Annotated in this window: 101 protein-coding genes and 1 tRNA gene (1 of these 102 running past the window's edge); 56 read left to right on the top strand and 46 right to left on the bottom strand. The window is 59.3% G+C overall.

What is annotated here, in order from left to right; all coding sequences use genetic code 11:
* Window positions 1–563: 563 nt before the first annotated feature.
* On the bottom strand, window positions 564–1,763 hold the full coding sequence (tyrS, locus tag F8N43_RS15920) for a tyrosine--tRNA ligase (RefSeq protein ID WP_150634768.1): 1,200 nt from the start codon (window positions 1,761–1,763) through the stop codon (window positions 564–566).
* 211 nt (window positions 1,764–1,974) lie between these two features.
* Between tyrS and F8N43_RS15915 the strand changes: the two genes are divergently transcribed.
* Together F8N43_RS15915 and F8N43_RS15910 are read left to right on the top strand one after the other, a co-directional pair.
* Window positions 1,975–3,393: a peptidoglycan DD-metalloendopeptidase family protein gene (locus F8N43_RS15915; protein WP_150634769.1), complete on the top strand. Its 1,419-nt coding sequence runs from the start codon at window positions 1,975–1,977 to the stop codon at window positions 3,391–3,393.
* A gap of 3 nt (window positions 3,394–3,396) precedes the next feature.
* Window positions 3,397–4,488, top strand: coding sequence for an anhydro-N-acetylmuramic acid kinase (locus F8N43_RS15910; protein ID WP_150639152.1), 1,092 nt, complete (start codon window positions 3,397–3,399; stop codon window positions 4,486–4,488).
* A gap of 73 nt (window positions 4,489–4,561) precedes the next feature.
* Here the strand turns inward: F8N43_RS15910 and erpA are convergent, their stop codons facing one another.
* Together erpA and argC are read right to left on the bottom strand one after the other, a co-directional pair.
* Window positions 4,562–4,912: an iron-sulfur cluster insertion protein ErpA gene (erpA, locus tag F8N43_RS15905; RefSeq protein WP_007947969.1), complete on the bottom strand. Its 351-nt coding sequence runs from the start codon at window positions 4,910–4,912 to the stop codon at window positions 4,562–4,564.
* Between the two features lie 168 nt (window positions 4,913–5,080).
* Window positions 5,081–6,115, bottom strand: coding sequence for an N-acetyl-gamma-glutamyl-phosphate reductase (argC, locus tag F8N43_RS15900; protein WP_150639151.1), 1,035 nt, complete (start codon window positions 6,113–6,115; stop codon window positions 5,081–5,083).
* A 135-nt stretch (window positions 6,116–6,250) separates the two neighbouring features.
* Between argC and hemJ the strand changes: the two genes are divergently transcribed.
* The 6 genes from hemJ to coq7 all read left to right on the top strand — a co-directional run bounded on the left by hemJ (window position 6,251) and on the right by coq7 (window position 10,840).
* Window positions 6,251–6,679, top strand: coding sequence for a protoporphyrinogen oxidase HemJ (hemJ, locus tag F8N43_RS15895; protein ID WP_150634772.1), 429 nt, complete (start codon window positions 6,251–6,253; stop codon window positions 6,677–6,679).
* A 33-nt stretch (window positions 6,680–6,712) separates the two neighbouring features.
* Window positions 6,713–7,681, top strand: a complete 969-nt coding sequence (locus tag F8N43_RS15890) for an NAD(P)H-dependent flavin oxidoreductase (protein ID WP_150639150.1) — start codon at window positions 6,713–6,715, stop codon at window positions 7,679–7,681.
* A gap of 92 nt (window positions 7,682–7,773) precedes the next feature.
* Entirely contained in the window at window positions 7,774–8,751 is a 978-nt protein-coding gene (locus F8N43_RS15885) for a DUF805 domain-containing protein (RefSeq protein WP_150639149.1), read from the top strand.
* 62 nt (window positions 8,752–8,813) lie between these two features.
* Window positions 8,814–9,602, top strand: a complete 789-nt coding sequence (locus F8N43_RS15880; protein ID WP_150634775.1) for an SDR family NAD(P)-dependent oxidoreductase — start codon at window positions 8,814–8,816, stop codon at window positions 9,600–9,602.
* Between the two features lie 81 nt (window positions 9,603–9,683).
* Window positions 9,684–10,022: a histidine triad nucleotide-binding protein gene (locus tag F8N43_RS15875; RefSeq protein WP_008027110.1), complete on the top strand. Its 339-nt coding sequence runs from the start codon at window positions 9,684–9,686 to the stop codon at window positions 10,020–10,022.
* 170 nt (window positions 10,023–10,192) lie between these two features.
* Window positions 10,193–10,840: a 2-polyprenyl-3-methyl-6-methoxy-1,4-benzoquinone monooxygenase gene (gene coq7 / locus F8N43_RS15870; protein ID WP_150639148.1), complete on the top strand. Its 648-nt coding sequence runs from the start codon at window positions 10,193–10,195 to the stop codon at window positions 10,838–10,840.
* A gap of 97 nt (window positions 10,841–10,937) precedes the next feature.
* On the opposite strand, the gene speD is transcribed toward coq7, so the two are convergent.
* Both speD and F8N43_RS15860 read right to left on the bottom strand, forming a co-directional pair.
* Window positions 10,938–11,732 (bottom strand): adenosylmethionine decarboxylase, encoded by a 795-nt coding sequence (gene speD, locus F8N43_RS15865; RefSeq protein WP_150634265.1) that lies wholly within the window; start codon window positions 11,730–11,732, stop codon window positions 10,938–10,940.
* A gap of 239 nt (window positions 11,733–11,971) precedes the next feature.
* Window positions 11,972–12,394: an OsmC family protein gene (locus F8N43_RS15860; RefSeq protein WP_007941657.1), complete on the bottom strand. Its 423-nt coding sequence runs from the start codon at window positions 12,392–12,394 to the stop codon at window positions 11,972–11,974.
* Window positions 12,395–12,625: 231 nt separating this feature from the next.
* On the opposite strand from F8N43_RS15860, the gene crp reads away from it, so the two are divergent.
* Window positions 12,626–13,270: a cAMP-activated global transcriptional regulator CRP gene (gene crp / locus F8N43_RS15855; protein WP_008027103.1), complete on the top strand. Its 645-nt coding sequence runs from the start codon at window positions 12,626–12,628 to the stop codon at window positions 13,268–13,270.
* On the opposite strand, the gene F8N43_RS15850 is transcribed toward crp, so the two are convergent.
* From F8N43_RS15850 to F8N43_RS15780, 14 genes are all read right to left on the bottom strand, one after another.
* Complete coding sequence (locus F8N43_RS15850; protein ID WP_150639147.1) at window positions 13,267–13,968, bottom strand: biotin/lipoate A/B protein ligase family protein; 702 nt, start codon at window positions 13,966–13,968, stop codon at window positions 13,267–13,269. The genes crp and F8N43_RS15850 overlap by 4 nt on opposite strands.
* 96 nt (window positions 13,969–14,064) lie before the next feature.
* Entirely contained in the window at window positions 14,065–14,901 is an 837-nt protein-coding gene (gene trpC, locus F8N43_RS15845) for an indole-3-glycerol phosphate synthase TrpC (protein ID WP_150634267.1), read from the bottom strand.
* Complete coding sequence (trpD, locus tag F8N43_RS15840) at window positions 14,898–15,947, bottom strand: anthranilate phosphoribosyltransferase (RefSeq protein WP_150639146.1); 1,050 nt, start codon at window positions 15,945–15,947, stop codon at window positions 14,898–14,900. The genes trpC and trpD overlap by 4 nt, the downstream gene beginning before the upstream one ends.
* Before the next feature lie 9 nt (window positions 15,948–15,956).
* Complete coding sequence (locus tag F8N43_RS15835; protein WP_150634269.1) at window positions 15,957–16,550, bottom strand: aminodeoxychorismate/anthranilate synthase component II; 594 nt, start codon at window positions 16,548–16,550, stop codon at window positions 15,957–15,959.
* Window positions 16,551–16,664: 114 nt separating this feature from the next.
* A complete protein-coding gene (gene trpE, locus F8N43_RS15830; RefSeq protein ID WP_150634270.1) occupies window positions 16,665–18,146 on the bottom strand; it encodes an anthranilate synthase component I in 1,482 nt (493 codons plus the stop codon).
* Window positions 18,147–18,217: 71 nt separating this feature from the next.
* The gene (locus F8N43_RS15825) at window positions 18,218–19,036 is read right to left on the bottom strand and encodes a phosphoglycolate phosphatase (protein WP_150634271.1); all 819 of its coding nucleotides are present in this window, start codon (window positions 19,034–19,036) and stop codon (window positions 18,218–18,220) included.
* A complete protein-coding gene (rpe, locus tag F8N43_RS15820; protein WP_059407370.1) occupies window positions 19,033–19,707 on the bottom strand; it encodes a ribulose-phosphate 3-epimerase in 675 nt (224 codons plus the stop codon). Before rpe ends, F8N43_RS15825 begins: the two co-directional genes overlap by 4 nt.
* An 80-nt stretch (window positions 19,708–19,787) precedes the next feature.
* Complete coding sequence (locus F8N43_RS15815) at window positions 19,788–20,936, bottom strand: iron-containing alcohol dehydrogenase (RefSeq protein ID WP_150654018.1); 1,149 nt, start codon at window positions 20,934–20,936, stop codon at window positions 19,788–19,790.
* A gap of 221 nt (window positions 20,937–21,157) precedes the next feature.
* A complete protein-coding gene (locus tag F8N43_RS15810) occupies window positions 21,158–21,982 on the bottom strand; it encodes an ABC transporter permease (RefSeq protein WP_064119279.1) in 825 nt (274 codons plus the stop codon).
* A 13-nt stretch (window positions 21,983–21,995) separates the two neighbouring features.
* Window positions 21,996–23,243 (bottom strand): ABC transporter permease, encoded by a 1,248-nt coding sequence (locus tag F8N43_RS15805; protein WP_150634273.1) that lies wholly within the window; start codon window positions 23,241–23,243, stop codon window positions 21,996–21,998.
* A 169-nt stretch (window positions 23,244–23,412) separates the two neighbouring features.
* The gene (locus F8N43_RS15800) at window positions 23,413–24,456 is read right to left on the bottom strand and encodes an ABC transporter substrate-binding protein (protein WP_150654017.1); all 1,044 of its coding nucleotides are present in this window, start codon (window positions 24,454–24,456) and stop codon (window positions 23,413–23,415) included.
* A gap of 45 nt (window positions 24,457–24,501) precedes the next feature.
* Window positions 24,502–25,626 (bottom strand): ABC transporter ATP-binding protein, encoded by a 1,125-nt coding sequence (locus tag F8N43_RS15795; RefSeq protein ID WP_150634275.1) that lies wholly within the window; start codon window positions 25,624–25,626, stop codon window positions 24,502–24,504.
* 372 nt (window positions 25,627–25,998) lie between these two features.
* Window positions 25,999–26,628 carry a response regulator transcription factor gene (locus tag F8N43_RS15785; RefSeq protein WP_003210977.1) on the bottom strand — a complete coding sequence of 210 codons (630 nt, stop codon included), beginning with the start codon at window positions 26,626–26,628 and terminating at the stop codon, window positions 25,999–26,001.
* Window positions 26,629–29,028: a PAS domain S-box protein gene (locus F8N43_RS15780; RefSeq protein WP_150654016.1), complete on the bottom strand. Its 2,400-nt coding sequence runs from the start codon at window positions 29,026–29,028 to the stop codon at window positions 26,629–26,631.
* A 71-nt stretch (window positions 29,029–29,099) separates the two neighbouring features.
* Here F8N43_RS15780 and F8N43_RS15775 point away from each other — a divergent pair, with 71 nt between their 5' ends.
* A complete protein-coding gene (locus tag F8N43_RS15775; RefSeq protein ID WP_150654015.1) occupies window positions 29,100–30,092 on the top strand; it encodes an alpha/beta hydrolase family protein in 993 nt (330 codons plus the stop codon).
* Window positions 30,093–30,144: 52 nt separating this feature from the next.
* Here F8N43_RS15775 and F8N43_RS15770 read toward each other — a convergent pair whose 3' ends face one another.
* From F8N43_RS15770 to F8N43_RS15760, 3 genes are read right to left on the bottom strand one after another with little or no spacing between them, the layout of a single operon-like run.
* Complete coding sequence (locus F8N43_RS15770; RefSeq protein ID WP_150634287.1) at window positions 30,145–30,912, bottom strand: DnaJ domain-containing protein; 768 nt, start codon at window positions 30,910–30,912, stop codon at window positions 30,145–30,147.
* Window position 30,913: 1 nt separating this feature from the next.
* Window positions 30,914–31,585, bottom strand: coding sequence for an N-acetylmuramate alpha-1-phosphate uridylyltransferase MurU (gene murU, locus F8N43_RS15765; protein WP_150634278.1), 672 nt, complete (start codon window positions 31,583–31,585; stop codon window positions 30,914–30,916).
* The gene (locus tag F8N43_RS15760; RefSeq protein ID WP_150654014.1) at window positions 31,582–32,601 is read right to left on the bottom strand and encodes an aminoglycoside phosphotransferase family protein; all 1,020 of its coding nucleotides are present in this window, start codon (window positions 32,599–32,601) and stop codon (window positions 31,582–31,584) included. Before F8N43_RS15760 ends, murU begins: the two co-directional genes overlap by 4 nt.
* Window positions 32,602–32,731: 130 nt before the next feature.
* Between F8N43_RS15760 and F8N43_RS15755 the strand changes: the two genes are divergently transcribed.
* From F8N43_RS15755 to F8N43_RS15705, 11 genes are all read left to right on the top strand, one after another.
* Window positions 32,732–35,530, top strand: coding sequence for an LPS-assembly protein LptD (locus tag F8N43_RS15755; RefSeq protein WP_150654013.1), 2,799 nt, complete (start codon window positions 32,732–32,734; stop codon window positions 35,528–35,530).
* Window positions 35,511–36,827 (top strand): peptidylprolyl isomerase SurA, encoded by a 1,317-nt coding sequence (gene surA / locus F8N43_RS15750; RefSeq protein ID WP_150639141.1) that lies wholly within the window; start codon window positions 35,511–35,513, stop codon window positions 36,825–36,827. Before F8N43_RS15755 ends, surA begins: the two co-directional genes overlap by 20 nt.
* Window positions 36,824–37,813: a 4-hydroxythreonine-4-phosphate dehydrogenase PdxA gene (pdxA, locus tag F8N43_RS15745; RefSeq protein WP_150639140.1), complete on the top strand. Its 990-nt coding sequence runs from the start codon at window positions 36,824–36,826 to the stop codon at window positions 37,811–37,813. Before surA ends, pdxA begins: the two co-directional genes overlap by 4 nt.
* On the top strand, window positions 37,810–38,628 hold the full coding sequence (gene rsmA / locus F8N43_RS15740; RefSeq protein WP_150634283.1) for a 16S rRNA (adenine(1518)-N(6)/adenine(1519)-N(6))-dimethyltransferase RsmA: 819 nt from the start codon (window positions 37,810–37,812) through the stop codon (window positions 38,626–38,628). Before pdxA ends, rsmA begins: the two co-directional genes overlap by 4 nt.
* Window positions 38,629–38,751: 123 nt before the next feature.
* A complete protein-coding gene (apaG, locus tag F8N43_RS15735; protein WP_150634284.1) occupies window positions 38,752–39,132 on the top strand; it encodes a Co2+/Mg2+ efflux protein ApaG in 381 nt (126 codons plus the stop codon).
* Window positions 39,132–40,013, top strand: a complete 882-nt coding sequence (locus F8N43_RS15730; protein ID WP_150654012.1) for a symmetrical bis(5'-nucleosyl)-tetraphosphatase — start codon at window positions 39,132–39,134, stop codon at window positions 40,011–40,013. Before apaG ends, F8N43_RS15730 begins: the two co-directional genes overlap by 1 nt.
* A 33-nt stretch (window positions 40,014–40,046) precedes the next feature.
* Window positions 40,047–40,376 carry a thiosulfate sulfurtransferase GlpE gene (gene glpE, locus F8N43_RS15725; protein ID WP_150634286.1) on the top strand — a complete coding sequence of 110 codons (330 nt, stop codon included), beginning with the start codon at window positions 40,047–40,049 and terminating at the stop codon, window positions 40,374–40,376.
* Window positions 40,377–40,672: 296 nt separating this feature from the next.
* Complete coding sequence (locus F8N43_RS15720) at window positions 40,673–42,595, top strand: PrkA family serine protein kinase (protein WP_084318392.1); 1,923 nt, start codon at window positions 40,673–40,675, stop codon at window positions 42,593–42,595.
* Between the two features lie 203 nt (window positions 42,596–42,798).
* A complete protein-coding gene (locus F8N43_RS15715; protein ID WP_007980218.1) occupies window positions 42,799–44,070 on the top strand; it encodes a YeaH/YhbH family protein in 1,272 nt (423 codons plus the stop codon).
* Complete coding sequence (locus tag F8N43_RS15710) at window positions 44,067–45,629, top strand: SpoVR family protein (RefSeq protein WP_150654011.1); 1,563 nt, start codon at window positions 44,067–44,069, stop codon at window positions 45,627–45,629. The genes F8N43_RS15715 and F8N43_RS15710 overlap by 4 nt, the downstream gene beginning before the upstream one ends.
* Window positions 45,630–45,692: 63 nt before the next feature.
* On the top strand, window positions 45,693–46,922 hold the full coding sequence (locus tag F8N43_RS15705) for a multifunctional CCA addition/repair protein (RefSeq protein ID WP_150654010.1): 1,230 nt from the start codon (window positions 45,693–45,695) through the stop codon (window positions 46,920–46,922).
* 95 nt (window positions 46,923–47,017) lie between these two features.
* Here F8N43_RS15705 and folK read toward each other — a convergent pair whose 3' ends face one another.
* Together folK and folB are read right to left on the bottom strand one after the other, a co-directional pair.
* Entirely contained in the window at window positions 47,018–47,536 is a 519-nt protein-coding gene (gene folK / locus F8N43_RS15700) for a 2-amino-4-hydroxy-6-hydroxymethyldihydropteridine diphosphokinase (RefSeq protein ID WP_150654009.1), read from the bottom strand.
* A complete protein-coding gene (gene folB / locus F8N43_RS15695; RefSeq protein WP_008027044.1) occupies window positions 47,527–47,883 on the bottom strand; it encodes a dihydroneopterin aldolase in 357 nt (118 codons plus the stop codon). The genes folK and folB overlap by 10 nt, the downstream gene beginning before the upstream one ends.
* A 74-nt stretch (window positions 47,884–47,957) precedes the next feature.
* On the opposite strand from folB, the gene plsY reads away from it, so the two are divergent.
* Window positions 47,958–48,527, top strand: coding sequence for a glycerol-3-phosphate 1-O-acyltransferase PlsY (gene plsY / locus F8N43_RS15690; protein ID WP_150654008.1), 570 nt, complete (start codon window positions 47,958–47,960; stop codon window positions 48,525–48,527).
* A gap of 23 nt (window positions 48,528–48,550) precedes the next feature.
* On the opposite strand, the gene tsaD is transcribed toward plsY, so the two are convergent.
* On the bottom strand, window positions 48,551–49,576 hold the full coding sequence (gene tsaD, locus F8N43_RS15685; RefSeq protein WP_150633679.1) for a tRNA (adenosine(37)-N6)-threonylcarbamoyltransferase complex transferase subunit TsaD: 1,026 nt from the start codon (window positions 49,574–49,576) through the stop codon (window positions 48,551–48,553).
* Window positions 49,577–49,775: 199 nt separating this feature from the next.
* Between tsaD and rpsU the strand changes: the two genes are divergently transcribed.
* From rpsU to F8N43_RS15660, 5 genes are all read left to right on the top strand, one after another.
* Entirely contained in the window at window positions 49,776–49,991 is a 216-nt protein-coding gene (gene rpsU / locus F8N43_RS15680) for a 30S ribosomal protein S21 (RefSeq protein ID WP_002551877.1), read from the top strand.
* 481 nt (window positions 49,992–50,472) lie between these two features.
* Window positions 50,473–52,452 (top strand): DNA primase, encoded by a 1,980-nt coding sequence (gene dnaG / locus F8N43_RS15675; protein ID WP_150633680.1) that lies wholly within the window; start codon window positions 50,473–50,475, stop codon window positions 52,450–52,452.
* A 67-nt stretch (window positions 52,453–52,519) separates the two neighbouring features.
* Window positions 52,520–54,367 carry an RNA polymerase sigma factor RpoD gene (gene rpoD / locus F8N43_RS15670; RefSeq protein WP_150633681.1) on the top strand — a complete coding sequence of 616 codons (1,848 nt, stop codon included), beginning with the start codon at window positions 52,520–52,522 and terminating at the stop codon, window positions 54,365–54,367.
* Between the two features lie 121 nt (window positions 54,368–54,488).
* On the top strand, window positions 54,489–58,235 hold the full coding sequence (locus tag F8N43_RS15665) for a bifunctional diguanylate cyclase/phosphodiesterase (protein ID WP_150639136.1): 3,747 nt from the start codon (window positions 54,489–54,491) through the stop codon (window positions 58,233–58,235).
* Between the two features lie 15 nt (window positions 58,236–58,250).
* A tRNA-Ile gene (locus tag F8N43_RS15660) sits at window positions 58,251–58,327 on the top strand.
* A gap of 82 nt (window positions 58,328–58,409) precedes the next feature.
* Here F8N43_RS15660 and F8N43_RS15655 read toward each other — a convergent pair.
* The 3 genes from F8N43_RS15655 to F8N43_RS15645 all read right to left on the bottom strand — a co-directional run bounded on the left by F8N43_RS15655 (window position 58,410) and on the right by F8N43_RS15645 (window position 60,258).
* Window positions 58,410–58,715, bottom strand: coding sequence for a helix-turn-helix domain-containing protein (locus F8N43_RS15655; protein WP_150633683.1), 306 nt, complete (start codon window positions 58,713–58,715; stop codon window positions 58,410–58,412).
* Window positions 58,708–59,073 carry a type II toxin-antitoxin system RelE/ParE family toxin gene (locus F8N43_RS15650; RefSeq protein WP_150633684.1) on the bottom strand — a complete coding sequence of 122 codons (366 nt, stop codon included), beginning with the start codon at window positions 59,071–59,073 and terminating at the stop codon, window positions 58,708–58,710. Before F8N43_RS15650 ends, F8N43_RS15655 begins: the two co-directional genes overlap by 8 nt.
* A gap of 537 nt (window positions 59,074–59,610) precedes the next feature.
* Window positions 59,611–60,258, bottom strand: a complete 648-nt coding sequence (locus tag F8N43_RS15645; protein WP_150654024.1) for a peptidase M41 — start codon at window positions 60,256–60,258, stop codon at window positions 59,611–59,613.
* Between the two features lie 239 nt (window positions 60,259–60,497).
* On the opposite strand from F8N43_RS15645, the gene F8N43_RS15640 reads away from it, so the two are divergent.
* From F8N43_RS15640 to F8N43_RS15595, 10 genes are all read left to right on the top strand, one after another.
* On the top strand, window positions 60,498–60,959 hold the full coding sequence (locus tag F8N43_RS15640; protein ID WP_008067391.1) for an Lrp/AsnC family transcriptional regulator: 462 nt from the start codon (window positions 60,498–60,500) through the stop codon (window positions 60,957–60,959).
* Window positions 60,960–61,177: 218 nt separating this feature from the next.
* The gene (locus F8N43_RS15635; protein ID WP_150654007.1) at window positions 61,178–62,860 is read left to right on the top strand and encodes a flavin monoamine oxidase family protein; all 1,683 of its coding nucleotides are present in this window, start codon (window positions 61,178–61,180) and stop codon (window positions 62,858–62,860) included.
* A 12-nt stretch (window positions 62,861–62,872) separates the two neighbouring features.
* Window positions 62,873–63,667 (top strand): carbon-nitrogen hydrolase family protein, encoded by a 795-nt coding sequence (locus F8N43_RS15630; RefSeq protein ID WP_150633687.1) that lies wholly within the window; start codon window positions 62,873–62,875, stop codon window positions 63,665–63,667.
* A gap of 48 nt (window positions 63,668–63,715) precedes the next feature.
* Window positions 63,716–66,142, top strand: a complete 2,427-nt coding sequence (pqqF, locus tag F8N43_RS15625) for a pyrroloquinoline quinone biosynthesis protein PqqF (RefSeq protein ID WP_150654006.1) — start codon at window positions 63,716–63,718, stop codon at window positions 66,140–66,142.
* A gap of 155 nt (window positions 66,143–66,297) precedes the next feature.
* Complete coding sequence (gene pqqA / locus F8N43_RS15620; RefSeq protein ID WP_009045898.1) at window positions 66,298–66,372, top strand: pyrroloquinoline quinone precursor peptide PqqA; 75 nt, start codon at window positions 66,298–66,300, stop codon at window positions 66,370–66,372.
* A gap of 72 nt (window positions 66,373–66,444) precedes the next feature.
* Complete coding sequence (gene pqqB / locus F8N43_RS15615; protein WP_150639131.1) at window positions 66,445–67,356, top strand: pyrroloquinoline quinone biosynthesis protein PqqB; 912 nt, start codon at window positions 66,445–66,447, stop codon at window positions 67,354–67,356.
* Window positions 67,357–67,494: 138 nt separating this feature from the next.
* Window positions 67,495–68,247, top strand: a complete 753-nt coding sequence (pqqC, locus tag F8N43_RS15610) for a pyrroloquinoline-quinone synthase PqqC (protein WP_150639130.1) — start codon at window positions 67,495–67,497, stop codon at window positions 68,245–68,247.
* Window positions 68,244–68,519, top strand: coding sequence for a pyrroloquinoline quinone biosynthesis peptide chaperone PqqD (gene pqqD / locus F8N43_RS15605; RefSeq protein WP_150633691.1), 276 nt, complete (start codon window positions 68,244–68,246; stop codon window positions 68,517–68,519). The genes pqqC and pqqD overlap by 4 nt, the downstream gene beginning before the upstream one ends.
* 4 nt (window positions 68,520–68,523) lie before the next feature.
* Window positions 68,524–69,666 (top strand): pyrroloquinoline quinone biosynthesis protein PqqE, encoded by a 1,143-nt coding sequence (pqqE, locus tag F8N43_RS15600; RefSeq protein ID WP_191623747.1) that lies wholly within the window; start codon window positions 68,524–68,526, stop codon window positions 69,664–69,666.
* On the top strand, window positions 69,632–71,458 hold the full coding sequence (locus F8N43_RS15595) for a S9 family peptidase (protein ID WP_150654005.1): 1,827 nt from the start codon (window positions 69,632–69,634) through the stop codon (window positions 71,456–71,458). The genes pqqE and F8N43_RS15595 overlap by 35 nt, the downstream gene beginning before the upstream one ends.
* Before the next feature lie 104 nt (window positions 71,459–71,562).
* On the opposite strand, the gene F8N43_RS15590 is transcribed toward F8N43_RS15595, so the two are convergent.
* Both F8N43_RS15590 and F8N43_RS15585 read right to left on the bottom strand, forming a co-directional pair.
* The gene (locus tag F8N43_RS15590; protein ID WP_007904205.1) at window positions 71,563–71,721 is read right to left on the bottom strand and encodes a YqaE/Pmp3 family membrane protein; all 159 of its coding nucleotides are present in this window, start codon (window positions 71,719–71,721) and stop codon (window positions 71,563–71,565) included.
* 207 nt (window positions 71,722–71,928) lie between these two features.
* Complete coding sequence (locus F8N43_RS15585) at window positions 71,929–73,212, bottom strand: aspartate aminotransferase family protein (RefSeq protein WP_150633694.1); 1,284 nt, start codon at window positions 73,210–73,212, stop codon at window positions 71,929–71,931.
* Window positions 73,213–73,381: 169 nt separating this feature from the next.
* On the opposite strand from F8N43_RS15585, the gene F8N43_RS15580 reads away from it, so the two are divergent.
* Entirely contained in the window at window positions 73,382–74,302 is a 921-nt protein-coding gene (locus F8N43_RS15580; RefSeq protein ID WP_150633695.1) for a LysR family transcriptional regulator, read from the top strand.
* A gap of 227 nt (window positions 74,303–74,529) precedes the next feature.
* On the opposite strand, the gene F8N43_RS15575 is transcribed toward F8N43_RS15580, so the two are convergent.
* The 10 genes from F8N43_RS15575 to bioB form a co-directional block, all read right to left on the bottom strand.
* Window positions 74,530–76,308, bottom strand: coding sequence for an acyl-CoA dehydrogenase C-terminal domain-containing protein (locus tag F8N43_RS15575; protein WP_150633696.1), 1,779 nt, complete (start codon window positions 76,306–76,308; stop codon window positions 74,530–74,532).
* A 174-nt stretch (window positions 76,309–76,482) separates the two neighbouring features.
* Window positions 76,483–78,279, bottom strand: coding sequence for an acyl-CoA dehydrogenase C-terminal domain-containing protein (locus F8N43_RS15570; RefSeq protein ID WP_150654004.1), 1,797 nt, complete (start codon window positions 78,277–78,279; stop codon window positions 76,483–76,485).
* A gap of 90 nt (window positions 78,280–78,369) precedes the next feature.
* A complete protein-coding gene (locus F8N43_RS15565; protein WP_150633698.1) occupies window positions 78,370–79,656 on the bottom strand; it encodes a GGDEF domain-containing protein in 1,287 nt (428 codons plus the stop codon).
* A 274-nt stretch (window positions 79,657–79,930) separates the two neighbouring features.
* Window positions 79,931–81,736, bottom strand: coding sequence for a phenylacyl-CoA dehydrogenase (locus tag F8N43_RS15560; RefSeq protein WP_150654003.1), 1,806 nt, complete (start codon window positions 81,734–81,736; stop codon window positions 79,931–79,933).
* Window positions 81,737–82,014: 278 nt separating this feature from the next.
* Window positions 82,015–82,311, bottom strand: coding sequence for a pyrroloquinoline quinone biosynthesis protein PqqE (locus F8N43_RS15555; RefSeq protein ID WP_150633700.1), 297 nt, complete (start codon window positions 82,309–82,311; stop codon window positions 82,015–82,017).
* Between the two features lie 120 nt (window positions 82,312–82,431).
* A complete protein-coding gene (gene bioD, locus F8N43_RS15550) occupies window positions 82,432–83,112 on the bottom strand; it encodes a dethiobiotin synthase (RefSeq protein ID WP_150633701.1) in 681 nt (226 codons plus the stop codon).
* Complete coding sequence (bioC, locus tag F8N43_RS15545; RefSeq protein WP_150654002.1) at window positions 83,109–83,921, bottom strand: malonyl-ACP O-methyltransferase BioC; 813 nt, start codon at window positions 83,919–83,921, stop codon at window positions 83,109–83,111. The genes bioD and bioC overlap by 4 nt, the downstream gene beginning before the upstream one ends.
* Complete coding sequence (locus F8N43_RS15540; RefSeq protein WP_150654001.1) at window positions 83,914–84,645, bottom strand: alpha/beta fold hydrolase; 732 nt, start codon at window positions 84,643–84,645, stop codon at window positions 83,914–83,916. The genes bioC and F8N43_RS15540 overlap by 8 nt, the downstream gene beginning before the upstream one ends.
* Entirely contained in the window at window positions 84,638–85,816 is a 1,179-nt protein-coding gene (gene bioF / locus F8N43_RS15535; RefSeq protein ID WP_150654000.1) for an 8-amino-7-oxononanoate synthase, read from the bottom strand. Before bioF ends, F8N43_RS15540 begins: the two co-directional genes overlap by 8 nt.
* Window positions 85,817–85,982: 166 nt before the next feature.
* Window positions 85,983–87,038: a biotin synthase BioB gene (gene bioB / locus F8N43_RS15530; RefSeq protein ID WP_150633705.1), complete on the bottom strand. Its 1,056-nt coding sequence runs from the start codon at window positions 87,036–87,038 to the stop codon at window positions 85,983–85,985.
* Window positions 87,039–87,130: 92 nt separating this feature from the next.
* On the opposite strand from bioB, the gene F8N43_RS15525 reads away from it, so the two are divergent.
* The 5 genes from F8N43_RS15525 to rarD all read left to right on the top strand — a co-directional run bounded on the left by F8N43_RS15525 (window position 87,131) and on the right by rarD (window position 92,946).
* The gene (locus F8N43_RS15525) at window positions 87,131–87,871 is read left to right on the top strand and encodes a ComF family protein (RefSeq protein ID WP_150653999.1); all 741 of its coding nucleotides are present in this window, start codon (window positions 87,131–87,133) and stop codon (window positions 87,869–87,871) included.
* Between the two features lie 98 nt (window positions 87,872–87,969).
* A complete protein-coding gene (locus tag F8N43_RS15520) occupies window positions 87,970–88,734 on the top strand; it encodes a TOBE domain-containing protein (RefSeq protein ID WP_150633707.1) in 765 nt (254 codons plus the stop codon).
* 58 nt (window positions 88,735–88,792) lie between these two features.
* Window positions 88,793–90,694, top strand: coding sequence for a PhoX family protein (locus F8N43_RS15515; RefSeq protein WP_150653998.1), 1,902 nt, complete (start codon window positions 88,793–88,795; stop codon window positions 90,692–90,694).
* A 182-nt stretch (window positions 90,695–90,876) separates the two neighbouring features.
* Window positions 90,877–91,851, top strand: a complete 975-nt coding sequence (locus F8N43_RS15510) for a serine/threonine protein kinase (protein ID WP_150633709.1) — start codon at window positions 90,877–90,879, stop codon at window positions 91,849–91,851.
* Window positions 91,852–92,058: 207 nt separating this feature from the next.
* Window positions 92,059–92,946, top strand: coding sequence for an EamA family transporter RarD (gene rarD / locus F8N43_RS15505; protein WP_150653997.1), 888 nt, complete (start codon window positions 92,059–92,061; stop codon window positions 92,944–92,946).
* Between the two features lie 215 nt (window positions 92,947–93,161).
* Here the strand turns inward: rarD and F8N43_RS15500 are convergent, their stop codons facing one another.
* On the bottom strand, window positions 93,162–93,680 hold the full coding sequence (locus F8N43_RS15500) for a glycine cleavage system protein R (protein WP_150633711.1): 519 nt from the start codon (window positions 93,678–93,680) through the stop codon (window positions 93,162–93,164).
* A gap of 569 nt (window positions 93,681–94,249) precedes the next feature.
* Between F8N43_RS15500 and F8N43_RS15495 the strand changes: the two genes are divergently transcribed.
* A complete protein-coding gene (locus F8N43_RS15495; protein ID WP_150639114.1) occupies window positions 94,250–96,427 on the top strand; it encodes a malate synthase G in 2,178 nt (725 codons plus the stop codon).
* A 190-nt stretch (window positions 96,428–96,617) separates the two neighbouring features.
* Here F8N43_RS15495 and F8N43_RS15490 read toward each other — a convergent pair whose 3' ends face one another.
* Window positions 96,618–97,064, bottom strand: coding sequence for a response regulator (locus tag F8N43_RS15490; RefSeq protein WP_150633713.1), 447 nt, complete (start codon window positions 97,062–97,064; stop codon window positions 96,618–96,620).
* Window positions 97,065–97,318: 254 nt separating this feature from the next.
* On the opposite strand from F8N43_RS15490, the gene F8N43_RS15485 reads away from it, so the two are divergent.
* The 9 genes from F8N43_RS15485 to F8N43_RS29880 all read left to right on the top strand — a co-directional run bounded on the left by F8N43_RS15485 (window position 97,319) and on the right by F8N43_RS29880 (window position 107,368).
* Complete coding sequence (locus F8N43_RS15485; RefSeq protein ID WP_150653996.1) at window positions 97,319–99,259, top strand: putative nucleotidyltransferase substrate binding domain-containing protein; 1,941 nt, start codon at window positions 97,319–97,321, stop codon at window positions 99,257–99,259.
* Window positions 99,256–99,963, top strand: a complete 708-nt coding sequence (locus F8N43_RS15480; RefSeq protein ID WP_150633715.1) for a PolC-type DNA polymerase III — start codon at window positions 99,256–99,258, stop codon at window positions 99,961–99,963. The genes F8N43_RS15485 and F8N43_RS15480 overlap by 4 nt, the downstream gene beginning before the upstream one ends.
* 245 nt (window positions 99,964–100,208) lie before the next feature.
* Window positions 100,209–100,727 carry an RNA polymerase sigma factor gene (locus F8N43_RS15475; RefSeq protein ID WP_150639113.1) on the top strand — a complete coding sequence of 173 codons (519 nt, stop codon included), beginning with the start codon at window positions 100,209–100,211 and terminating at the stop codon, window positions 100,725–100,727.
* Entirely contained in the window at window positions 100,724–101,695 is a 972-nt protein-coding gene (locus tag F8N43_RS15470; protein WP_150639112.1) for a FecR domain-containing protein, read from the top strand. The genes F8N43_RS15475 and F8N43_RS15470 overlap by 4 nt, the downstream gene beginning before the upstream one ends.
* A gap of 160 nt (window positions 101,696–101,855) precedes the next feature.
* The gene (locus F8N43_RS15465) at window positions 101,856–104,300 is read left to right on the top strand and encodes a TonB-dependent siderophore receptor (RefSeq protein WP_150639111.1); all 2,445 of its coding nucleotides are present in this window, start codon (window positions 101,856–101,858) and stop codon (window positions 104,298–104,300) included.
* Window positions 104,301–104,372: 72 nt separating this feature from the next.
* Window positions 104,373–105,503, top strand: coding sequence for a PepSY-associated TM helix domain-containing protein (locus F8N43_RS15460; RefSeq protein ID WP_150639110.1), 1,131 nt, complete (start codon window positions 104,373–104,375; stop codon window positions 105,501–105,503).
* On the top strand, window positions 105,500–105,679 hold the full coding sequence (locus F8N43_RS15455; protein ID WP_150633720.1) for a hypothetical protein: 180 nt from the start codon (window positions 105,500–105,502) through the stop codon (window positions 105,677–105,679). Before F8N43_RS15460 ends, F8N43_RS15455 begins: the two co-directional genes overlap by 4 nt.
* A 178-nt stretch (window positions 105,680–105,857) precedes the next feature.
* Window positions 105,858–106,487 carry a glutathione S-transferase gene (locus F8N43_RS15445; protein ID WP_150639108.1) on the top strand — a complete coding sequence of 210 codons (630 nt, stop codon included), beginning with the start codon at window positions 105,858–105,860 and terminating at the stop codon, window positions 106,485–106,487.
* Window positions 106,488–106,591: 104 nt separating this feature from the next.
* Window positions 106,592–107,368, top strand: a complete 777-nt coding sequence (locus tag F8N43_RS29880; RefSeq protein ID WP_412071771.1) for an RHS repeat-associated core domain-containing protein — start codon at window positions 106,592–106,594, stop codon at window positions 107,366–107,368.
* 216 nt (window positions 107,369–107,584) lie between these two features.
* Here F8N43_RS29880 and creD read toward each other — a convergent pair whose 3' ends face one another.
* The 3 genes from creD to creB all read right to left on the bottom strand — a co-directional run bounded on the left by creD (window position 107,585) and on the right by creB (window position 111,228).
* The gene (gene creD / locus F8N43_RS15435; protein WP_150653995.1) at window positions 107,585–108,955 is read right to left on the bottom strand and encodes a cell envelope integrity protein CreD; all 1,371 of its coding nucleotides are present in this window, start codon (window positions 108,953–108,955) and stop codon (window positions 107,585–107,587) included.
* Between the two features lie 174 nt (window positions 108,956–109,129).
* The gene (gene creC / locus F8N43_RS15430) at window positions 109,130–110,548 is read right to left on the bottom strand and encodes a two-component system sensor histidine kinase CreC (protein ID WP_150653994.1); all 1,419 of its coding nucleotides are present in this window, start codon (window positions 110,546–110,548) and stop codon (window positions 109,130–109,132) included.
* Window positions 110,548–111,228, bottom strand: coding sequence for a two-component system response regulator CreB (gene creB / locus F8N43_RS15425; RefSeq protein ID WP_150634792.1), 681 nt, complete (start codon window positions 111,226–111,228; stop codon window positions 110,548–110,550). The genes creC and creB overlap by 1 nt, the downstream gene beginning before the upstream one ends.
* Window positions 111,229–111,396: 168 nt before the next feature.
* Between creB and F8N43_RS15420 the strand changes: the two genes are divergently transcribed.
* Both F8N43_RS15420 and F8N43_RS15415 read left to right on the top strand, forming a co-directional pair.
* Window positions 111,397–112,254 (top strand): RHS repeat-associated core domain-containing protein, encoded by an 858-nt coding sequence (locus tag F8N43_RS15420; protein ID WP_150634791.1) that lies wholly within the window; start codon window positions 111,397–111,399, stop codon window positions 112,252–112,254.
* A gap of 79 nt (window positions 112,255–112,333) precedes the next feature.
* Complete coding sequence (locus F8N43_RS15415; RefSeq protein ID WP_150639104.1) at window positions 112,334–113,152, top strand: RHS repeat-associated core domain-containing protein; 819 nt, start codon at window positions 112,334–112,336, stop codon at window positions 113,150–113,152.
* Between the two features lie 62 nt (window positions 113,153–113,214).
* Here F8N43_RS15415 and F8N43_RS15410 read toward each other — a convergent pair whose 3' ends face one another.
* Complete coding sequence (locus F8N43_RS15410; RefSeq protein ID WP_017341175.1) at window positions 113,215–113,718, bottom strand: ATP-dependent zinc protease; 504 nt, start codon at window positions 113,716–113,718, stop codon at window positions 113,215–113,217.
* A gap of 311 nt (window positions 113,719–114,029) precedes the next feature.
* On the opposite strand from F8N43_RS15410, the gene F8N43_RS15405 reads away from it, so the two are divergent.
* Window positions 114,030–114,043, top strand: partial view of an acyltransferase gene (locus F8N43_RS15405; protein WP_150634802.1) — the beginning only. 874 nt of this gene lie beyond the right edge of the window; 14 of the gene's 888 nt are visible here — the first part of the coding sequence; the start codon lies at window positions 114,030–114,032; its stop codon lies beyond the right edge, outside the window.

The following is a 114,043-nucleotide window of genomic DNA, read 5'->3' as shown; positions in this document are numbered from 1 at the left end:
CTCTTCAGTTCAAACATCTTTGGGTTTTTAAGAAACCCTAAACTTGGCTCAGCAATCGTTGGTTACATCTTTGATTTCTCGCGGAGTAACTTGTGATGCTGATAATCTTGTTGACTATCAGTCTGACTCCACAAGCACCCACACGAATTGCTTGATTCAGTTGTTAAAGAGCGGTTGGTTAAGATCTTTCGTCTCAACCGAGGCGCGCATTCTACAGCGTCCTCTGTATCTGTCAAGCGGTTATTTTCAGAAGCTTTCAAAGTTTCCTCTGTAACTTCAACCACTTGCGCTTCCGATCTCTCGTTAGCGGGAGGCGAATTCTACAGCGTTACTCGCTGCTGTCAACACCTCTTTTTCTCCGCTTTCGACCGAGAAGATCGAACCGTCAATTGAGCGACAACACACTGCTCAACCAACTCCTTCTGGGCCTCGATGATCTGAAGCAACTCGCTGTCGAAAACTGCGTAACTCTTTGTTTACCAAGGAGTTTTCCGTTTCGACTGCGCCGGAAGTGCGGCGAATTATAGACTTCCAGAATCTGCCGTCAACACCTAATTCCAGCTTTATTCGGATTTAAGCGAAATACGTGCAAATGCCTTCTTTCCAGCTTGGCAAACGTGAGTCGCACCCAGTACGTATATAAAGGTGCGATCCACAACCTCGCCATCTATACGCACACCGCCAGAATTCAACAAATCACGCGCCACCGCCGAGTTCTTCACCAGACCCGCCTTATTAAGGACGGCAGCGATCGGCATATCTTCGGTAGCGGTCAATTCGATTTCCGGCAGATCGTCCGGCAGTTCGCCATCCTTCATACGATTGCCCGCAGCACGATGAGCACTGGCCGCAGCCTCTTCACCATGGAAGCGTGCAACGATCTCTTCGGCCAGCTTGATCTTGATGTCGCGCGGATTGGCACCTGCCTCAACATCGGCGCGGAATGCATTGATCTCTTCCATCGAACGGAAGCTGAGCAATTCGAAGTAACGCCACATCAGCGCATCCGGAATGGAAACCAGTTTGCCGTACATCACACCCGGCGCTTCCTGGATGCCGACGTAGTTGCCCAGGGACTTGGACATCTTCTTCACGCCATCCAGACCCTCGAGCAACGGCATAGTCAGAATGCACTGTGCTTCCTGACCATAACCACGTTGCAGCTCACGCCCCATCAACAGGTTGAACTTCTGATCGGTACCGCCTAGTTCGACATCCGCGCGCAAGGCAACCGAGTCGTAACCCTGAACCAGCGGATAGAGGAACTCATGAATGGCGATTGGCTGATTCGTCGTATAGCGCTTGTCGAAATCGTCGCGCTCGAGCATGCGAGCAACGGTGTACTGCGAAGTCAGGCGAATGAAGTCGGCCGGCCCCATCTGATCCATCCAGGTGGAGTTGAACGCCACCTCGGTTTTGGCCGGATCAAGAATCTTGAAGACCTGGGTCTTGTAGGTCTCGGCGTTTTCGAGAACCTGTTCGCGAGTCAACGGAGGGCGTGTTGCACTCTTACCGCTCGGATCACCGATCATCCCGGTGAAGTCACCGATGAGAAAGATCACCTGATGCCCCAGCTCCTGGAACTGGCGCAGCTTATTAATAAGCACGGTGTGACCCAGGTGCAAATCCGGCGCGGTCGGATCGAAGCCTGCCTTAATACGTAGCGGCTGGCCACGCTTGAGTTTCTCGATCAGCTCGGACTCGACCAACAGTTCTTCCGCACCACGTTTGATCAGCGCTAGCTGCTCTTCAACCGACTTCATAACAGACCCGCAAGGCTCGAATTCAAAGGGAACCAACCATACAAGATCACGCGTCAAATACAAAGTTTGGCCGGCGCAATGACGCCAATCCGCTGGCAGAGTGTCTGCGGACTTGCTTCAGGGATGATTTGGTTATATTTTATACAGTTATTTCATCTTCATCATGTCATTCATCTTTTCCAATTCATCTTTTTCAAAGTCAAAATTACCTATGACCAAAGAATCGTCTAAAGCGCCACCGCTTTACCCGAAGACCCACCTGCTCGCAGCAAGTGGCATCGCCGCCCTTCTGAGCCTGGCGCTTCTGGTATTTCCTTCCAGTGATGTAGAAGCCAAAAAGACGACCCTGAGTCTTGAACTGGAAAGCCCTGCTGAACAACTGACACAAGATCAAGACGCCGCCGACGCCGCCCAAGCCACAAATGAGCCGGCAACCTCCCCTTTTGCGCAGATCGAAAACAGCGCCGAAGAGCCCCAGCAAACCGCTCAGGCTGCACCCGCGCCGATTGTCGAAGAAAAGAAGGCACCCAACCACAGGGAAGTGATCGTCGCCAAAGGCGACACGCTTTCTACCCTGTTCGAGAAAGTCGGCCTTCCGGCGACTTCGGTGCATGAAGTGCTGGCCAGCGACAAGCAGGCCAAGCAATTCAGCCAACTCAAACATGGCCAGAAACTCGAATTCGAACTGAACCCCGAAGGCCAGCTGACCAACCTGCACAGCAAGGTCAGCGACCTCGAAAGCATCACCCTGACCAAGAATGACAAGGGTTATGTGTTCAACCGCATTACCGCCAAGCCTACCGTGCGCTCTGCCTACGTTCACGGCGTGATCAACAGCTCGCTGTCGCAGTCCGCCGCGCGTGCCGGCCTGTCCCACAGTCTGACCATGGACATGGCCAGCGTGTTTGGCTATGACGTCGACTTCGCCCAGGATATTCGCCAGGGTGACGAGTTCGACGTGATCTACGAACAGAAAGTCGTCAACGGCAAGGCCGTCGGCAATGGCCCGATCCTCTCCGCACGCTTCACCAACCGCGGCAAGACCTACACCGCCGTGCGCTACACCAACAAACAAGGCAACAGCAGCTATTACACTGCTGACGGCAACAGCATGCGCAAGGCGTTTATCCGTACGCCGGTGGACTTCGCCCGCATCAGTTCGAAATTCTCCATGGGTCGCAAGCACCCGATCCTGAACAAGATCCGCGCTCACAAAGGCGTCGATTACGCAGCTCCGCGCGGCACGCCAATCAAGGCGGCCGGCGATGGCAAAGTATTGTTGGCCGGTCGTCGCGGGGGCTACGGCAATACCGTGATCATCCAGCACGGCAACACCTACCGTACGCTGTATGGCCACATGCAAGGTTTCGCCAAAGGCGTGCGGACCGGCGGCACCGTCAAGCAGGGCCAAGTGATCGGTTACATCGGCACAACCGGCCTGTCCACGGGACCGCATCTGCACTACGAGTTCCAGGTCAATGGTGTGCACGTCGATCCACTGGGTCAGAAGGTGGCAATGGCCGATCCAATTTCCAAAGCAGAACGGGCACGGTTCCTCGCGCAGAGTCAGCCTCTGATGGCGCGCATGGACCAAGAGAAATCCACCCAACTGGCTTCGAGCAAGCGCTAAACCATGACGCTCTATATAGGTGTGATGTCCGGAACCAGTCTCGATGGCCTGGATATCGCGCTGGTCGAGCTGAACCCGGCGATCAAACTGATCGCCACGCATTACATCCCCATGCCCGATTCCCTGCGCACCGAGTTGCTTGGCTTGTGCGCCAGCGGCCCGGACGAGATTGCCCGCTCAGCCATCGCCCAGCAAAACTGGGTGAAACTGGCGGCGCGGGGTATTCACACCCTTCTTGATCAACAAAACCTGAAACCCGAAGACATTCGCGCAATTGGCAGCCATGGCCAGACCATTCGCCACGAACCGGCGCGTGGTTTCACGGTGCAGATCGGTAACCCTGCCCTGCTGACCGAATTAGCCGGCATCACCGTGGTCAGCGATTTCCGCAGTCGCGACGTTGCGGCAGGCGGACAAGGCGCACCATTGGTTCCAGCGTTTCACGAAGCGCTGTTTGAAGAACAGGCGGGCAACCGTGCGGTATTGAACGTCGGCGGTTTCAGCAACCTCAGCCTGATCGAAGCCGGCAAACCAGTAGCCGGTTTCGACTGCGGCCCCGGGAACGTGCTGCTGGACGCGTGGATACATCAGCAACGCGGCGAAAACTTTGATCGTGACGGCCAATGGGCTGCCAGCGGAAAAGTCGAACCTGTTCTGCTGAAAGCGCTACTCAGTGATCCGTTCTTCGTGACCAAGGGCCCGAAGAGCACCGGTCGCGAAGTGTTCAATCTGCCATGGCTGACACAGCATCTTTCGAATTTGCCGACCTTCGCCGCCGAAGACGTGCAAGCAACACTGCTCGAGCTGACCGCACTGACCATCGTCGAGTCACTGCAAAGCGCTCAAGCAGATACCCAAGAGTTGCTGGTCTGCGGTGGCGGTGCACACAACGCCACGCTGATGAAGCGCTTGGCCAGCCTGCTGCCAAACGCCAACGTCAGCAGCACCGCCACTCACGGCGTAGACCCGGACTGGGTCGAAGCCATGGCCTTCGCCTGGCTGGCCCATTGCTGCCTGGAAGGCATTGCGGCCAATCGCCCAAGCGTCACTGGCGCCCGCGGCTTGCGCGTACTCGGCGCCATCTACCCGGCCTGAAACCGAACCCCGGACAGCAAAACGCCGCATGACCCCAAGGTCATGCGGCGTTTGCTCATACGGTGAAACGCGATCAGATCGAGAACGAAGAGCCACAGCCACACGTGGTGCTGGCGTTCGGGTTCTTGATGACAAAACGCGAACCTTCCAGACCCTCCTGATAATCCACCTCGGCGCCTGCCAGGTACTGGAAGCTCATCGGATCGACGACCAGACTCACACCTTCGCGCTCGACGATGGTGTCGTCATCGGCCACTTCTTCATCGAAGGTGAAGCCGTACTGAAAACCTGAACAACCGCCGCCCGTAACGAATACGCGCAGCTTCAAGCGATCATTCCCCTCTTCATCGACCAGACTCTTCACCTTGTGCGCGGCACCGTGAGTGAATTGCAAAGCCGTGGGGGTGAAGGATTCGACGCTCATGCTGACTATCTCCCGGCGTTACGCCGCCATAATGCGTGATGACGCGCATTATCCGCTTCTCCTAGAAAATCGGTCAACTATTGTTACGGTATATCAATAAACCCGATTGCCGGTGCGAAACGCAAAAAGGCCCGTTCAACGGGCCTTTTTGCTGAGCGGGCTAAAGCCTTACGGCAGCATGCCGGCGTGCGACAAGCCCAGACGCTCATCCAGACCGAACAGGATGTTCAGATTCTGCACCGCCTGACCCGACGCACCTTTGACCAGGTTATCGATGACTGACAACACAACCACCAGATCACCGTCCTGCGGACGATGCACGGCGAGACGGCAGACGTTGGCGCCGCGCACGCTGCGGGTTTCCGGATGGCTGCCTGCCGGCATCACATCAACGAACGGTTCATTGGCATAACGCTTTTCAAACAGCGCCTGCAGATCCACCGAACGATCCACGACCGTCGCATAGAGCGTCGAGTGAATGCCGCGAATCATCGGCGTCAGGTGTGGAACGAAGGTCAGGCCGACCTCCTTTCCTGCTGCACGACGCAGCCCCTGGCGAATTTCCGGCAAGTGACGATGACCTTTGACGGCGTAGGCCTTCATGCTTTCCGACGTCTCGGAGTACAGCGAACCTACGGCAGCGCCACGACCGGCACCGCTGACACCGGATTTGCAGTCAGCGATCAAGCGCGAGGTATCGGCCAGGCCGGCTTCGAGCAATGGCAGAAAACCCAATTGCGTTGCGGTAGGGTAGCAACCCGGCACGGCGATCAGGCGAGCCTTTTTGATCTGCTCGCGATTGACTTCCGGCAAGCCGTAGACTGCTTCATCCAGCAGTTCCGGCGCGCCGTGAGGCTGGCCGTACCACTTGGCCCACTCATCGGCATCTTGCAGACGGAAGTCCGCCGACAGGTCGATGACCTTGGTCCCGGCCGCCAGCAGTTCACCGGCCAGCGCGTGGGCGACACCGTGAGGCGTGGCGAAGAACACCACGTCGCAAGCACCCAGCGTCTTGATGTCCGGAACGCTGAACGCCAGGCCGTCGTAATGGCCGCGCAGGTTCGGGTACATATCAGCCACGGCCAGACCGGCCTCGGATCGGGAAGTGATCACTACCACTTCTGCTTGCGGATGCTGTGCCAACAGACGCAGCAGTTCGACACCGGTGTAACCCGTGCCGCCGACGATACCGACCTTGACCATAAACCTGCCCTCAACGAACCCACTGGAAAGCCGTCGATAATAGGGCCCGTATCGCCCTGCGACAACCGTCAAGGTGACGTGCGGACGCTCTACCCTCTACTATCTTCGCTACCGTGAACCTGGGAATAACTAAAAATGCTTTATCTGTGGCTCAAAGCGCTTCATATCATCAGCATGGTCTGCTGGTTTGCCGGCCTGTTTTACCTGCCGCGCCTGTTCGTCTATCACGCCCAAAGCGAAGACACTGTCAGCAAGGAACGCTTCAGCCTCATGGAACGCAAGCTGTATCGCGGCATCATGGGCCCGGCGATGATCGCCACGCTGATTTTTGGTATTGCACTGATTGCGCTGAACCCAAGCATATTCAGTCAAGGCGCCTGGATTCACGCCAAATTGACGCTGGTGGTCATCCTGATCGGCTACCACCACATGTGCGGCGCACAGGTGAAACGTTTTGCCCGTGGCGAGAACACCCGCAGCCATGTCTTTTTTCGCTGGTTCAATGAAGTGCCGGTTCTGATATTGCTGGCTATCGTAATTCTGGTCGTCGTTCGGCCGTTTTAACTTCAATCAGCACCACTCACCGGGGTACTTCCAATGTCGCTGCCCGCTTTGCTCGAACAACGTTTGCGTCTGCCCGTGGTGGCAGCGCCGATGTTCCTGATTTCCAACCCGCAACTGGTGCTCGCCTGCTGCCGTAACGGCGTGGTGGGCAGCTTCCCCGCGCTGAACCAGCGTGAGAGCAGCGGCTTCAAGGCCTGGCTGGAAGAGATCGAAGCAGGGCTGGCGACACTGGAGAACCCGGCGCCTTATGCCGTGAATCTGATCGTCCACAACAGTAACCCGCGCCTGCAAGCGGACCTGGACATCTGTATCGAGCACAAGGTGCCGATTGTGATTACCAGCCTTGGCGCCGTGAAAGAACTGGTCGATGCGGTGCACAGCTATGGCGGCCTGGTGTTCCATGACGTAACCACTCGACGTCACGCAGAGAAAGCAGCGGAGGCTGGCGTGGATGGTTTGATCGCCGTGGCCGCGGGCGCCGGTGGACACGCGGGCACCTGGAGCCCGTTTTCGCTGATTGCCGAAATCCGCCAGTTCTTCGACAAAACGCTGCTGCTCGCCGGCTGCCTGAACCACGGTCACGAGATACTCGCGGCACAATTGCTCGGTGCGGATCTGGCCTACTTCGGTACGCGATTTATCGGCACCGCTGAAAGTCATGCGCCAGACGCCTACAAAGAGATGCTGCTGAACGCCAGAGCGGCCGACATCATCCATACGCCGGCGGTGTCGGGCGTACCGGCGAGCTTTATGCGCCAGAGCCTGGAAGCGGCCGGTTTCGACATGGCAGCGTTGCAAAACAAGGGCGAAGTCAATTTCGGCTCCAAGCTCAAGCCGTTGAGCGATGAAGCGAAGGCCTGGAAAACCGTGTGGTCCGCCGGCCAGGGTGTCGGAGAGATCGACGATTTGCCGAGCGTGGATCAATTGGTTGCACGTCTGGACGCTGAATACCGCAAGGCGCTGGAGCAGGCAGCGCAACTGCCGACACGCTGGCCGCGCTAGCAGGAAATTTGGCCAGTCATCATCGACTGGCCTTACACTCCGGACTTGCAACTCTCTAACTATTCAAACACTCGCGACAAGGATGCCTCGCAATGAGCGACAACCGTTTCAAGATCGTATTCGACGGCGCTCTGCTGCCAGGTGTCGAGATCGCCACTGCCAAACTCAATCTGGCGGAGTTGTACAAAAGCGAAGTGGCCGCCATCGAACGGCTGTTCAACGGCCAGACGGTCACGCTCAAGCAAGGCCTGTCGCAGACCGACGCGCAAACCTACCTCCAGGCACTGACGAAAACCGGCATTGATGCCCGCATCGAAGCCGAACCCTCGATTGAACTGAACCTGGCGGACGCCCAGCACCACGCCCCTGCCAACAGCCAACCCGTGTTCGCAGACCCTGAGTCGCCTTATGCTCCACCTCAAGCCAGAGTCGGCGAAAGCCTGCCGCCGTTCGGCACGCTCAAGCCTTTCGGCGTCGAGGGACGCATCGGTCGTTTGCGCTATCTGGCCTGGACCATGGTGCTGACGCTGGTCATGCTCGGCGTCGGGTCGGTCTTGGCCATTTTCGCCATCGCCCTGATCAGCAGCGATTCGACCGCTGGCCTGATTGTCGGAGGCCTGGTGGTATTTTTCCTGTGCATCGCCATCGCAGTCGTCAGCATTCAGATCAGCGTTCAACGGCTGCACGATATTGGCTGGTCCGGCTGGCTCTGGTTGCTGAATCTCGTGCCATTCGTGGGCAGTTTCTTTCCGTTCGTGATCATGTGCGTGCCAGGCACCAACATCGCCAATCGCTATGGCCCTCCACCACCGCCGAACACCACGGCGGTCAAAGTGCTGTCTTCGCTGTGGATCGTGGTGATTGCCCTCGGCCTTGTTGGTCTGTTGGCGGGTGGCTTCAGTGCGATCCAGCAAGAGTACGAAACCGCTGCCGAAACCAGCTATGACAGCGGCTCGGTAACCACCGACGAAGTGGAAGTCGAGCCCGCCGAAGAGGCGGAACAAGTACCGGATTCCACAGACGATGAAGCCGAAGAAGCCCCGGCCCCTGTAGACTCTGCGAAAGAATGAACAGCGCTCCCCGCCCGTGACACCTGCGTCGCCGGCGCGGAGCTGTTGCGATGGAGAACTGCATGACCCGTTACGCTCTGATCACTGGCGCCTCCAGTGGCATCGGCCTGGCGATGGCCGAAGCGCTGGCCCGCCGTGGCCGCAGCCTGATTCTGGTGGCACGACAGCGTGATCAGCTGGAAAGTATTGCAATTGAACTGACCCAACGCTTTGGTGTGGAAGTGTTGTTCCGCGCCTGCGACCTCGGCGAGCCTCTGCGCCTGTCCGGGTTTCTGCTGGAACTGGAAGAAGGTGACCGGCAGATCGACCTGCTGGTGAACTGCGCTGGCATCGGCACCTGCGGCCCATTCCTCGCGCAGGACTGGATGACCGAGCAAGACCTGATCGAAGTGAACATTCTGGCCCTGACTCGCCTGTGCCACGCCATCGGCAACAGCATGGCCTTGCAGGGTGGCGGGCAGATTCTGAACGTCGCGTCTGTCGCAGCGTTCCATCCCGGCCCGTGGATGAGCACTTACTACGCCAGCAAAGCCTATGTGCTGCACTTTTCCGAAGGGTTGCGCGTCGAACTGAAGAAATGCGCAGTCAAGGTTTCCGTACTCTGCCCCGGCCCGACCCGCACCGCGTTTTTCCGCACTGCCCAGCTGAACAGCGACAAACTGGTCCAGAGCAAACTGTTGATGAGCCCCGAGGAAGTCGCGCTGTATACAGTGAGGGCACTGGAAAAGAACCGCGCCATTATTATTCCGGGCCGGCTGAACCGATGGTTCGCTTTCCTGCCACGGCTCGGCTCACGCTGGTTGATCAGGACCCTCACCGGCATGGTCAACAAGGCCTATTGCCCGCGTTGATCAAGCTTCAAGGCAAAAGGCTGGGCTCGGGGATCCCCCATGAGTACACTCAGGCCAGACCAAATAACGGAGAAAACAGCTGTGGATACTCTGTTCACCAAAATCATCAACCGGGAAATCCCGGCGAAGATCATTTACGAGGACGACCAGGTACTGGCCTTCCACGACATCGCCCCACAGGCACCGGTGCATTTTCTGGTGATCCCGAAGAAACCGGTGCGCACCCTCAACGACCTCACCGAGGACGACAAGGCATTGGCCGGGCATATCCTGTTCACTGCCCAGCGCCTGGCACTGGAACTGGGTTGCGAAAAAGGCTTTCGCGTTGTCATGAACTGCAATGAAGAAGGTGGGCAAACTGTTTACCACATTCATATGCACGTACTGGGTCAGCGCCAGATGCATTGGCCGCCGGGTTGATTCATACCCCGCCCCTGCAGGAACCCGGCTTGCCGGCGATGGCGTCATCGAGACCGCCACCGCCGGCAAGCCGGCTCCTGCACATGCAACCTGCGTCGCAATGACCCAGCGCAAACCTTCCCCGGCCGATTGGGTTAAACTGGCCGCCGAGATTCCTCCCGGAGATCAGCATGACTACCCAACGTCACTACTCGCCGATTGACCGCCTTCTGCTGCAAGCCGATGCCGCGATGCGTACCCTGCTGCCGTTCAGTGGCCAGCCGTACCGTCCGTCTCCCGCGATTGTGCAGCCGGAAGCGCAAATGAGCGACGAAGACACCCGGCACGTCGCCGGTCTGATGCGCATCAACCACACCGGCGAAGTCTGCGCCCAGGCGCTGTATCAGGGGCAGGCCTTGACCGCCAAGTTGCCGCACGTGCGCGCCGCCATGGAACATGCCGCCGAAGAAGAAATCGACCACCTTGTCTGGTGCGAGCAACGCATCAAGCAGTTGGGCAGCCATACCAGCATTCTCAACCCGCTGTTCTATGGCATGTCGTTCGGGATTGGCGCGGTGGCCGGGTTGATCAGCGACAAGGTCAGCCTGGGGTTCGTGGCTGCTACCGAGCATCAGGTGTGCAAGCACTTGAACGAGCACCTTGAACAGTTGCCGGCCGAGGACGAAAAGTCCCGGGCGATTCTTGAACAGATGCGGACTGATGAAGAACACCATGCCGAAAGCGCGCTGGAGGCCGGGGGCTTTCGTTTTCCGGCACCGGTGAAGTTCGGAATGAGCTTGATGGCCAAGGTCATGACCAAGAGTACTTATCGGATCTGATTTCAGTTTTTTTGCCGGAGCGAGCTTGCTTCTACAAGGGCAAGACATAAAAAAGGCGACTACCGTGAGGTAGTCGCCTTTTTTGTGTTCGAAAATCTTAGGTCGGCATGTTGCGCGCGTAGAAGATTTCGAGCATTTCGTGTTTCACACGGTCGGTCACTTGAGCACGTTGCTCAGAGGACAGGTTGTTGGTCGCGTCGCCGAACAGGTAGTTATCCAGTTCGAAGTTCTTCAACAGCATTTTGGTGTGGAACAGGTTTTCCTGGTACACGTTCACGTCGGTCATCTGGTACGCGTCGCGGGTGTCGTCGGAGAGGTAGTTCTGAATCGAGTTGATCTCGTGATCGATGAAGTGCTTGTTGCCTTCGACGTCACGGGTGAAACCGCGCACGCGATAATCCACGGTCACGATGTCCGAATCGAACTGGTGAATCAGGAAATTGAGCGCTTTAAGCGGTGAAATGACGCCACAGGTCGACACGTCAATGTCCACACGGAAAGTTGCAATACCGGCGTCCGGATGGATTTCCGGGTAGGTGTGCACCGTGATGTGGCTTTTGTCGAGGTGGGCCAGGATGATTTCGGGCAACGGGCCTGGCGACTCTTCGATCTGGCTGTCGGTCGGGGTCACCGGCTCTTCAGAGATCAGAATCGTGACGCTGGCGCCCTGTGGGTCGTAGTCCTGACTGGCAATGTTCAGGATGTTGGCACCAATGATATCGACAACTTCTGTGAGGATCTGCGTCAGGCGTTTCGCGTTGTACTCTTCATTGATGTACTCGACGTAAGCCTGCTGGTCTTGCGGGGTTTCCGCGTAGCAGATGTCATAGATGTTGAAGCTCAAGGTCTTTGTCAGGTTATTGAACCCGTGGAGCTTGAGTTTGCTTTTCACCGTTAAAAACTCTCTATGTATTGCGGCCCGGGCCGCGTGATCAAGCATGCCCGTCAGATGCGAACGACGCACCTGCGTAGGACGGTTAACACCTCTTCGCGATGGCGATTTTGGTTGTCTGTTCGGGCGAGCGGCCGGTCGGCTGACGGACCACTACCCTGAAAAAAGTGGCGCATTATGCAGACGTCAGCTTGGGATCGCCAGAGTCTGCACTGCTTTTATGATAGTTGAATGTCGATTCAACCGAGTTCGATGATTTCGTAGTCGTGGGTAATCGCAACACCGGCCGCGCCGAGCATGATCGACGCCGAGCAATACTTCTCGGCAGACAGCTCGATGGCGCGTTTGACCTGGGCTTCTTTCAGCCCGCGGCCCTTGACCACAAAGTGCATGTGAATCTTGGTGAAGACCTTCGGGTCCTCGGTCGCACGTTCGGCTTCAAGGAAAGCTTCGCAGCTCTCGACGGCCTGACGGGACTTCTTGAGGATGCTGACCACGTCGAAATTGCTGCAACCGCCGACGCCCAGCAGGAGCATTTCCATCGGCCGGACACCCAGGTTACGACCACCGGCATCGGGTGGACCGTCCATGACCACGACATGACCGCTACCGGATTCGCCGAGGAACATGGCTTCGCCAGCCCATTGGATGCGTGCCTTCATCGCCAAGACTCCACTGTCTAAAAAAGGGTCGCCAGCTTAGCACAGGGCTCTGGATTGACAGCGCTCGCCGTCCTAGGACGATAGCCTTCTGCGTTGTAGGTAAAATCTCGAATATTGCAGGAAGTGTCTGTTAAGCTGGCGCCAATTCGCTGGCGCATAGCCAGCTTTGTAGCAACCTCAGCGTCTCATAAAAAAACCAAACACACCGTGCAGTCTTTTCGGGATACAACCATGGTTGCTATTGCCCCTACCCCCAAAATCAAGAACCTCGACAAGCTGTTGATGCATTGCCAACGCCGTCGTTATGCGGCCAAGAGCAATATCATTTGCGCCGGCGACCGCTCGGAGACGCTGTTCTTCATTATCAAAGGCTCGGTCACCATCCTGATCGAGGATGACGACGGCCGTGAAATGATCATCGCCTATCTGAACTCCGGAGACTTTTTCGGCGAGCTGGGTCTGTTTGAACAGGCTGGCCTCGAACAAGAGCGCAGCGCCTGGGTGCGGGCCAAGATCGAGTGCGAAGTAGCGGAAATCAGCTACGCGAAGTTCCGCGAATTGTCCCAACAAGACCCGGACATTCTTTACGTACTCAGCGGACAAATCGCACAGCGCCTGCGCAACACCACGCGCAAAGTCGGCGACCTCGCCTTCTTCGACGTGACTGGCCGCGTTGCCCGTTGCCTGCTGGAATTGTGCAAACAGCCCGATGCGATGACCCACCCTGATGGCATGCAGATCAAGGTGACACGTCAGGAAATCGGGCGAATTGTCGGGTGTTCCCGCGAGATGGTTGGCCGCGTACTCAAGGATCTCGAGGAACGCAACCTGGTCGACGTCAAAGGCAAGACCATGGTGGTCTTCGGTACGCGCTAAACCTTGAACATGTCTGCCAGCAACTGGCGATAGAGCGCGTCGAGCCGCCCCAGTGCGTCCGGCGCAGCAAACTTCTCATGGAGCGCGATGTGGCTCTCGGCGCGGACACGCGGCTCCAGGCCGCAGGCCTCATTGAAGCGATTGACCGCCGCGACCATCGATTCGCGCTCGTTATCCAGCAACAACGCACCGTGCACCAGGCCGACCGGACGCGTGCCGCCCTTGCTCTGGCGCCAGCGCTGAGCGGTGCCGACCATCTTGCGTCCATCGAGGTTGACGTTGAAACGTCCGTCGCAGAACGCGCCGTCCACTTCACCCAGGGACGAAACGCCACCCAGTTCATCCAGTAACTGGCAGATCGGATCGCAGAGTCGACGGTAAGCGCTTTCGATGCGGTTCTGGTCACCCTCGCTGCGCGGCGGGGCGTAGACCAAAGCGATGTTGATGGTTGAAGCCGATTGCGGCACCGGCTCGCCACCGGTTTCGCGCAACAGTACTGGCCAGCCTGCGGCGGCAGATACTTCGCACGCGGCTTCGAAACCAGGCAGGCGATTCAAGCGGCGCGGCATGACCAGTGCCCGATCACTGGGTTGCCAGAACAACAGACCGAATTCTGAGTCGCCGGTGCAGACTGAGGCCAGCAAATCCTGTTCGGCTTGCAGGCCTGCTTCTACAGTCAGAGAGATTGGTTGGGGCATGGACGACTCCGTAAGACCTGACGTCTTTGGGGTACTTGATGGCCTCTTCGCGGGCAAGCCCGCTCCCACAGGGGATCGGGCGCCTGCAAAAATGTCTCAGTCGAGGGTCGAGCCGCTGACCGCAACACCACGCTCAGGGAAGAACAGACGCTGAAGCTCGGTGCCCGGGCTTTCGGCGCGCATGAACGCTTCGCCCACCAGGAACGCATACACGTCGCTGATTTCCATCAGTTCGACATCGGCCCGATTGAGGATGCCGCTCTCAGTGATCACCAAACGATCGCGCGGAATCCGTGGCAACAGGTCCAGGGTGGTTTCGAGGCTGACGTCGAAGGTGTGCAGGTTGCGGTTGTTCACGCCGACCAGCGGCGTGTCGAGGGTTTTCAAGGCCCGGTCCAGTTCGTCGCCGTCATGGACTTCCACCAACACGTCGAGGCCGACGCTTTTTGCCACCGCTGCCAGCTCGGCCATCTTCACGTCGTCCAGTGCGGAGACGATCAACAGCACGCAGTCGGCGCCCAACGCACGGGCCTCGACGATCTGATACGGATCAATCATGAAATCCTTGCGGATCACCGGCAGTTTGCACGCCGCCCTGGCCTGTTGCAGATACGCATCAGCGCCCTGGAAGTAATCGATATCGGTCAACACTGACAGACAGGTCGCGCCGCCCTTCTCGTAGCTGCGGGCGATATCGGCAGGAACGAAGTTCTCGCGAATCACACCTTTGCTAGGCGAAGCTTTCTTGATTTCAGCAATGACCGCAGGCTGCTTGAGCTTGGCCTGCGTCAACAATGCCTTGGCAAAACCACGGGGTGCATCGGCCGCCTTGGCCAGACTTTCCAGCTCCGCCAGACTCACACGAGCGCTACGCTCGGCGACTTCCTGGACTTTGCGCGCCAGAATGTTTTCCAGAACCGTCGGTACACTCATCCCTCATTCTCCACTTTGAATACCGCGGTAAATGCACCCAACTCCTCAAGTTTTTCCCGGGCGAGGCCTGTGTGCAGCGCATCGTGCGCCAGGGCAACACCTTCTTTCAAACTGGTCGCCAGGTCGGCGGCGTATAGCGCAGCACCGGCATTGAGCACGATCATCTCGGCAGCTTTCTGACCGCTCTCGGTCTTGCGTTTGCCCAAGGCATCGCGAATCAGCTCGAGCGAAGCGGCCGGGCTTTCCACCGCCAGGCCGTGCAGGCTCTGGCTCTTCATGCCCAAATCTTCCGGCTCGACCCAATACTCGGTGATCTGGTCATTCTTCAATTCCGCCACGAAGGTCGGCGCCGCCAGACTGAACTCGTCCAGGCCATCCTTCGAGTGCACCACCAGCACGTGCTTGCTGCCCAAACGCTGCAAGACCTCGGCCAACGGCCGGCACAGCGCCTGGCTGAATACGCCCACCACCTGATGTTTCACGCCGGCCGGATTCGTAAGCGGGCCGAGCATGTTGAACAGGGTGCGCAAACCAAGATCCTTGCGCGGACCGGCGGCGTGCTTCATGGCACTGTGATGGGTCTGGGCAAACATGAAGCCGATGCCGACGTTGTCGATGCAACGCGCCACCTGAACCGGGGTCAGGTTCAGGTAGATGCCCGCCGCTTCCAGCAGATCGGCACTACCGCTTTTACCCGACACCGCACGGTTACCGTGCTTGGCCACGGTGCAACCGGCCGCGGCCACCACGAACGAAGAAGCCGTCGAAACGTTGAAAATGTTGGCCCCGTCACCGCCGGTGCCGACCACATCGACGACGCCGTCGAGGGTCTTGAGTTCGACCTTGTCCGCCAGCTCGCGCATGACCGACACGGCGCCGACGATCTCGTCGATGCTTTCGCTCTTCATGCGCATGGCCATCATGAACGCGCCAATTTGTGCGTCCGTGCACTGCCCGGTCATGATTTCGCGCATCACATCGCGCATTTCATCAGTGCTGAGGTCGAGGTGGTCGACGATACGGCCCAAGGCTGTCTTGATATTCATGGAAAGTCCTTAGCGCGTGCCGCCGGTTTGTTTGAGGAAGTTGGCGAACAGCTCGTGGCCCTGTTCAGTCAGGATAGACTCAGGGTGGAACTGCACACCTTCAATGTTCAACGTCTTGTGGCGCAGGCCCATGATCTCGTCGACAGAGCCGTCTTCAAGCTGGGTCCAGGCGGTCAGCTCCAGGCAGTCCGGCAAGGTTTCGCGCTTGACGATCAGCGAGTGATAACGGGTGACGGTCAGCGGATGGTTCAGGCCTTCGAAGACACCTTTGTCCTCGTGAAACACCGGGCTGGTCTTGCCGTGCATCACCTGGCGGGCGCGAACCACGTCGCCGCCAAAGGCCTGGCCAATGGACTGATGGCCCAGGCACACACCCAGGATCGGCAATTTGCCGCCAAAATGTTTGATCACATCAATCGATACGCCCGCTTCCGTTGGCGTGCAAGGGCCTGGAGAAACGACGATCCGCTCAGGGTTGAGGGCTTCGATTTCGGCGATGGTGAGCTCGTCGTTGCGCACGACTTTGACCTCGGCCCCGAGCTCACCGAGGTATTGCACAACGTTGTAAGTAAAAGAGTCGTAGTTATCGATCATCAGCAACATGGCTTGAGAACCTCTTGAATTCACTGACTATAAAGACTGCCTTCGAATGAATGACCCGCAGCGTCCAGCGCTTTGTCAGGCAAAGCGACATGGCATACGGGGCACGTTCTTCAGTCAGCTTTCCGGGGTTTGTTCAGCCAGGGCGACTGCGCGGAACATGGCACGACGCTTGTTCAGGGTTTCTTCCCATTCCAGCGCCGGCACCGAGTCGGCAACGATGCCGCCACCGGCCTGCACGTGCAGTTCGCCGTTCTTGATCACGGCGGTGCGGATCGCAATCGCCGTGTCCATGTTGCCGTTCCAGGCGAAGTAACCGACCGCGCCGCCGTAGACGCCGCGCTTGACCGGCTCCAGTTCGTCGATGATTTCCATCGCACGAATCTTCGGCGCGCCGGACAAGGTGCCCGCCGGCAGGATTGCCCGTAATGCGTCCATCGCCGTCAGCCCGGCCTTTAATTGCCCGGTGACGTTGGAAACAATGTGCATCACGTTGGAATAACGCTCGATGACCATCTTCTCGGTGAGTTTCACCGAACCGATTTCCGAGACGCGACCGGTGTCGTTACGACCCAGGTCGATCAGCATCAAGTGCTCGGCGATTTCCTTGTCATCGGAGAGCAGGTCTTTTTCCAGTGCCAGATCGGCTTCTTCGTTGGCCCCGCGCGGGCGCGTGCCGGCAATCGGGCGCACGGTGATCAGGTTGTCTTCGACCCGCACCAGCACTTCCGGCGAACTGCCGACCACATGGAAGTCGCCGAAGTTGAAGAAGTACATGTAAGGCGTCGGGTTAAAGCAACGCAGCGCCCGGTACAGATCAATCGGCGCAGCCTTGAAGTCGATCGACATGCGCTGGGACGGCACGACCTGCATGCAGTCACCGGCGAGGATGTATTCCTTGATGGTGTCGACGGCTTTTTCGTAATCGTCCTGGGTGAAACTGGAGCGGAACACCGGGTCAGCCGATTGTTGCTTGCTGAAGTCCAGGCCACGGCGCGGAGTGATCGGCTGACGGAGTTTCTCCAGCAGCTCTTCCAGGCGCGCCTGACCTTGCTCGAAGGCGTCTTCCTGCGACGGGTCGGCCAAAACGATGGCGTGCATCTTGCCGGCGAGGTTGTCGAACACCACCACCGCATCGGATACCATCAGCAGAATGTCCGGCACGCCCAGTGGGTCCGGGTTCGGGCACTTGCCCAGACGCTTTTCCACATAGCGCACGCAGTCGTAACCGAAGTAACCCACCAGGCCACCGTTGAAGCGCGGCAGGCCGGGGATGGTCGGAACGTTGTAGCGAGCCTTGAACTCTTCAACGAAAGTCAGCGGATCTTCCGCCTCGTGGCTTTCGATCTCGACGCCGTCGTGGGTCACGCTGACGTGATGGTCATGAACCCGCAGCACGGTGCGGCACGGCAAGCCGATGATCGAGTAACGGCCCCACTTCTCCCCGCCCTGCACCGATTCGAGCAGGTAGGAATTGGGTTCGTCAGCCAGTTTCAGGTAGATCGACAGTGGCGTGTCGAAGTCGGCCAGGGTTTCGCAGGCAAGCGGGATGCGGTTATAGCCGGCAGCGGCCAAACGCAGGAATTCTTCGCGGATCATGGAGTAGCCTCGTGGCTTGAGGTGCTAACAGTCAGGTATGCAAACGCGCCGGTAGACCGGCCAGGAACAAGTCAGGCGCGCCAACGCCAGCGGGCCAGGGCCTTGATGACTTTCATCCAGAGTTTGCGAGTGACCACCACGATGGCGTTTCCAGAAGGGGGTTGAACAGCGTCGGCCAACGTTATCTCAGCGGCCGGATCCAGGCAACCGGGAATTAGCTTGCGCAGGTCGTCGATAACCAGCGCCGGCGACTCTTCGGCAATCGGCCGGCCATGGTTGTAGCCGTAACTGAGCGCCACACATTTGACCCCCGCCGCTTTCGCCGCCAGCACATCGCTGCGCGAGTCACCGACGAACAACGTTTGCGACGCCGGAATGTTGGCCATTTTCATCACGAAAAACAGCGCGGCCGGGTCGGGTTTCTTCTGCGGCAGGGTGTCGCCGCCGATGATCCATTTGAAATAGCGGCCGATCTTCATCTGATCCAGCAACGGCGCGACAAAGCGCTCCGGCTTGTTGGTGATCAGCGCCATCTCCACGCCTTGCTTGTTCAGCCACTTGAGGGTGTCACGTACGCCCGGATAAACCACCGTCAGGTCGTGACCGTCCTCGTAAAAGCCGTTGAACAATTCCAGCGCATGCTCGGCTTCGACCTCATCGACACCCTCGCCATCGATGTGATTGGCCAGGGCCCGACGCACCAGCATCTGCACGCCGTTACCGACCCAGTCACGCACCGATTCGATGCCGACAGGCTGACGCCCGAGTTTGAGCAGCATGTTATCCACCGCCGCGGCGAGGTCAGGGACCGAATCGACCAGCGTACCGTCCAGATCGAACATCACCAGCCGTGGCAAACGCCCCGGGAACAGCTGCTCAAAGCCACTCATGGGCGGGCCAGCGCCAGCTCGGCGCGCATCTTCTCGATCACTTCCTGGTAGTTCGGCGCATTGAAGATCGCCGAGCCGGCCACGAAGGTGTCGGCGCCAGCCGCTGCGATTTCACGGATGTTGTTCACGTTCACGCCGCCGTCGATTTCCAGGCGGATGTCACGACCCGAGGCATCGATCAATGCGCGAGCTTCACGCAGCTTGTCGAGGGTGCCAGGGATGAACTTCTGCCCGCCGAAGCCCGGGTTGACGCTCATGAGCAGGATCATGTCCACCTTGTCCATCACGTACTTGAGCACGTCCAGCGGAGTCGCCGGGTTGAACACCAGGCCCGATTTGCAGCCGCCCTCGCGGATCAGTTGCAGGGAGCGGTCGACGTGCTGCGTGGCTTCCGGGTGGAAGGTAATGTAGGTCGCACCGGCTTCGATGAAGTCGCCAACGATGCGATCCACCGGGCTGACCATCAAGTGCGCGTCGATCGGCGCGGTCACGCCGTACTTGCGCAGTGCGGCGCAGACCATCGGGCCGATGGTCAGGTTCGGCACGTAGTGGTTGTCCATGACATCGAAGTGCACGAAGTCGGCGCCGGCGGCCAGAACGTTGTCCACTTCTTCACCCAGGCGGGCGAAGTCGGCGGAGAGAATCGACGGAGCAATTACGAAGGGCTGCATGACGCACCTTTTCTGAGCAGAATCACGATGGCGCGCATTGTATACCTCATGCTTTGACGCGCGCACCGTAAGGACGATGATCAGTAGGCTGCGCGGTAGATCTTCTCGATATCAATCGCACTCAGTTTGCGTGGATTGTTGCGCATCAAGCGCTCAATTCCTGCGGCCTCCACGGCCATGGCCGGGATCGCCTCCTCGGGAACGCCGAAACTGCGCAGGCCTGGCGGAATTTCTACCGCCGCGCACAATTCGGTCATTGCCTCCACGGCTTTGTCGGCCGCTTCATTGGCGCTCAGATGAGCGGTCTTCACCCCCATGGCTTCGGCAATATCCTGCATACGCTCGACGCAGGCCATCTTGTTCCAGCTCATGACATACGGCAGCAACAAGGCGTTGCTGACGCCGTGGGCAATATTGAAACGACCGCCCAGCGGATACGCCAGCGCATGCACCGCGCCGACCCCGGCATTGCCGAACGCCATGCCGGCCATCAGGCTGGCAGTGGCCATGTCTTCGCGCGCCTGCAGGTTGGAGGGGTTGGCGTAGGCCTTGGGTAACGCTTGAGTGATCAACTTGATCGCGCCGATGGCCAGCGCGTCGGTAATCGCTGAAGCATTGAGGGACAAATAAGACTCGATGGCATGCACCAGCGCATCGACGCCACTGGCGGCGGTAACGCTGCGCGGGCACGTCAGGGTCATTTGCGGGCTGACCAGTGCCACGTCCGGCAACAGATAGTCGCTGACGATGCCCTTTTTCAGCTGCGCAACCTTGTCGGAAAGGATCGCGACGTTGGTCACTTCCGAGCCGGTGCCGGCGGTGGTCGGGATGGCGATCAGCGGCGGGCCTTTGCGCGGCACCTGGTTGATGCCGAACAGATCCTCCAGCGCGCCGTGGTAACCGGCATAAGCGGCAACACTTTTGGCGATGTCGATCGCACTGCCGCCACCCAGGCCGATCAGCCCGTCGTGCCCGCCTTCGCGATAAACCCGCATGCAGTCTTCGACGATGGCGATTTCCGGATCGGGCAGCACACGGTCGAAAATCTCGTAGCTTCGGTCCCCCAGCTGCGCGAGCGCCAGTTCTACCGTACCGGACTTGACCAGCGCGGCGTCGGTGACGATCAGCGGGTTGTCGATGTCCAGGCGCGTGAGTTCGGCGGACAGTTGCTCGATGGCAGCCGCGCCGGTGATCAGTTTGTGGGCGATTTTGAAAGAGGAAAGACTCATCGTGCGCAGCCTCTTATAGATAGGGGAGCTGGGCACAATAGTAGCTGGGGATTCGGGTTTGTCTGCTATTCAGGGTGTGAATGACCAACGATCCCGAAACCACCACAAAACAACTGTGGGAGCGAGCCTGCTCGCGATGGCGGTGTGTCAGTCAACATCAATGTTGAACGTCAGGTCGCAATCGCCAGCAGGCTCGCTCCCACAGGGGATGGTGTGAGCCGTCAGACTTGGGCGGTGCGCAATTTCTCGCTGCGGCCACGCAGCCATTCGAGGGTCAGCAGCAGAATCACCGAGAAGGCGATCAGCAGTGTCGCCGCAGCGGCAATCGTCGGGCTGAGGTTTTCGCGGATGCCGCTGAACATTTGCCGAGGCAAGGTCGCTTGCTCGGGACCGGCGAGGAACAACGTCACCACCACTTCATCGAACGAGGTCGCGAAGGCAAACAGCGCGCCGGAGATCACGCCGGGAGCAATCAGCGGCAGGGTCACGCGACGGAACGCCGTCAGCGGCGAAGCCCCGAGACTGGCAGCCGCACGCACCAGATTGTGGTTAAACCCCTGCAACGTCGCCGACACGGTAATGATCACAAACGGCACGCCCAACACCGCGTGCACCACGATCAGCGAGAAGAAGCTGTTGCCCAGACCCAACGGGGCGAAGAACAGGTAACTCGCCACCCCGATGATCACCACCGGCACCACCATCGGCGAAATCACCAGTGCCATCACCAGCGCCTTGCCCGGGAAGTCGCCGCGGGTCAGGCCAATCGCCGCCAGCGTGCCGAAAATCATCGCCAGCACGGTCGCCGCCGGGGCGACGATGATGCTGTTCTTCAGTGCGCGCATCCATTCAGCCGAGGCGAAGAAGTCCTGATACCAGTGCAGCGAAAAGCCTTGCAGCGGGTACACCAGGAAACTGCCCGAGTTGAACGACAGCGGAATGATCACCAGCACCGGCAGAATCAGGAACAACAAAATCAAGCCGCAGAGAATCCGCAAGCTGTAGAACCACACCCGTTCGATGGGCGACATATAAGGACTCAGCATTTCGATTCTCCCCTTAGCTCAGGCGCAGGCGGCTGGCGCCCACCAGCCAGCTGTAAATCAGATAAAGCACCACGGTCGCCAACAGCAGCAGCCCACCGAGTGCGGTCGCCATGCCCCAGTTGATGCTGGTGTTGGTGTAGAAGGCGACGAAGTAACTGACCATCTGATCGTTCGGGCTGCCCAGCAAGGCCGGGGTGATGTAGTAGCCGATGGCGAGGATGAACACCAACAGGCAACCGGCGCCGACACCGGCATAAGTCTGCGGGAAGTACACCCGCCAGAAACTGGCGAACGGGTGGCAGCCGAGGGAAATCGCGGCGCGCATGTAGGTCGGCGAGATGCCTTTCATCACGCTGTAGATCGGCAGGATCATGAACGGCAGCAGGATATGCACCATCGAGATGTAGACCCCGGTGCGGTTGAACACCAGTTCCAGCGGTTTATCGATGATGCCCATGGCCATCAGGCCGCTGTTGATCAGCCCGCCCGATTGCAGCAACACGATCCACGCGGCGACGCGCACCAGAATCGAGGTCCAGAACGGCAACAGCACCAGGATCATCAGCAGGTTGCTTTGACGCGATGGCAGGTTCGCCAACAGGTAGGCCAATGGATAGGCGAGTACCAGGCAAATGGCGGTGATGACCAGGCCCATCCAGAAGGTCCGGGCGAAGATGTCGAGGTAGATCGCCTGGTCGGGCGTCGCCGGGGCGATTTCGCCGAGGTCGTCGATGCGGTGATCGACCGCTGCCAGCAGGTAGTACGGCGTGATGTTGCTGGTGTTGCGGCGCACCGCTTGCCAGTAGGCCGGGTCGCCCCAGCGCTCGTCGAGACCTTCCAGCGCTTCTTTATAAGAGGCCGGTTCAGCGGCGAACGGCAAGGCGCGGGCGGTTTTGGTCAGCAGGCTGCGGTAGCCGGCCAACTCCATGTTCAAGCGCTTGGACAGATCGCCCAGGGTCTGATTCTTGCGCGCTTCAGCGAGGTCTTCGCTGGCCGCTTTGTAAACCGGTTCAGCGGGCAGGCCACGGCCGTCCCAACTGGCGATGGCCGCCACGGTGCGCGGCATGCCGCCGACCACTTCCGGGTTACCAACGCTTTTGTAGAGCAGCGCCACGATGGGCACCAGGAACACCAGCAACAGAAACAGCACCAATGGCGCGATCAAGGCCTGGGCCTTCCAGCGGTTGATCCGCTCGGCGTGCTTGAGCCGCTGCTTCAAGGTGGGGTCAGTGCCCGCGTTCAGGGGAATGGCGGTGGCCATGGCGTACTCCGGAAATCTTTGATCGTTACAGAGGCATACAAACAACCTGTGGAAGCGAGCTTGCTCGCGATGGGGGCATTCGATTCAACATCGATGTTGACTGCCCCGCCGCTATCGCGAGCAAGCTCGCTCCCACAAGGATTGCGGTGTTCAAACCACAGCGTTTCGGTTACTTCGCAGCCCAGGAATTGAAGCGCTGTTCCAGTTGCTCGCCGTTGTCAGCCCAGAAGCTGACGTCGATCTGCACCTGGTTGGCGATGTTTTCCGGGGTGGTCGGCATGTCTTTCAGGACATCCTTGGCCAGCAACGGAACGGCCTGAATGTTGGCTGGGCCGTAAGCGATGTTTTCCGAGTAGGTCTTCTGCTGCTGCGGAGCCACCGAGAACGCGATGAATTTCTTCGCCGCTTCAGCACGTGCCTTGTCGAGACCTTTTGGAATCGCCCATGCGTCGAAGTCGTAGATACCGCCGTTCCACACGACTTTCAGGTTGCTTTCTTTCTGCACGGCAGCGATCCGGCCGTTGTAGGCCGAGCTCATGACCACGTCACCGGAAGCGAGGTACTGCGGCGGTTGTGCGCCGGCTTCCCACCACTGAATGCTTGGTTTGAGCTCATCGAGTTTCTTGAATGCGCGGTCCTGACCGTCTTTGCCGGCCAGCACTTTGTAGACGTCTTTCGGCGCAACGCCGTCGGCCATCAGAGCGAATTCCAGGGTGTACTTGGCGCCTTTACGCAGGCCACGCTTGCCCGGGAATTTCTTGGTGTCCCAGAAATCCACCCAGCTGGTCGGTGCGCTTTTCAGCTTGTCGGCGTTGTAGGCCAACACGGTCGACCACACGAAGAAACCCACGCCGCAAGGCTGGATAGCGCCTTTGACGTAGTCTTCGCTCTTGCCGAACAGCGCCGGGTCGAGTTGCTCGAACATGTCTTCGTCGCAACCACGGGACAATTCCGGCGATTCAACTTCCACCAGGTCCCAGGACACGCTCTTGGTGTCGACCATGGCTTTGACCTTGGCCATTTCACCGTTGTATTCGCCGGCGACGATCTTGCCGTTACCCGCCGCTTCCCACGGTGCGTAGAAGGCTTTGACCTGCGCAGCCTTATTCGCCCCGCCAAAGGACACCACGGTCAGGTCCGGGCCCGCCGCCATCGCGTGTGCCGCACCAATCATGCCCATGACCAGGGCGGTGAATTTCAGGGATCTCAACATTTATTGTTCTCTCCACGTGCAGGGTTGGTTGAAGCAGGGGGGCGATCAATTCGCCTCTAAAAGTGGGTCGAGCGCGCGAACGTGTTCGACCTGCCAGCCAAGCGGTACCACGTCGCCGACAGCCAGCGCGGGATCGAGCTCGGCAATCGGTTGTTTCACGAAGAAGTCGGTCTTGCCGCAGACTTCCAGGCGAACCCGGACGTGGTCGCCCAGATAGATGAATTCCGCCACCCTCCCTGAGAAGCGGTTGACGCAGGACTCGCTCGAACCATTGAGGCTCACGCGCTCCGGACGAATCGACAGCGTGACGGGCTCGCCGGTCTTGCCGACGTTGACGGCCAGCGCTTCAACCTTTTCACCGCGACCGAGTTCGACGATGCAGCGGTCGCCGGTCTGACTGTGAAGGCGGCCGTTGAGGCGATTGTTCTCGCCGATGAAGTTGGCGACGAAGGTGTTTTTCGGTTCTTCGTAGAGGCTGCGCGGCGGGGCGATCTGCTGGATTTCGCCCTGATGGAACACGGCCACGCGGTCGGACATGGTCAAGGCTTCGCCCTGGTCGTGGGTCACGTAGACCACGGTCACGCCGAGGCGCTGGTGCAGGTGCTTGATCTCCATCTGCATGTGTTCGCGCAGTTGCTTGTCGAGTGCGCCGAGGGGTTCGTCCATCAACACCAGTTGCGGTTCGAACACCAATGCACGGGCCAGCGCCACACGCTGTTGCTGACCGCCGGACAGTTGCGCCGGATAGCGCTGGGCGAAGGCGTCGAGCTGAACCATGCTCAGGACACGTTTGACCCGGTCGCTGACATCGCTCTTGTTCAAGCCGCGCACGGTCAGCGGGAACGCCAGGTTCTCGGCGACGGTCATGTGCGGGAACAGTGCGTAGTTCTGGAACACCATGCCGATGTCGCGCTTGTGTGGCGGCACGTTGTTGATGGCACGCCCGGCCAGGAGGATTTCGCCGGCGGTCGGGGTTTCGAAACCGGCGAGCATCATCAGGCTGGTGGTCTTGCCCGAACCGGACGGCCCGAGCAAGGTGAGGAATTCGCCTTTGCGAATGTCCAGGTTGAGGTCTTTGACGATCAGGTTCTCGCCGTCGTAGCTCTTCTGCACTCCACGAAAGCTGACCAGAATGTCGCTGGCCCCTGCGTTTGAATCGACCTGGCTCATACCCACACCTTTGTTATTGATGACTGCTGTGGACTAAGCCTAGTGGACGCTGGGGGGCGCGCAAATCGGGGGGCAGGAGAGAATCGCCTCAGCCGGATGGAAGGTTGGGGGTAGGGATTGCCCTACAAGGATGGCGGGAATGGATAGGTCGACGGCGAGTGTTCAGCTGCAAGCCACAGGAACGGGTAAAAGCCGCTTTTAAGGATGTCGCAAATGGACATGTCACCGCGGTCCTGTGGGAGCGAGCTTGCTCGCGATTGCGGTGTGTCAGTCGACCTGCGCTTTGAATGATCCATCGTCATCGCAGGCAAGTCGAATCGTCGCACCGCCGCTCCCACAGGGATTTGCAGTGAGGTGATGGAATCGGGTGCGTTAGAGCAGTTTGTGTTCCATCGCGTATTTCACCAGTTCGGCCAGAGAGGTGATGTTGAGCTTCTGCATCAGCCGCGCCTTGTGGGTGCTGATGGTTTTGCTGCTCAGGGCCAGTTGCTGGGCGATGTCGTTGACGTTGGCGCCCTGGGCCAGGCGTTCGAACACCGAGAATTCACGCTCCGAAAGCAACGAATGCAGCGGACGCGAATCGGTCAGGCCGACCTCGAAAACCATGCGGTCGGCCAGGTCCGGGTCGATGTAGCGACCGCCCGCCGCGACCTTGCGGATTGCCGTCAGCAACAGCGCCGGGTCGCTGTCCTTGGTCGCGTAACCTGCCGCGCCGACCTTCAACGCCCGGGCGGCCATTTGCGCTTCGTCGTGCATCGACAACACCAGGATCGCTGGCGGATTGTTAAGGGCGCGAATCCGCGGAATCGCTTCCAGTCCGTTAACCCCGGGCATGGAAATGTCCAGCAAGACCACTTCGCAGGGAACATGGCGCAGGGTTTCGAGCAACTGCTCGCCATTGCTCGCCTCCCCTACCACCAGCAAATCCTTGGCGAGCCCGATCAATTGCTTGATGCCTTCGCGGACGATGGTGTGGTCTTCGGCTACCAGTACACGGATCACTTACTTCTCCTCATCCAGCGGCACTCGCACGCTCAGGGTCGTGCCTTCACCCGGTTCACTCTCAAGCGACAATTGCCCGCCCATGATCAACACCCGTTCGCGCATGCCGACTACCCCAAAGGATGTCGACCTACCCGTCGCGGGGACAAATCCTACGCCATCATCGCTGACGGTCAGGCACAACTCGTCGCCTTCCAGCGTCAACGTCAGTTCGACAGTATGCGCCTGGGCATGGCGCATGACATTGGTCAGCGCTTCCTGAAGGATCCGGAACAGGCCAATCGCCTTGGCATCACTGAGTACCGGCAGGTTCTCCGGCACCTGCACCAGACACGGGATCTGCGTGCGCGCCTCGAATCGGCGAGCCTGCCACTCGATGGCCGAGGCGATCCCGGCATCGAGAATCGGCGGCCGCAGCGCCGTGGCCACGTCGCGTACCAATTGGAACAACTGCGCGATCAATCGCTTCATGCTGTTCAAGCGTTCGTTCAGACCGGGGTCGAGCTGGGCGTAGGCCAGTTCGCACATGGAGGTTTCCAGTTTGAGCACGGTCAACATCTGACCCAGTTCGTCGTGAACTTCCCGGGCGATGCGGGCCTTTTCCTCTTCCCGCACGCTCTCAAGGTGCGCAGACAACTCACGCAACTGCTCGCGAGAGCTAGCCAGTTCCAATTCGATGCGTTTGCTCTCGCTGATGTCCCAGACGATCCCGTCCCAGACATAGGCGCCGTCTTCAAGTCGACGGGTGATGGCCTTGATTTCGGCCCAGCGTTGTTCGCCGGCCCGGGTGAGAATCCGCCCCTGCCACGACCAGTCACTGTCGGTGTCCAGCGCATGGTCCTGGGTTTGGTGATAACTGGCCTTGTCGTCCGGGTGCACCAGGCTGCGCAGGCCTTTGTCGCGATGGGCCAGGGTGGCCGGTGAGTAACCGACCAGGCTCTCGCTGCCTTCACTGATGTAGGCAAAGTCGATCTGCCCCGTCACCGGTGCCCGCTCCAGACGAAAGACCAGTCCTGGAACGTTGGCGGCGATCCCTTGCAGACGCGCTTCGCTTTCCTGCAGCGCGGCCAATGCACGCCGGCGGTCGGTGACGTCATTGAGGTAGACCACCAGGTATTCGCTGTCGCGAAATCGCAAAAAGCTCAGCGAAACATCCACCGGCAAATTGCTGCCATCCGCCCGTACGCAGTTGGTTTCGAAACTTTGCGGGCCATCCTCGCTGGCCCGGGCGCGTTTCCACAGGTTCAACCAGCGATCCATGTGCAAGCCGGGCTCGAAGTCGATCAGCGGCCGATCAATGATCCCGCCCGCCGGATAACCCAGCATGGTTTCGGCGGCGCGATTGGCGTAGCGCACATGGCTGTCCCAGTTGACCCAAAGGATGCCGACAGTGCTCTGATCGATGGAAAACTGGGTGAGGCGCAAGGCTTCTTCGCTGGCGGCACGCAGGGCAATGTCTTCGCGCGCGGCCCGCAAACGATGCTCAAGACTGTGCTGCTGCCGACGCTGCCAGAACACGATGGCCATGCTGCTCAGCATCAGCACCGCCAACAACAGACAGAGGTTTTGCCAGAAACCCGGGGATTCGGTGAGGCGCGGGTACTTGGGTTGCAGCCATTGGTTGTGCAGCTGCTCCAGGTCCTTGGCCGGGATCGCCCTCAGCGCGCTTTCGACGATGCCGGCCAGTTCCGGCCAATCCCGGCGCGTGGCCACCCGCAACAGTTGCGGCAAGCCGATATCACCGACCACCACCAACCCGGCAAACTCCGGTTCGACGGACAAACGTCCCAATTGCGCTTCGTCGACCACGGCGTAACTGGCTTGCTGACTCAGCAACAGTTGCAAGGCCTGGCGCTCGACCGGCACGCCCTGGAGGTTCAGGTGCGGGTAATTGCTGCGCAGGTAATCGGCGGTGGCGCTGGGCATGCGCACGGCGACGCGGGTCTGGCTGTCGAGTTTTTCCAGCTCGACCACGCCGGCGCCCTTCTGGTCGCTGACCACCAGTTGCGGCACCCGCATGTACGGATCGGAAAACTGCCACAGGCGCAGGCCACCGGGGGTTTGCGCCAGTCCCGGGGCGATGTCGATTTCACCTTCGCGCGCAGCGATTTCCAGTTGCGCAAGGTCTGGATAGTTACGCCAGCTCAGCTCGACCTTGAGCGCTTTGGCCAGCCATTTCATCAGCTCGACGTTAACCCCGGACAGCCGCTGCAATCGGCGATCATATTGCGCATAGGGCACTTGCAACACCAATCCGACGCGCAGTTCAGCATGTTGCGCCAGCCATTGCTGCTGGCTCGCAGACAACTGCGCGACATGCACCGATGGCGCAGGCGCCGCCCAGCCCATCAAGGGAAACCACAAACAGCCGATAACCCACAGGCAGCAAAAACGCATCATTGAAGTCTCACACTGACAAATACTGACCAACCCATTAGGCTGCCGGAACCACTTCTGGCCTGGAATATCCGATGCCCCCTGTCTACCGCCTGGCACTGCCAGCATTGTGCCTGTCGCTGATCCTGCCTTGCGCCTTTTCCGTCAAGGCCGCTGACCCGGCACCGGCTGCCGCGGAAAAATCCGCAGGCGAAAAACCGGTCGAACGTCAGCCATTGCTTGAGCGTAGTCAGGAAGAAGCGACGGCACTTGAGCGAAAAATTCCCGCTCAGGAACAGCAACAACTTCAGGCCGGCAGCGACACTTTTCTGGCCTTGTGGAAACCGGCCAATACCGCTGACCCCAAAGGTGCGGTGATTATCATCCCCGGCGCTGGCGAAACTGTTGACTGGCCGCAGGCAATCGGCCCTTTGCGGCGCCAATTGCCAGACGCCGAGTGGAGCAGCCTGAGTATCACCTTGCCAGACGTGCAAAGCGATGCCATTGCGCCACGTATCGTCGCAGTGACGCCGTCGCCCAAAGCGCCTGATGCTGGCAGCAAGGATTCGACCACGGCGGCCCCCATCGAACAGGCGGCGGGCGGTGAAGCGGAGGTGGTCGACAAGGCCATTGCCGAAACCAGTGATGAACAGGCCAAAGCCGACGCTGAACGAATTTTCGCACGCATAGATGCGGCTGTTGCCTACGCCGAACAGCAAAGCGCTCGCAGCATCGTGGTGCTGGGTCATGGCACCGGCGCTTATTGGGCCGCGCGGTATCTGAGCGAGAGGCAGCCATCGCAAGTCGAGAAGTTTGCGATGGTCGCCGCGCAGACGCCCGTGGCAGCAAAGCCTGGCCTGGCTGAATTGACGCCGACACTGAAGCTGCCCACCGCCGACATTTTCTATAAGGACAAGCCGCTGGACCGCAACGCGGCACTGGAGCGCTTGCAGGCCAGCAAGCGCTTGAAGGCTTCGGCGTTCAGTCAGGTATCGCTCAAGGCGTTGCCGGGTAACTCGCAAGCGGAGCAAGAGCAGCTGGTGCGTCGGGTGCGGGGTTGGTTGAATCCCAAGCCAGAGGCGAACTGATAGATCGAGTTGCCCGCGAAGGCGTCAGCGCTGTGGATACATCACTCACCGGCTAGCGAAAATCCCGCCGCTGACGAATCAACGTATAGGCGTTATGCAATTCGCGCGTCTTGTCCGTGGCCTCGCGCACCTGCAACGCCGTCGCACCGCTGCCGGCAATTTTGTCCGGATGATGACGACTCAGCAGGCGTCGATAGGCGCGCTTGATCTGCGCCGGTTCCGTGGTGGCGGACACCCCCAGCAGCGACAACGCTTCCTGATAAGAGATGGCAGTGCCAACCGACGGTCGCTTGTGCGGCTCATAGTCAGCCGCCAGCGCCTGCACCTGATACGACGTCCAACCCAACCATTTACCCCATTGGCCAATCAGTTCGCGCTCGGCGTGACCCGCTCGACCATCGGCCCAAACCATTCGCCAACAGGCGCGCAACACGCCTTCCGCCGCATGGGGTTGCGCGCTCAAGCGTCGCAGATAACCGCGCAACCGGTCGTGGCCCGATTTGCCGCGGTTGAATGCGGCAATCGCCCGGCGCTTGGCCGGCTCGGTCATTTCCAGTGCCTGCATTTCCTGGCGCGCCTGCAGGATATGCCCCTCAGCCACTCGTCCATCGCATTTGGCCAACCGCCCCAGCAACACAAACAACAGCTCATCGTTGCGCAGCATCGGTTTACCACCGAGCTTTTCCCGCAGATGCCCCCACGTCTGCAATTGCAGACGCCGATCCAGCGCCTGCCCTAGCAAGGCGCCGAGCATGGCCCCCGGAATGCTGGCAATGGCAAAGCCCGCTCCGGCTCCAATCAGAGTCCCTGGCCACAGCATCTCAGCGACTCGCTTCAATCAGAGTTTCAACTTCCGCCAGACGCTCGTGAGTTCCGACATCCACCCACCGACCGTTCAGCCGTTCACCCGAGACCTGTCCATCGGCCATGGCCCTACGCAGCAGCGGTGCCAGCTTGAACGCTCCGGCCGTGCAACCGTCGAACAACTGCGGATGCAACACCGCGATGCCGCTGTAAGTCAGAGTCGGCGTATCAGGCTGGCCATCGTGCACTTGCCCGCCAACCAGCGTGAAATCGCCCGCTGGATGGTGGTTCGGGTTATCCGCCAACACCAGGTGCGCAAGACCGTTGATGGGCTGATGCAACACGCTGAAGTCGTAGTCGGTCCAGATATCACCGTTGACCACCACAAACGCCTCATCGCCCAACAACGGCAATGCGCGGAAAATCCCCCCACCGGTCTCCAGCGGCTCACCTTCGGGCGAGTATTGGATACTCACGCCAAAACGCGAACCATCGCCCAGATAGTCTTCGATCTGCTGCCCCAACCAGGCATGGTTGATCACGATGTCGGTAAACCCGGCCGCGGCCAGCGCGCGCAGGTGATACTCGATCAGCGGCACACCTCCAGCGCGGACCAGCGGTTTTGGCGTGGTCAGGGTCAGCGGACGCATGCGCTCGCCTTTGCCTGCAGCCAGAATCATCGCCTTCATGCATTCGCTCCGGCACGCAGACTCAGCAGCAACACATCCAGCTCAGCCAGTTCAGGACGGCGGGCGATCACGGCATCTATATAAGCAAAGAAGCGCGGCACGTCGGCGAGGTAACGCGGTTTGCCATCGCGATGGCAGATGCGGGCGAAGATGCCGATGACTTTCAGGTGACGCTGCACGCCCATCAGGTCGCTGGCGCGCAGGAAGTCGTCGAAGTCCGGTTGAACCGGAATGCCCAGGGCGCCCGCTTGTTGCCAGTAATCTTCCAGCCAACCGTGCACACGCTCCTCGGGCCAGCTCAAGAAAGCGTCCTTGAACAGGCAGGTCACGTCGTAGGTCACCGGGCCGTAGACCGCGTCCTGGAAATCCAGAACGCCGGGATTCGGCTCGCTGAGCATCAGGTTGCGCGGCATGTAGTCGCGATGCACCAGGACTTTGGGCTGCGCCAACGCGCTGTCGATCAACAGCTCCGTCACGTTCTGCCAGAGCATTTGCTGTGCCGAGTCGAACTCGACGCCCAACTCACGCTTCACAAACCACTCGGGGAACAATTCCAGCTCGCGACGCAACAGCGCCACGTCATAACTCGGCAGCGGTGCAACCATCGGCAACTGCTGAAAAGCCAACAGTGCCTGTAGGGCATCCTTGAACAAATCGTCGGCATTTTCGCTGTCGATGACGTCCAGATAAGTCTGGTTGCCCAGGTCATTGAGTAAAAGAAAACCGCGATCGAGGTCTTCGGCATAAATTTTCGGCACATTTATTCCGGATTTCGCCAGCAAAAAAGCGATATCCACGAAGGGTTTGCAGTTTTCCTGGGGCGGTGGCGCGTCCATTACGATGAAACTTTTGCCGCCGCCTTCCCAACGGAAATAACGCCGAAAACTCGCGTCACTGCTGGCCGCGGTCAACGTGGCCGGGGGTACAACGCCCCAACTCTGCTCTGCAAAGAGGATCGCCAACTGCTCATCGAGCCAAACTTTCAGGTGTTGCAAACGTACATCTTGGTCAGGCATTGCAAGGGTCTCCGACGGCGCTAGCCGTCAAGCGGGTCATGCTTTATTATCCAGCATCTTTTTCAGACCATCGAGAGGCGTGCGGCCCACACCGCGGGCAGATGGCACGCAGGAAGCCCGGACTAATAAGATGGCATTGAAATCCCCCGCGTTTCGTAAAAAATTTCCGTTGTTGGTAACCGGCAGTCTGCTGGCCCTGCAACCTCTAGCCACTTCGTTCGTGGTCGCCGCGGAACAGTATGACTGCTCAGTCTCTGCTTCGGGTGCCTGGAACTGTGCGCCCAAGACGCCGGCGGCTGCATTGCCACCGCGTCCCGTCCATGACGGCAGCGCAGTCTCCGCGACCGGTGAAGCCCCGACCGAGAGTGGCGCCAGCGAAGATACCGGCGCCAAGCCTGTGCTGGTCACCGAATCCAAAGGCCGCGGTCTCAAGTCCCGTAGCGAAGACTACAGTCACCTCGACTGGGTTCCGCGCGAGAAGCTCACTGCAGCGCAATTGGCCGAAACCGGTCCTTACTGCTCTGGTTCCTATATCGAACCGATTCGTCCTGGCATGAATGACAAGACGAATAAAAGTGACGCCCCGACGTTTGTCGGCGCCAAGGCCTCCCGCTACAAGCAGGATGAACAGGTCGCGACCCTCGCGGGCGACGTGGTCTTGCGTCAGGGCAGCATGCAGGCTGAAGCCGACGAAGCGAACCTCTACCAGGCCGAGAGCCGTGGCGAGCTGGATGGCAACGTACGCATTCGCGACAACGGCGCACTGATCGTCGGCGACCACGCCGAAGTGCAGCTCGACACCGGGGAAGCCAAGGTCGACAACGCCGAATACGTGATGCACAAATCCCGTATCCGCGGTAACGCGCTATACGCCAAGCGTGCCGAGAACGCGATCATCCGCCTCAAGGATGGTACGTACACCACGTGCGAACCGAACAGCAACGCCTGGCAGCTCAAGGGCAACAACATCACGTTGAACCCGGCGACCGGTTTCGGTACCGCGACCAACGTGACGCTGCGGGTCAAGGACATTCCGGTTCTGTACACGCCGTACATCTATTTCCCGATCGACGACCGTCGTCAATCCGGTTTCCTGCCGCCGACCATCGGCACCGGCAGCGATACAGGCTTCCTGCTCGTCACGCCGTACTACTTCAACCTGGCACCGAACTACGATGCCACGTTGTACCCGCGCTACATGAGCAAGCGCGGCCTGTTGATGGAAGGCGAATTCCGTTATCTGACCAAGTCCAGCGAAGGTCAGCTCGGCGCCGCTTACCTCAATGATGACAACACCGATCGCAGTCAGCAGACCGACTACGAAAAAACCCGCTACATGTACAACTGGCAGCACAAAGGTGGTCTTGATTCGCGCGTACTGACTCAAGTTGATTACACCAAGATCAGCGATCCGTATTACTTCCAGGATCTGCAGACCGATCAGATTGGTGTGAAGAGCGCGGATTACGTGAACCAGCAGGGCTCCGTCACCTACCGTGGCCACAGCTACACCGCTCGTTTGAACGCCCAGGCCTATCAGCTTGCAACCGTTTCAAACATCACGCCGTATGATCGTTTGCCGCAGCTCACCTTCAACGGTCAACTGCCGGTGCATCCGCAAGGCTTGAATTTCGACTACGAAACAGAAGTCGTGCGGTTTGAGCGGGATCTGGAAACAGGTCAGTTTTCCGATGAAAACGGCGTCCTGTCGCCTCGCTTGGACACCAACGTGACGGGCCTGGCGCGCGCCAACGGTAATCGCCTGAACCTCAAGCCAGGCGTGAACCTGCCGCTGGACTGGACGTATGGATTCATCAAGCCATCGCTCAAGTATCAATACACCCAGTACGATCTTGATCTCGATGGCACCGGTAAAAACGATCTACTGACGAACCGCAATAACGCTTCGGCGCTTGGCGAGTCGTTCAGCAGCTCGCAAAACCGCGGCGTCCCGATCGCCAGCGTCGACAGTGGCCTGTATTTCGATCGCAACACCACCTGGTTCGGCAAGAACTACCGCCAGACCCTGGAACCACGCCTGTTCTACCTGTATGTCCCTGAAGAAGACCAGAAGGACATCCCGGTTTTCGACACCGGCGAGTACACCTTCAACTATGCGTCGCTGTTCCGCGACAACCGTTTCTCGGGCTCCGACCGCGTCGGCGACGAGAACAAACTGTCGCTGGGCGTGACCAACCGCTGGATCGAGGAAGACGGCTTCGAGCGCCAACGCATCAGCGTCGGCCAGGCCTTGTATTTCAAGGATCGCGAAGTCCAGTTGCCGGGTATCGATGCAAAAACCCGCGACGATGCGAATGCCAATGTTTCACCGTATGCGCTGGAATACGAATACCGCTGGAACCGCGATTGGCGCACAACCGCCGATTACAACTGGGATCCGGACAGCCGCAGCCCTCGCTCGGGCAGCGCGATGTTCCACTACCAGCCTGAAGACAACCCGAACAAGGTCATCAACGCCGGCTATCGCTATCGTAATGACCAGGTCCGTTACGACCAGAACACCGGCAAGTGGTCGGTGGGCGGTGGTGACTACGGCACTCCGGGCACCCCGGGCTACGTGAAGGACTACTACAAGATCCAACAGCACGATTTCTCGGTGATCTGGCCGATCGTGCCGCAGTGGAACGCCATCAGTCGCTGGCAGTATGACTACAACCGCAACCGTACCCTGGAAGCCTTCGGTGGTTTCGAGTACGACAACTGCTGCTGGAAACTGCGCCTGATCAATCGGTACTGGGTGTCGTATGACGAGTTCAGTCAGAACGCCCCGGAAAACGAAAAAGGCGACCATGGCATCTTCCTACAAATCGTTCTGAAAGGTCTCGGCGGCCTCACCGGCGCCAAAGTAGAGAGCTTCCTCGACAAAGGCATCCAAGGTTATCGTGAACGTGAAGACCAAGCTTTCTGATTGTCTGCGCCCGCTCGTGCTGGGCGCGCTGTTCCTGGGTACTGCGGCGAATGCCGCGGTACAGTCCATCGATAAAGTGGTGGCCATTGTCGACAACGACGTGGTCATGCAGAGCCAACTGGACCAACGTGTTCATGAAGTTCAGCAAACCATCGCCAAACGCGGTTCTGCCGTACCGCCGGCCGGCGTGCTGGATCAGCAGGTGCTCGAGCGCCTGATCGTCGAAAACCTGCAACTGCAGATCGGCGAACGTTCCGGCATCCGCATTACCGATGAAGAGCTGAACCAGGCGGTCGGCACCATTGCCCAGCGCAACAACATGTCGATTGAACAATTCCGCGCCGCCCTGACTCGCGACGGTCTGTCTTATGACGACGCCCGTGACCAGATTCGCCGGGAAATGATCATCAGCCGTGTACGTCAGCGCCGTGTGGCCGAACGTATCCAGGTGTCCGAGCAGGAAGTGAAGAACTTCCTCGCTTCCGACCTCGGCAAAATGCAGCTGTCCGAAGAATTCCGCTTGGCCAACATTCTGATTCCTACACCGGAAAGCGCCAACTCCGACGCGATTCAGAATGCAGCCAAACAGGCAGACGCGGTTTACCAGCAGCTCAAGCAAGGCGCTGACTTCGGTCAGTTGGCAATCGCCAAATCCGCCAGCGAAACCGCGCTGGAAGGCGGCGACATGGGCTGGCGTAAGGCCGGTCAATTGCCACCTCCGTTCGATCGCATGCTGAGCACCATGTCGGTCGGCGAGGTGACCCAGCCAATGCGCACGCCGGGCGGCTTCATCATCCTGAAGATTCTCGACAAGCGTGGCGGCGAGACCCAGACACGTGACGAAGTGCACGTGCGTCATATCCTGGTCAAACCTAGTCCGATCCGCGACGAAGCGAAAACCAAGGCCCTGGCTCAGTCGCTCTACACCCGTATCGAAGCGGGCGAAGATTTCGGCGATCTGGCGAAAAGCTTCTCGGAAGATCCGGGTTCCGCCCTCAACGGCGGTGATCTGAACTGGATCGACCCAAATGCATTGGTGCCTGAATTCCGCGAAGTGATGGCCAAGACCCCACAAGGTCAGCTGTCCAAGCCGTTCCAGACTCAATATGGCTGGCACGTTCTGGAAGTCCTTGGCCGTCGTGCTACCGACAGCACCACCCAGGCCCGTGAGCAGCAAGCCATGATCGTACTGCGTAACCGCAAATACGACGAAGAGCTGCAAACCTGGCTGCGTCAGATCCGCGACGAAGCTTACGTTGAGATCAAACTCCCTGGTGCAGACCAGGCAGCGCAGTGAAACCCAAACGTTTCGCTCTGACACCCGGTGAACCGGCCGGCATAGGTCCCGACCTGTGCCTGCTGCTCGCCTCGCAAGCCCAGCCACACCCCCTGATTGCCATTACCAGCCGTGACCTGCTCCTTGAGCGGGCCGCGCAGCTGGGCGTGGTCGTCGACTTGCTGCCGGTGACCCCGGGCAACTGGCCGGATGTACCTGCGCCAGCCAACAGCCTGTATGTCTGGGATACACCGCTCAGTGCGCCGGTAATTGCCGGTCAACTCGACAAAGCCAATGCGGCTTTCGTTCTGGAAACCCTGACCCGCGCGGGTCAGGGCTGCCTGGACGGACACTTCGCCGGAATGATCACCGCCCCTGTGCACAAGGGTGTGATCAACGAGTCGGGCATCGCCTTTTCCGGGCATACAGAATTTCTCGCCGACCTGACGCATACCGCACAAGTGGTGATGATGCTCGCGACTCGCGGATTGCGCGTGGCGCTGGTCACCACTCACCTGCCTCTGCGCGAAATTGCCGATGCAATCACGCCGGAGCGTCTGGAGCGGGTTACGCGGATTCTGCATGCCGACCTGCAAGAAAAATTCGGCATCGCCCGGCCACGCATCCTGGTGTGCGGGCTCAACCCGCACGCTGGCGAAGGCGGCCACCTGGGCCATGAAGAAATCGACATCATCGAACCTACATTAGAGCGCCTGCGTGGCGAGGGCATGGACCTTCGCGGTCCCCTGCCCGCCGACACTCTGTTTACCCCCAAATATCTGGAGCACTGCGACGCGGTGCTGGCGATGTACCACGACCAGGGCTTGCCCGTGCTGAAATACAAAGGCTTTGGCGCAGCAGTCAATGTGACCCTCGGCTTGCCGATCATCCGCACGTCGGTCGACCACGGCACCGCCCTGGATCTGGCCGGCAGCGGCAACATCGACACCGGCAGCCTGCAAGTCGCCCTGGAAACCGCCTACCAGATGGCCGAGACCCGTTTATGACCGAGCATTACCAACACAAGGCGCGCAAACGCTTTGGCCAGAACTTCCTGCACGATGCTGGCGTTATCGATCGCATCCTGCGCTCCATCCATGCCAAACCCGAAGACCGCCTGCTGGAAATCGGTCCTGGCCAGGGCGCGCTGACCCAAGGCCTGCTGAACAGCGGCGCGCAGTTGGACGTGGTGGAGCTGGACAAGGACCTGATCCCGATCCTCAACCAACAGTTCGCCGGCAAGAGCAACTTCAACCTGCATCAGGGCGATGCGCTGAAGTTCGACTTCAACAGCCTGAACGCCGCGCCGAACAGCCTGCGCGTGGTGGGCAACCTGCCGTACAACATCTCCACGCCGCTGATTTTCCACCTGCTGAATAACGCAGGCATCATTCGCGACATGCACTTCATGCTGCAGAAGGAAGTGGTCGAACGCCTGGCGGCTGGCCCTGGCGGCGGTGACTGGGGTCGTCTGTCGATCATGGTTCAGTACCACTGTCGCGTAGAGCATCTGTTCAACGTTGGCCCCGGCGCGTTCAACCCGCCGCCGAAAGTCGACTCTGCCATCGTGCGCCTGGTGCCTCACGCCGTACTGCCGCACCCGGCCAAGGATCACAAGCTGCTGGAGCGCGTCGTGCGCGAAGCTTTCAACCAGCGCCGCAAAACTCTGCGCAACACCCTCAAGCTGTTGCTGAGCAACGATGAGATCACCGCCGCCGGTGTCGACGGCAGCCTGCGCCCGGAGCAGCTCGATCTGGCCGCCTTTGTGCGCCTGGCCGACAAGCTCAGCGAACAAGTCCTACAGACTCCCGCCGCCGACTGACAGGCAACAAGCGTTATCGGGTAGGACACCAGCCCCCATGTCTGGTTTACTACCCGATACTTGGCCTAGACTGAGTTCAATCAGCTACGCCCCGCGTCCCGCTTCGTTTTTAAGGCCTCTTGCATGTCCGAACCTCGCTATCAGGTCGACGTCAGCGTCGTCACCCGCTATCTGGCAGAACAATCGCAACCCGAGCAAAACCGCTTTGCCTTCGCTTACACCATCACCGTGCACAACAACGGCGAATTACCGGCCAAACTGTTGTCGCGGCATTGGGTGATCACCGATGGTGACGGGCATGTCGAGGAGGTTCGCGGTGCCGGCGTCGTTGGCCAGCAGCCGTTGATCGAAGCAGGCGAGAGCCACACCTACAGCAGCGGCACGGTGATGACCTCCAAGGTCGGCACCATGCAAGGGACTTATCAGATGCTCGCTAACGACGGCAAACACTTCGAAGCCATCATCGCGCCCTTCCGCCTGGCGGTGCCCGGAGCCCTGCACTGATGGCGACGTATGCCGTCGGTGACCTGCAAGGTTGCCTCGAACCCCTGAAATGCCTGCTTGAACAAGTCGCCTTCGACCCTGCCCGGGACAAACTGTGGCTGGTGGGCGATCTGGTCAACCGTGGCCCGCAGTCGCTGGACACCTTGCGCTTCCTTTATAGCCTGCGCGAGTCGCTGGTGTGTGTTCTCGGCAACCACGATCTTCATCTGCTGGCCGCCGGGCATAACATCGAACGCCTGAAGAAAGCCGACACCCTGCGCGAGATTCTCGAAGCACCTGATCGCGCAGAACTGCTGGAATGGTTGCGCCAGCAAAAGGTCATGCACTACGACGAACAGCGCAACATCGCCCTGGTCCACGCCGGCATACCGCCCCAATGGTCACTTCGTAAAGCCCTGAAGTGCGCCGCCGAGGTCGAAGAAGCCCTGCGCGACGACAACCGTTTCGCACCCTACCTTGATGGCATGTACGGCAACGAACCGCTGAAATGGGACAGTGACCTCAAAGGCGTGACCCGCCTGCGCGTGATCACCAACTATTTCACCCGCATGCGTTTCTGCACCAGCGAAGGCAAACTCGACCTCAAGGGCAAGGAAGGCGCCGATACCGCACCGGCGGGTTATGCGCCGTGGTTTAGCTACAAAGAGCGCAAGACCAAAGACGTGAAGATTATCTTCGGCCACTGGGCGGCACTTGAAGGCCAATGCACCGAGCCGGGTATCTTCGCCCTCGACACCGGTTGTGTCTGGGGTGGCTCAATGACCCTGATGAACGTTGACACCCTTGAGCGCCTGCAGTGCAAATGCGACGAACAGGGCCATACCCAGCCGCCAGTCGCCTCCCCTATTCCCGAGCAAACGTCAGCCAGCGCCCAGCGCTAGACTGCACTTTCAGCCGAGCCACAGGAGCCCGCCATGAGCGAATTCAAACGTATCCCCCCAGAACAGGCCCAAACCCTGCGCGAACAAGGCGCAGTGGTGGTCGATGTTCGAGACCCTGCAACATTTGCCGCGCTGCATATTGCCGGTTCGAAGCATCTGGACAACGTGTCCATCTCGGATTTCATCCGAGCCGCCGATCTTGACGCACCGACGGTCGTGGTCTGCTATCACGGCAATTCCAGCCAAAGCGCGGCGGCCTACCTGATCAGTCAGGGCTTCTCCGACGTCTACAGCATGGATGGCGGCTTTGAGCTGTGGCGTACGACTTATCCTTCGGAAACCGCGCAAGGCACCTCCGAATAATTTTTTTGTAACGTGCAAGCCCCGGCCCCCGCGGGCTCGCGCAGTGGCAGACGAACGGTCTGCCACAACTAATTACGTATCTCGCCTTTACCTCCCGAATAAGCAACTATCCTTAAGCGCAGGCCATCCAAAACAGGGGAGAGCCGGTACACCGGCGCGCGGATCATCGGGAGTAGCTTTCGGGGGAGTCAGCTCCGAAAGAGTTCTGGGGGGTAAACAGCAACTGCATATCCGGTTGCTGCCAGCATCGACTGAATGATCCGGCGTCGGCTCCACGTATCGAGCGAGGTGACGTCATGAGTATCTTTAGCCACTTCCAACAACGATTCGAGTCCACACGCCAGGAAGAACTCACGCTGCAAGAGTATCTTGAACTGTGCAAACAGGACCGCAGCGCCTACGCGTCCGCCGCCGAGCGTCTATTGCTGGCCATCGGAGAGCCGGAGCTGCTCGACACCTCGACCAACTCGAGACTGTCGCGAATCTTCTCCAACAAGGTGATCCGCCGCTATCCGGCCTTTGAAGACTTCCACGGGATGGAAGAATGCATCGACCAGATCGTGTCGTATTTCCGCCATGCCGCTCAGGGCCTGGAAGAGAAGAAACAAATCCTTTATCTGCTCGGTCCCGTCGGTGGCGGTAAATCGTCCCTGGCCGAGAAGCTCAAACAACTGATTGAGAAAGTGCCTTTCTACGCGATCAAGGGCTCGCCGGTCTTCGAGTCGCCGCTGGGTCTGTTCAACGCCACTGAAGATGGCGCGATCCTCGAAGAAGACTTCGGCATTCCACGGCGCTACCTCAACACCATCATGTCGCCATGGGCCACCAAACGCCTGGCCGAGTTCGGCGGCGACATCAGCCAGTTCCGCGTGGTGAAACTCTATCCGTCGATCCTCAACCAGATCGCCGTGGCCAAAACTGAACCGGGCGATGAAAACAACCAGGATATTTCGGCGCTGGTGGGCAAGGTCGATATCCGCAAACTGGAGGAATACCCTCAAAACGACGCCGACGCCTACAGCTACTCGGGCGCTCTGTGCCGGGCCAACCAGGGCCTGATGGAATTCGTCGAAATGTTCAAGGCGCCGATCAAGGTGCTGCACCCATTGCTGACCGCCACTCAGGAAGGCAACTACAACAGTACCGAAGGCCTGGGGGCTATTCCGTTTACCGGGATCCTGCTGGCCCACTCCAACGAATCGGAATGGCACACCTTCCGCAACAACAAGAACAACGAAGCCTTCATCGACCGGATCTACATCGTCAAAGTGCCGTACTGCCTGCGGGTCAGTGACGAAGTGAAGATCTACGACAAACTTCTGTTCAACAGCTCCTTGGCCAAGGCCCATTGCGCGCCCGACACCCTGAAAATGCTCGCCCAGTTCACCGTACTCTCGCGCCTCAAGGAGCCGGAAAACTCGAACATCTACTCCAAGATGCGGGTGTACGACGGCGAAAACCTCAAGGACACCGATCCGAAGGCCAAGTCCATTCAGGAATACCGCGACAACGCCGGTGTCGACGAAGGCATGAACGGTCTGTCGACCCGTTTTGCGTTCAAGATTCTGTCGAAGGTTTTCAACTTCGATCCGCACGAAATCGCCGCCAACCCGGTGCACTTGCTCTATGTGCTGGAACAACAGATCGAACAGGAACAGTTCCAGGCTGAGACCCGCGAACGCTATCTGCGCTTCCTCAAGGAGTACCTGGCGCCGCGTTATATCGAATTCATCGGCAAGGAGATCCAGACCGCCTACCTCGAGTCTTACAGCGAGTACGGCCAGAACATCTTCGATCGCTACGTGCTGTACGCCGACTTCTGGATCCAGGACCAGGAATACCGCGACCCGGAAACCGGCGAGATCCTCAATCGCGTGGCACTGAACGAAGAACTGGAGAAAATCGAAAAACCGGCCGGCATCAGCAATCCGAAGGATTTCCGCAACGAAATTGTCAACTTCGTACTGCGCGCCCGCGCCAACAACAACGGCAAAAACCCGACCTGGCTCAGCTACGAAAAACTGCGGGTGGTCATCGAGAAGAAAATGTTCTCCAACACCGAGGACCTTCTGCCCGTCATCAGCTTCAACGCCAAGGCGAGCAAAGAGGACCAGCAGAAGCACAACGACTTCGTCACACGGATGGTCGAGCGGGGCTACACCGACAAACAGGTACGACTGCTCTCCGAGTGGTACCTGCGAGTCAGAAAATCACAATAACCCGCTGCCGGTCAGACCGGTTGTCGTCAGCCAGAGACCTGTGTACGCATTTTCTGATACACAGGCCTCTGGAAGGTGTTCGAAAGTCGGTAGCGAGTTCAGGCAGCATCAAAGCGCTTGGGGGAGCGTTGAATGTCCCTTGGCCCTCGGTTCGATGCTGCATCACCGCTCGCCCCTTTCAGGACAGCTTCTAAGGAGCAGTCATGAGCTATGTGATCGACCGACGTCTCAATGGCAAGAACAAGAGCACGGTGAACCGCCAGCGGTTTCTGCGGCGTTACCGTGATCACATCAAAAAGGCAGTCGAAGAGGCGGTCAGCCGGCGCTCCATCACCGACATGGAACACGGCGAACAGATCAGCATTCCCGGGCGCGACATCGACGAGCCGGTGCTTCACCACGGTCGCGGGGGCAAACAGACTGTCGTGCACCCGGGCAACAAAGAGTTCACCAGCGGCGAGCACATCGCTCGTCCTCCCGGAGGTGGTGGCGGCAGAGGTCCCGGCAAGGCGGGTAACTCGGGTGAGGGAATGGACGAGTTCGTCTTCCAGATCACCCAGGAGGAGTTCCTCGAGTTCATGTTCGAGGACCTGGAGCTGCCAAATCTGGTCAAGCGCAACCTGACCGGCACCGACACCTTCAAAACCGTTCGTGCAGGCATCAGTAACGAAGGCAACCCGTCGCGGATCAACATCATCCGCACCTTGCGCTCGGCGCATGCGCGACGAATTGCCCTGTCCGGCAGCAGCCGGGCGAAACTGCGCGAAGCCAAAGAGGAATTGCTGCGACTAAAACAGGAAGAACCGGACAACTTCGGCGATATTCAGGAAATCGAGGCAGAAATCGAAAAACTCAGCGCGCGCATTCATCGCGTACCGTTCCTCGACACCTTCGACCTCAAGTACAACCTGCTGATCAAGCAACCCAACCCCAGTTCGAAGGCGGTGATGTTCTGCCTGATGGACGTGTCCGGCTCCATGACCCAGGCGACCAAGGACATCGCCAAGCGTTTCTTTATCCTGTTGTACCTGTTCCTCAAGCGTAACTACGACAAGATTGATGTGGTGTTCATCCGTCACCACACCAGCGCCCGGGAAGTCGACGAGGAGGAGTTTTTCTACTCTCGCGAAACCGGCGGCACCATTGTTTCCAGCGCCTTGAAGCTGATGCAGGAAATCATGGCCGAGCGCTACCCGAGCAACGAGTGGAACATCTACGCCGCCCAGGCTTCCGACGGCGATAACTGGAATGACGATTCGCCGATCTGCCGCGACATTCTGATCAACCAGATCATGCCGTTCGTGCAGTACTACACTTACGTCGAGATCACCCCGCGCGAACACCAGGCCCTGTGGTTCGAGTACGAGCGAATTGCCGAAGCCTTTTCTGACACTTTTGCCCAGCAACAACTGGTCTCGGCCGGGGATATCTACCCGGTCTTCCGTGAACTCTTCCAGCGCAGGTTAGTGACATGACCGCCAAAGAGCAGAAACGCCAACCCATTTCCACCGGCTCCGAATGGACGTTCGAGCTGATCCAGGCCTACGACCGCGAAATCAGTCGTATTGCGGCTCGCTATGCGCTCGACACCTACCCCAACCAGATCGAAGTGATCACGGCCGAACAGATGATGGACGCCTACGCTTCCGTCGGCATGCCGCTGGGTTATCACCATTGGTCGTACGGCAAACATTTCCTTAGCACCGAAAAATCCTACTCCCGTGGGCAGATGGGGCTGGCCTACGAAATCGTGATCAACTCCGACCCCTGCATCGCCTACCTGATGGAAGAAAACACCATCTGCATGCAGGCGTTGGTGGTGGCCCACGCTTGTTACGGGCACAACAGCTTCTTCAAAGGCAACTACCTGTTCCGCACCTGGACCGACGCCAGTTCGATCATTGATTACCTGGTGTTCGCCAAGCAGTACATCATGCAGTGCGAAGAGCGCCATGGCATCGATGCGGTCGAGGACCTGCTGGACTCCTGTCATGCGCTGATGAACTACGGTGTTGACCGCTACAAACGCCCCTACCCGATTTCCGCCGAGGAAGAACGTCGTCGGCAAAAGGACCGGGAGGAGCATTTGCAGAAACAGATCAACGATCTGTGGCGCACCATTCCGAAAGGCGCAGACAAGTACAGCGACCGGGACAATGCACGCTTCCCCGCCGAACCACAGGAAAACATCCTGTACTTCATCGAAAAACATGCGCCGCTGCTGGAGCCCTGGCAGCGGGAGATCGTGCGCATCGTGCGCAAGATCGCCCAGTACTTCTACCCGCAACGCCAGACCCAGGTGATGAACGAAGGCTGGGCCACGTTCTGGCATTACACCCTGATGAACGATCTGTATGACGAGGGCCTGGTCACCGACGGTTTCATGATGGAGTTCCTGACGTCCCACACCAGCGTGGTCTTTCAGCCGGGTTTCGACAGCCCGTACTACAACGGCATCAACCCCTACACCCTGGGCTTTGCGATGTACCGGGACATCCGGCGCATGTGTGAACACCCGACCGAAGAGGATTACCGCTGGTTCCCGGAAATTGCCGGCACCGACTGGTTGTCGTCCATCAAATTCGCGATGAGCAGCTTCAAGGATGAAAGCTTTATCCTGCAGTACTTGTCGCCGAAAGTGATCCGTGACCTGAAATTGTTCAGCATTCTCGATGATGACCAGAAGGACGACCTGCTGGTACCGGCCATCCACGACGAAGATGGCTACCGCACCATACGAGAAACCCTGGCCGCGCAGTACAACCTGGGCAATCGCGAACCCAACATCCAGATCTACAGCATCGACCGCCGCGGCGACCGCTCCCTGACCCTTCGTCACCAACAGCACGACCGCAAACCGCTGGGCGAGTCCACCGAAGAAGTGCTTAAACACTTGCACCGCCTCTGGGGCTTCGACATACACCTGGAAACCCTGCAAGGGGACCAAGTGATGAAAACCCACCACGTACCGCCCAGGAGCGAGCACAGCGAAGGCGATTACGGCCGACTGGACCTGGCCGTCATTCATCTTTGATCCTGTTTGTGCCTCCGGAAGTTCGACGCAACGGTTATTCTGTCGGGCTAACGGAGGTTTTTTATGCAGATTTATAAAGTCGGCGGCGCGGTACGCGATCGGCTGCTGGGCAAACCTGTCACCGATGTCGACTGGGTTGTAGTCGGCGCCACCACCGAAGAAATGCTCGCCAAGGGCTTTCGCCCGGTAGGTGCGGACTTCCCGGTGTTTCTTCACCCGAAAAGCGGTGAGGAATACGCCCTCGCCCGCACTGAACGCAAAAGCGGGCGCGGCTACGGCGGCTTCACCTTTCATGCCAGCCCAGAAGTGACCCTCGAAGAAGACTTGATTCGTCGCGACCTGACGATCAACGCCATGGCTGAAGACGATCAGCAGAATTTGACCGATCCCTACCATGGGCAGCGCGATCTCGAAGCTCGCATTCTGCGCCACGTTTCCCCCGCTTTCGCCGAAGATCCGCTGCGTGTTCTGCGTGTTGCGCGCTTTGCCGCTCGTTATGCGGAGTTGGGCTTTACCGTCGCACCGGAAACGCTGGAGCTGATGCGCCAACTCAGCGAGTCGGGCGAGCTGGAGGCTTTGACCGCCGAACGTAGCTGGAAAGAGATTTCCCGGGCACTGCTGGAAGATCAGCCACAGGTATTTATCGAAGTGCTGCGCGAGTGCGGCGCTCTCCAGGTACTGATGCCGGAGGTCGATGCACTGTTCGGCGTACCACAACCGGAAGCTCATCACCCCGAAATCGACACGGGCGTGCACACTTTGAGCGTGCTTGAACAATCAGCGCTGCACAAACAACCGCTGACTGTGCGTTGGGCTTGCCTGTTGCATGACCTGGGCAAAGGACTGACGCCGAAAGAAGACTGGCCCCGACACATCGCCCACGAACACACAGGCCTGAAGCTGATCAAAGCGGTCAATGAACGCTTCAAGGCACCGAAAGACTGCCAGGAACTGGCCTTGCTGGTGGGCCAGTATCACACCCATGGCCATCGCGCCCTGGAGCTGAAGCCATCGACGCTGCTGGAGCTGCTGCAGAGTTTCGACGTTTACCGTCGCCCGCAGCGGTTTGAAGAGTTTATTGCAGCGTGCGAAATGGACGCGCGCGGGCGCAAAGGGCTGGAACAGAGGAGTTATCCACAGGCGGATTATTTGCGTGGAGCGGCGACTTCGGCGCGAAGCGTGGCGGTACAGCCGTTGCTGGAGAAGGGATTCAAGGGGCCGGAGCTGGGTGAGGCAATCAAGCGTGAGCGGCTCAAGGCCTTGAAGGCTTACAAAGAGGCGGCGTCTGCCTAAAAGCATCGTCGGATCGCCGCCCGGAACAAGCCCGCTCCCACAGGGTTTTCACCGTACCTGTGGGAGCGGGCTTGCCCGCGATGACGTCATCCGCCTTACAACAAATCTGAAGGGGTCAACTGCTGGCCGCGCCACTCAAACGCCACCGGCGCCAACACCTGATCAATCTGCGCTTCGCCCCACAACGTCGCAAAACTTTTGCCTACCCCCGGGTGCACGCGATCCGGCGCAATCAGCGACAACGGCCACAACACGAAGGCATTTTTCAGTATCTCTGCGCGCGGCAGAATCAGACCATCGAAGTTGCCCACCAGATCGCCAAACAACAGAACGTCGATATCCAGCGGCAAACCCTTGCGGTCCGGCGCATAGCGGCCGTTATCTGCCTCGATGAATTTCAGTCGACGGTCCAGTTCTATCAGCGGTAAATCGGTGAAAGCCGAGACAACGAAATTGAAGAACGGCCCACTCTTGATCCCCACAGGCTGGCTTTCAAACACCGCCGAGCACTTGATATCCACCAGAAAACCCGCCAGGGCTTCCAGGCCAGCCTGCAAATGGGTTTCGCGCTCGATATTGCTCCCGAGCCCGAGATACACCTGAGTCAGCGACATCCGCGCTCGATCTCCACACCCACACCACCGGTGGCCGCCGGGACTGCACCTGGCTTGGTCAGTTTGAGACGCATCCAGGTGATGTTGAATTCGCTCATCAGCACTTCAACCAGGCGCTCGGCAAAGGTCTCGACCAGCTGGAACTGCGCCTGCTCGGCAAAGGCCTGGATGCGCGACGAAACACTCGCGTAATCGAGCGCCAGGGTCAGATCATCGCCGGCCGCGGCCGGACGGTTGTCCCAGGCGAAGCTGAGATCAAGACGCAAGCACTGTCGGATGCCTCGCTCCCAGTCGTAGGCACCAATCACGGTGTCGACTTCCAGGCCCTCGATAAACACTCTGTCCAAGCACTTTTCTCCGCTGCACGACAAGGGCGCAATGCGCCGTTAGAATCAGGGCGTCCTCGCCCGGAATAGTTAGCATGTTTTGGTTACTGGCGACTCTCGCCTACCTGCTCGGCTCTCTGTCCTTCGCCATTTTGCTCAGCCGCCTGACCGGTAACCCCGATCCGCGAATGAGTGGCTCGGGCAATGCCGGTGCCACCAACATGTTGCGCCTGGCCGGCAAGAAACTCGCCATCCTGACCTTGATCGGCGACCTCTGCAAAGGGCTGCTGCCGGTGCTGATCGCCGGTGTTGCGGGCCTTTCGCTGCAAGAACAGGCCTGGATCGGCGTATGTGCCGTCATCGGTCACCTGTTCCCGCTGTATTTTCGCTTTCGCGGTGGCAAAGGTGTCGCCACTGCTGCCGGCATGTTACTGGGGCTTTACCCGCCAGCCGCCCTGCTGGCGGTCTGTGCCTGGCTGTTGACGTTCTACCTGACCCGTACCAGCTCACTCGCCGCGCTGATCGCCACACCGCTGACCCTGCCGTTGCTGGCCTGGCAGGAACCGGCGGCCTTGTTGCCCATGAGCGCGCTCACGGGCCTGATCGTCTGGCGTCATCGGGGCAATCTACGCGACCTGTTTGCCGGGCGCGAACGGCATTTTTAAATACCGGACGTGAGCGCCATTCATCACAGCCCCGACAATTGCTCCATCGGCCAGCGCGCCTGCACGCTGATCGCCAGGCTTTCGTGCTGGCCGGCCTGCAAGCGTTGGCAGCCGGCAAACGCAATCATTGCGCCGTTGTCGGTGCAGAACTCCGGACGGGCGTAAAACACGTCGCCCTTCATGTCGCCGAGCATTTTCTCCAGTGACGTGCGCAACGCCTTGTTGGCGCTGACGCCGCCTGCGATCACCAGACGCTTCATGCCCGCCTGTTTCAGGGCACGCTTGCACTTGATGGTCAAAGTCTCCACCACGGCCTGCTGGAACGCCAGCGCGATGTCGCAACGGGCTTGCTCGCTGTCGTCCCCGGCGCTGACGCTCTGCTGCCAGGTGTTCAGGGCGAAGGTTTTCAGGCCGCTGAAGCTGAAAGCCAGGCCCGGGCGGTCGCACATCGGACGCGGAAAAGTGAAACGTCCTGCAACGCCTTGCTCCGCCAGACGAGCAATTTCCGGTCCGCCCGGATAATTCAGGCCCATCATCTTCGCGGTCTTGTCGAAGGCTTCACCGGCGGCATCGTCGAGGGTCTCGCCCAAGAGCGTGTATTGACCGATCCCGTCGACCTGAACCAGCTGCGTATGACCACCCGACACCAACAAAGCGACGAACGGAAATTCCGGTGGCTGCGACTCCAGCATCGGCGCCAGCAAATGACCTTCCATGTGGTGCACGCCGAGCGCCGGAATGCCCCAGGCAAAGGCCAGCGCCTGAGCGCAGGAAGCACCGACCAGCAGCGCACCGACCAGCCCCGGACCCGCGGTATAGGCGATCGCATCGATTTCGGTGGGCACGCAGTCCGCCTCGGCCAACACCTGACGAATCAAGGGCAGCATGCGTTTGACGTGGTCACGCGAGGCCAGCTCCGGCACCACGCCGCCATAGGCGCGGTGCAGGTCGATCTGACTGAACAGCGCGTCGGCCAGCAGGCCGCGTTCACTGTCATATAATGCGACACCGGTTTCGTCGCAGGAGGTTTCTAATCCCAGTACTAGCATGGGTTTGCGCCTTGTTTAGGCTGAATTCGAAGGCGCGCATAATAGTCGCCATGTGATGCCCCGACTAGCGGTTTTCGATCAGAGGCTTTGCATTCCGAGCGATGAGGGGTTAACATCCGCAACCCTTAAAAACCGACGTCTTCAAGTGCTCTTTTGCCGCGAGGATGTTGACCCCGGTAATGAATGAAGGTAGCTCTGGATGCCAGCCGTCAAAGTAAAAGAGAACGAACCCTTCGACGTAGCTCTGCGTCGTTTCAAGCGCTCCTGCGAAAAAGCCGGTGTACTGGCTGAAGTTCGTAGCCGCGAATTTTACGAGAAGCCAACTTCTGAGCGTAAGCGCAAAGCAGCAGCCGCTGTTAAGCGTCACGCCAAGAAAGTTCAGCGCGAACAGCGCCGCGCCGTTCGTCTGTACTAATACACAGACGTTCGTAGCAAGCTTCTGCCAAGCCCGGCCCTCAGCCGGGCTAATGGCATTTGCGGACAACGCTTGATGCTTCACCGTCAAAGCCGCAGACGCGACCGAGACAAACCTGCTTCACAGCGTCAGACCTGGCTCTTTTGCCAGCGGTGCACGTCTTTTCTGACGAGCCTTCCAAGGCTACTGACGAGCACACCCACTGATTCCTCTCACGACGATCAGCCCAAGGCACCTTCTTGCGTGCCCGCTTATGAGCTATCCGAGGCCATCGACAGGCCGCAGCGGATTCAGCGAAACACTTTCAAATAGTCGAATACTGATTGGCATTAACGTCAGTGGATTTTCGGCAGATACACTTCCCGACAGCGATTATGCAGACGACACTGGTCGAGCCGCACATTTTGCGCGCCTCAAACTACGACCTGTATTCGGCCGCCCTTCGTTTCGGGTCCATTTCAGCGCAGATGACGAGACCGCCATGGCCGGGCTAATTCCCCAGAGCTTCATTGACGACCTTCTGAACCGCACCGACATCGTCGATGTGGTCAGCTCGCGCCTGCAACTGAAAAAGGCCGGCAAGAACTACACCGCCTGCTGCCCGTTCCACAAAGAGAAAACCCCCTCCTTCAGCGTCAGCCCCGACAAGCAGTTCTATTACTGCTTCGGCTGCGGCGCTGGCGGTAACGCCCTCGGCTTCATGATGGACCACGACAACCTGGACTTCATCCAGGCTGTCGAAGAACTGGCCAAAGCCGCCGGCATGGAAATCCCCCGCGAAGAAAGCGGCCGGCCGCACAAACCGCGGCAGCCGACCGATTCGCCGCTGTACCCGTTGCTCACCGCCGCCGCCGATTTCTACCGGCAGGCACTGAAAAGCCATCCATCGCGCAAAGCCGCGGTGGATTACTTGAAGGGACGCGGACTGACCGGCGAGATCGCCCGGGACTTCGGCCTCGGTTTCGCTCCGCCCGGCTGGGACAATCTGTTCAAGCACCTGAGCAGCGATACCCTGCAACAGAAAGCCATGGTCGACGCCGGCCTGCTGATCGAAAACGCCGAAACCGGCAAACGCTATGACCGCTTCCGCGATCGCGTGATGTTTCCGATCCGCGACAGCCGCGGGCGCATCATTGCCTTTGGTGGCCGGGTATTGGGCGATGACAAACCGAAATACCTGAACTCACCGGAAACCCCGGTATTCCATAAGGGCCAGGAACTCTACGGCCTTTATGAAGCACGCAAAAACAACCGTAATCTCGACGAAATCATTGTCGTCGAAGGCTACATGGACGTCATCGCCCTCGCCCAGCAAGGCCTGCGCAATGCCGTCGCCACACTCGGCACCGCCACCAGCGAAGAGCACTTGAAGCGACTGTTTCGCGTCGTGCCCAACGTTTTGTTCTGCTTCGACGGCGACCAGGCTGGCCGTAACGCCGCATGGCGAGCATTGGAAGCCACCCTGCCCTGCCTGCAAGACGGGCGGCGGGCGCGCTTTCTGTTCCTGCCCGAGGGCGAAGACCCGGACACCCTGGTCCGCTCCGAAGGCACTGATGCTTTCCGCGCGCGAATCAACCAGCACGCGCAGCCGCTGGCAGACTACTTTTTTCAGCAACTGACCGAGGAATCGGACCCGCGCTCGCTCGAAGGCAAGGCCCACATGGCCACCCTCGCGGCGCCGCTGATCGACAAGGTCCCAGGCGCGAACCTGCGCATCCTCATGCGCAAGCGCCTGAGCGAAATCACCGGGCTCAGTGGCGAGGCCGTGAGCCAACTGGTGCAAAGCGCACCCCAGGACGCGCCACCGGCCTATGACCCAGGCATCGATTACGACGCGATGCCGGATTACAGCGACTACCATCAGCCGCAAGCACAAGACATGTACGCGCCGCAGCAGGAATGGACGCCGAAGAAACCCGGCGCCGGCGGCAAGAAATGGGACAAGAAACCGTGGGACAAGAATGGCAAGCGCGGCGGTGATCGCGATCAACAGAGCGCCCCGCGCACGCCGATTGCCGTGGAAGCCCCGACACTGATTGCGCTTCGTACGCTCATTCATCACCCGGAGCTGGCTGGCAAGGTCGAAACCGCCGATCACTTCGCCAATGAGAGCAACACCTACGCGCAATTGCTGGTGGCCCTGATCGAGGCCGTGCAAAAAAATCCTAAGCTAAACTCAATTCAGTTAATGGCCCGTTGGCACGGGACTGAACAGGGGCGCCTTCTCAAAGCCTTGGCCGAAAAGGAATGGCTGATTGAAGGCGATAACCTTGAACAACAGTTTTTAGACACCATTACTAGGCTATCAACCGGTCAACACACCGATAGCCTGGAAGCACTTATCAGAAAAGCAAGGCAGCCAGGATTGACCGCAGAGGAAGCAAATCAGATCGCAAATCAGATGCGCGACCTATTAAAACGCAATATGGCTACACCAAACCCGACCTCAACTGGCGCGTGAGGTCATAGCTCAGGTATAATCCTCGGCTTGTTTTTTGCCCGCCAAGACCTTCAGTGGATAGGGTGTTATGTCCGGAAAAGCGCAACAGCAGTCTCGTATCAAAGAGTTGATCACACTTGGTCGTGAGCAGGGTTACCTGACTTACGCGGAGGTCAACGACCACCTGCCGGAGGATATTTCAGATCCGGAACAGGTGGAAGACATCATCCGCATGATCAATGACATGGGGATCAACGTATTCGAGGTTGCGCCAGATAAGGATTCCCTTATGCTGGCCGACGCCGATACCGACGAAGCCGCGGCCGAAGAGGCAGCAGCAGCGTTGGCAGCGGTCGAAACCGACATCGGTCGCACCACCGACCCGGTGCGCATGTACATGCGCGAAATGGGTACGGTAGAGCTCCTGACACGTGAAGGCGAAATCGAAATCGCCAAACGTATTGAAGAGGGCATCCGCGAAGTGATGGGCGCAATCGCGCACTTCCCTGGCACGGTTGACCATATTCTCTCCGAATACACTCGCGTCACCACCGAAGGTGGCCGCCTGTCCGACGTCCTGAGCGGTTATATCGACCCGGACGACGGCATTGCGCCTCCTGCTGCAGAAGTGCCGCCGCCAGTCGATCCGAAAGCCGTGAAAGCGGACGACGACACCGACGACGATGACGCCGAAGCAACGGATGACGAAGAAGAAGCCGAAAGCGGTCCGGATCCGGTCATCGCGGCACAGCGTTTTGGCGCTGTCTCCGATCAGATGGAAATCACCCGCAAGGCGCTGAAAAAGCACGGTCGTGGCAACAAGCTGGCCATCGCCGAGCTGTTGGCCCTGGCTGAGCTGTTCATGCCGATCAAACTGGTGCCGAAGCAATTCGAAGGCCTGGTCGAGCGTGTTCGCAGTGCCCTGGATCGTCTGCGTCAGCAAGAGCGCGCGATCATGCAATTGTGCGTGCGTGATGCCCGCATGCCGCGTGCCGACTTCCTGCGCCAGTTCCCGGGCAACGAAGTTGACGAAAGCTGGACCGACGCACTGGCCAAAGGCAAAAGCAAATACGCTGAAGCCATTGGTCGCCTGCAGCCGGACATCATTCGTTGCCAGCAGAAGCTGACCGCGCTGCAAACCGAAACCGGTTTGACGATCGCCGAGATCAAGGACATCAACCGTCGCATGTCGATCGGTGAGGCCAAGGCCCGCCGCGCGAAGAAAGAGATGGTTGAAGCGAACTTGCGTCTGGTTATCTCCATCGCCAAGAAGTACACCAACCGTGGCCTGCAATTCCTCGATCTGATCCAGGAAGGCAACATCGGTCTGATGAAAGCGGTAGACAAGTTCGAATACCGCCGTGGCTACAAATTCTCGACTTATGCCACCTGGTGGATCCGTCAGGCGATCACTCGCTCGATCGCCGACCAGGCCCGCACCATCCGTATTCCGGTGCACATGATCGAGACGATCAACAAGCTCAACCGTATTTCCCGGCAGATGTTGCAGGAAATGGGTCGTGAACCGACCCCGGAAGAGCTGGGCGAACGCATGGAAATGCCTGAGGACAAGATCCGCAAGGTATTGAAGATCGCTAAAGAGCCGATCTCCATGGAAACCCCGATCGGTGATGACGAAGACTCCCACCTGGGTGACTTCATCGAAGACTCGACCATGCAGTCGCCAATCGATGTTGCTACCGTTGAGAGCCTTAAAGAAGCGACTCGCGAAGTCCTGTCCGGCCTCACTGCACGTGAAGCCAAGGTTCTGCGCATGCGCTTCGGTATCGACATGAATACCGACCACACCCTTGAGGAGGTTGGTAAGCAGTTCGACGTGACCCGTGAACGGATTCGTCAGATCGAAGCCAAGGCGCTGCGCAAGCTGCGCCACCCGACGAGAAGCGAGCATCTGCGCTCCTTCCTCGACGAGTGATCACAAAACCCCCGGCCCAGGCCGGGGGTTTTGCTTTATGCAGATTAAATCCCCCGCACTTCCCTCCCGCTGAATTGCCCGTCTACACTCGAACCATTCCCCGAGCCATAACGAGACCGTTATGCCCAGACTGCCGACCGTGCTTTTTTTGCTGTCGCTGATGACCTGGACCGCAACGGCTGGCGCGCTGACTCTGACCGACGAAGAACGTAGCTGGTTGACGGCCCACCCGGATTTGCGCCTGGGTGTCGATGCGTCATGGCCACCCTTTGAGTTTCGCGATGATCAGGGCCGCTATCAGGGCCTTGCGGCGGACTACATCGACCTGATTCGCCAACGCCTGGCCATCAAGCTTACGCCCATTGAACCTGTGAGCTGGACGGCCGTGCTTGAGCAGGCCAAACAAGCGAAACTGGACCTGTTGCCGGGCATCATGTCGACCCCGGAGCGTCAGAATTACCTATCGTTTACGCGCCCCTATCTGGACTTTCCGATCGTCATACTTGCCCACGTTGGAGGCGCTCAACCGCGCAAACTCGAAGACCTGTACGGCTTGAAAATCGCCGTGGTGGAAGACTACGCACCCCATGAACTGCTGCGTACCCACCACCCCGACCTGAACCTGGTGGGAATGCCCAACGTCAGTTCGGCCTTGCAGGCTCTGGCGACCGATGAAGTGGACGCGGTGGTCGGCGATCTCGCTTCCAGCGTCTGGAGCTTGCGTCAGCTCAAGCTCGACGGGCTCTATGTCAGCGGCGAGACGCCCTATCGCTATCAACTGGCAATGGGTGTGCCTCGTGACAACAAGATTCTGGTCGGCATCCTGGACAAAGTCCTGGCAGACATGACGCCGGCAGAAATCAGCGCCATCCAGGAACATTGGGTCGGTAACGTCCTCGATCACCGAACCTTCTGGTCCGACCTGATCGTTTACGGCCTGCCGGGTTTGCTGTTGCTGATCACCGTGCTCGCGGTGGTCATCCGGATCAATCGCCGATTGAGCTCGGAAATTGCCCGCCGCGTCGACCTGGAACAGGAACTGCGCAGCAGCGAATACCATTATCGCGGGTTGGTGGAGAGCCTTTCGGCCATCGCCTGGGAAGCGCGAATCACCGATTTCACCTACAGCTACGTGTCGCCCCACGCCGAAGAATTGCTCGGTTATCCCCTGTCCCATTGGCTGATTCCGGGGTTCTGGCGCAACATCATCCACCCCGCAGACCTGACCCGCGCCCAGACCTTCTGCGATCACGAAGTCCTGGCCGGGCGCGATCACAGCCTCGATTACCGGGTCATCACCGCCGACGGCCGCTGCCTGTGGGTGCGTGACATCGTCAGCCTTATCGAGCACGGTCATGAACCGGTGATGCGCGGGTTGATGATCGACATCAGCGAAGCCAAGCGCACCGAAGAGGCATTGCGCCTGTCGGAGCAGAAGTTTGCCTCGGTGTTCCAGCAATGTCCGGACATTCTGGTCATCGCGCGGCTTTCGGATGGCTGCCTGCTGGAGGTCAACGAAGCGTTCGAGGAACAGATTGGTCTCAAGGCCGAAGAGGTCATCGGTCAGACCGCCACCGACCTGAACATCTGGGGCATCCCCGGCGTAGGGCCGGGCTTGTTGCAGCGCTTGCAGGCCGGCAGCATTCGCAACCTGGAGATGCCCTTTCGCCGTAACAATGGCCAGGTGTTTACCGGCCTGATCTCCGCCGAACCCTTCGACCTCGACACCACCCCGGCGCTGGTGGTAGTTGTGCGCGACATCAGTCAACTCAAGGAAACCCAGCAACAACTGCAAACCTCCGAAGAAAAATTCGCCAAAGCCTTCCACGCGTCCCCCGACGGTTTGCTGCTGTCCCGGCAGAGCGATGGCTTGCTGCTTGAGGTCAACGAAGGCTTCAGCCGCATTACAGGCTTCAATAGCGCGATGTCCGTGGACCGCTCGGCGTTGGAGTTGGGGATCTGGGTCAATCTCAACGAACGCAAACAGATGCTCGACCTGCTGCACCGCGATGGTTTTGTCCGCGACTTCAGTTGCCACATCCGCCGCAGCGACGGGCAGATCCGCCTTTGTGAAGTGTCGAGCCGTCCACTGCCGATCGGCGACGAAGATTGCATGCTGACCATCGCTAGAGACATCACCGAGCGCCACCTGATGCAGGAAAAACTGCAACAGGCCGCGACCGTGTTCGAGAGTACCGCCGAAGGTGTATTGATCACCGACACCCAGCAGCACATCAGCGCGGTCAACCGTGCGTTTACCGAAATCACCGGCTACAGCGAAAGCGAGGCCCTGGGCCACACCCCTCGCCTGCTCGCCTCAGGCTTGCATGACAGCGCTTTCTACGCGGCCATGTGGCACCAACTGACCGCCGAAGGGCATTGGCAGGGCGAGATTTCCAATCGGCGCAAAAACGGCGAGTTGTACCCGAGCTGGCTGACCATCAGCGCAGTGCGTAACCGCGACAAGTTCATCACCCACTTTGTCGCCGTATTCGCGGACATTTCCAGCCTCAAGCACGCGCAGGCCAAACTCGATTACCAGGCGCATCACGACCCGCTGACGGGCTTGCCGAACCGCACGCTGTTCGAGAGCCGACTGCTGACTGCACTCAACAACCAGCAGGAAAACGGCGGCCAGGGCGCCGTGCTGTTTCTCGATCTTGACCGCTTCAAACACATCAACGACAGCCTCGGCCACCCGGTCGGTGACCTTCTGCTCAAGGGCATCGCCGTGCGCCTCAAAGACCAGTTGCGCGACATCGATACCGTGGCGCGCCTCGGTGGAGACGAATTCATCATCCTGCTGCCCGGCTTGCAACAGTCGAGCGACGCCGACAACATCGCCACCAAACTGCTCAACTGCTTTTCTGCGCCATTCCAGGCTGGCGAGCACGAGTTCTTCATCAGTGCCAGCATTGGCACCAGCCTCTACCCCAAGGACGGCTGCGACGTCGCCACACTGGTCAAAAACGCCGACGCGGCGATGTACCGCTCCAAGGCTAAAGGCCGCAACCGGGTCGAAAGCTATACCCGCGACCTGACCGCTCAGGCCAGCGAGCGCGTCGCACTGGAGCACGAACTGCGCCGCGCCATCGAGCGTAATGAACTGTTGCTGCACTACCAGCCGAAAATCAGCCTGGTCGACAATCGTCTAGTGGGTGCAGAAGCCCTCATTCGCTGGCATCACCCGACCTTCGGCGCCGTGCCGCCAGAGCACTTCATACCCTTGGCCGAAGAGAACGGGATGATTCTGCAAATCGGCGACTGGGTGCTCGAGACCGCGTGCCGGCAGATGTACGAATGGAATCTGACTTATGAATGCCTCGGCCCTTTGTCGGTCAACCTCGCCGGCGCACAACTACGCCAGCCCAACCTGCTCGGCCGGATCGAGCAACTGCTCAAGGACAACGGTCTTCAGCCCGGATTATTGCAACTGGAGATTACCGAAAACTTCATCATGAGCCAGGCCGAGGAAGCGCTGGCGGTGCTGCATCAACTCAAGCACCTGGGTGTGCAACTGGCCATCGATGACTTCGGCACCGGCTATTCATCCTTGAGTTACCTCAAGCGCCTGCCGCTGGACATCCTCAAGATCGACCAGTCGTTCGTCCGCGGCCTGCCGGATGATCCCCACGATGCGGCGATCGTTCGTGCCATCATCGCGCTGGGCCGCAGCATGCAATTTACCGTGATTGCCGAAGGTGTCGAGACCCTGGCGCAGCAGCAATTTCTCGCCGAAGAAGGTTGCGAACAGATTCAGGGCTACATCGTCAGCCTGCCCTTACCACCGGACGAATTCGCCGCGACGTTTCTTCGTATAGCCGTATCGGATTTTTCGGATAGCACAGCCGAGAAACCGTCGTTATAATCCGCGGCCTACTGAGGGCCTATAGCTCAGTTGGTTAGAGCAGAGGACTCATAATCCTTTGGTCCACGGTTCAAGTCCGTGTGGGCCCACCAAACAAAAAAGCCGCGCTGAATGCGCGGCTTTTTCGTGTCTGATGGAACAACTCGATCGCGACACCAACGTGACTAATTCCACTCAGTTGGCGAAATTCTCGATCCTGACCTGGCCCTCGGGAAAGGTCGCGATTATTTCCAGCTCACCACCCATGGCGCGGATGTAGTTTCGCAAGGTACTGATGTACATGTCTGTGCGCCGTTCCATTCTGGAAATGGCGGCCTGGTTGACATGTAGAGTCTTGGCCAACGTTTCCTGGCTAAGCTCTTGAGCCTTACGAAGCTCGTGCAGGGGCATTTCCTTGAGATGCTGCCGGAACAGCAGCTCTGCGTCAGCTCGCGACTCCGGCGTCATGCGCGCTTGGAGTTCAGCAAATTTTTTAGCCATCGTTACGGCCCTCTTTACTCAATATTTCCAGATGCTCGTCATACAATCTTTCCGCCAGCGGGACATGCACTTCATACCAACGATTCTGACCGGTTTTGTTACCTCCGATTAAAAGCAACGCGCACCGGCGTGGATCAAACGCATAGAGCACGCGATAGGGTCGCCCCGCTTGCTGGACCCGAAGCTCTCGCAAATGTCCAAATCGAGAGCCCTTGATGTCGGTGCTATGGGGATAACCCAAATCCGGCCCGAAGACCCCAAGTAAATCAACGCTGGCGGACACCGAAGCTTGCTCCTTCGCATCCAAACCTTCCCACCAGCCTTCAAATTCGTCGGTGTATTCAACTTCCCAACCCATACCAATATGCCACCCAAGGAATATGATCTCAAGGGAATAACTCTAGGCATTGGCAGTCACGCGACCACCTTGGTTGCCAATGAAATTGTTAAGGGCGGTTTCTAGCGGGGTGTAGGTTTTCGGCTTGTGGCGTTTGGTTTTGTTTACTTCAGGTGGCGCAATATCGGATGACGTCCGCAGACCTTGTAGGCAAACTCCGAATCGTCCGTTTTGGGCACTTTGATGCCTTGTTGCGCTTTTCTTCGACGGGATAGTCTCCGGACGTCGCTGATCATTCAGCGATCGGGATTGGAAACCCGTCGAAATTACTCGCAACAGCGCCACTTCTCGATTGCAAAGGCTTTCCTGGCTTGAGCTCTTGAGTTATGACGGCTGTGCGCGGGACGTCTTCGGGCGTGCCGGTTTCCTAATTTCCCGGTTTTCCAACCTGCGCACAGCTGTCACCCATTCGCTTGGAATCCCAGCGCATAGCGGCGGACTGATCGTGAAATGAGCCTCGATAATTCGGGGCTATCTCATCAGAGATCGACCGGTGCGCTAAGCCCAAACACCCAACGCTGGAATGGCCCGCACTGGCCGCAACCGCTCAAGCATTTCACGCGTGAAAACCACCTCATACGTATCCGCCGCCCTACCCCACTGCTCCACGATGACCATGCCGTCGACCAGCACGCGTCCCAATTCAGTGATCGTATCGGCCAGATCTTCGACGATTTCTTGGGTCCGGCCCCACGCGCGATCAGTCATCACTTGGAGTTCAGCCGCAATACGCTCAGAGGACGCAGGATCCGTATCGGGACAGGTGATATTGCGCAGCAAATGCTGAAGCTCTTTTACTTTTGCGTAATCCTGTTCCGCCCCCAGCGCGCCTTTCAGGATGGCTACTGCTTTAGACTTGTCGACGTGTTTCCCGGACAACTTTGTCGAAGTTAATGTCTGCCCCATGGCACCGGCCATCAGGACCATCATCCGGGCCTCCAAATGCGCTTTCATGGCTTCCATCGACGAAATCGGGCGCGCCAGGGTTATCGAGGCGCCCCCTTGATGCCGCAAGTCCATGGTCACCGACAGGGTCACGCCGCCCGTTGCAAACCCCAATGCGCGGGCCACGACGTAGTGGCCCATTTCGTGATGGGCGATCTGTAATGCGTGATCCCGTACAACGGAAGGCATCCTGTTCGTCATGTCCATCGCCTCACATCCCTCGATAGCCCATTCGACTATGCCTGACGGTTTGCGTCCACCCTTCCAGCGTTGCGCGCCGGTGTCGGTGTCCAGTGCGAAGACTTTGCCGTAGACGGTGCAGGTGTAGGCCGTCTCGCAGGTGAAAATGCCTGAACGGTACTGAGGCTAGACCAAACATCCTGCATGCGATTGGTGCTGTAACATGCGGACCCATTGATGTGTGTTGCTGGAGACAACCTTTGCCTGACACTCGCCCGCCTGTGCTTGACGAAATCGACCGCCAATTGATCGCGGCCCTGCAGATCAACGCCCGCGAAAGCGTGGCCATGCTCGCCCGACAATTGGGCATCGCCCGCACCACCGTGACATCGCGGCTGGCACGACTGGAAAAGGCCAGGGTCATCACCGGTTACGGCGTTCGGTTGGGTCAACGGGTGGTGGACGGCGGCTTGCAGGCGTACGTCGGGATCACGGTGCAACCGCGCTCAGGCAAGGAAGTGTTGCGGCGGCTGAGTGCGATGGCACAGGTGCAGCAGTTGTGTGCGGTCAGTGGCGAATTTGATTATGTGGCGTGGTTAAGGACTGATTCGCCGGAGCAACTGGATCAGTTGCTGGATCAGATCGGGAGTGTGGATGGTGTGGAGAAGACGACCACGTCGATCATTCTCAGCAGCAAGATTGATCGCGGTCAGCCGGTTTGATTTAACCCGGAACGCTTCGGTGTCTGGCCGGGCCTCTTCGCGGGCAAGCCCGCTCCCACATGGACACTGTGCATCGACAGTTCGTCGTTTTGATCCATTAATTAGCAAAACGACGACACATTGCGTCTTATTAACGTGTTCTACGCTCTCTAGAATGGCTGCCATCTTTTCCTATACTCAGACGCGCACCCCGCGTCCGGTCGCCAGCAAGGTCAGCCATGAACAAGAACAATCGCCATCCTGCAGACGGTAAAAAACCAGTCACCATTTTCGGCCCGGACTTTCCATTCGGTTTTGACGACTGGATCGAACACCCAGCCGGCCTCGGCAGCATTCCTGCGCACAACCACGGCGCCGAAGTGGCGATTGTCGGCGCAGGCATCGCGGGATTGGTGGCTGCCTATGAACTGATGAAACTGGGCCTCAAGCCCGTCGTCTACGAAGCCTCGAAATTGGGTGGCCGCCTGCGTTCCCAGGCGTTCAACGGGACCGATGGCATCGTCGCCGAACTGGGCGGCATGCGCTTCCCGGTGTCGTCCACGGCGTTTTACCACTATGTCGACAAGCTCGGTCTCGAGACCAAACCCTTTCCCAATCCGCTGACGCCTGCCTCTGGCAGCACCGTGATCGACCTGGAAGGCAAAACCCACTACGCACAGAAACTGGCGGATCTTCCTGCACTGTTCCAGGAAGTGGCTGACGCTTGGGCGGATGCCCTGGAGGCCGGCTCGCAGTTCGCCGATATCCAGCAAGCTATCCGCGACCGCGACGTGCCGCGCCTCAAGGAGTTGTGGAACACCCTGGTTCCGCTGTGGGACGACCGCACCTTCTACGACTTCGTCGCCACCTCCGAAGCCTTCGCCAAGCTCTCGTTCCATCACCGCGAAGTGTTCGGCCAGGTCGGTTTCGGCACCGGCGGCTGGGACTCGGACTTCCCGAACTCGATGCTGGAAATCTTCCGCGTCGTAATGACCAACTGCGACGATCACCAACATCTGGTCGTCGGCGGCGTCGAACAAGTGCCGCAAGGCATCTGGCGTCATGTGCCGGAACGTTGCGTGCACTGGCCCGAAGGCACCAGCCTCAAGTCGCTGCACAGAGGCGCGCCACGCTCCGGGGTTAAAAAAATCGCTCACGCCCCGGACGGCCGTTTTGCGGTCACCGATAACAACGGCGACACCCGCGAGTACGCGGCAGTGCTGACCACCTGCCAGAGCTGGTTGCTGACCACGCAGATCGAGTGCGACGAAACGCTGTTTTCGCAAAAGATGTGGATGGCCCTCGACCGCACCCGCTACATGCAATCGTCGAAAACCTTCGTGATGGTCGACCGCCCGTTCTGGAAGGACAAGGACCCGGAAACCGGTCGCGACCTGATGAGCATGACCCTCACCGATCGCCTGACCCGTGGCACCTACCTGTTCGACAATGGCGACGACAAACCGGGCGTGATTTGCCTGTCGTACTCGTGGATGAGCGACGCGTTGAAAATGCTGCCGCACCCGGTGGAAAAACGCGTCGAACTGGCCTTGAACGCGCTGAAAAAAATCTACCCGAAAGTCGATATTGCGGCGCGAATCATCGGCGATCCGATCACCGTGTCGTGGGAAGCCGACCCGCATTTCCTCGGGGCTTTCAAAGGCGCACTGCCCGGCCACTATCGCTACAACCAGCGCATGTACGCACACTTCATGCAGGCGGAGATGCCGGCCGAACAACGCGGGATTTTCATCGCGGGCGACGACGTTTCGTGGACGCCGGCGTGGGTCGAAGGCGCGGTGCAGACCTCTCTCAATGCGGTGTGGGGCATCATGAAACACTTCGGCGGTGAAACTCACGCCGAGAACCCGGGTCCAGGAGATGTGTTCAACGAGATCGGTCCGATCGCCCTGCCCGAGTAAAAGGAGTTCCAAATGCGCGTAGCCCTTTACCAATGTCCACCGCTGCCCCTGGACGTCGCCGGCAATCTGCAACGCCTGCATCAACTGGCGCTGGAAGCGAAAGGCGCCGATTTGCTGGTGCTGCCGGAGATGTTCCTGACGGGCTACAACATCGGTGTCGATGCCGTCAGCGTGCTGGCGGAGGTGCACAACGGTGAGTCGGCGCAACAAATAGCGCGCATTGCCAAGACCGCGGGGATCGCCATTTTGTATGGCTACCCCGAGCGCACCGAGGACGGGCAGATCTACAACGCCGTGCAACTGATCGACGCCAATGGCGAGCGCCTGTGCAACTACCGCAAGACTCATCTGTACGGCGACCTCGATCACTCGATGTTCAGCGCCGGGCAGGGTGATTTTCCGCTGGTGGAGCTCAACGGCTGGAAGCTGGGTTTCCTGATTTGCTATGACGTTGAGTTTCCGGAAAATGCGCGGCGCCTGGCCCTGGCCGGCGCCGAGCTGATTCTGGTGCCGACAGCGAACATGATTCCTTACGACTTCGTCGCCGACGTCACCGTGCGCGCCCGGGCCTTCGAAAACCAGTGTTACGTGGCTTATGCCAACTATTGCGGCAATGAAGGCGAGATCCACTACTGCGGCCAAAGCAGCATCGCCGCACCGGATGGCAGCCGCATCGCCCAGGCCGGTCTTGATGAGGCACTGATTGTCGGTGAGCTGGATCGCCAGTTAATGGTCGATTCCCGCGCGGCCAATCGCTACTTCCTCGATCGCCGCCCGGAGCTTTACGGCGAGTTGAACAAGCGCTGATCGACCGTTATCCGCTAGCATTAGCGCTTCCCTGTTCTGGAAGTGCTCATGCCTGCGCTGAATCCCCCTCGCCCTCACACTGAAATCCTGGCCAACGGCTTGCGGGTGACGCTGCGTCACGCCCCGAATCTGAAGCGTTGTGCGGCCGCGTTGCGGGTCGCTGCCGGCAGTCATGATGTGCCGCTGGCATGGCCCGGCCTGGCGCATTTTCTTGAACACCTGTTGTTTCTCGGTACCGAGCGTTTTCCTGCGGAACAAGGGCTGATGGCCTACGTGCAAGGTCATGGCGGGCAGGTGAATGCGCGGACCAGCGAGCGCACCACCGACTTCTTTTTTGAACTGCCGCCTCAGGCATTCAGCGGTGGGCTGGAGCGTCTGTCGGACATGCTCGCTCACCCGCGTATGAATCCGGACGATCAGCAGCGGGAACGGGAAGTGTTGCAGGCAGAGTTTGTTGCCTGGTCGCAGGACGCGACGGCACAACAGCAACTGGCGCTGTTCGATGGACTTTCGCCAACTCATCCGTTGCGCGGCTTTCATGCTGGCAACCGCGACAGCCTGCCGGTTCCGAAGCCAGAGTTTCAGAATGCGTTGAAAGATTTCCATCAACGGTTTTATCAGACCGGGCAGATGACGCTGAGCCTGGCCGGCCCGCAAAGTATCGAAGAGCTGAAGCAAATGGCACTGAGTTTCGGCGCGGCGATCCCCGTGGGAGTAATCGTCCCGCAACAGGCGCCTGTGCCGCTGATGGAATCTTCGGGCGCGAGTTATCAACAGCTGAACGAACGCAGGCTTGATCTGCTGTTTACCTTCGAATCGCTGCCCACTTCTTCGACCGAAGCCATGGCGTTTCTGTGCCATTGTTTGAACGCCTCGAAACCCGGCGGGCTGCTGGCTGAATTGCGCGCACGCGGCTTGGCTGAGCACTTGAACGCTGAGCTGCTCTACCAATTTGCCGGACAAGCCGTGCTGCACGTTGAATTCACAACGACCGCATCGGCGAGCGTGCTGCACGAGAAGCTGCTGGATTGGCTGGGCTTTTTTGCTTCGCAGCAAGACTGGGCCGCTCTGCGTGAAGAGTACGCGGTCGTGCTTCAGCGCCAGCAACAAATCAGCGGTGCGCTGCAACTGGCCCGACTCGACAGCGAACAGCTGGAAACAGGCTTGTCCGAGCAAGGCGTTGCAGCGCTCAAGGGCATCCTGAAGAAAATCGGCGCTGTGGATAACTTCAGCGGTGACTGGCAACTGCCGGCACCGAATCCTTTCTTGCGCACCGAAGCGCCGCCGCAAAACGCCGGGCTGATTCGCGGGCAAACCAGCAAGCACCGTGGCTTGCGCACATTTGCCCAGGACCGTTCGCGCAGCCGTCGTGAAAGTTCTCCAATGCAATTCAGCCAGGCTTTGCCGGATAACACCGCTGAAGGCGCGATTTATTTGCGTTGGCGGCTCGAGGCCGAACCTCATCGGCACCTTCAACAGCGTCTGGAAAACAGCCTGCAGCCACTGCGCGAGGAAGCGCGTCAGGCAGGCGTCGACTTTTCCTTCAGCGCATCGGGCAATGAATGGCTGCTGAAGATGACGGGGCTGCAGGAACCGATGCCGAGCGTTCTCGCACATGCACAGAAAGAGCTGACACAACCTGCCAGCGATTTCTCACAGGAAGAACCGAAAAGCCCTGCGTTGATCCCGATTAAACACCTGCTCAAGGCACTGCCCAATCTTCTCCTTGAGCGCAGCGGTGTCTCTGAAGACCTGCAGCAGCTATGGTCAAGTGCGCGCTGGGACGGTCTGGCAACAGGCCTTTCAGCACACACTCAAGCAGCCATGGGTTTGGCCCTGAGCCGGGTGCCAGGCGTTGCCGACACCCAACCGTCCACGCCGGTCTCGATCAACTCGCAGCGACTGTGGACAACGCTCGACACCGACTCCCGCGAACATGCGTTGTTGCTGTTCTGTCCGACAGCTACCCAGGACATCTGCGACGAAGCCGCCTGGCGTTTGTTGGCGCTTGTCTGTCAGACGCCGATCTATCAGCGCCTGCGCGTGGAGCTGCAATTGGGTTACGCGGTGTTCAGCGCACTGCGTCAGATCCACGGGCAGACCGGAATCCTGCTTGGCGTGCAGTCTCCGGGCACCTCGCCATTGAAGTTGCTGGAACACATGGAGTGCTTCCTGAGCGACCTGCCCGGATTGGTCGAAGGGATCGACGAGGCGGCGTTCATCGCCCAGCGCCAGGCGTTGGCCGATCAATTCGACATAGCCGCCTTACCCTTGGCCCAGGCTGCCGAACTGCTCTGGCAAGGCACGCTGGCCGGCCGCTCGTCGGATTACCTGTCGCAGCTGACCTTATCGATTCTGGCCACCGACCGCTCCGCCCTGCTGGCCGCCGCCTATCGACTGAAGAACGCCGAAGGCGGCTGGCGCGGTCTGGCCAGCAGTTCGGAACCGCAAGCACCTTGGCAAGTGACAAAATGATCATTACCGCTGCTGCAATTAGCTTTTTCCGAGATTGCAGGCCAATCGCTCTGTAATTTTGAGTAACATAGCCACCTAACTATCTGAACATCTCCGGCTGGAGGTGGACTATATGTATAGATCTCAACCGTCCCATCACCTGAAGGAGCGCTCCCATGTCCTGGTCCAAACCTGCTTACACCGACCTGCGTATCGGCTTTGAAGTCACCATGTACTTCGCAAGCCGCTAAGTTTGTCCTGCCGTTCAGCGCCTCGGTTTGCCGAGGCGTTTTTATTTTCAGCGTTGAAATGATGGAGCACCCATGTTTGTCCAGATTCTAGGTTCCGCCGCTGGCGGCGGTTTCCCCCAGTGGAACTGCAACTGCGTGAACTGCGCGGGTTTTCGCGACGGGAGCCTGAACGCCAAGGCGCGGACCCAATCGTCCATCGCGATTTCCGATGACGGCGTGAACTGGGTGCTGTGCAACGCCTCGCCGGACATCCGTGCCCAGCTCCAGAGTTTCACCCCGATGCAACCGGGCCGCGCCCTGCGCGATACCGGCATCAGCGCGATCATCCTGATGGACAGCCAGATCGATCACACCACCGGCCTGCTCAGCCTGCGCGAGGGTTGCCCGCACAACGTCTGGTGCACCGACATGGTCCATGAAGACCTGAGCACCGGTTTCCCATTGTTCACCATGCTGACCCACTGGAACGGCGGGCTGAACTGGAACCGCATCGAGCTCGACCAAAGCTTCACCATCCCGGCGTGCCCGAGCCTGCGTTTCACCCCTCTGCCGCTGCGCAGCGCTGCGCCGCCGTATTCGCCGCACCGCTTCGACCCGCATCCGGGCGACAACATCGGGTTGATCGTTGAAGACCTGAGTACCGGCGGCAAGCTGTTCTACGCGCCGGGCCTGGGCAAGGTCGACGCGCCGCTGCTGGAGATCATGGCCGGCAGCGACTGCCTGCTGGTGGACGGCACGATGTGGGACGACGACGAAATGCAGCGCCGTGGCGTCGGCACCCGCACCGGCCGGGAGATGGGTCACCTGGCGCAGAACGGCCCCGGCGGTATGCTGGAAGTGCTGGAACAGTTGCCCAAGCAGCGCAAGGTGCTTATTCACATCAACAACACCAACCCGATCCTTGATGAGGATTCGCCGGAGCGTGCCGAGCTGGTTCGGCGTGATGTTGAAGTGGCGTATGACGGCATGAGTATTGTGTTGTAGGGCATCGAGACCGCTGCACGGTCTATCGCCAGCAGGCTGGCTCCCACAGGGGAATGCGATCAACTGTGGGAGCCAGCCTGCTGGCGATGAGGCCGATCCAGACGCCACAAAATCCACCGGCTGCACCCGGAGACCGAAATGACTGACACCGCAATGTCCCCCGCCGAATTCGAAGTGGCCCTGCGCGCCAAGGGCGCCTACTACCACATCCATCACCCGTACCACGTGGCGATGTATGAAGGCCGGGCGACCCGCGAGCAGATCCAGGGCTGGGTCGCAAACCGCTTCTACTATCAGGTGAACATTCCCCTGAAGGACGCCGCCATCCTTGCCAATTGCCCGGACCGCGAGATCCGCCGCGAGTGGATTCAACGCCTGCTCGACCATGACGGCGCCCCCGGTGAAGACGGCGGTATCGAAGCCTGGTTGCGTCTGGGCCAAGCCGTCGGCCTCGACCCGGATCAACTGCGCTCCCAGGAACTGGTGCTGCCCGGCGTACGTTTCGCCGTGGACGCCTACGTCAATTTCGCCCGCCGGGCTAATTGGCAGGAAGCCGCCAGCAGCTCACTGACCGAGCTGTTCGCGCCGCAGATCCACCAATCGCGCCTAGACAGCTGGCCGCAGCATTACCCGTGGATCGACCCGACCGGTTACGAATATTTCCGCACCCGCCTGGGCCAGGCGCGCCGCGACGTGGAACACGGTCTGGCGATCACGTTGCAGCACTACACGACGCGGGACAGCCAGGAGCGCATGCTGGAAATTCTCCAGTTCAAACTGGACATTCTTTGGAGCATGCTCGATGCCATGAGCATGGCCTACGAACTGAAACGCCCGCCGTATCACAGCGTGACCGAGCAACGGGTCTGGCATAAAGGAATCACCTTATGAGTTTCGATCGCAGCAAGACCCCGACCTGGCGCCCCGGCTACCGTTTTCAGTACGAACCGGCGCAGAAAGGCCATGTGCTGCTCTACCCGGAAGGCATGATCAAGCTCAATGAAAGCGCCGCGCTGATCGGTGGTTTGATCGACGGTGAACGTAATGTCGCGGCGATCATCGCCGAACTGGACGCGCAGTTCCCCGGCGTGCCGGAGCTCGGTGACGACATCGAGCAATTCATGGAGGTCGCCCGTGCTCAGCACTGGATCGAACTTGCCTGATTCCGTGTCAGACACGTTACCGCCCAAACCGGAAATCGGTCTGCCGCTGTGGCTGCTGGCCGAACTGACCTACCGCTGCCCGTTGCAATGCCCGTACTGCTCCAATCCGCTGGATTTTGCCGAGCAAGGCAAAGAGCTGAGCACCGAGCAGTGGATCAAAGTGTTCCGCGAAGCGCGGGAAATGGGCGCCGCGCAGCTGGGCTTTTCCGGCGGAGAACCGCTGGTGCGCCAGGACCTCGCCGAGCTGATTGCCGAAGCGCGCAAGTTGGGTTTCTACACCAACCTGATCACCTCCGGCATAGGCCTCACCGAGCAGAAAATCAGCGACTTCAAGAAGGCCGGCCTGGACCATATACAGATCAGCTTCCAGGCCAGCGACGAGCAAGTGAACAACTTGCTGGCCGGCTCGAAAAAGGCTTTCGCGCAGAAGCTGGAAATGGCTCGCGCGGTAAAGGCTCATGGCTATCCGATGGTGCTGAATTTCGTCACCCATCGGCACAACATCGACAAGATCGACCGGATCATCGAGCTGTGCATCGCCCTTGAGGCGGACTTCGTCGAACTCGCCACCTGCCAGTTTTACGGTTGGGCGCAGCTCAATCGGGTCGGACTGTTGCCAACCAAGGAACAACTGGTCCGCGCCGAACGCATCACCAACGAATACCGCGCCAAACTCGAAGCCGAAGGGCATCCGTGCAAGCTGATTTTCGTCACGCCGGACTACTACGAAGAACGCCCGAAAGCCTGCATGAATGGCTGGGGCAGTATTTTTCTGACAGTCACGCCAGACGGAACTGCGCTGCCGTGTCATGGCGCCCGACAGATGCCTGTACAGTTTCCCAACGTGCGCGATCACAGCATGCAGCACATCTGGTACGACTCGTTTGGCTTCAACCGCTTTCGCGGTTACGACTGGATGCCCGAGCCATGCCGCTCGTGCGACGAAAAAGAGAAGGACTTCGGCGGCTGCCGTTGCCAGGCATTCATGCTCACGGGTGACGCCAGCAACGCCGACCCGGTGTGCAGCAAGTCGGAACATCACGGCGTGATTCTCAAGGCCCGCGAAGAAGCCGAGCACGCGACCCAGACCATCGAACAACTGGCCTTTCGCAATGAACGAAACTCCCGCCTCATCGCAAAAAGCTGACCCCTTCAGCGCCGCCAAAGCGGTCGCTGCCGGTGTCGACTTTGCCGAACTACAGGTTGGCCAGCATGGCCTGTTCTGGAACGAGTACCGCCCCGAGGACGCCGCTTGCCGCATCTGGCATTGGCGCGATGGCCAGGCGCACTGCCTGACGCCGGTGGGTTTCAGCGTGCGCAGCCGGGTGTACGAATATGGCGGCGGAGCGTTCTGTCTGACAGATGACGGGGTGGTTTTCGTCAACGAGACGGATCAGCAGTTGTATCGCCAATCGCTGGCAGGCGAAACGCCCGAAGTGCTGACATCCGGTGAATGCCGCTACGGCGATCTGCAGTTTGCCAACGGGCAAGTGTTGGCCGTTGAAGAACATCGGGATCGGCATCGTCTGGTGGCCATCGATCTGGTGGACGGCGCACGTCATCTGTTGACCGAAGGTGCGGACTTTTATGCCGCACCGACGTTGAGCCCTGACGCTCAACGGTTGGCCTGGATCGAGTGGAGTCGCCCGGACCAACCATGGACCGCGACTCGCCTGATGGTTGCCGACCGCCAGAGCGATGGCCGTTTCGCTCAAGCCCGCTGTGTGGCGGGCGATGGTGTTCAGGAGTCGCTGCAACAACCGCGATTCGATGACAGTGGTCGTCTGTATTGTCTGACGGATCATGGCGGCTACTGGCAGCCGTGGGTCGAGTCGTCCAATGCGTTGCGTCCGCTGCCCGGCGCTGCGGCTGATCATGGGCCCGCGCCCTGGCAGTTGGGGGGTTGTACTTGGCTGCCCTTGAGTGAAAACAGCTACCTGGCCAGTTGGACCGAAGACGGATTCGGCCGACTGGGCATTGGGGGTGACACCACAGAAGACTTCACCGGGGACTACAGCCGATTCCGACATCTCGCACTGGATGATCAATTCATCTACTGCATCGCCGCTTCGCCGGTCAGCTCGTCAGCCGTGATCGCCATTGACCGCAAAACCCGACAGGTCAAGGTCTTGGCCGGGGGAGTCGCACCATTACCCGCCGAGAAAATCAGCGTCCCGCAAACCTTGCGCTACCCGAGCGGTGCAGGCGAGGCTCACGGTTTTTTCTACCCGGCGATGACTGGCGAAGCAAAGCCGCCGCTGGTGGTGTTCATCCACGGCGGCCCGACATCGGCGTGCTACCCGATGCTCGATCCGCGCATCCAGTACTGGACACAACGCGGCTTCGCCGTGGCCGACCTCAACTACCGAGGCAGCAGCGGCTACGGCCGCGCTTACCGCCAGGCGTTGCATTTGAGTTGGGGTGATGTGGATGTGGAAGATGCCTGCGCGGTGGTCGCCCATCTCGCCGAACGCGGATTGATCGACGGTGACCAGGCATTTATTCGCGGTGGCAGTGCCGGCGGCTATACCACGCTGTGTGCGTTGGCGTTTCAGCAGGTCTTCCGTGCGGGCGCCAGCCTCTACGGCGTCAGCGATCCCGTCGCACTGGGCCGTGCGACCCACAAGTTTGAAGGCGATTATCTGGATTGGCTGATTGGTGATCCTGACAAGGATGTCGAGCGCTACGCCGCACGCACGCCATTGCTGCATGCGAGCAACATCAGCGTGCCAGTGATTTTCTTTCAGGGCGAACTGGACGCCGTGGTCGTGCCGCAACAGACCCGCGACATGGTCGAGGCGCTGCAGAAAAACGGCATTCTGGTTGAAGCACATTATTACGCAGACGAACGTCACGGCTTCCGCAAGGCCGGCAATCAGGCACACGCGCTGGAGCAGGAATGGTTGTTTTATCGGCGGGTGATGGCGCTCGAAAGCTGAAACCGCGTCGCTTCAATCGCCGGCAAGCCAGCGCCTACAGGACCTGTGAGATCCCTGCAGGAGCTGGCTTGCCGACGAAAGCGATCTATCTGACACCGTGACACTCAACGTTTGGCGATGATGTAGACCGCATGCACGATCCCAGGAATGTAACCGCACAACGTCAGCAGAATATTCAGCCAGAACGCGCCAGCGAAACCGACTTGCAGAAACACACCCAGTGGCGGCAATAGAATGGCGATGATGATGCGAATGAAGTCCATGGGGCAGCTCCTGAGTTGAAGTGGGCTCGTGTGAGCCTTACTGCTAATCGACCAACACCGTTCGTCAGGGTTCAGTGCGAATGCTCACTGAATACCGATATCCAAATGAATCTGTGGACAAAAAAACGCCCCACGTCAAAAGAATCAAACGTGGGGCGATGCGTTATACCGCGAGACGGTTCGGGAATTCGTGTAGGGCGGTTCTGATCAGACGGCAATCCCTTTGCGGCATTGCAGTTGTGCGGTACGCACTCGGGAAAAGGCGCGGGCCAGGCGCAGGAGCATTTCGTCGATGTTCGCCTTGCTGACGCTGAGCGCCGGGGTGAAACGCAGGCAATCGGCTTGCGGGGCGTCGAGTAGCAGGCCTTCGTACAATGCGGCCTTGACCACGGCTTCAGCCGAATCGTCGGACAGGGTCAGCCCCCAGAGCAAGCCCTGACCACGCAGTTCGCCGTGGCCATAGCGATGAGCCAGACGTGCCAGGCCTTCACGCAAGTGCTGGCCGGTTTCCCTGACATGCTCGAGAAAACCCTTGTCCTGCACGCTATCGAGCACAGCCAGACCCGCAGCGGTCATCAGCGCATTGCCATGATGGGTGCCCGTCAGCTCGCCGACGTCGAAACAACAAGCCTTGCCTCGCGCCAGCAGCGCCGCCAAGGGCACGCCACCGCCAAGGCCTTTGCCGAGGACGACGATATCGGCGCGCACGTCGTAGGACTGTTCCGCGAGTAAGGTGCCGAGGCGACCGAGACCGGTTTGCACTTCGTCGAAGATCAACAGGATACCGAGCTCACGGCACAGGCGTTCGACACCCTTGAGGTAATGTTCGGTGGCGGGGATTACCCCGGCTTCGTTCTGGATCGGTTCAAGCATGATCGCCACGGTCCGGGCGTCTACGGCGGCGTGTAGCGCGGCCAGATCATTGAACGGCACATGGCTGAAGCCCGGAAGTTGCGGCTCGAAGCGGTTGGTCAGCCTGGAACTGTCCGACGCCGGAATCGTCCCGAGACTACGACCATGGCAACCGTTGTTGGCCACGACGATTCGCGATGCACCACCGCGATGTTGCTGGCCCCACTTGCGCGCCAGTTTGATCGCCGCTTCACAGGCTTCGCTGCCACTGTTGAGCAGGTACGCCTGGTCACTGCCGGTGGTGACGCAGAGCCGCTCGGCGAGGTTGAGCATGCCGCGGTTATACAGGCCGAAGCCGGGGTTAATCAGCGATTGAGCCTGCGCCGTAATCGCATTGACCAGTACCGAAGGGCTATGTCCGAGGCTATTGGCCCCGCCACCCTGTGAAAAATCCAGATAGGCGCGGTCGTCGCTGTCCCACAACCAGGAGCCCTGACCGCGCACAAAGATCTGTTTCGGCCGCTCGACACTGGGCATCAGGCATTCGCTGGAAAGATTGTCACTTCGGGACGGCAGGAAAGTGTCCTCGCCCAAGTCATCAAGGCTGGGAGCGTTGCGCCGTAAGTTGAACAAATTCATCCGAAAAAACCTCGTTCGAGGTGTTTTGCCTTACCTATGTAAACACTCTCGGCGTAAACGGTAGTCATCGCGCTCTATGGCCCTGCAAGCCTTGTGAATGCGGTTAGACTAGGCTCATGCAAGGCCTTGAGCCATTTCGATTTCCCAGTATTTTCAATAAGCAAAACTTATGGATTTCAAACAACTGCGTTATTTCGTCGCGGTCTACGAAGAGGGCCATGTGGGCAGGGCCGCCGAGCGGCTTTCAATCTCCCAACCGGCACTCTCCCAACAGATTCGCCAGCTCGAAAAAGATCTCGATGTGAGCCTGTTCGAGCGCAGTAGCAAACGCTTGCTGCCGACCTTGGCCGCTCACACGCTGTACAACCACGCCCTGCCCTTGCTCGATGGCCTGCAACGGGCGCGTGAAGCATTGGGCACCTTCAAGGGCCAAGCGCTGCGCACCCTGGCCATTGGCGTGCTGCAAACCGTCCACACCAGCCTGGTGCCGCAGATGCTTGAGCGCGTGCGCAAGGCGCAGCCGCACTTGGTGGTGCAGATCTATGAACTGACGGGACTGGAGATCGAACGGCGGCTGCTCAATGGGTCGCTGGACATCGGCATCAGCTACCTGCCACCCCGTCAGCCGGGGCTGCACGGCGTGATGCTGTATGAAGATGAACTGACACTGGTCATCCCGGCGGATCACCCGCTGCGCGAATTCAAGAAAGTCTCCATGAGTCAGGCCGCCGAGTTGCCGATGTTGCTGCTGGGTGAAGAGTTTCAGGTGCGGCAGATCTGGCAGACGCAACTGGCCAGCCTGGGTCGACGCCCGCAAGTGCAGGCTGAACTGAACAACATGGCGGGGATTCTCGACAGCCTGCCGCACACCCGGTTGGCAACCGTCCTGCCCGGGCGCTCGCAGAAGCTGCTGGACAACAACGAACTGCTCTGGAAACCGCTGACCGAGCCACGGGTGCCATTGAAAGTCGGGTTGGTGTGTCGCGATGTGCAACGGCAACAAGCATCACTGGCCCTGTTGCGGACCTTGCTGGAAGAAGTGATGAATGGACCGAACGAAGGCTCGACACCCCTGAATGGGCTGAGCTGACTACTTTTCTGCGGGCAAAAGAAAACCCCGCCGAAGCGGGGCTTTGCAGACTGTTTCCCTGACATCCATTTCGCTCCGCCGTCCTGGCAGAATCCTACGTGTCCGTGTTGTTGCTTTGCGCTTCCTGCGCGACGTCCATGAGAAGTAGATTAGCTGTGGATCCAATCTTCATCTATGGGAGAAGAGCAGCACGTCATGTAAGCGAATGCTTACATGACGTTACATTGTCAGAACTGCGCCGCATCCAGCAGGAACAGCGACTCGCTACCGGCTTTCACCGACGCGCTCAACGAGTGGATACGCGGCAGCAGGCGTGCAAAATAGAACCGCGCCGTGCCCAGTTTGCTCGCGTAGAAATCGTCTTGCGCTTCTTTGCCGAAGGCTGCCTTGGCCATCAGTGCCCACATGTACGCATAGGACACATAACCGAAGGCTTGCAGATACTCGACCGAGGCCGCGCCGATTTCGTTCGGGTTGTTTTTCGCCCGATCCAGCAACCACGCCGTCAGTTCGTCAAGGGTGGTCACGGCATCGTTCAGCGGCTTGGTGAACTCAGCCAGGTCAGCGCTGGCCGTCGCGGTGAAGTGACGAATCTCGTCGGCGAACAGGTTGTAGAACGCCCCGCCGCTACCAACAATCTTGCGCCCGACAAGGTCCAGCGCCTGAATGCCGTTGGTGCCTTCGTAAATCTGGGTGATGCGCACATCACGAACCAGTTGCTCCTGGCCCCACTCACGAATGTAACCGTGGCCGCCGAACACCTGCTGGCCGTGAATGGTAGTTTCCAGACCGAGGTCCGTCAGGAACGCCTTGGCCACCGGGGTCAGCAGCGCCACCAGGTCTTCCGCGCGTTTGCGGGTGGTCGGGTCTTCGCTGAACTTGGCGGTGTCCAGTTGCATGGCCACGTACGTCGAGAACGCACGGCCGCCTTCGTTCGAGGCTTTCATGGTCAACAGCATGCGACGCACGTCGGGGTGGACGATGATCGGGTCCGCCGCTTTGTCCTTGTTCTGCGCGCCAGTCGGCGAACGGCTTTGCAGACGGTCGCGGGCGTATTCGATGGCATTCTGGTAAGAGCGCTCGCCAGAGGCCAGGCCCTGGATGCCGACGCCCAGACGTTCGTAGTTCATCATGGTGAACATCGCCGCCAGGCCTTTGTTCGGCTCGCCAACCAGATAGCCCACGGCTTCGTCGAAGTTCATCACGCAGGTCGCAGATGCCTGAATGCCCATCTTGTGCTCAATCGAACCGCAGGTCGCCGGGTTGCGCGCGCCCAGGCTGCCATCGGCATTGACCATGAACTTCGGCACCAGGAACAGCGAAATGCCTTTCGGACCCGCCGGTGCATCCGGCAACTTGGCCAGTACCAGGTGAATGATGTTCTCGGTCAGATCGTGTTCACCGCCGGTGATGAAGATCTTGGTGCCGCTGACTTTGTAGGAACCGTCGGCCTGAGGCTCGGCTTTGGTGCGGATGATCCCCAGGTCTGTACCGGCGTGCGGCTCGGTCAGGCACATCGAGCCGGCCCAGACGCCGGCGTACATGTTCGGCAGGTAAGCGGCTTTCAGCTCTTCGCTGGCGTGCGCGTTGATCGACAGGCAGGCACCGGCGGTCAGCATCGGGTACAGACCAAACGACAGGCTCGCGGAGTTGACCATTTCTTCGACCTGAGCCGAAACCGCCTTGGGCATGCCCATGCCGCCGTAGGTCGGATCGCCACCGACACCGACCCAACCGCCTTCAGCGTAAGTCTGATAAGCCTGTGGGAAACCTGCCGGCGTAGTGACGGCACCGTCCGCCCAATGGCAACCTTCTTCGTCAGCCGCACGGCTCAGGGGCGCGATGCTTTTGCTGGTGACCTTGCCGGCTTCTTCAAGAATGGCTTCAACGGTTTCCGCATCGACGGTCTCGGCCAGCGCAGGCAACTCGGCCCAGAGTTTGGCGACCTCGAATACTTCATTGAGGACGAAGCGCATATCGCGCAGGGGCGCTTTGTAGTCAGCCATGGCAAACCTCGCAAGATCTTTACAGGTGATTCGTAGGAAGAGTGTTTTCGTTAGGTCCGAGTGTAACCCAACAACTTTTGCGACACATAGGGTCAGCTAGTGACCCTTTTGTAATTTTTAGTCATCAGCAAAAAGCCCGCACTAGGCGGGCTTCCGTTAAACGTAACGGGACGACTACAGCGCAAACAACTCCGCCGGCAGCTTCATCAGGCAATCGCTACCCGCTTCAATGGCTGCGCGATGGGCGGCAGTGCGCGGCAGCAATCGCCTGAAGTAAAACTCGCTGGTCGCCAGTTTGCCCCGGCAATAATCGGCATCGCCGCTGCCTGCATCCAGTTGTGACTGAGCCACCAGCGCCATGCGCAGCCACAAGTAGCCGAGGATGATGTAACCGCTATACATCAAGTAATCCACGGACGCAGCGCCCACTTCATCCGGGTTTTTCATCGCCGCCATGCCGACCTGCGTGGTCACTTCGCCCCACTGCTGATTCAGCCCATTGAGTTGCGCCACGTAGCTGGCGAGTTGCGGATGATCGGCGTTCGCCGCGCAGAACTTGTGAACGATTTTGGTAAAGCCGCGCAGCAGTTTGCCTTGGCTGCCGAGCACTTTACGCCCGAGCAAATCCAGTGCCTGAATGCCGTTGGTGCCTTCATAGATCGGTGCGATCCGGCAATCGCGAACCAACTGCTCCATGCCCCACTCACGAATGAAACCGTGTCCGCCGAACACCTGCATGCCGTGGTTGGTCACTTCCAGACCGGTGTCGGTCATGAAGGCCTTGCAGATCGGCGTCAGGAACGCCAACAGGTCTTCGGCGTCCTGCCGCGCGGTTTCATCCGGGCTCAAATGGGCGACATCGAGTAACTGCGCGGTGAAATAGGTGAGCGCGCGATTGCCTTCGTTGAAGGCCTTCATGGTCAGCAACATCCGGCGCACGTCGGGATGAACGATGATCGGGTCGGCGACTTTTTCCGGTGCTTTCGGGCCGGTCAGCGAACGCATTTGCAAGCGGTCGTTGGCGTACTTGATCGCGCCCTGAAAACTCGCCTCCCCCAGGCACAACCCCTGCATTCCGGTGCCGAGACGCGCATGGTTCATCATGGTGAACATGCAGTTCAGGCCCTTGTTCGGTTCGCCAATCAGGAAGCCCTTGGCCTCGTCGAAGTTGAGCACGCAGGTGGCCGAGGCCTTGATGCCCATTTTGTGCTCGATCGAGCCGCAGGAAACGCCGTTGCGCTCGCCCGCTTCACCGTCGGCATCGGGCAGGAATTTTGGAACGATGAACAGCGAAATGCCCTTGGTGCCCGCAGGCGCATCCGGCAGTTTCGCCAGCACGAGGTGAATGATGTTGTCGCTCATGTCGTGTTCGCCGGCCGAGATGAAAATCTTGCTGCCGGAGATCGCGTAACTGCCATCGGCGGCAGGCACGGCGCGGGTCTTGATGATGCCCAGGTCTGTGCCGCAATGGGCTTCGGTCAGGCACATGGTGCCGGTCCATTGACCAGCGGTGAGTTTGCTCAGGTAGGTGTCTTTCTGTTCTTCGGTGCCATGGGCGTGGATCGCCGACATCGCGCCGTGGGTCAGGCCCGGGTACATGCCCCAAGAGGTGTTGCTGGACCCGACCATCTCGCTGATGACCAACCCCAGCGAACTTGGCAAACCTTGGCCGCCGTAAGCGGGATCAGCCGCCAGGCCATGCCAGCCACCTTCCACGTATTGTGCGAAGGCTTGCTTGAAGCCTGTAGGCGTTGTCACCACGCCATTGTCGAAATGGCAGCCTTCTTCGTCGCCACTGCGATTGAGCGGTGCGAGAACGTTCTCGCAGAATTTCGCACCCTCTTCGAGGATCGCATTGACCATGTCCGGGCTGGCATCCGTAGCACCCAGTGCGGCGTAATTGCTGTGAAAATCGAAGACGTGGTCGATCAGAAAGCGCATGTCGCGCAGGGGAGCTTTGTATTCGGGCATGGTCATTTCTCCGGCAGCAGATTGATCAAACCTACTGCCGCCGACCACGCCTCACAATCACTGTCCAGACGCTGAATGCGCCATCATCACTCAACCCGCTGCCGCCTCGCGCACCGCACCACGACGGTTCTGTCCGTAAGCCACCACGCAGTTTCGCCCGGCGCCTTTGGCCGCGTAGAGCGCCTCATCGGCGGACTTGAGCACTTTTTCCGGGTTGCGTTGTTCCACGCGTTCGGCGACGCCGATGCTGACGGTCACCGACACACTCGAAGCCCCTGATCCGGCACGACGCTGACGACCTTGCTGGTCATCCTGAGGGCGGTTGTCCTGGTTACGCAGTTGAATGTTGTAAGTGGCGATGGATTCACGGATGACTTCCAGATGCGGCATGCACTCTTCAAGCGTCTTGCCCGCGAACACCAGCGCGAATTCCTCACCGCCGTAGCGATACGCCCTACCGCCGCCGCCGATTTTCGACAGTTTGCTGGCAACCAGTCGCAACACCTGATCGCCGACGTCATGGCCATGGGTGTCGTTGAATTTCTTGAAGTGGTCGACGTCGCTCATGGCCAACACGTAATTGCGCCCCAGGCGCTGCATGCGCTCGTTCAACGCGCGGCGGCCGGGCAAACCGGTGAGCTCATCGCGGAAGGCCATTTGATAGGCTTCATGGGCAACGGCCGCCGCAATCATCAACATCACCTGACTGCACATGATGTTCAGGGTAAACGGCAGGATGAACGTCTTCGGCAACGCCCAGAACAACCCGAGCAAACCCACCAGTTGGGCGGCATGCAAGGGTCTCGGGTTACGCCAGTATTGCCAGCTCAGCAGCAGGAACGAAGCGATAAACACCGGGTAAGACAACTGAATCAGGCTCATCCACGCGCCATGCAGGGCCGGCCAGCGGATTTCCGACAGCCACATCAACAGCGCCTGTGGGTAACTTTGCTCCAGGCCCAATGCCACGCTGCCGACGGCCAGCAACACCGCGAAACGCGCGACCATGTCCTGGAACAGATGGGTACGCTCCTGCCACGCCGCGAATACGCCAAACATCAGCGGCAACAACAGGCAGCACAGGTGAAAGACCACGGCGGCGTCTTCACGCACTCTGCCGTTGTCGCGGTAATAGTCGGTCTGGGTGTCGAGCAGGTAGTAGGCGATGTACACCGTGACCATCAGAAACAGTTCACGCTGACGTCGGTAAACCGCGCAATAAGCGCCGCCGAGCAACAGCACCAACGTCGGCAGCACGTTGAACAGCGAAGTGAAGAAGACGTTCAGGTCCTTGACGTAAGCAGCCGCCAGCCCCGCAAGCAAAAGCAGAAGTGACGGTAGAAAATGACTGAAACGTACAGCGGAAGAACGCGGCAAGGGTAAAGCTCCGACCCGTCATGTCTATAGATGGCATTGTGCCCACTACTTTAACGGCAGTACCTCCGATTTTCTGAGTGATTTGATAAGGTTTTTTTGACGCCGCATTAATGACTTCTATCCGGGCATCCAGTCATGCACGGTTCGCCCACCAAAGGTCGTTATAAGAGACGGGGAAACGGCCCCAACCACGGTTTTTTTTCACCAAAGCCGAGTGCAAAAAAAACCGCCACTCCCGAAGGAGCAGCGGCTTTTTAAAAGACCGCGTTAAGGCTTAGTAGCCCAGCGCGAAGTCTTCTTCTTTCATGTCCATCAGGTTGTTGGCGCCCGACAGCATGGTTACAACGTGCGTGCGGGTACGCGGCAGGATGCGCTGGAAGTAGAAGCGCGCAGTCTGCAGCTTGGCGGTGTAGAACGCCGTTTCGGTAGTGCCGGCAGCCAGTTTTTCAGTAGCCAGACGCGCCATGTCAGCCCAGAAGTAGGCCAGGCAGGCGTAACCGGAGTACATCAGGTAGTCCACGGAGGCCGCGCCGACTTCTTCGCGGTCTTTCATGGCCGCCATACCAACCTTCATGGTCAACTCGCCCCATTCTTTGTTCAGTGCAGCCAGCGGCGTAACGAATTCCTGAACGGCTTCGTTGCCTTCGTTGGTCTGGCAGAACTTGTGGACGATCTTGGTGAAGCCTTTCAGGGCCTCGCCTTGAGTCATCAGCACTTTACGGCCCAGCAGGTCGAGTGCCTGGATGCCGGTGGTGCCTTCGTACAGCATCGAAATACGGCTGTCGCGAACGTTCTGCTCCATGCCCCACTCGGCGATGAAGCCGTGGCCGCCGTAGATTTGCACGCCGTGGTTAGCGGATTCGAAACCGACTTCAGTCATGAAGGCTTTGGCGATTGGCGTCATGAACGCCAGCAGCGCGTCGGCTTTCTTCTTCTCTTCTTCGTCCACGCCGTACTTGACGATGTCGACTTGCTTGGCGGTGAAGTAAACCATTGCGCGGTTGCCTTCGGCGAACGCTTTCATGGTCAACAGCATGCGGCGCACGTCAGGGTGCACGATGATCGGGTCAGCGGCTTTTTCCGGCGCTTTCGGGCCAGTCAGCGAGCGCATTTGCAGACGATCGCGAGCGTATTTCAGGCCGCCCTGGAAGCCGATTTCGGCGTGGGCCAGACCTTGCAGCGCGGTGCCCAGGCGTGCGGTGTTCATGAAGGTGAACATGCAGTTCAGGCCTTTGTTCGCCGGGCCGATCAGGAAACCGGTGGCCGCGTCGAAGTTCATCACGCAGGTGGCGTTGCCGTGGATGCCCATTTTGTGTTCCAGGGAACCACAGGTCACGGCGTTACGGGCACCGATCGAACCGTCTTCGTTCGGCATGAATTTCGGAACGATGAACAGCGAGATGCCTTTGGTGCCAGCCGGAGCATCCGGCAGGCGGGCCAGCACGATGTGGACGATGTTGTCGGCCATGTCGTGTTCGCCGGCCGAGATGAAGATCTTGGTGCCGGAGACTTTGTAGGAACCGTCAGCCTGAGGTTCGGCCTTGGTGCGCAGCATGCCCAGGTCGGTGCCGCAGTGTGGCTCGGTCAGGCACATGGTGCCGGTCCATTCGCCAGACACCAGTTTGGTCAGGTAGGCGTGTTGTTGCTCAGGCGTGCCGTGCTCGGAGATGGTGTTCATCGCACCGTGCGACAGGCCTGGGTACATGCCCCACGACCAGTTGGCTTCGCCGACCATTTCGCTGACGGCCAGACCCAGAGACTCCGGCAGGCCTTGGCCGCCGTGCTCTACGTCGTGGGCCAGGCTTGGCCAGCCGCCTTCGACGAATTGTTTGTAGGCTTCTTTGAAACCGGTCGGGGTTTTAACGCCGGACTCGCTCCAGGTGCAGCCTTCGGTGTCACCCACGCGGTTCAGCGGAGCCAGTACCTGCTCACAAAACTTGGCGCCTTCTTCGAGAATGGCGTCAACCATGTCCGGAGTTGCGTCCGAGCAAGCCGGAAGGCTCTGATAGTGCGCTTCGTAGCCGAGCAGTTCGTCACGAACGAAGCGAATATCACGCAAGGGGGCCTTGTAGTCAGGCATAGCGATAAACCTCTGCTGATGTAACCGGGAATGAACGACCGCGTTGATTTGTTGTGACGGTCAAACAGTTGTTTGAAACATACGTTTACGCCCAAATCTTGTCAAGCGCCGATCTTTTGCCGTTCGTCATCACTCCCCGCACAATGCCGCACACGCGACAACACAACGCCGTTGACTGAGCAACACGCCCTGCAGAAAAGTTTGGTTGGGGGAGAAGGACTTACGCACAAAAACGCCGCGAAGGGTCGCGGCGTTGGCAGAGCGGTTTCAGCGAATGATCAAGCGAAGGTGTCGATCAGCGTACCGAGCATTTCATCGGAAGCTTTGGCAACTTTGACACCGGCCTCAACCTGAAACTTGCCCTGAGCCATCTCGACCATGTTGCTGGCGAGGTCCGACTGCTGGCTGCGATCAACAGAACGCAGGCGATTGACCTGAGCATCGGAGGACTGGCTGGTCACCGAACGCTCGACCATAGTGTTGGCGATCTGGCCCGAGGCTTGATCAACACGGTTCTGCCCTGTCTGAATAGTGCTCAGACCGGCATAAAAAGCGCTACTTCCTGAGATTTCCATGGGAGAACTCGTCCTGCATAGGATCAATAGTGGCCATTGAACCAGAGCCGCCCGCAAAAGGCCCGACAAAAACACTAATGGCACAGTGCCTTGTCATAGTTAAAACCCGCGCGTGCAACTTCAGTCCAGCAAATCCAGTTGAAGGTGTTCCGCCACCGCCTCAGCCGTCACCACCTTGAGTTTTGGTACGCGCCCCAGGCACGGCGCAGGAATCCGCTCGGCCAGCGTGGCCAGGTTTTCTTCCAGGCGTGAAGTCTTGGCATCGATGATGTTGGCCACCCAACCCGCCAGTTGCAAACCGTCCTGCGCAATCGCCTCGGCCGTCAGCAGTGCATGATTGATGCAGCCCAACCGCACCCCGACCACCAGAATCACCGGCAGACCCAGCGCCATGGCCAGGTCCGACAGGTTGTCCTGATCCGCCAGCGGCACGCGCCAGCCGCCGGCGCCTTCGATCAGGGTGAAATCTGCCTGCATCTGCAGAATCTGCTGCATGGGCACCAGCAACGATTGCACCGTCAACGCCACCCCGGCCTCGCGCGCCGCCAGATGCGGAGCGATGGCCGGTTCGAAGGCCACTGGATTGACTTGTGCATAGGTCAGCGGCACCGAACATTCCGCCAGCAGCGCCAACGCATCGGCGTTGCGCAAACCCTTGGGCGTCACGTCGCAACCGGAAGCCACCGGTTTGCCCGCCGCCGTACTCAAGCCTGCCAACCGCGCAGCATGCAGCAAACCCGCAGCCACGGTGGTCTTGCCGACATCGGTGTCAGTCCCGGTGATGAAATACGCTGCGCTCATAAGGGTTTCTCCAAAACGGCATACACCACTTGATAAGTCGCCGGCAGGCCTTGGGCCTGACGAAACTGCTCATACGCCTCGACCAGGCCGAGAATCCGCGCCCTGCCGGTCAAACCACCCGGCCGACCGGGGTTGAGGTTGTGCGCGCCCAACGCCTTGAGTTCGTGAGTCAGGCTGCGCACATCCGGGTAATGCAGCACGTGAGGACGGGTTTGCAGACTCGCGACCTGCAAGCCACTCGCCGCGCACAGTTGTTGATAAACCCCGAACTCGCGGAAGCGGTTGACGTGCACCATGCCATCGACCTGACGCCAACTGTCTCGCAGCTCAAACAACGTACCCACGCACAGACTAGCAAACGCAAATTTTCCGCCAGGTTTCAGCACGCGATGGGCTTCACTGAGCACCGCCGCGAAGTCCGCGCACCACTGCACCGCCAGGCTGGAGAAGATCAAATCACAGGTCGAATCCTGCAATGGCAGCCGCTCCGCATCACCAGCGATAAAATGCGTGGCGCCACCCAACGGACGCGCGTGATCGAGCATGCCTTCGGCAATGTCCAGCGCCACCCCGTGACCGGCCGGAAAACGCTCACCCAGCACACGACTGAAATGCCCGGTGCCACACCCAAGATCCAACCATCGACCCGGTACAAAATCGCTCGGCAAACGGCTCAACAACTGACTGCCGACGTCACGTTGCAATTCGGCCACGCTGTCGTAGCTGGCCGCCGCACGGGAAAAGGACGCCGCCACCTGGCGTTTGTCGGGCAAACCACCCGGCAGGTTGGGAAGAGATAAATCAGTCATCACCGAACTCATGCAAAAAGGCCTGGATCGCCCCCGCCACACCGTGAGGGTCTTCCAGAAGAAACGCGTGGCTGGCCTGTTCGATCAGGCCAATTTCGACGTCCGGCAGCAGCATCAGCAAGTCCCCCGCCGCTTCGGCCGGCACCAGCCCGTCGAGGCCGGCGAACAGGTGCAGTTGCGGACCTCGAAAGGCCTGCAACGCCTGACGGGTATCCAGTTGTGCAAGCAGCTCCAGGCCGCTCATCAACACCGCAGCAGAGGCGTTTGGCGCACCACCGAGCAGTAGCCGCGACAGCCCGCGCGGGTCTTCGGCGCCTTGCGCGCAAAGCAGCGAAAAGCGTTTCAACGTCAGACGGGGATCGGCATTGCAGCCTGCCAGAAACGCATCAAAGGTTTCACCGGGCATCGCGCTCGGCCACTGCTCATGGGCAACAAACGATGGATTGCTCGCCAGGGTCAGCAAGCCGCAGCAACGATCACCACGACGTGCCGCCAACTCGGCGGCAAGCATGCCGCCGAGGGACCAGCCGCCAAGCCACGCATCCTGAGGCACGGTCGAATCCAGCTCTTCGAGCCATTCTTCCAGGTCGCTGGATTCCAGCTCCGGCAACGGTTCGATCTCGACACGCAGGTGTTCATCCAGCCCCTGCAACGCAGCCGCCAAGGGCTCCAGCGGAGAAATCCCGAGGCCCCAGCCGGGCAGCAGAATCAGACGATCACGCATGGCTTGGCTCCGGTCCCAGTTGTTGAAAACAATCGGCCAGTCCATTTAACAATAGCTGCACCTGCGCCTCGCTGTGGGCAGCGGTCAGGGTCACACGCAGACGGGCGCTGCCGGCAGGCACGGTCGGCGGACGAATCGCAGTGACCATCAACCCGCGTTCACGCAGCATCTGCGAGAGTCGCATCGCACGCCCGGCATCGCCGATCATGATCGGCTGAATCGGCGTGAAGCTGTCCATCAACTCCAGGCCGATCTGCTCGGCGCCTTGGCGGAACTGCCGGATCAACGTTTTCAGATGTTCACGTCGCCAATGTTCAGTGCGCAGCAACTCGAGGCTTTTCAGCGTCGCGCAGGCCAGGGCCGGCGGCTGGCTGGTGGTGTAAATGTACGGACGGGCGAACTGGATCAGGCTCTCGATCAGCTCGTCGCTGCCGGCGACAAACGCGCCCGCCGTACCGAATGCTTTGCCGAGGGTACCGACCAGCACCGGCACGTCTTCCTGACTCAAGCCGAAATGCTCGACGATCCCGCCGCCGTTGGCACCCAACGGACCGAAACCGTGCGCGTCGTCGACCATCAACCACGCGCCTTTGGCCTTGGCTTCCCGAGCCAATGCCGGCAGGTCAGCAATGTCGCCGTCCATGCTGAACACGCCGTCGGTCACCACCAGCGTATTGCCGGTGGCTTTCTCGAGACGATTGGCCAGGCTCGCCGCATCGTTGTGCAGATAACGATTGAATCGCGCGCCGGACAACAACCCGGCGTCGAGCAACGAAGCGTGATTGAGTCGGTCTTCCAGCACCGTATCGCCCGGCCCGACCAGCGCGGTGACCGCGCCCAGGTTGGCCATGTAACCGGTGGTGAACAGCAAGGCGCGCGGGCGGCCAGTCAGGTCCGCCAACGCTTCTTCCAGCTCATGATGTGGCGTGCTGTGGCCGATGACCAAGTGCGAAGCGCCGCCGCCGACACCCCAACGGGACGCCCCGGCGCGCCAGGCTTCGATCACTTGCGGGTGATTGGCCAGGCCCAGGTAATCGTTGTTACAAAACGCCAGCAACGGCTGGCCATCGACCACCACTTCCGGGCCCTGAGGGCTTTCGAGCAATGGGCGTTGGCGGTAGAGATTTTCGGCACGACGGGCAGCAAGGCGTGCGGCGAGATCGAAAGACATGCAGGCCTCGACTATCAAATGACACAGTTCCCTTGTGGGAGTGAGCCTGCTCGCGATGGCATTGTGTCAGTCGACATCGTTATTGGATGTCATACCGCTATCGCCGACAAGCCGGTCTCGCTCCTACAGGGGTTTTGCACTTCAATCAGCGGGAGCGGTGAAACGGTCAAACAGCCGCGTTATAGAACTGCTCGCTGCTCTTCTGCTCCACCAGCGCCTGTTCGATGGCGGCTTGATGCACCTCGTCGGCGTGCTCTTCGCGCGCTTCCGGCAGGATGCCCAGGCGCGAGAACAGTTGCATGTCCTTGTCGGCCTGCGGGTTGGCGGTGGTCAGCAGTTTGTCGCCGTAGAAAATCGAGTTCGCACCGGCGAAGAATGCCAGGGCCTGCATCTGCTCGTTCATGGCCTCGCGGCCGGCGGACAGGCGCACGTGGGATTGCGGCATCAGGATGCGCGCAACCGCGAGCATGCGGATGAAATCGAACGGGTCGATGTCTTCGGCATTTTCCAGCGGCGTACCAGCAACCTTCACCAGCATGTTGATCGGCACCGATTCCGGGTGCTCCGGCAGGTTGGCCAGCTGGATCAGCAGGTTGGCGCGGTCATCGAGGGTTTCGCCCATGCCGAGGATGCCACCGGAGCAGATCTTCATCCCGGAGTCACGAACGTAGGCCAGGGTTTGCAGGCGCTCGCTGTAAGTGCGGGTGGTGATGATGCTGGTGTAGAAATCCGGCGAGGTATCGAGGTTGTGGTTGTAGTAGTCGAGGCCGGCCTTGGCCAGCGCTTCGGTCTGGTCCTGATCCAGACGCCCGAGGGTCATGCAGGTTTCCAGGCCCATGGCTTTTACGCCCTTGACCATCTCCAGCACGTACGGCATGTCTTTGGCCGACGGGTGTTTCCACGCCGCGCCCATGCAGAAACGGGTCGAACCGATGGCCTTGGCGCGAGCGGCCTCTTCGAGGACCTTCTGCACTTCCATCAGTTTTTCTTTTTCCAGGCCGGTGTTGTAGTGACCGGACTGCGGACAATATTTGCAATCTTCCGGGCAGGCGCCGGTTTTGATCGACAGCAGCGTGGAAACCTGGACGCGGTTGGCGTCGAAATGCGCGCGGTGCACGGTCTGCGCCTGAAACAGCAGGTCATTGAATGGCTGAACGAAGAGTGCTTTGACTTCGGCCAAAGACCAGTCATGACGCAGGGTTGCAGAGGTGCTGGCGCTCATGGGCGTTTCCTTTGTTTTATGCTGGGCAAGCGGTCGGGGGACGGAATACCCACAGACGCGACACGGATGTTCGGCATATTTAAGGAAGAGTGATGCGCTGTCAACCACGATACGAAGGACCGGTTTACATCTGGTTAAAAAACAAACAATTCTGTCTGCTCTGCGGCGAGGCGGCCGAAGATGCCACGCCGATCTGTATGGCCTGCGAAACGGAACTGCCCTGGCTCGGCGATCATTGCCAGACCTGCGCCCTGCCGCTCCCCGCGGCAGGCCTGACGTGCGGCCAGTGCTTGCAGCAACCGCCGCCCTTCGAACAGGTGATCGCACCGTGGACCTACGGCTTTCCGGTCGACAGCCTGATCACCCGGTTCAAGCACGGCGCGAAGTGGCCGTTTGGTCGCCTGCTCGCCGAACTTCTAGCGCAATCCCTGCAATATCGCTTCGATGAAGCGCTGCAACGGCCGGATGCGTTGGTCCCCGTTCCGCTCGCTGCTAAGCGTCTGCGTCAACGGGGGTTTAACCAGGCGTCAATGCTGGCTCGCTGGCTCAGCGCCAGTCTGAATATTCCTTGCGATGAAACGCTGCTAAAGAGGGTTCAAGACACCAGCGCGCAACAAGAGCTCAAGGCCGACGACCGTAAAAAAAACCTGCTCAACGCATTCGCACTGACACCGGGCGCGCCGATCAAAGGTCGCCACCTGGCGCTGGTGGACGACGTGTTGACCACCGGCGCCACGGCCCAGGCACTGGCCCGTCTGCTAATGAGCGCCGGCGCCTCGCGGGTCGATGTCTATTGCCTGGCACGCACGCCAAAACCCGGCGACGCGGTTTGATAGGGAGACACAAAACCCTGAGCAGCCGTGGCTGACTTGACTCCCAGACATCAAGCCGCCAACGTCCTCACCATCGTCACTAGCCAAAGCGCCTTGCCATGTCCTTGCCTACGCTGTTGTCCCAGCACATTGTCCGTCGCCCGCAGCGCATTGCATTGCTGCAACACATTGCCGAGCAGGGCTCGATCACCCGCGCCGCGAAAAGTGCGGGCCTGAGCTACAAAGCGGCATGGGACGCCATCGACGAGCTGAACAACCTCGCGCAGAAACCGCTGGTGGAGCGCAGTGTCGGCGGCAAGGGCGGCGGTGGCGCCAAGCTGTCCAGCGAAGGCGAGCGTGTGTTGCGCCTGTATCAAAAGCTGCAAACGTTGCAGGCGCAGGTGCTGGAAGCTGCCGAAGACGCCAGTGATCTTAATTTGCTCGGCCGCCTGATGCTCAGAACCAGCGCACGCAATCAATTGCACGGCAAGGTTGTGGAAATCGAAGTTCAGGGACGCAACGACCTGATCCGCCTGGAACTGGCTGAAGGCTTGATCCTCGTTGCGCAGATCACTCACGACAGCACACTGCGCCTGGAGCTGGAAACCGGCACCGAAGTCGTCGCTCTGATCAAGGCCGGTTGGCTCGACCTGCTTGCCATCGAAGACCCTGCAGCACCTTGCCACAACGACTTTACTGGCATCATCGAAGAAATCCTCGACGCCGAAGACGGCCCCAGTGAAGTGCGGATCGGCCTGCCCAATGGCCAGACGCTGTGCGCACTGGCCGAGCCGCTGCACCTGAAAAACCTCGGCCTCGCCACCAATAAACCGGTGCGGGTGCAGTTTGCGCCATCCAACGTTTTGCTCGGTACACCGCTCTGAAACATAAGCGTCATTAACGCGCTTTAAGGTGACTGCAAAAACCCGCAGGGAGCCTGATGTGAGCCTATTAGAAGACAACCAAAACACCGACCTCGAGAACATGGTCGGCCTGAGCCGTCGCGGCTTCATCAGCGCGGGCGCCCTGTGCGGTGCCGCGATGTTCCTCGGCGGTAACCTGCTGAGCCGCAGTGTGCTCGCCGCGAGTGTCAGCGCCGGCACCAGCAAACTGCTGGGTTTTGACAGCATCGCTGCGGCCACCAACGACGCCATCACCCTGCCACCGGGGTACAAATCTTCGGTGCTGATCAGCTGGGGCCAGCCGCTGCAAAAGAACGGCCCGGCATTTGACCCGAGCGGTAACGGCAGCGCAGAGCAGCAGGAAGTCCAGTTTGGCGACAACAACGACGGCATGAGCCTGTTCGAGTTTCCCGGTGAAAAAGACCGGGCGCTGATGGCGATCAACAACGAATACACCAACTACCGCTACCTCTACCCGCATGGCGGCATGCCGCAATCGAAGGAAGAAGTGCGCAAGGCGCTGGCCTGCGAAGGCGTGTCGGTGATCGAAGTGCAGCGCAAGAACGGCCAATGGCAATTCGTCCAGGGCTCGCGCTACAACCGGCGCATTCACGGCAATGCACCGATCAGCCTGAGCGGCCCGGCCGCCGGCCACGCGCTGGTAAAAACCAGCGCCGACCCGCACGGCAAGAACGTGCTCGGCACCTTCCAGAACTGCGCCAACGGCAAGACGCCGTGGGGCACCTACCTGACCTGTGAAGAGAACTTCACCGACTGTTTCGGCAGCAGCAATGCCGAGCAGAAATTCGATGCAGCGCAAAAACGCTATGGCGCGGTGGCGGCCAGTAAAGAAATCAACTGGCATCAACACGACGAACGCTTCGACCTGGCGAAAAACCCCAACGAACTCAACCGTCACGGTTGGGTGGTGGAAATCGACCCGTTCGATCCGCAATCGACACCGGTCAAGCGCACCGCGCTGGGCCGTTTCAAACATGAAAACGCGGCCCTGGCCGAAACCCGTGACGGCCACGCCGTGGTGTACATGGGCGACGACGAGCGCGGTGAATTCATCTACAAATTCGTCAGCCGCGACAAGATCAACCACAAGAACCCGAAAGCCAATCGCGACTTGCTGGACCACGGCACCTTGTACGTGGCGCGTTTCGACGCGGGCGACGGCAATGCCGATCACCCAAAAGGCCAGGGCGAGTGGATCGAGCTGACCCACGGCAAAAACGGCATCGACGCCAGCAGCGGTTTTGCCGATCAGGCCGAAGTGCTGATTCATGCGCGCCTCGCGGCCACGGTGGTGAAAGCAACGCGCATGGACCGTCCGGAATGGATCGTCGTCAGCCCCATGGATGGCCAGGTCTATTGCACACTGACCAACAACGCCAAGCGCGGTGAAGACGGTCAACCGGTAGGCGGGCCCAACCCGCGCGAGAAGAACGTGTACGGGCAGATTCTGCGCTGGCGCACCGACCGTGATGATCACGGGTCGAAAAGCTTTGCCTGGGATCTGTTTGTGGTCGCCGGCAACCCGGGTGTCCACGCCGGAACGCCAAAGGGCGGTTCGTCGAACATCACGCCGCAAAACATGTTCAACAGCCCGGACGGCCTGGGTTTCGACAAGGCAGGACGGTTGTGGATCCTGACCGATGGCGATTCGAGCAATGCCGGTGATTTCGCCGGTATGGGCAACAACCAGATGCTCTGCGCCGACCCGGTGACCGGGGAGATTCGTCGGTTCATGGTCGGGCCGATTGGTTGCGAGGTGACAGGGATCAGCTTCTCGCCGGATCAGAAGACCTTGTTTGTCGGGATTCAGCATCCAGGGGAAAACGGTGGCTCGACGTTCCCTGAGCATTTGCCGAATGGCAAGCCGCGGTCTTCGGTGATGGCGATTTCCCGTGAGGATGGCGGGATCGTCGGCGCCTGACCGGGCCCTATCGCTAGCAGGCTAGCTCCCACAGGGGACTTGCGGAGTGTCGCAGATCCAGTGTGGGAGCTAGCCTGCCAGCGATGGCAACACCACTCATCTCAAGCCTTAACACTAAAGTAAGCCCGTCTGCGCTACCATGCTTGGCCGGACGCGGCAGCCTGCTGCGCGCAGGAGTCAGCATGGCCCACCCGTTTGCAACCCTCACCCCAGACCTCGTGCTCGATGCCGTCGAAAGCATCGGCTTTCTCAGCGACGCGCGCATTCTGGCGCTCAACAGCTACGAGAACCGCGTCTATCAGGTCGGCATCGAAGACTCCGAACCGCTGATCGCCAAGTTCTACCGGCCGCAGCGCTGGACCAACGAAGCGATTCTCGAAGAACACCAGTTCACCTTCGAACTCGCCGAGTGCGACGTGCCGGTGGTGGCGCCGATGATTCACAACGGTGCCAGCCTGCACGAACACAACGGTTTCCGTTTCACCCTGTTCCCCCGCCGTGGCGGCCGTGCGCCGGAGCCGGGCAATCTCGATCAGTTGTATCGGCTGGGCCAACTGCTTGGACGCCTGCATGCCGTCGGCGCCACCAAACCGTTCGAACACCGTGAAGCCTTGGGCGTGAAGAACTTCGGTCACGATTCACTGACGACACTGCTCGAAGGCAATTTCATCCCCAAAAGCCTGTTGCCGGCCTACGAGTCCGTGGCCCGCGACCTGCTCAAGCGTGTGGAAGACGTTTACAACGTCACGCCGCACCAGAACATCCGCATGCACGGCGATTGCCACCCCGGCAACATGATGTGCCGCGACGAGATGTTCCACATCGTCGACCTCGACGACTGCCGCATGGGCCCGGCAGTGCAGGACATCTGGATGATGCTCGCCGGTGACCGTCAGGAATGTCTGGGCCAGTTGTCAGAATTGATGGACGGCTACAACGAGTTTCACGATTTCGACCCGCGGGAACTGGCGCTGATCGAACCACTGCGCGCATTGCGCCTGATGCATTACAGCGCATGGCTCGCGCGCCGCTGGGACGACCCGGCGTTCCCGCATAGTTTTCCGTGGTTTGGCACCGAACGGTATTGGGGCGATCAGGTGTTGGCGTTGCGTGAGCAACTCGCCGCCCTCAACGAAGAACCCCTCAAACTCTTCTGACACACCGAAAATCCCTGTGGGAGCTAGCCTGCTAGCGATGACGGCAGCACATGCAACACCGATGCAAGCTGATACACCGCCATCGCGAGCAAGCTCGCTCCCACAGGTCATGTGTTCACAATTGCCCGACGTATTCGGGCGGGACATTCGTAGACAAATCTCCTTACAATCCCCTTCTTTAGTTAGCTGCCTAAGCAAGGATTCTGCATGCAAGCCGCCAACCCGCGTCGCGGGTACATCCTGGGCCTGAGTGCCTACATCATCTGGGGCCTGTTCCCGATCTACTTCAAAGCCATCGCCAACGTGCCCGCCGTGGAGATCATCATCCATCGCGTGCTCTGGTCTGCGCTGTTCGGCGCGTTGCTGCTGATGGTGTGGAAGCATCCGGGCTGGTGGCGCGAGTTGCGTGACAACCCGAAACGCCTGGCGATCCTGGCCCTGAGTGGCACGCTGATCGCGGCCAACTGGCTGACCTACGTCTGGTCGGTGAACAACGGGCGCATGCTCGAAGCGAGCCTCGGTTACTACATCAACCCGCTGGTGAACGTGTTGTTGGGGATGTTGATCCTCGGCGAACGGTTGCGGCGCATGCAGTGGATCGCCGTAGGTTTTGCGGCGGTTGGCGTTGCGCAACAGGTGTGGCAAGTCGGCAGTCTGCCGTGGGTGTCGCTGGTGCTGGCGCTGACGTTCGGCTTCTACGGTTTGATCCGCAAGCAAGCGCCGGTCAAAGCGCTACCGGGTCTGGTGGTGGAAACCTGGATGCTGGTGCCGATTGCCATTGCCTGGCTGCTGTTCAATCAGACGGCCACAAGCGCCCAGCCCGAGTTCTGGACCACGTCCCAAGCCTGGTGGCTGGTCGCCGCCGGACCGGTAACGCTGGTGCCGTTGGTGTGTTTTAACGCTGCCGCACGGCATTTGCCCTACACGACATTAGGATTTCTCCAGTACCTGGCACCGACATTGGTGCTGTTGCAAGCCGTCCTGCTGTTTGGCGAGCACCTATCGTCCAGCACGCTGGTCGCCTTCATCTTTATCTGGGCGGGTCTGGCGATTTACAGCGTCGACGCGTGGATAAGTCTGCGTCGCCGAAGCTGATCAAAAAACGTACAAACCTCTACAGGCCACGCCTCTCGTGGCCTGCATCGATCCGTCCCAAGGTTATCCACAGTGTGATCCCCGGTGTTTGTGCGCAACCTGTTGAAACTGATGGTTTTTTGATCAGATCTTGAAGAAGCCCGGCCGGCGTGGGCTGGCGGGCTGTCTCTACAGGTTATCCACAGGCAGGTGCACGTATAACTTGGATAACCCTGTCAGGGGTCGCTGCGCAACACCAATTCCACCATCAAATCGTCAGCCAGGGTTTCCAGGCGCGACTGCAGAACGTCCAGCGACAAGGTCAGCGGCACGGCGAGAATCGCTTCGGCGTGGAACAACGGCTCGCTGCTCATTGGCGCCGGACGCACTTCGGTGACCAGTCGTTCCAGATTGACCCCCTGCTCACTCAACAGACGCGTGATGTCGCGAACGATGCCCGGACGATCATTGCCAACCAATTCCATGGCTATCGGCTTCCAGGTGCAGGCCTGTTCGATGCCGCTTTCGGCAATCAGCACGCGAATGCCGTGGGCGGACAACGCCTGTAAGGCATCGACCAATTCGTCGTAGGCCTCGGCCGGCACGCCCACCCGAAGAATCCCGGCAAACTGCCCAGCCATGCGTGACATGCGGCTCTCCAGCCAATTGCCGCCGTGCTCGGCAATGCACTGGGCGATGCGCTCGACCTGCCCAGGCTTGTCCGGTGCGAAAACTGTGAGTACGAGGTGGTCCATGGCGCAGCCCTCTGGTCATGACTTTTGTTATAGAGAGGCAAGTATAGGCAACGGTTGAGCGATGCTTTGGGCAGACCCGGATTCAATGTCGTCCGGACTGGCCTCATCGGGGGCAGGCCCGCTCCCACAGGCTATGCACAATCCTGTGGGAGTGGGCTTGCCCGCGATGAATTCACCACCGGAGCCAACACCCGCACACAAATCGTGTACAACTTTATATATTTAACTGGAACAATCTCATACTTTTTTGAGAACATCCCCATCCCCGACGTGACTGCAATGCGTCACGGGGTCGCAGAACGACGTAATTAGTCTGATTTTCACAACCGCAATTCATCATGTAGTATGCCGCAGCGCGCACTACATAACGTTGGATCGATGTCTGCCACAGGCGCGGTCGCAGCCCTGAAAGCCCTATCAGCAAGGCCTCAACGCCGTTGATCGGTTCCATCCCAGCCGCCCGAAATGGCATGTACTGGTGGAAGGGGTTTGTGGTTTAAATAGCCAGAGGCTTCATTGTTAATTTGAAGAGCTGAAAAGCGAAATAGCTGAGCAGAGTGAGGCAAGCAATGACTGAACACGTTCAAGTCGGTGGCCTGCAGGTCGCCAAAGTCCTGTTCGACTTCGTGAACAACGAAGCCATTCCCGGAACCGGCCTCACCGCCGATCAATTCTGGGCCGGTGCCGACAAGGTCATTCACGACCTGGCGCCGAAGAACAAAGCCCTACTCGCCAAACGCGATGATTTCCAGGCTCGTATCGATGGCTGGCACCAATCCCGTGCCGGTCAGGCGCACGACGCCGTGGCTTATAAAGCCTTCTTGCAAGACATCGGTTATCTGCTGCCAGAAGCGGCCGATTTCCAGGCAACGACGCAAAACGTCGATGACGAAATCGCCCGCATGGCCGGCCCGCAGCTCGTGGTGCCGGTGATGAATGCGCGTTTCGCGCTCAATGCTTCGAACGCCCGCTGGGGTTCGCTGTACGACGCGCTCTACGGCACCGACGCGATCAGCGAAGCTGACGGCGCGGAAAAAGGCAAAGGCTACAACAAGGTTCGCGGCGACAAGGTGATTGCCTTCGCCCGCGCCTTCCTCGACGAAGCCGCGCCATTGGCTGCCGGCTCCCACGTCGACTCCACCAGCTACAAAATCGTTGACGGCAAACTGGTGGTCGCCCTCAAAGGTGGCAGCAACAGCGGCCTGCGTAACGGCGCTCAGTTGATCGGTTTCCACGGCGATGCCGCTGCACCGACCGCGATCCTGCTGAAGAACAACGGCCTGCACTTCGAAATCCAGGTCGACGCCAGCACCCCGGTCGGCCAGACCGACGCTGCCGGTGTCAAAGACATCCTGATGGAAGCCGCACTCACCACCATCATGGACTGCGAAGACTCCGTCGCCGCCGTCGATGCCGATGACAAAGTGGTGATCTACCGCAACTGGCTCGGCCTGATGAAGGGCGACCTGTCGGAAGAAGTTTCCAAGGGCGGCAAGACCTTTACCCGCACCATGAACGCTGATCGCACTTACACCGGCGTCGATGGCAAGGAACTGAGCCTGCACGGTCGTTCGCTGTTGTTCGTGCGCAACGTCGGTCACCTGATGACCATCGACGCGATCCTCGACAAAGACGGCAACGAAGTACCGGAAGGCATTCTTGACGGTTTGCTGACCAGCCTCGCGGCGATCCACAGCCTCAACGGCACCAGCTCGCGCAAGAACAGCCGTACCGGCTCGGTCTACATCGTGAAGCCGAAGATGCACGGTCCGGAAGAAGCCGCGTTCACCAACGAGTTGTTCGGTCGCATCGAAGAGGTGCTGAACCTGCCGCGCAACACCCTGAAAGTCGGGATCATGGACGAGGAGCGCCGCACCACGGTCAACCTCAAGGCCTGCATCAAGGCCGCCAGCGAGCGCGTGGTGTTTATCAACACCGGTTTCCTCGACCGCACGGGCGATGAAATCCATACCTCCATGGAAGCCGGCCCGATGGTGCGCAAGGCCGACATGAAGGCTGAAAAGTGGATTGGCGCCTACGAGAACTGGAACGTCGATATCGGTTTGAGCACCGGCCTGCAAGGTCGTGCGCAAATCGGTAAAGGCATGTGGGCCATGCCTGACCTGATGGCAGCGATGCTGGAACAGAAAATCGCTCACCCGCTGGCCGGTGCCAATACCGCTTGGGTTCCTTCGCCGACCGCCGCTGCGCTGCACGCGCTGCACTACCACAAGGTCGACGTGTTCGCCCGTCAGGCTGAACTGGCCAAACGTGCGCGCGCCTCGGTGGACGACATCCTGACCATCCCGCTGGCGGTAAACCCGCAGTGGACCGCAGAACAGATCAAGAACGAACTGGACAACAACGCCCAGGGCATTCTCGGTTACGTGGTGCGCTGGATCGATCAGGGCGTGGGCTGCTCGAAGGTGCCGGACATCAACGACATCGGCCTGATGGAAGACCGTGCCACGCTGCGGATTTCCAGCCAGCACATCGCCAACTGGCTGCGCCACGGTATCGTCACCGAAGCGCAAGTGATGGAAAGCCTCAAGCGCATGGCGCCGGTGGTTGACCGTCAGAACGCCAATGACGCGCTGTACCGTCCGCTGGCACCGAACTTCGACAGCAACATCGCCTTCCAGGCGGCGGTCGAACTGGTGGTTGAAGGCACCCAACAGCCGAACGGCTACACCGAGCCGGTTCTGCACCGTCGTCGTCGCGAGTTCAAGGCTGCCAATGGCCTGTAACTGAGCGTTGATACCGGAAATGAAAAAGCCCTGATCGAAAGATCAGGGCTTTTTGTTTGCGAATGCAGTCCCCTGTGGGAGCGAGCCTGCTCGCGATAGCGGTGGGTCAGTCAACATTGATGCTGAGTCTTGCCGCCATCGCGAGCAGGCTCGCTCCCACAGGGAATGTGTAGAGCCGACAGGTTGTTAGTTAAGGCTCCATCCCCAACTCATGCTTAACCAGCCCCAGCAGTTTCACGGTATCAACCGGCTTGAGCAGAAAGTCCACCACGCTCAAATGTATGGCCGCAATCGCGTCCTTCACGTCGGCATCGCCGGAAACGATGATGATCGGCATCGCTGCCCGAACCGACTCACGCACTTGGCGGATCAACTCCAGGCCATCGACATGCCCCATCCGCAGATCAGTAATCACCAGGCCGATCGAGGGTTTCTCTTCCAGCATCTTTAGCGCGGTTTCGCCGCTGGCGGCGGTCAGGCAGCGGATGCCATCCAGCCCCAGAATTTCCGAGAGCAGCTCCCGGGCGTCCTTGTCATCATCGACAATCAGCACGCGCTGCGGCGGCAAGTCGGGTTCCAGCATGACTGCACTCAGCGCCTCGCGCTCGGCGTCACTCAAAATATCGTGGTCGGACATGGCTTACTCTACGTTTTCATTTCTATTTCCTAGCACATCCGTCAGACATCGCTAAGTGGCGCAACAATGTGCACTTCGTCGGATTTATTTCCTATAGGGGAAAGGATAGGTTCTTCCCAAAATTGCGTAGGGTATTTCCGAAATTTCATCTCCGGCAGGGCTGACCTAGACTTACGTCCAATGGGCACCCTGCGCGCAGGGGCCGACCATGACTGAGTCATCCGACCACAACAATTCATAAAAAGACTGCGGTAATGGTTATGAGTAAAGCGGACGCCTTCACACAGGCAGGGAAAACCGCGGTGTTGCAGAACATCCAGGGCACTTTGCAATTCCTTCAGCGCTTCCCGCCCTTCAATCAAATGGAACACGCTCACCTGGCGTACCTGGTTGAACAATGTCAGCTGCGTTTTTATGGCCCCGGCGAGAGCATCATCAAACCCGCCGATGGCCCGGTTGAGCATTTCTACATCGTCAAACAGGGCCGCGTCGTGGGTGAACGTCCCCACACGGCCAAGGGCGGCACGGAAACCACCTTCGAAATCACCACCGGCGAGTGTTTCCCCCTCGCCGCGCTGCTGGGTGAGCGTGCGACACGCACCGAACACCTGGCCGCCGAAGACACCTTTTGCCTACAGCTGAACAAGCTGGCGTTCATCAAACTGTTCGCACTTTCCAACGCGTTTCGCGACTTCGCCCTACGCGGCGTGAGCAGTTTGCTCGACCAGGTTAACCAGCAAGTCCAGCAAAAAGCCGTGGAAACCCTCGGCACCCAGTACTCGCTGAATACCCGTTTGGGCGAATTGGCCATGCGTCACCCGGTGACCTGCAGCCCGACCACGCCGCTGCGTGAAGCCGTCTCCCTGATGCACGAGCAACAGGTCGGCAGCATTGTGGTGGTCGATGAGCACAAGGCGCCGCTGGGTATTTTCACCCTGCGCGACCTGCGCCACGTGGTGGCCGAAGGCACCAATGACTTCAACGAAGCCATCGAACGGCACATGACCCAGGCACCGTTTTTCCTGACGCCGGACCACAGCGCCTTCGATGCCGCCATTGCCATGACCGAGCGGCATATCGCCCACGTTTGCCTGGTCAAGGACCAGCGCCTGTGTGGCGTGGTCTCGGAACGCGACCTGTTTTCCCTGCAACGGGTCGATCTGGTGCACCTGGCGCGGACCATCCGCAGCGCCCAGAAGGTCGAAAACCTGGTGGCGATGCGCGGCGAGATCGGTCAATTGGTGGAACGCATGTTGGCCCATGGCGCGTCGTCGACCCAGATCACCCACATCATCACCCTGCTCAACGACCACACCGTGTGCCGGGTGATCGAACTGACCCTCGCCGAGAAAGGCGACCCCGGCGTGCCGTTCAGTTGGCTGTGTTTCGGCAGCGAAGGTCGCCGCGAGCAGACGCTGCACACCGATCAGGACAACGGCATTCTGTTCGAAGCGCGGGACGCGGCGCACGCCGCCGAGATTCGCGGCAAGTTGCTGCCCATCGCTCAACAGATCAATCAGAGCCTGGCGCTCTGCGGCTTCACCCTGTGCAAGGGCAACATCATGGCCGGCAACCCCGAGCTGTGTCTGTCCCGGGCCGAGTGGGCGCGGCGTTTTGCGGCGTTTATTAGGGAGGCGACGCCGGAGAACCTGCTGGGTTCGAGCATCTATTTCGACCTGCGCGTGGTCTGGGGCGACGAGCAAGGCTGCGAGCAACTGCGTCGGGGGATTCTCGATCAGGTCGCCGACAACCGGCTGTTCCAGCGAATGATGGCCGAAAACGCCCTGCGCAACCGTCCGCCCGTAGGGCGTTTCCGCGAGTTTGTGCTGGCGCGCAAGAACGGTGAGAAAGCTACGCTGGACCTGAAAGTCCAAGGCTTGACGCCCTTTGTCGACGGCGCCCGATTGCTGGCGTTGGCCCACGGCATCGAGGCGAACAATACGCTGGAGCGCTTCCGCCAATTGGTCGACAAAGAAGTCATCGAACGACTGGACGGTGCGGCGTACGAAGAGGCGTATCACTTCATCCAGCAAACCCGCATGCAGCAACATCAGCTACAGACCCGGGAGAATTTGCCCTACTCCAACCGGGTCGATCCCGACAGCCTCAATCATCTGGACCGACGCATCCTGCGTGAATCCCTGCGTCAGGCCCAACGCCTGCAAAGCAGCCTGACCCTGCGGTATCAGCTATGAGCCTGTTTTCATGGCTGCGCCCGGCGGGACCGATGCTGTCCGTAGAATTGCAACAACGCCTGCAACGCTTGCAGGCGGGTGCCGAGCTCAGAGAATGCAGCCTGCGCGAACAGCGCTGGGTGGTGCTGGACCTGGAAACCACCGGGTTGAATATGAACAAGGATCGGGTGCTGTCCATCGGCGCGGTGGTGATTGAAGACGGGGCAATCGACTTCAGCCAGCAGTTCGAACGCACCCTTCAATGCACGGATATGAAATTGGCGCCCAGTGTGTTGATCCATGGCTTGGGCCCCAGCGCGATCGCTGCCGGCAGTGATCCGGCGCAAGCACTGCTCGAGTTCATGGAGTTTGTAGGCGACAGTCCGGTGCTGGCGTTTCATGCGCCGTTTGATCAGCACATGCTCGGCCGCGCACTGAAAGATCATCTGGGCTACAAGTTGCAGCATCCGTTTCTGGATGTGGCGGATATCGCGCCCATGCTCTGCCCTCAGGCGCACATTCGCGAGGCGGGGCTGGATGAGTGGATCGACTGGTTCAAGCTCGAGGTGTTCGAGCGTCACAACGCCAGTGCCGATGCGCTGGCGACTGCCGAACTCGCGTTGATCCTGTTCAGCCGCGCACGCCAACAACAGATTGATAGCCCATTGAATCTGCAGCAGCGGTTGAGCCAGTGGAAACGCAGGCAGCGAACGCCTTCCTTCTAAATTTGATGCGCCTGTCCCGGCGCCATCGCTGGCAAGCCAGCTCCCACAAGGTTTGTGTTGCCTGCCCATTCCGTGAACGACACAAGGTCCTGTGGGAGCTGGCTTGCCAGCGATGAACGATGACTCGGTTTAACAGCCCCCCCGTCATAAACCACCTGACCAGTGGCCAATTGCTTACCTTCCCCGCCTCTGCCACAATCGCGAACAATTCTCGTTAGTTAATACTTCCCAATCGGTGATGCTGCGTGTCGTCAGTCCAAAGCCCCCACAGTGAGCTCGTCGGTGCGTTATATCGCGACCACCGCAGTTGGCTATTGGCCTGGCTTCGACGCAATATCGCCTGCCCGCAACGGGCCGAAGACCTGAGCCAGGACACCTTCGTGCGCTTGCTGGGCCGTGATCAACTGAACGAACCTCGCGAACCTCGGGCGTTTCTGGTGGCGATCGCCAAGGGCCTGCTGTTCGACTACTTCCGCCGCGCTGCGCTGGAACAGGCCTACCTCACCGAATTGATGCTGATCCCCGAAGGCGAGCAGCCGTCGGTGGAAGAACAGCAGATGATCCTCGAAGACCTGAAAAACATCGACCGCCTGCTCGGCAAACTCTCGAGCAAGGCGCGGGCGGCGTTTCTCTACAACCGTCTGGACGGCCTCAGCCACGCGGAAATCGCCCTGCGCCTGGGCGTGTCGGTGCCACGGGTGCGTCAGTATCTGGCGCAAGGCATTCGTCAGTGCTACATCGCGCTGTACGGTGAACCGGTGTGAGCCCGGTCAGTTCCAAACCGGTCTCGGCGCAGGTGCTGGACGCGGCGATTGCCTGGCAATTGTCGCTGGATTCCGGCAACCCGGTGGAGCGCGAAGAGTTCGCCAAATGGCACGCCGCCCACGAAGAACACGCCCGCGCCTGGCGCCAGTTGGGCATGCTCGATCAGCGTTTCAGCGTGGCCAGCGGCCCCGCCCGCACCGCATTGCTGCAATCGCGTGAAAGCATTCGCCGGCGGGTGCGCAAACTCGGCAGTGGCGTGGCCAGCATCGTTGCGGTGATTGGTCTGGCGCTGTTTGCCGGTGATCGTTATTTGCCGGTCGACTATTGGCTGGCGGATCAGCGCACCGCCACTGGCGAGCAACGCACCCTGCGCCTGAGCGACGGCACGCTGATCAACCTCAACACCCACAGCGCCGTGGATGTGCGGTTTGATGAGAAGCAGCGCCGGGTGATTCTTCAGGACGGGGAAATTCTCGTCGAAACCGGTCATGGCGATGCGCGGCCGTTTATCGTCGAAACCCGCGAAGGCAGCATGCGCGCACTCGGCACGCGTTTCCTGGTCAAGCGCGAGGAAGAAGGCACGCGCCTGAGCGTGTTGCAGTCCGCCGTGGCCGCCCACCCGGAGTCGAGCGCTGAAGAACAGATCCTTCGCGAAGGCCAGCAAGTGCTGATGCGCAACAACGGCCTGGGCCCGATCATCGCGCTTAACCTCGGCGCCGATGCCTGGACACGCGGCATGCTGGTGGTGGACAACGCGCGGCTGGAAGACCTGGTTCACGAGCTCGGTCGTTATCGGCGTGGGCATCTGGGCATTGCGCCAGAGGTTGCCGACCTGCGGATCACCGGCAGTTTCCCGTTGCACGATACCGATCTGGCGTTGAGCGCCCTGCTGCCGACCTTGCCGGTGCAGATCGAACAGCACACGCAATGGTGGGTGACGGTGGCGAAGGCAGAAGCCAAGCCCTGAGCTGTCGTTGTCTGAGCGGACGCCTTCGACTTGTCCGCGAAGAGGCCTTCGGCCTCACCATAATTGCTGAATCGAAATTATTTTCATCCAGCCCTATCACTTTTGGATTCTCGTCCGGCACCTAGGCAATTGAGAAGTATTCCCTTTCAGGAGCCGCCGTATGTCCCGTTCGCTAGACACCTTGTTGCGCCCCAGTTTGCTGGCGGTCGCCATTGCCCTTTGCACCCCTCTGGCCAGCAGCCCACTGATCGCCGCCGAACAGGCGTCCAGCGTTCGCGCCTACAACCTGCCGGCCGCGCCATTGGCCAGCACGTTGAACCAGATCGCCAGCCAGTCGGGCCTCGCGCTGTCGCTGAATCCGTCGCTGGCGGCGGGCAAGACCTCGGCACCGGTCAATGGCCAGTTCGACGCGGCTGGCGCCTTGCGTGCCGCGTTGCGCGGCACCGGTCTGCAACTGGAACAGAGCAGCACCGGCACCTACAGCCTGGTGGCCATGCCTGAAGGTGTGATGGCGCTGCCGGAAACGGCGATCATCGGCGTTGAAAACACTGAAAGCGCCTGGGGCCCGGTGGAAGGTTACCTGGCCAAGCGCACTGCCGCCGGCACCAAGACCGACACCGCGCTGGTTGAAGCGCCGCGTTCGATTTCGATCGCCACCCGCGAACAAATGGACGACCGCAGCGTGCACAGCCTTGATGACGCCGTGCGCTACATGCCTGGCATCACCGCCAGCAGCTTCGGCAGCGACACCCGTACCGACTGGCTGCGAGTACGTGGTTTTGAACCGACCCAGTTCCTCGACGGCTTGCCGCTGCCGAAAGGCGTGTACGCCAACCCGAAACCGGAAACCTGGAACCTCGACCGCCTCGCCCTGCTGCGCGGCCCGGCTTCATCGGTGTACGGCCAGACACCGCCGGGCGGTTTGCTGGACATGGTCAGCCGTCGTCCCAGCGCCGAGTCGAGCAATGAAATCCAGGTGCAGTACGGCAGCGACAATCACCGCCAGATCAACTTCGCCAGCACCGGCAAGATCGACGACGAAGGCCAGTTCCTCTACGGCGTCAGCGGCGTAGTTCGCGACAGCGGTACGCAGATCGACCACATCGACAACAAGCGCTACAACATTGCGCCGAGCCTGACCTGGAACATCGACGACGACACCAAATTCACCCTGCTCACGCAGTTCACCCGTGACGATACCGGCATCACCAGCCAGTTCCACTCGATCCAGGGCACCAAAATCGACATGCCGTTCGGCGATATTTCCCACCACAAGAACCTGGGAGATCCGAACTACGAGTACTACGACCGCACCTACTACGCACTGGGCTACGCCTTCGAACATCGTCTGAACGATGTCTGGCAGTTCCGTCAGAACCTGCGCTACACCAAGTCCGACCTGTCGTTCCAGGCCATTACCGTCAACAGCTATATTCCCTCGCTCGCCGCTTTCGGTTATGTCGTCGACGATCAGGGCAATACCGGGCGGGGCACGACCAATGTCGAGGAAGACATCAGCCAGTTCGCGGTGGATAACAACTTTCAGGGCGATTTTTCCACGGGTGACGTCCGTCATACCCTGCTGATCGGGTTGGATCACCAGCGCAACAACACCAACTACCTCTCGATCTTCGGGACCGCGCCGGGCATCAACGTCAACACCCCGCAATACGGCCTGCCGATCACTCGCCCACCGCGCTCCGATGCGTTCTATGACCAGGACCAGAAGACCTATCAGACCGGTTTGTACGTCCAGGACCAGATGGCCCTCGACCAATGGCGCCTGACATTGGGCGGCCGTGAAGACTGGGTCCATACCGGCACCAAGTTCTTCAATGATGAGAACGCAACCAACACCGAACGGGACAAGAAATTCAGCGGTAACGCGGCGATCAGCTACGTGTTCGATTCGGGCTTTGTGCCTTATCTTTCCTACGCCGAGTCATTCCAGCCAACCAGCAACGCCGCCGCATCGGCTACCGAATCGTTCAAACCGACCGAAGGCCAGCAATGGGAACTGGGCATCAAGTACCAGCCGCCAGGCAGCAATACATTGCTCAGCGCGGCGGTGTACGACCTGACCCAGAAAAACGTGTCCGTCACCACCACCGTCGGCAACGTGCCGATCACCAGCCAGACCGGGGAAGTGAAAGTCAAAGGCCTGGAGCTGGAAGCGGTCTCCGACGTCACCGACAACCTGAAAATCATCGCCGCCTACACCCTGGCCAAATCCGAAGTGCAGAAAGGCGACTTCAAAGGCAACCGTCTGCAACTGATGCCTAACCAGCAGGCTTCGCTGTGGGCCGATTACACCTGGCACAACGGCGTGCTGGATGGCTTCGGCATTGGCGCCGGCGCCCGTTACACCGGCAATACTTACGGCGACCAAGGCAACACCACGCTGGGCAAGGCTGACGCCTACACCGTGTTCGACGCGGCGGTTCATTACGACCTGGGCCGCCTGGACAACAGCTTGAAAGGTGCCTCGCTGGCCGTGAACGCGACCAACCTGCTCAACAAGGATTACATCTCCACCTGCGACGGCTTCTACTGCTATTACGGCGACCTGCGCAGTGTCGTCGCCAGTGCAACGTACAAGTGGTAAACGCTTGATCTGATACGCCCTGTAACCAGGCCGTCCTTCGTGGACGGCTTTGGTATTTCTGAAGGCTGAAAAATGAAAAGCAAAACAATACGCCGCTGGTCATTCGTCCACACCTGGACCAGCCTGATCTGCACAGTCTTCCTGCTGATGCTGGCACTGACCGGCCTGCCGTTGATCTTCCACCACGAAATCGACCACTTGCTGGGGGATGCCGCCGAGTTGAAGCAACTGCCAGCCGACACCCCGCAGCTGAATTTGCAGCAGCTGGTGCAGGCCGCAGAAAAACATCGTCCCGGCGAAGTCATGCAGTATTTCGGCTTCGACGAAGACGAACCGAACGCCGCCATCGCGATCATGGCGGCCACCGCCGGCACCGAACCGAATTCATCGCACACCTTCATGCTCGACGCCCGCACCGGCGAGGCACTGGAAATGCCGTCGGCCAACGGCGGTTTCATGATGGTCATGCTGCGTCTGCACGTGGACATGTTTGCCGGCCTGCCGGGCAAGCTGCTGCTGGCGTTCATGGGGATTCTGTTTGTGCTGGCGATCGTGTCCGGGACGGTGCTGTACCTGCCGTTCATGCGCAGGCTGAAATTCGCCACCGTACGCCAGGACAAATCCACGCGCCTGCGCTGGCTCGATCTGCACAATCTGATTGGCGTAGTGACCCTGACCTGGGCGCTGGTGGTCGGCGTCACCGGCGTCATCAGTGCCTGCGCCGACTTGCTGATCGCCGCATGGCGCAATGACAGCCTGAGCGCGATGGTCGCGCCGTATCGCGACGCACCAGCGCTGACGCAACTCGCGCCCGCGACCCGATTGCTCGAGATCGCCAAAGAAGTCGCGCCCGGCATGCAGCCAGACTTCATTGCCTTCCCCGGCACGCGGTTTTCCAGTGAGCATCACTACGCGGTGTTCATGAAAGGCAGCACGCACCTGACGTCGCACTTGCTCACGCCGGTACTGATCGATGCCAGCACCTTGCAAGTCACCGCCGTGGCCGAACGGCCGTGGTACATGGACGCCATGGGCATGTCGCAGCCGCTGCACTTCGGTGATTACGGCGGCATGCCGATGAAAATCCTCTGGGCGACGCTGGATGTGCTGACCATCATCGTGCTCGGCAGCGGTGTTTATTTGTGGGTGGTGCGGCGCAAAGCGGCAAAACCCGTACTGGAGAAAGCGGAGAGCGTGGCATGAAACCCCGACAGTCAAACTTCTGGAAGGTCTTCGCCACGCCCACCGTCATCGCCCTGCTCAGTGCCGCCGGGCTGTTCTCGGCCTTGCTGGGGGATGGCGTTTGGGATGCCCTGAGCTGGCTTGGATTAGGCATTCCAGCAGTCCTCGCCTTACGCGGCCTCCTGCAACACCACTAAACCCTGTGGGAGCGAGCTTGCTCGCGATGAGGCCGTGACAGTCAACATTAATGTTGCTTGACCCTCCGCTATCGCGAGCAAGCTCGCCCCCACAGGGGATTTGTTGCTTTTTATGGATCTTGAGCTGTCGGCCCAACACGCTATGCTGCCGACACTGTCCACCGACCGAGACGCTGCCATGTCCGCCCCGAGCATGACCCTCTATCACAACCCGTTGTCGCCCTTCGTTCGCAAAGTCATGGTGCTGCTGCACGAAACCGGTCAGCAAGACCGCGTCGCCCTGCAAAACTGTGTGCTCACGCCAGTCGACCCGGATGTGACCCTGATCGACGACAACCCGCTGAGCAAGATCCCGGCCTTGCGCCTGGCCGACGGCAACGTCATCCACGACAGCCGGGTGATTCTCGATTACCTCGACCACCAACACGTCGGCAACCCGCTGATCCCCCGTGAAGGCTCGGCCCGCTGGCGTCGCCTGACCCTGGCCTCCCTGGCCGACGGGATCATGGACGCTGCGGTGCTGGTTCGCTATGAAGTCGCCCTGCGCGCCCCGGAAAAACACTGGGACGCATGGCTCGACGGCCAGCGCGACAAGATCCGCCGCGCCTTGGCGTTGCTGGAAGCGGAGGCGATTGCCGAGCTGACCAGCCATTTCGATGTGGCGGCGATCAGCGTGGCATGTGCGTTGGGCTACGTGGATTTGCGTCATCCGGACCTGGCATGGCGCGAGGCAAATCCGCTGCTGGCGGCGTGGTATTTCGAGGTCAGTCAGCGACCTTCGATGCTGGCGACAATGCCCAAGGTTTGACGCTAACGGCGCCAGCACCCTATCAGTTCTGATAGTGGGCAAACGCTGAAAAAACTCCGATGCTAAGGGTTCAGCTCCATCGACCTCGCTCGGAGTTACAGCCAATGCCTGTGCATTCACGCAAGACAATCCTGCTGGCAACCGATCAACAGCGCTCGGTGTTGAGCGCCCTCGACGAGCACCCGCCTCGTTCCATCGCTTACACACCGTACGGTCATCCCACACGGGAAAATGGCTTGCTCAGCCTGCTGGGGTTTAACGGCGAACTGCCGGACCCGCTGACCGGGTGTTATCACTTGGGCAAGGGGTATCGGCAGTTCAATCCGGTGTTGATGCGGTTTAACAGTCCGGACAGTTGGAGTCCGTTTGGGGAGGGTGGGTTGAATGCGTATGGGTATTGTGGGGGGGATCCGAGAAACTGGAAAGATCCGACCGGTCACGTTAAGAATCCTTTTAAAGGATTATTAAATATGATGGGCAGGCAGCGAAGCCTGCTCAGCGACGAAATAAAGCGCGTACCCAAAACCATAAAAAAAATCGACGACGCACTCGCCCTGGAACAAGATAGACTATCAAAACTTCAAAATGCGGATAGGAACTTGGTCGCGGACTATATAAATGAATTGCCTTCATATGGACGCAGTGAATACTTGCCATCATATGGCGCTACCGTAGAAATAAATACTACTCCCAACCCAAACTACTTAGACTGGATAAAAGCAGAGACGCAATCAAACATTAAAAATCTTACGCATCACAGAACCGAAAAATTAGTTTATCTGGAAGATCTGAAATATCATAAAAAACATCCAGAAGTAGGGCGTTTGATCGAAAGAAGAGACTCATTAACTCAACGCGACGCAATCAGAAATAGCATGTGATAAGGGGACCGGGATAATGGGACAGATGCATTTAAGCTTAACAACTTAAAAAATCCGTCCTCTTATCCAAATAAATCTGCCTCCCTTACCCCCTTACCCCCTTACCCGATACTTTCTCGTCAATTGCGGACAGATGGGAATATTCAAATAGTGAGTTGATGTATTTAGTCAACTCATTAACCCAGCGCTGATCCTCCCGCAACCCCAACGACCGGCTCATTCCACCACCCCGATATCAAATTCCAGCGGCTGGGCCGTCTTCTGCCCAACCCCATACCAATCCAGCTTGCGCGTCAGCACCATAAACACACCCAGCAGCCCGAACAGTAACAACGACCCCATCAACAACGCGTAATCCTCGGCACTCAACAAGCCATAAAGCAGCCCATACAACGCCGCCAATCCTGCCGAAAAACTCAACCCGTGGCGTACGCTGCGCAGCACATGGCAGACATAAAAACCGATCAACAACACACAACCACTGGCCGACAACAGATACGCCAGGGCGAAGCCGATGTGTTCAGAAAACGACAGCAACAGCAGGTAGAAAAACGCGAGTGCCACGCCCACCAACGCATATTGCACCGGGTGCACTGCCAGACTTTTGAGCACTTCGAAGAGGAAGAAACCTGCGAACGTCAGGACGATGAACAGCAGTGCGTATTTGATCGCACGGTCGCTCTTCAGGTATTGGTCGACGGGGTCGATGAAGCTCACGCCGAAGCTGCGGGAATTGAACGCATCGCAAACACCGCTGGATACGCAACTGCTCAGCGCTTCTTGCAGGTTGGTGGAGAAAAATGAAGTCTGCCAGTTTGCGCTGAAGCCTTGATCGGTGACTTCGCGCTGGGCCGGCAGGAAGTTGCCGATGAAGCTCGGATGCGGCCAATTGGCGCTCAGCGATACCTTGCTGGTCTTGCCCACCGGGAGGATCTGCAGCTGGCCAGTGCCTTGCAACCGCAGGTCGAAACCGAAGGCCAGTTCCGTGGCTCGTTGTGCATCGAGCGCCGGCAGCGTCACATGCACCCCCTCCCCCAACCAGCCCACCTGGCTACCGGGAACGAAGTCCAGGCGATCTCCGCTGAGTTCAAGTTTCAGCGCATTCTCGATACCCCGAATGTCGCTGATGCCGACGGCCAGAAACGGTTGATCAAACTGGTAGTCAGCGAAATTTTCCTTGATGCCCAGTTGCGCCGGAACCGAAAAATGCCCGGTGATGCGGTTATCGGCATGGAACAGCCGCGCTTGATAGATGCCTCGGGAACGCAGCTCGGTCTGGACCTGACCGTCGAGTTCGAAGTGCTCCGGCAGGAAATACAGACGACCGCGCTCTTCACCAATGTCTTGGTACCGTTCGTTGGTTTTTTCGTTGAGCTTCCAGGTGCGCACCACTTTGCGGTACGGCACTACCATCAGCGGGCCGCTGAGTTGCTGGCTGTAACTGGAACTGCGGGCGATGTCTTCCAGTACGCCGTCGCGCAGTTGCTGGCGGTCCTGGATGACGCCGTTGATCATCAACAGCGGGATCAGCAGCAACAGGATCAGCAGGGCAATAGCCCCGAGTTTCAGGGTCAGATTTCGGTTCATGGGACTCTCCTTGTTTGGATGGGGAGAGTCTGGGTGCGGTGTGTGTGGGTTTTATGGGGGGAGTGTGGAGAGTGTGTGGAGACTGGGCCGGCCCCTCGCGAGGAAGCTCGCGCCTACAGGTTCAACGCAAGTCCATGTGGGAGCGAGCCTGCTCGCGATTGGCCGCGACCCGGTTTAAGGCAAGCGCAAAGTCACTGCAACCCCGCCCTCGACATTGCCGATGCTCAATGTCCCACCGTGCAACTTCACCACTTCCTCAACAAAGTTAAGCCCCAACCCGGTGCTCTTGCGCCCGCTGTCCGGACGCGGCAAGGAATAGAAGCGCTCACTCAATCGCGGCAACGCGTAGTCGGGAATCGCTTCGGCCTGGTTGAACAGTCGACATTCAATCTGCTCGCCTACCTTCTCGGCGCTGAATCGCAGCACGCCCGTTGCAGGCGTGAAATCCAGCGCATTCTCCAGCAGGTTGGCCAGCGCCTGACGCAGCAGGAACGGCTCGCCGGTAATCGCCAACTCCACTGGAATCATTTGCTCCATTCGCAATTTCTTGCCTTCGATTCGCGCAGCCTGCGCGCTCAGCAACTCATCCACCAAACCCGCCAGCGGCACGCTGATCCGCTCTTCCAGGCCTTGACGCTGTTCAACCTGCGCCAGGTTCAGCAACCGTTCGATCAATTGCTGCATCCGCACGCTTTCACTGTCGATATTGCTGACGAATCGCTGCCGCTGGGCCAATGGCATCTCGCCTTGCAGCAATTCCGCCGCACCGCGAATCGCCGCCAACGGGCTTTTCAATTCATGGGTCAGGGTGTGCACGTAACGCTCGACGTAGGCTTTGCCCTCCAGTTGCGTGCGCATGTGCTCGACCGCCGAGGCCAGTTGCTCCAGCTCCCCGCCTCGATAATGCGGCACCTCGACCCGACGGCCTTCGCTCACTGCCTGGGCATAAGCGGTCAACCGTCGCAGGGCGGCGCTCAACCACCAGGACAATAGCGCGCCGAACAGCAGGCCAAGACCTATCAAACCGGCGCCGTAGGCAAGCAATCGGCGCTCGGTGCGATCCACGTAAGGCTGCAACGAGCTGTTGGGTTTGGCCACGGTGACCACGCCAATGATCTGGCCGTTATCGCGGATCGGCGCGCCGACGTGCATCACCGAAGAGTTCGCATCGTTCGCATCGCTGCGACTGGACCGAGCGCCGTACTCTCCGCGCAGGGTCAGCAAAACATCGTTCCACCGCGAGTAGTCCTGCCCCACCGCAACACCACTGGAATCCAGCACGACAATGCCTTTCGCGTCGGTAACGTAGATACGGTGGTTGACCTGGTTTTTCGGCAGCCCCCAGATATTCGCCTTGGGCTGCCGCTCACCGTAGGCCTTGAGCAGTTCGGGCCAGCGGTTCTGATTGAGCGTTCCGGCCTTGAAGTCATCACGCAAGATCTCGGCCATCAGGTTCGCGGTGTCGACCAGGGTTTCTTCAGTGGACTGGCGCACCCCAGGGCGGATTTCCTCCATCACGGTGTTCAGCACGAAGTAGCCGGTCAGGCCGATGAACAGCACGTAGACCAGGAAAATCCGGATTCCCAGCGGCATCAGCTGTGCCCCGGGCTGTAGCTGTAACCAAGGCCGCGATGGGTCTGGATCGGTTCTGCATCGGCCTTCACCAGACGCAATTTGGCGCGCACGCTCTTGATGTGACTGTCGATGCTGCGTTCATAACCGGCATCCGCCGCAACCCCCAACGCGTCGAGCAATTGCTCGCGGCTGAAGACGCGCTCGGGTTGCTCGATCAGGCATTGCAGCAGGCGGAATTCGTGGCGGGTGAGATTCAAAGCCTGATTGCGATAGCTGATTTGCACGCGTTCGTTGTCGATGCGAAATAACAACGAAGCCTCTTCGGACGATGCTCGCGGGACCATACGCTTGAGAATCGCCCGGACGCGCGCCGCCACTTCCCGTGGGCTGAAGGGCTTGACGACGTAATCATCGGCGCCAATTTCCAGCCCCACCACGCGGTCGATTTCGGCATCGCGGGCACTGAGGAAAATCACCGGTACTTCACTGAAACGCCGCAACTGCTTGCAGGTTTCGAAGCCACTGATGTCCGGCAGGCCGATGTCCAGAATGATCAGATCGGCCGGTGTCAGGCGCTGATGCTCGAGCGCGGCAGCGCCCAGGCTCAACCAGGTGGTGGTGAACCCTTCGCCCTGCAAGGCAAAAATCAGGGTATCGGCAATCGCCGCTTCGTCTTCGACAATCAGGATATGAGGCATGGCGTCCGAGCCCGTAGTTAAGTGGGCGAACGGTGAACCAAGGTTGATTCGACGTCAATCGGCAGTCGGGTTTGTCGATCCGGGCCTAGCAGTTCTGATAGTAGGCAAACACTGAAAAAGCTCCGATGCTGGAGACCGGTTTTATGGACCTTGCACGGAGCTCCGCCCATGCCTACGCATTCACGCAAAACCACTCTGCTGGCAACCGATCAACAACACTCGGTGCTGAGCGCCCTCGATGCGGGTCAATCTCACGCCATCGCCTATTCACCCTACGGTTATCGCCCACCGGAAAACGGCTTGCTCAGTTTGCTCGGGTTTAACGGCGAACTGCCGGACTCGCTGACCGGGCATTATCATTTGGGCAAAGGGTACCGGCAGTTCAATCCGGTGTTGATGCGGTTTAACAGCCCGGACAGTTGGAGTCCGTTTGGGGAGGGTGGGTTTAATGCTTATGCTTACTGTGTAGGGAATCCTGTAAATACGGCTGATTCGACAGGGCACACTCTGGAGTTTCTGAAGCCTATTCTGAGAAAGGTGGGACTCATGGATCCTGCCATCATCAAGCAGACGCAACAAAAACATCTAGCGACAGCTCAGACGAACTCGCTAAAAAACATACACGAAATATTTACATCAGGAGAAACACCAAGAAACATATATACGACGCAATTGGAAGCAGACAAATATCGCCGAATTCATAGCGCGGCTGTGTCAAACAATCCAGAGTTTTCAAAAAACATGTCGATGACGTTAACCCCGCCTGAATTTAAAAAAACCATTAACGCTCGTCAGAAATATTCTTATGAAGTGATGGAGCATGTCTCAAACACACCACCCTCCACTCTACTTGAGCGATCCCAAAAAGTTACTTTCTCGGATCAACCACCGGCAGTCCACGAAATAGAAAGGCTTGTGCCAACCCCGCCTAACGGATGGCGAAGAGTAAAAGATATTGTACTGCCAAAGCGGTCGACTTTGTGGAGTCGACGCATTCGACAGCCAGATATGTCGGACCAGACCTAGTAGTTCTGATAGTAGGCAAACACTGAAAAAGCTCCGATGCTGGAGACCGGTTTTATGGACCTTGCACGGAACTCAGCCCATGCCTACGCATTCACGCAAAACCACTCTGCTGGCAACCGATCAACACCACTCGGTGCTGAACGCCCTCGATGCGGATCGATCTCACGCCATCGCCTATTCACCCTACGGTTATCGCCCACGGGAAAACGGCTTGCTGAGTTTGCTCGGGTTTAACGGCGAACTGCCGGACCCGCTGACCGGGCATTATCATTTAGGCAAGGGGTATCGGCAGTTCAACCCGGCGTTGATGCGGTTTAACAGCCCGGACAGTTGGAGTCCGTTTGGGGCGGGTGGGGTGAATTCGTATGGGTATTGCGGCGGTGATCCAATCGACTGTGTGGATCCATCAGGCCATGCTTCACAGTTTTTTCTCGCTATCAGAAATTTTCTTAGATCGCTCAGACGACCATCAACTGTCGAACCTATTCTCAGCTCCCCAAGGGCTGAAACTACCCTCCAGATATCTGCGGGTAACCCTTCACTGCCGTCCCCCGCCCAAGGTATGCGACCTGGTAATCGCAATCCTTTGGCGAATCCAGAGGTAAATACACCCATAGCCGCCACGCATACTTCCACATCGCGCGTGTCAGTCAAAACAGATGAGGGGGTTGATCGCGCCAGCTTTCCGCCGTCCTACTTTCCGCGTCCTGACTCACCACCACCGATCTATCGTTCAAATTCACTCACTCGAACGCCTAACACGCCAAGAGAAATGCCGCCCTCTTACGAACATGCGGCACGAGATCCCCACTTTGATGTAAGGGTCATCACCGTCAGAGGTAGCGGGTTTCTGAAGAGTGCTTATCTCTCGGCAGTTATCCGCAAAGGCGCCAGGTGACACCATTCAGTCCGCTCGGCATGCGACATTTCACGCTCTGCTCAGGCAGTAACAACACCCAATCAGCAATCAGGTTTATCTGCCGTAAACCGCCGAGCCGGATTCACCGCAGCGCCGAATTCACGCAAGGCTTTGGCGCCGATCAACAAAGGGTAGTTAAAGCTGCTGCGGTCGGTCAGGTTGACCTCGACCGTGCGCTTGACGTTGCCCAGGCACAACTCCAGATCGACCACCGGACGCTTGGTGGGCGCCGCGGCATCTTCATCCTCGTCTTCTTCGGAGCGGGTCTTGATCTTGCTGATCCGCGCGACCTTGTGCTCGTAGACCTTGTTGCTCGCATCTTTGGTAGCGAGGCGGAAACGCACCCATTCATCGCCGTCGCGGGTGAACGTTTCGATGTCCTTGGCCGACAGCGATGCGGTCAGGGCGCCGGTGTCCATTTTGGCCTTGAGGACTTCGCCGCCAATTTCCGGTAGCGCGATGTATTCGTAGCGCCCGTACAGGGTCGGCTCGGCGGCCAGGACCGGCAGGGCCACGAGGGAAAGCAATGCGAGGAGGGATTTCACGTGATGGATGTCCTTGGGAGAGGGGCAGCGGAATTTTAGACCGTCAGTGAGCCATTCGTTCGTTCTTGAGATTGCATCGCGGGCAAGCCCGCTCCCACAGGGTTTTGTGTCGCATCGCAATTCTGTGAGCGATACAAAACCCTGTGGGAGCGTGGCTTGCCCGCGAAGAGGCCAGAACAGTCACTGGAGCAATTTGATCTGAATGGCCTCGAAATATACCGAGACAAAGGTGAAACATTCGTCACCACCGATTTGGCCTGTCGCCCGAAGCTGCTTATCATGGCGCGCCCAAACGCTTTCAAGAGTTACTTATGCGCCGCCTGCT

Origin of the sequence: Pseudomonas fluorescens, assembly GCF_902498065.1 — a bacterium.
GTDB lineage: Bacteria > Pseudomonadota > Gammaproteobacteria > Pseudomonadales > Pseudomonadaceae > Aquipseudomonas > Aquipseudomonas fluorescens_BJ.
Note: the sequence above shows the minus strand (reverse complement) of the source record. Positions and strands in the feature narration are given on the sequence as shown.

What these genes read in the sequence shown, in the direction of transcription:
- tyrS (WP_150634768.1), bottom strand. Translation starts at nt 1,763, where the DNA reads ATGAAGTCGGTTGAAGAGCAGCTAGCGCTGATCAAACGTGGTGCGGAA.
- F8N43_RS15915 (WP_150634769.1), top strand. Translation starts at nt 1,975, where the DNA reads ATGACCAAAGAATCGTCTAAAGCGCCACCGCTTTACCCGAAGACCCAC.
- F8N43_RS15910 (WP_150639152.1), top strand. Translation starts at nt 3,397, where the DNA reads ATGACGCTCTATATAGGTGTGATGTCCGGAACCAGTCTCGATGGCCTG.
- erpA (WP_007947969.1), bottom strand. Translation starts at nt 4,912, where the DNA reads ATGAGCGTCGAATCCTTCACCCCCACGGCTTTGCAATTCACTCACGGT.
- argC (WP_150639151.1), bottom strand. Translation starts at nt 6,115, where the DNA reads ATGGTCAAGGTCGGTATCGTCGGCGGCACGGGTTACACCGGTGTCGAA.
- hemJ (WP_150634772.1), top strand. Translation starts at nt 6,251, where the DNA reads ATGCTTTATCTGTGGCTCAAAGCGCTTCATATCATCAGCATGGTCTGC.
- F8N43_RS15890 (WP_150639150.1), top strand. Translation starts at nt 6,713, where the DNA reads ATGTCGCTGCCCGCTTTGCTCGAACAACGTTTGCGTCTGCCCGTGGTG.
- F8N43_RS15885 (WP_150639149.1), top strand. Translation starts at nt 7,774, where the DNA reads ATGAGCGACAACCGTTTCAAGATCGTATTCGACGGCGCTCTGCTGCCA.
- F8N43_RS15880 (WP_150634775.1), top strand. Translation starts at nt 8,814, where the DNA reads ATGACCCGTTACGCTCTGATCACTGGCGCCTCCAGTGGCATCGGCCTG.
- coq7 (WP_150639148.1), top strand. Translation starts at nt 10,193, where the DNA reads ATGACTACCCAACGTCACTACTCGCCGATTGACCGCCTTCTGCTGCAA.
- F8N43_RS15860 (WP_007941657.1), bottom strand. Translation starts at nt 12,394, where the DNA reads ATGAAGGCACGCATCCAATGGGCTGGCGAAGCCATGTTCCTCGGCGAA.
- crp (WP_008027103.1), top strand. Translation starts at nt 12,626, where the DNA reads ATGGTTGCTATTGCCCCTACCCCCAAAATCAAGAACCTCGACAAGCTG.
- F8N43_RS15850 (WP_150639147.1), bottom strand. Translation starts at nt 13,968, where the DNA reads ATGCCCCAACCAATCTCTCTGACTGTAGAAGCAGGCCTGCAAGCCGAA.
- trpC (WP_150634267.1), bottom strand. Translation starts at nt 14,901, where the DNA reads ATGAGTGTACCGACGGTTCTGGAAAACATTCTGGCGCGCAAAGTCCAG.
- trpD (WP_150639146.1), bottom strand. Translation starts at nt 15,947, where the DNA reads ATGAATATCAAGACAGCCTTGGGCCGTATCGTCGACCACCTCGACCTC.
- F8N43_RS15835 (WP_150634269.1), bottom strand. Translation starts at nt 16,550, where the DNA reads ATGTTGCTGATGATCGATAACTACGACTCTTTTACTTACAACGTTGTG.
- trpE (WP_150634270.1), bottom strand. Translation starts at nt 18,146, where the DNA reads ATGATCCGCGAAGAATTCCTGCGTTTGGCCGCTGCCGGCTATAACCGC.
- F8N43_RS15825 (WP_150634271.1), bottom strand. Translation starts at nt 19,036, where the DNA reads ATGAGTGGCTTTGAGCAGCTGTTCCCGGGGCGTTTGCCACGGCTGGTG.
- rpe (WP_059407370.1), bottom strand. Translation starts at nt 19,707, where the DNA reads ATGCAGCCCTTCGTAATTGCTCCGTCGATTCTCTCCGCCGACTTCGCC.
- F8N43_RS15815 (WP_150654018.1), bottom strand. Translation starts at nt 20,936, where the DNA reads ATGAGTCTTTCCTCTTTCAAAATCGCCCACAAACTGATCACCGGCGCG.
- F8N43_RS15810 (WP_064119279.1), bottom strand. Translation starts at nt 21,982, where the DNA reads ATGCTGAGTCCTTATATGTCGCCCATCGAACGGGTGTGGTTCTACAGC.
- F8N43_RS15805 (WP_150634273.1), bottom strand. Translation starts at nt 23,243, where the DNA reads ATGGCCACCGCCATTCCCCTGAACGCGGGCACTGACCCCACCTTGAAG.
- F8N43_RS15800 (WP_150654017.1), bottom strand. Translation starts at nt 24,456, where the DNA reads ATGTTGAGATCCCTGAAATTCACCGCCCTGGTCATGGGCATGATTGGT.
- F8N43_RS15795 (WP_150634275.1), bottom strand. Translation starts at nt 25,626, where the DNA reads ATGAGCCAGGTCGATTCAAACGCAGGGGCCAGCGACATTCTGGTCAGC.
- F8N43_RS15780 (WP_150654016.1), bottom strand. Translation starts at nt 29,028, where the DNA reads ATGATGCGTTTTTGCTGCCTGTGGGTTATCGGCTGTTTGTGGTTTCCC.
- F8N43_RS15775 (WP_150654015.1), top strand. Translation starts at nt 29,100, where the DNA reads ATGCCCCCTGTCTACCGCCTGGCACTGCCAGCATTGTGCCTGTCGCTG.
- F8N43_RS15770 (WP_150634287.1), bottom strand. Translation starts at nt 30,912, where the DNA reads ATGCTGTGGCCAGGGACTCTGATTGGAGCCGGAGCGGGCTTTGCCATT.
- murU (WP_150634278.1), bottom strand. Translation starts at nt 31,585, where the DNA reads ATGAAGGCGATGATTCTGGCTGCAGGCAAAGGCGAGCGCATGCGTCCG.
- F8N43_RS15760 (WP_150654014.1), bottom strand. Translation starts at nt 32,601, where the DNA reads ATGCCTGACCAAGATGTACGTTTGCAACACCTGAAAGTTTGGCTCGAT.
- F8N43_RS15755 (WP_150654013.1), top strand. Translation starts at nt 32,732, where the DNA reads ATGGCATTGAAATCCCCCGCGTTTCGTAAAAAATTTCCGTTGTTGGTA.
- rsmA (WP_150634283.1), top strand. Translation starts at nt 37,810, where the DNA reads ATGACCGAGCATTACCAACACAAGGCGCGCAAACGCTTTGGCCAGAAC.
- apaG (WP_150634284.1), top strand. Translation starts at nt 38,752, where the DNA reads ATGTCCGAACCTCGCTATCAGGTCGACGTCAGCGTCGTCACCCGCTAT.
- F8N43_RS15730 (WP_150654012.1), top strand. Translation starts at nt 39,132, where the DNA reads ATGGCGACGTATGCCGTCGGTGACCTGCAAGGTTGCCTCGAACCCCTG.
- glpE (WP_150634286.1), top strand. Translation starts at nt 40,047, where the DNA reads ATGAGCGAATTCAAACGTATCCCCCCAGAACAGGCCCAAACCCTGCGC.
- F8N43_RS15720 (WP_084318392.1), top strand. Translation starts at nt 40,673, where the DNA reads ATGAGTATCTTTAGCCACTTCCAACAACGATTCGAGTCCACACGCCAG.
- F8N43_RS15715 (WP_007980218.1), top strand. Translation starts at nt 42,799, where the DNA reads ATGAGCTATGTGATCGACCGACGTCTCAATGGCAAGAACAAGAGCACG.
- F8N43_RS15710 (WP_150654011.1), top strand. Translation starts at nt 44,067, where the DNA reads ATGACCGCCAAAGAGCAGAAACGCCAACCCATTTCCACCGGCTCCGAA.
- F8N43_RS15705 (WP_150654010.1), top strand. Translation starts at nt 45,693, where the DNA reads ATGCAGATTTATAAAGTCGGCGGCGCGGTACGCGATCGGCTGCTGGGC.
- folK (WP_150654009.1), bottom strand. Translation starts at nt 47,536, where the DNA reads ATGTCGCTGACTCAGGTGTATCTCGGGCTCGGGAGCAATATCGAGCGC.
- plsY (WP_150654008.1), top strand. Translation starts at nt 47,958, where the DNA reads ATGTTTTGGTTACTGGCGACTCTCGCCTACCTGCTCGGCTCTCTGTCC.
- tsaD (WP_150633679.1), bottom strand. Translation starts at nt 49,576, where the DNA reads ATGCTAGTACTGGGATTAGAAACCTCCTGCGACGAAACCGGTGTCGCA.
- rpsU (WP_002551877.1), top strand. Translation starts at nt 49,776, where the DNA reads ATGCCAGCCGTCAAAGTAAAAGAGAACGAACCCTTCGACGTAGCTCTG.
- dnaG (WP_150633680.1), top strand. Translation starts at nt 50,473, where the DNA reads ATGGCCGGGCTAATTCCCCAGAGCTTCATTGACGACCTTCTGAACCGC.
- rpoD (WP_150633681.1), top strand. Translation starts at nt 52,520, where the DNA reads ATGTCCGGAAAAGCGCAACAGCAGTCTCGTATCAAAGAGTTGATCACA.
- F8N43_RS15665 (WP_150639136.1), top strand. Translation starts at nt 54,489, where the DNA reads ATGCCCAGACTGCCGACCGTGCTTTTTTTGCTGTCGCTGATGACCTGG.
- F8N43_RS15655 (WP_150633683.1), bottom strand. Translation starts at nt 58,715, where the DNA reads ATGGCTAAAAAATTTGCTGAACTCCAAGCGCGCATGACGCCGGAGTCG.
- F8N43_RS15650 (WP_150633684.1), bottom strand. Translation starts at nt 59,073, where the DNA reads ATGGGTTGGGAAGTTGAATACACCGACGAATTTGAAGGCTGGTGGGAA.
- F8N43_RS15645 (WP_150654024.1), bottom strand. Translation starts at nt 60,258, where the DNA reads ATGACGAACAGGATGCCTTCCGTTGTACGGGATCACGCATTACAGATC.
- F8N43_RS15635 (WP_150654007.1), top strand. Translation starts at nt 61,178, where the DNA reads ATGAACAAGAACAATCGCCATCCTGCAGACGGTAAAAAACCAGTCACC.
- F8N43_RS15630 (WP_150633687.1), top strand. Translation starts at nt 62,873, where the DNA reads ATGCGCGTAGCCCTTTACCAATGTCCACCGCTGCCCCTGGACGTCGCC.
- pqqF (WP_150654006.1), top strand. Translation starts at nt 63,716, where the DNA reads ATGCCTGCGCTGAATCCCCCTCGCCCTCACACTGAAATCCTGGCCAAC.
- pqqB (WP_150639131.1), top strand. Translation starts at nt 66,445, where the DNA reads ATGTTTGTCCAGATTCTAGGTTCCGCCGCTGGCGGCGGTTTCCCCCAG.
- pqqC (WP_150639130.1), top strand. Translation starts at nt 67,495, where the DNA reads ATGACTGACACCGCAATGTCCCCCGCCGAATTCGAAGTGGCCCTGCGC.
- pqqD (WP_150633691.1), top strand. Translation starts at nt 68,244, where the DNA reads ATGAGTTTCGATCGCAGCAAGACCCCGACCTGGCGCCCCGGCTACCGT.
- F8N43_RS15595 (WP_150654005.1), top strand. Translation starts at nt 69,632, where the DNA reads ATGAACGAAACTCCCGCCTCATCGCAAAAAGCTGACCCCTTCAGCGCC.
- F8N43_RS15590 (WP_007904205.1), bottom strand. Translation starts at nt 71,721, where the DNA reads ATGGACTTCATTCGCATCATCATCGCCATTCTATTGCCGCCACTGGGT.
- F8N43_RS15585 (WP_150633694.1), bottom strand. Translation starts at nt 73,212, where the DNA reads ATGAATTTGTTCAACTTACGGCGCAACGCTCCCAGCCTTGATGACTTG.
- F8N43_RS15580 (WP_150633695.1), top strand. Translation starts at nt 73,382, where the DNA reads ATGGATTTCAAACAACTGCGTTATTTCGTCGCGGTCTACGAAGAGGGC.
- F8N43_RS15575 (WP_150633696.1), bottom strand. Translation starts at nt 76,308, where the DNA reads ATGGCTGACTACAAAGCGCCCCTGCGCGATATGCGCTTCGTCCTCAAT.
- F8N43_RS15570 (WP_150654004.1), bottom strand. Translation starts at nt 78,279, where the DNA reads ATGCCCGAATACAAAGCTCCCCTGCGCGACATGCGCTTTCTGATCGAC.
- F8N43_RS15560 (WP_150654003.1), bottom strand. Translation starts at nt 81,736, where the DNA reads ATGCCTGACTACAAGGCCCCCTTGCGTGATATTCGCTTCGTTCGTGAC.
- F8N43_RS15555 (WP_150633700.1), bottom strand. Translation starts at nt 82,311, where the DNA reads ATGGAAATCTCAGGAAGTAGCGCTTTTTATGCCGGTCTGAGCACTATT.
- bioD (WP_150633701.1), bottom strand. Translation starts at nt 83,112, where the DNA reads ATGAGCGCAGCGTATTTCATCACCGGGACTGACACCGATGTCGGCAAG.
- bioC (WP_150654002.1), bottom strand. Translation starts at nt 83,921, where the DNA reads ATGACTGATTTATCTCTTCCCAACCTGCCGGGTGGTTTGCCCGACAAA.
- F8N43_RS15540 (WP_150654001.1), bottom strand. Translation starts at nt 84,645, where the DNA reads ATGCGTGATCGTCTGATTCTGCTGCCCGGCTGGGGCCTCGGGATTTCT.
- bioF (WP_150654000.1), bottom strand. Translation starts at nt 85,816, where the DNA reads ATGTCTTTCGATCTCGCCGCACGCCTTGCTGCCCGTCGTGCCGAAAAT.
- bioB (WP_150633705.1), bottom strand. Translation starts at nt 87,038, where the DNA reads ATGAGCGCCAGCACCTCTGCAACCCTGCGTCATGACTGGTCTTTGGCC.
- F8N43_RS15525 (WP_150653999.1), top strand. Translation starts at nt 87,131, where the DNA reads ATGCGCTGTCAACCACGATACGAAGGACCGGTTTACATCTGGTTAAAA.
- F8N43_RS15520 (WP_150633707.1), top strand. Translation starts at nt 87,970, where the DNA reads ATGTCCTTGCCTACGCTGTTGTCCCAGCACATTGTCCGTCGCCCGCAG.
- F8N43_RS15510 (WP_150633709.1), top strand. Translation starts at nt 90,877, where the DNA reads ATGGCCCACCCGTTTGCAACCCTCACCCCAGACCTCGTGCTCGATGCC.
- rarD (WP_150653997.1), top strand. Translation starts at nt 92,059, where the DNA reads ATGCAAGCCGCCAACCCGCGTCGCGGGTACATCCTGGGCCTGAGTGCC.
- F8N43_RS15500 (WP_150633711.1), bottom strand. Translation starts at nt 93,680, where the DNA reads ATGGACCACCTCGTACTCACAGTTTTCGCACCGGACAAGCCTGGGCAG.
- F8N43_RS15495 (WP_150639114.1), top strand. Translation starts at nt 94,250, where the DNA reads ATGACTGAACACGTTCAAGTCGGTGGCCTGCAGGTCGCCAAAGTCCTG.
- F8N43_RS15490 (WP_150633713.1), bottom strand. Translation starts at nt 97,064, where the DNA reads ATGTCCGACCACGATATTTTGAGTGACGCCGAGCGCGAGGCGCTGAGT.
- F8N43_RS15485 (WP_150653996.1), top strand. Translation starts at nt 97,319, where the DNA reads ATGGTTATGAGTAAAGCGGACGCCTTCACACAGGCAGGGAAAACCGCG.
- F8N43_RS15480 (WP_150633715.1), top strand. Translation starts at nt 99,256, where the DNA reads ATGAGCCTGTTTTCATGGCTGCGCCCGGCGGGACCGATGCTGTCCGTA.
- F8N43_RS15465 (WP_150639111.1), top strand. Translation starts at nt 101,856, where the DNA reads ATGTCCCGTTCGCTAGACACCTTGTTGCGCCCCAGTTTGCTGGCGGTC.
- F8N43_RS15460 (WP_150639110.1), top strand. Translation starts at nt 104,373, where the DNA reads ATGAAAAGCAAAACAATACGCCGCTGGTCATTCGTCCACACCTGGACC.
- F8N43_RS15455 (WP_150633720.1), top strand. Translation starts at nt 105,500, where the DNA reads ATGAAACCCCGACAGTCAAACTTCTGGAAGGTCTTCGCCACGCCCACC.
- F8N43_RS15445 (WP_150639108.1), top strand. Translation starts at nt 105,858, where the DNA reads ATGTCCGCCCCGAGCATGACCCTCTATCACAACCCGTTGTCGCCCTTC.
- F8N43_RS29880 (WP_412071771.1), top strand. Translation starts at nt 106,592, where the DNA reads ATGCCTGTGCATTCACGCAAGACAATCCTGCTGGCAACCGATCAACAG.
- creD (WP_150653995.1), bottom strand. Translation starts at nt 108,955, where the DNA reads ATGAACCGAAATCTGACCCTGAAACTCGGGGCTATTGCCCTGCTGATC.
- creC (WP_150653994.1), bottom strand. Translation starts at nt 110,548, where the DNA reads ATGCCGCTGGGAATCCGGATTTTCCTGGTCTACGTGCTGTTCATCGGC.
- creB (WP_150634792.1), bottom strand. Translation starts at nt 111,228, where the DNA reads ATGCCTCATATCCTGATTGTCGAAGACGAAGCGGCGATTGCCGATACC.
- F8N43_RS15420 (WP_150634791.1), top strand. Translation starts at nt 111,397, where the DNA reads ATGCCTACGCATTCACGCAAAACCACTCTGCTGGCAACCGATCAACAA.
- F8N43_RS15415 (WP_150639104.1), top strand. Translation starts at nt 112,334, where the DNA reads ATGCCTACGCATTCACGCAAAACCACTCTGCTGGCAACCGATCAACAC.